The organism is Pedobacter sp. JY14-1 (genome assembly GCF_029269825.1).
GTDB lineage: Bacteria > Bacteroidota > Bacteroidia > Sphingobacteriales > Sphingobacteriaceae > Pedobacter.
Genome location: NZ_JARJHU010000001.1, coordinates 173,015 through 288,357 on the forward strand (window position 1 = coordinate 173,015; position 115,343 = coordinate 288,357).

The window sequence follows — 115,343 nt, forward strand, 5'->3', positions numbered from 1 at the left end:
CCTGCTGCTGACCATCGCACTGAAAGTAGCCATGTCGCCGCTGACCTATAAATCTTATTTGTCCATGGCCAAAATGCGTATACTGAAACCTGAAATGGATGCCATCAAAGCTAAGATCGGGGAAGACAACCCTACCCTTTTACAGCAGGAATACCTGAAACTGTACCGCCAGGTAGGTGTTAACCCGCTGGGTGGCTGTCTGCCTATGCTGCTGCAGCTGCCTTTTGTAATGGCTTTCTTCTTCTTCTTCCCCAACCTTTTCGAGTTGCGCGGAGAAAGCTTCCTCTGGATGAAGGACCTGTCTACCTATGACGATTTCATCCGCTTCGGCTTCACCATTCCGGTACTGGGCGACCACCTGAGCTTAATGTGTATCCTGATGACCGTATCTACCCTCATCTATACGTATTTCAACAATCAGATATCGGGTGCGACCGGCCAGATGAAATACATCGGCTACATCATGCCGATCGTATTCCTGGGTGTGCTGAACAGCTACCCTTCCGGCCTGAACTATTATTACTTCCTGGCCAACATGCTGACCTTTGCGCAGCAGTTCATCATCAAATCTATGGTAGATGACGAAAAGATCCACCGTACCCTGCAGGAAAACAAAACCAAGCCGCAGGAGCAAAAGAAAAAATCCAAGTTCCAGGCGAGGCTCGATGATTATATGCGTCAGCAGCAGCAGGTACAAAACCAGCAAAAGAAAGATAAATAAATCATAAAAAAGGGCGTCCATCCGGGCGCCCTTTTTTTATTCCCTGCGCTTCTCCACCCGCATTTTTAAACTTTTTTCCTTAGTGCTTCCCCGGATGCTGAACGGATATTGGACTGGTATTGGTCTGGTATTGGACTGGTATCGGACTGGTCACCATCTGGTCAAACCAGTAAAAACACAGTTTAAAGCCTGTTTTGCAGCAATGGATGCCCAGTCTTAATCTGCGCTTTACCTCGAGGTATCCGTTCATAACTATTTTGTAAAAAAAATATGAGGTCGGGGCCAGAGTTTAATTTTTTTTGCAATTTTCAGGGACTCATTCCGAGCGGGAAAAACACACAAATAAACTATGTTCAAGTATCTAAGCCTGACACTCCTATTGTTTGCGAGCGTATGCTCGGCCCAGAAGAAACCACTGGACCATTCGGTTTACGATTCCTGGGAATCGGTATCCGCTAAGAAACTTTCTGCCAACGGCAACTGGGCGGCCTATGTCATCAGTCCGCAACAGGGCGATGGCCATCTCTACCTGGCCAGCCTGGCAGGCAGCACCCGGCTGAAAATACCCAGGGCAGAAGGTCTGGAATTCAGTGCCGATGGAAAATATGCGGCATTCTTTATCAAGCCATTGTATGCCCAGATACGCGAAGCGAAGATCAAAAAGAAAAAGCCGGATGAGATGCCGAAGGATACCCTGGGTATCGTTGACCTGACCAGCATGGCCGTGACGAAGGTGCCAAGGGTAAGGTCTTTCCGCCTGCCTGAAAAAGACCTGGCGCTGCTGGCCTATCAGCTGGAGAAGCCGTTGGAAAAACCTCAGGACAAAGCTGCCGACACCTTGAAAAAAACAGGTACGGACAATAAAAAGGAAGATAGCAATATCGGGACTGAACTGATATTCAGGAATCTGGCGACAAATGCAGAACGAAGCTTCAAATATGCCGGTGAATACCGGTTCAGCAAGAACGGAAAGCAGCTGGCATTTGCGGTTACGGGTTCTAAAAGGGAACCGGAAGTAAAGCCGGGCGTATTCCTGCTGAATACACAGAAGGGAACCATTAAGACGCTGGTCGGCAAGAAGGGCAATTACAAAAACCTCATGTTTGATGAAGACAGTGAATCGCTGGTATTTCTGGGAGAACAAAGCCCGGAGAAACAAGAGGTCAAGGACTACATGATTTACTTCAACTCACCGTCGCTGGACACCGCACAGGTGCTGGTAGACCGGGAAATTACCGGGATGCCTGAAGACTGGTCGGTAAGCGGGGACGGCAGGCTGGTCTTTAACAAGGAAGGGACCCGGTTGTTCTTCGGTATCGCTCCGGTGAGAAAGCCCAAGGATACGACACTAGTAGAGTTCGAGCACGCGAAACTGGACATCTGGGGGTATAAGGATGACTACCTCCAGCCGATGCAGCTGAAAAACTCTGAACAGGAGCTGAAAAGGAATTATCTGACCGCCATCGATATCTACAGCAGTGACGTGAAGATCGTACCGCTGACCGATGCGAAACTGCCTGACGCGGCGCTCATGGATGAAGGGAACTCGCCCTACGTAATGGCCTGGACAGATTTCGGAAACCGTGTGCAGTCGCAATGGAGCGGCAGCAGCATCAGGGATTATTATTTAGTCGATGTAAAAACAGGTGTACGGAAAAAAATCATTTCCGGACTGCCCGGCACGGCATCAGCTTCCCCTTCAGGCAAATATGTTTTGTATTTTGACAAGCGCAGCTCAGGCTGGTTTACCTATGCCGTAGCAACCGAAAAAGTAACGCAGATCAGCACAGGGATCCCCACCAAAGTGGCAGATGAACTGAATGATGTGCCCGAAGAACCAGGTGCCTACGGCATTGCAGGCTGGACAGAAGATGACCGTTCCGTGCTGGTTTATGACCGCTATGACATCTGGGATTGCTCCCCGGACGGAAAGGAGGCGCCCAGGAATGTGACCAATGGTTTCGGGCTGCAGAATAAGATCACCTTCAGGTATCAGAACCTGGATACGGAACAGCGTTTCCTGGAACGGAAGCAGACGGTGGTACTGGATGCATTTAACAACCTGACCAAGGAAAACGGCTTTTACCTTGCCAACATCGGAGGTGGCAGGAACCCTGAACTGCTGACGATGGAAAAGGCCGGTTTTTCGCCACTTGTAAAGGCTAAACATGCAGACCGCTACCTGTTTGACAAGGGCAGCTATGTCAATTCGCCCGATGTATATGCATCACAAGACCTGAAGACGGCGCAGAAATTAAGCAGCACCAATCCGCAGCAGCAGAATTACAACTGGGGCACCGCGGAGCTGGTGAAGTGGACGACACCAAAAGGCCATGCTTCAGAAGGCATTTTATACAAGCCGGAAAACTTCGATGCCGCAAAAAAGTATCCCATGATCGTCTATTTTTATGAGAAGCTTTCAGACGGGCTCTATAACTATATCCCTCCTGCCCCTACGCCGTCCAGGCTGAATATTTCCTACTTTGTGAGCAATGGCTACCTGGTCTTTACACCGGATATCAGTTATGAGAAGGGTTACCCCGGCCGCTCTGCCGAAGAGTACATCAACTCGGGGGTAGATGCACTGGTGAAGAATTCCTGGGTAGACAGTACCAGGATCGGGCTGCAGGGCCAGAGCTGGGGTGGTTACCAGGTGGCTTACCTCATCACCCGTACGGGCCGGTATGCAGCGGCATGGGCCGGGGCGCCGGTTGCCAATATGACTTCGGCTTACGGAGGTATGCGCTGGGAAAGCGGGATGAACCGTCAGTTTCAGTATGAGAAGACACAGAGCCGCATCGGGGCTACACTCTGGGAAAAGCCGGAACTCTATATCGAAAATTCGCCATTGTTTGGCCTGCCTAAGGTAACTACCCCGCTTGCGATCATGGCAAATGATGCCGATGGTGCCGTGCCCTGGTACCAGGGGATCGAATTGTTTACGGGACTGAGGCGCCTTGGAAAACCGGTATGGCTGCTGAACTATAATAACGAGGCGCATAACTTGGTCCAGCGGCAGAACCGGAAGGATATCCAGATCAGGGAGCAGCAGTTCTTTGACCATTACCTGAAAGGTGCAAAGGCACCGGTATGGATGGCAGGCGGTATTCCGGCTACGGAAAAGGGCCGCAACTGGGGCTTTGACCTGACGGATGAAAAGCCATGATATTTTGCTACCTTAAGGGCGTAAAAAACTAAACGGTATTCATGGCATTGAGCAGGATCTGGTCGGCCTTTATCATTGTGGCCATTGTGGTGGCCGGTATAAAGTGCTTTTTCTTTGGCCAAAGCGACATTTTCAACTGGATGGTGATCGGAAAGGCCGATGATGCGGCCAATCCGCTGAAGCTGGACGGTGTCATCGAGACTTGCTGGACGGCGGTGAACATCTGCCTGAAGCTGATCGGCATTATGGCGCTGTTCATGGGTTTTATGAGCATCGCCGAGCGTGCCGGTGGTATACGCCTGCTGTCGAGGATCATTGGCCCCTTTTTCGCCAGGCTGTTTCCCGGAGTACCGGCGGGACACCCGGCTACCGGCCATATGGTCATGAATTTCTCGGCAAACCTGCTGGGGCTCGACAATGCGGCCACGCCTTTTGGCCTCAAGGCAATGGAGAGCCTGCAGGAACTGAACCCTGACAAGGAACGTGCCTCCAATGCGCAGATCATGTTCCTGTGCCTGCATGCCTCGGGCCTGTGCCTTATCCCGGTAAGCGTCATCGCCATCAGGGCCTCCCTGAACTCGGCCAACCCTACAGATATTTTTATTCCCTGCATGATCGCCACTTTCGCTGCGACGATGGCGGCGATGCTGATCGTATCCTTTAAACAGCGGATCAACCTTCTTCAACGAGCCATCCTTGCCTGGGTGCTGGGCCTTTCGGCGGTGATTGCCGGTCTGGTCTGGTACCTGGTACGGCTGAGCACGGCAGAGCTGCAGTCTTTTTCGGGTATACTGAGCAACGGCTTACTGCTGCTGATCTTTTTGCTGATCGTCAGCGGTGCGCTGTATAAGAAGATCAATGTGTTCGATGCCTTTATCGAGGGGGCGAAAGGCGGCTTTGAAACGGCCATCCGCATTATCCCCTATCTGGTGGGAATGCTGATCGCGATCAGCCTGCTGAGGACGAGTGGTACCTTCGACCTGATCATTAATGCCCTGAAAAGTATTTGTACCGCTATAGGTGCAGATTCCAGGTTTATTGACGGTATCCCTACTGCACTGATCAGGCCGCTGAGCGGCGGCGGTGCCAGGGGTATGATGGTCGATACGATCACGACCCACGGTGCCGATTCCTTTGCGGGAAGGCTGGCCAGTATTTTACAGGGTTCTTCGGATACTACCTTTTACGTGATCGCCGTGTATTTCGGCGCGGTAAATGTGAAGGATACGCGGTACGCGATCGGTGCGATGCTGCTGGCAGACCTAGTAGGTGTATGCACAGCTATCGGGTTGTGTTACCTGTTTTTTGGCTGATTTCCCAAAGGGGCAGCTAAATCAGGCAGCCAGCTGGGCCTTCACGACATTGACCAGGTTATTGATATCAAAAGGTTTGGCGATAAAAGCCTGGGGCGCATTGGGCAGCTTCAGGGTATGTTGCAGGTCATGGCTTGCAGAGATCATAATCACTGGGATGCCGCTGTACCTTTCGTCCATCTTTATCCTTCCGCAGATTTCCCTGCCATCAAGGCCACCCAGCATGACGTCAAGCAGGACCAGGTCCGGCCTGAAGTCACCGAGCGTCTCAAAAACTTTGGCTCCGTCGGTTAAAGTAGCTACTTCAAACCCCTCTTCTTCCAGTACCATCCCGATGATTTCCACGATAGCGCGGTCATCATCAATAGCTAAAATTTTCATAATCATTAATTGTTATCTGATTAACAGCTATTTACATGCCATATTTTTCAGGAAGCCTGCTTCCGGTGTCAAAAAAAATAAACAGATGACAATCTGCTGCATGATTTATACTAAATAATTTAGCATATTTGATATATGCTTTATGCAGTTGTAGATATTGAAACTACCGGCGGATACGCATCCGGGAACGGCATTACAGAGATTGCCGTACTGGTGCATGACGGAATCTCTATCCTGGAACGCTACGAAACGCTGCTCAACCCGGGCCAGGAAATACCTGTCTACATACAGGCGCTGACGGGTATCACGGATGAAATGGTAGCAGATGCGCCCAGATTTGAGGATGTGGCCGGCAGATTATATGAATTGCTGCAGGACAAGGTATTTGTAGCCCACAATGTGAATTTTGACTACTCTTTTGTAAGGCACCAGCTTGGAAGCTGTGGTTATGAACTGCAAAGCAAAAAATTATGTACCGTGCGTATGAGCCGGAAGCTGCTGCCGGGGCATGCGTCCTACAGTCTGGGAAAATTATGCAATACGCTGGGCATCAGTATCAGCAACCGTCACCGCGCCGGAGGGGACGCAGAAGCTACCGCCGTTTTGCTGGCCATGCTCGTAGCAGCCGATACTGAGGGGCTGATCGGGAAGATCCTGGGGCGGGGCGCGAAGGAACAAAACCTTCCCCCCAACCTTCCACGCACGGAAGTAGACAAACTGCCGCTCTGCCCGGGAGTCTACTATTTTAAGGACAGTAAGGGCAAGGTCATTTATGTCGGCAAGGCCAAAAGCCTCCGGAAGCGGGTATCTTCACATTTCACCGGCAATAACACCGGACGGCAGCGGCAGAACTTCCTGAAGGACATCTATAGCATAGACTTCGAGGTATGCGCGACGGAACTGATGGCCTTCATCCTGGAGGCCGCGGAGATTAAGCGGCTATGGCCGGATAACAACCGGGCCATGAAACGATTTGAACACAAATATGGCCTGTATGTATTTGAGGACCAGAAAGGTTATCTTCGGCTGGGGATCGACAAATATAAGCGCTTTGTGCCCGCCTTGTACAGCTTCAATACATTGCTGGACGGGCATAATCTGCTGAGAATGCTGGCCAGCGCGCACGTGCTCTGCGAGAAGCTGTGCAGCATACAGCGGGGCCGCCTTGCCTGCACGGCCCATGCTGAGGGAGGCTGTGCGGGAGCCTGCATCGGTAAGGAATCTGCAGCCGCCTATAATGTACGTGTAAAATATGCCATGGCAGACCTGAAAGCCATGCTGCCTTCATTCGCCCTGATCGACGAAGGAAGACACGGGGAAGAACGCAGTTGCCTGCTGGTTGAAGAAGGCAGGTTTTACGGAATGGGTTATATTGCAGGCAGCGTTTCTGCGCCTGAACCGGGCATGCCTGCGGCTGATCTGCCGGGAACCGCCGAGGCGCTGAAACCTTTGCTGAAGCCCCTACCCTCCAATGACTACATCGTGAACCTCGTACTTTCGCATGCGGAGCGGTTTCCGCACAAAAAGCTATTGCTCTGATGAAATTGACCCACACACCCGGAAATCGGTGATCACACCGTAAATTTGTAAATGAAATGGCGAATCGCGACATTGGACAAATGACTACACTCCATATAAAAAACATGGTCTGCAACCGCTGTATCCTGGTGGTGCAGAACGAACTGGAGAAACTTGGCCTCCAGGTAGAAAGTGTGAAGCTTGGAGAAGCCACGGTAGCAGATACACTTTCTTCCGAAAAGAGTGCGCAGCTGGAAGAGATCCTGGTGTCCCTGGGTTTTCAGGTCATTGATGACAAGAAGGGACGGATCATAGCAGAAATTAAGCGCATCATCATCGAACTGGTCCACTACCGGGACGAAGGGCAAAAGAACAATCTTTCTGATGTACTGAGCAGGGAGCTGCACCATGATTACAATTACCTTTCCAACTTGTTTTCCGAAGTAGAGGGTACAACGATCGAAAAGTACCTGATCGCCCAGAAGGTCGAACGTGTCAAGGAGCTTTTGGTGTATGATGAACTTTCACTGAGCGAAATCGCCTTTAAACTCAACTACTCAAGTGTGGCCTATCTCAGTAACCAGTTTAAAAAAGTGACGGGCCTGACACCCAGTCAGTTTAAAAAAATCGGGGAAGAAAAGCGGACCCCGCTTGACCAGGTGTAAGGTCCTCCGGAGTCTGCAGGCCAGCCAGGCGAATGCGCTACAGCAAGATCAGCTCAATGACCGGAACGCTGTAAGGAGGTTTGGATCTGGGTAGTGTGAGTACCAGGCTGTTGCCATCTCCCTTGTTCTTTTGTATGATGAGCTCAGAATTATCATTTAAGAACTGCGCGTACTTTACTTTGTCCTTTAACCCCGGCAAGCTGATTTCGCCCGGTTTGTAGTCAAACAAATGCACGTACAGGCGTTTCGTCTTTGGGTTATAGGTATAGCGGACATCATCGCCGGCCTTAATCTCAGCCGGAGCGTAAGTGCAGCCATAGATCGACTTCTCGTTGGCATGCATCCAGTAGGCAAGACTGTCAAGGGCACGGTTCGCACGAAAATCAAACTCACCCCTGGCCGTAGGCCCGACATTTAGAATCAGGTTACCACCGTTAGCTACTGAAGTGATCAGCAGATCAAGGACCTGTTTAGGTGTCTTCCAGGTATTCTCGTCACGGTGATAGCCCCAGGAACCGGAAAAAGTCTGACAAGTCTCCCAGGTCTTTCCCCTGTATTTTACCAGTTCAGTAGCCTTTACCTGCTCGGGGGTTTCAAAATCCTCTGCGCCCGGAGTGTCGCCAAGGTCCAGGCGGTTATCGACGATGATGCCTGGCTGAAGTTTCCTGATCAGCCTGAGCAGTTCAAGGGCTCCCCAGTCCTCCTTACCTTTTCCATGTCCGTTTTTATTCGGATAAGAAAAATCCAGCCAGAGTATATCGATCTTCCCATATTTGGTCAGCAGCTCTGTGATTTGATTTCGTATGTACTGGCGGTATTTTGCCATATCGCGGCCCTTGTTGAGCGCCGCATATTCAGCTTCTGTAATCCCGTTGTGGGCCAGCGGGTGAAGTTCATCCACCGTAAAATCCGGATGGTGCCAGTCTATCAGTGAGTAATAGAACCCTACTTTCATACCCTGCGCGCGGAAAGCGTCGACATATTCCTTTACCAGATCCCGCCGGGCAGGCGTATTTGTCGACTTATAGTCTGTGTACTTGCTGTCGAACAGGCAAAATCCTTCGTGATGCTTGGTGGTAAGCACGGCATACCTCATCCCTGCTGTCTTTGCCTTTAATGCCCAGGCTTTGGGGTTATACTGATCCGGGTCAAAAAGGCTGAAATAGGGCTGATATTGTTCGTTAGTCATCAATTCATAGCGTTTTACCCATTCATGTCTTGCCGGCAGCGAATAAAGTCCCCAGTGTATAAACATGCCAAAACGGTCGTGATTCCACCAGGACATCCGCTGCTCCTTTTGGGCAGCTGTTTCAGCCGGCAGTGGTTTTTGAGAATAGGTATCTGCAGCCAGAAGTGCCGTGATGACCAGACAAAGAAATGTGCTTTTAAAAGTTAACTTACAGGTGCTCATTTGGTTAGTGGTCAATGGTGTTCAGGGAAACTCAGTTTCAATCATTGCCAGATGTAAGATAGCCGAGATTATCCGTGATGTCTTAAGCGTATTTACCTAATTGTTAAGCTTTTTTATCCAATTTAGGATTCAGTGGAGGCAACGTCGTTTTCATGGTGCATTGCCTGCTAAGCGCGCTGAGGTCATGAAAAATGATGAAAAATTTGCGCTTGTTACACTGTTTTTATATCTTTGGCGCTCCCAAACGGATGCCTCGGTAGCTCAGTTGGATAGAGCAACGGTTTTCTAAACCGTGGGTCAGGGGTTCGAATCCCTTCCGGGGTACTTAAATTGACATATCCTGTTTGATATGCGCCTAATGATAAAAAGCCCGCTAATAAAGCGGGCTTTTTTTTTTAACCAGTCTGTTATGCAGCCCCTATCCGGCTGACGGTTTGCTAGTAATTCAGACTCAAGCCAACACCAAAACCCATATCACTGTCGTAATGCGTACGGATGCCGATGTTCCGGGTCAGGATATACCGCAGGTCAGCCATATATTCCATATCTGTGTTGACCATAAATCCCGCTCTTAACCGTTTTGAAACGGGAATATCTTCCCGCATCAGCGAAAGCCTTGTTATACCGTCATGATAAACCTCTGCCTGGAAATTAACCAGCATGGGCAGCGTGTACATCACCCCGAGGCTCAGGGCACGGCGGGTGTCCTTTTTGTTGACCTGGCCGAACAGGTTCTTCTCGTGTTCGTCCATACCCATTTTTCGGTACCTGTAATCAAAGCCGATAAATGGCATCAGCCATTGCATTTTACCAATGTAACGGCCCAGGTGCGTTTCGGTTTCAAAGCCGTGCATATTGCTGTAACCCAAACGCCATTCGGTGCCCAGGCTCCAGCGTGCCTTCATCAGCATCGCTTCCCCGTCATTGCCATTGCTGGCAAAGTCGTTTTGCGCCGACAGGTGGACCATGTCACTTTCCTGCTGCAACTTTTTATAGGCTTTCGCCTTATCGGGCAGTTCCGGGTTATCATAGTCGCCAACCGCCATGACCCGGTTCATACCCGACATCATGTGGTAAAGGATGTGGCAGTGAAAGAACCAGTCACCTTCTTCATTGGCCAGAAACTCAATGGTGTCGGTTTCCATCGGCATGATGTCTATGATGTTTTTCAGCGGGGAATTATCGCCATGCTGGTTCAGCAGCCTGAAATCAAAGCCATGCAGGTGCATCGGGTGGCGCATCATCGAATTGTTGTGCAGGGTGATCCGCAGAACCTCGCCTTTTTTAACCGGGATCTTATCACTTTCCGACAGGATACGGTTATCCATGCTCCATACATAACGGTTCATACTGCCTGTTAGGGTAAACTTCAACTCTTTAACCGGGGCCTGCTTAGGGAGCGATGTTTTATACGGAGATTTCAGCATGGAATAGTTCAGCGTGACCAGGTCAGGGCCGGTGATCTCCGGATACATGACCACGTTCATGTCCATCTGGTTCAGGCTCATCTCCATACCCATATCATCCAGGTCGCCGTTCATCTTCATCATGCCGTTCATCATCTTCATGCCCTCGAAATACTTCAGGCGAGGCATGGGTCCAACAGGCTGCCGCACTCCGTTGCCGATGAAATAACTGGCAGACTGGGTGCGGTCTTCGGTGGTGGCCATCAATTCAAACGCCTTTTTATCTTCGGGAATGGTAACCACAACATCGTAAGTTTCCGATACGGCGATGATCAGCCGGTCTACTTCTACAGGTTCTACGTCGTTACCATCACTGGCTACCACTACCATTTTGCCGCCGCCATAGCGCAGCCAGAAGTAAGACGAGGCGCCGCCGTTAGCGATCCGCAGGCGTACTTTATCACCTGCCTTCAGCGGCGTTCCGTCTACGGTCTTCAACTCAGCCAGGTTTTGTCCGTTGAGCAGGATCTTATCGTAATACACATCACTTACGTCCATAGCCAGCATACGTTTCCATTCATTGGTGATCTTGGTCTTGAAGTGACCGCTACGCACCGCCTCTGCATAACTCTGGGTTGCACCTTTACGAATGGCAAACCAGTCGCTGGCATTGTGCAGCATCCGGTTTACATTATCAGGGTTCAGGTCTGTCCATTCACTGATCATCAGGGGAACGGTGGGAAGGTCATCAATGCCACTGCGAAAGGTTTTATCGTCTGACCGCTTGTGCATGATGAAATTGCCGTACATGCCGATCTGTTCCTGAAGGCCGGAATGAGAGTGGTACCAGTGTGTGCCGTGCTGAATGATCGGAAAACGGTAGGTGTAAGTCGTGCCGGGCCCGATGGGTTTCTGGGTGAGAAAAGGCACTCCATCCTCTTTATTCGGCAGAAACACCCCATGCCAGTGCAGAGAGGTACTTTCCTTCAGCAGGTTATGCACCACGATTTCAGCAGTATCGCCTTCATTGAACTCCAGTGTAGGCATAGGTATTTGTCCGTTCACAGCTATGGCCCGTTTTATCTTTTTACCATAGCTGACCAGCGTATCTTTCACATACAGGTCGTAGTGGATGGTTTTCGCCGGCCGTACCGGCCTTATGACTTTTGTCCTTGCCGGTGACATGCTTACGACAGGTTCCTGCTGCTGCTTATTGCTGCCTGCCTGGAGATGATGGGTATGCTCCTGTGCCTGGCTGAACAAACCGCCAGCTATCAGCAACAATATGATGCTCAATCTCCTCATCTGTCCTTCTTTTTTTAGTTCCTCTATTTAGCCTACCTGGTTTCAGCCACCTTGCCGCAGGTCAGCATCGAAGCACCGTAATACGGGTTTTTGATGTCCTTTTCCTTGCTGAGCCAATAAGCCTTTTTCATCGGACAATATTGGTAATACACATTTCCTTCTACCTTGTCATCCGCCTTTACCACTTTCCACAGCGCAACAGAAAGCTCATTAAAACCTGCCCTCTGCTTGTCAATGTTACCGGCTTTTGCCAGTGTGCCAGTTGCTTTCACCAAGGCGTCTTTTCCCCCGAAATCTCCCGCAACGCTCAAACCCTGCTGAAGGGCAGCAATGGCCTGGGAGGCAGCTTTGCCGTCCGATGCCACCAGGGCATTTTTAACGGCCAGGTATTGGTCAAGCAGTTTTGTCGTGTTTTGGGCAAAGGCTGAATAATTTACCAGCACTACTGCCAACAGAAAAAATAACTTTTTCATCTTTTTATTTTTTTAGGTGTGTAATGGTTCAATCCTGAACCCTGTTTTTTTAATGGTCGCTATAATCTGATCCTCACCTGCTGCATCCGTGCTTACAGTAAGTATCTTGTCTTTATTTGCGGTATCTACATTCCAGTTCCCCTTGCCGGCTACCTGGTCCAGATGGGGCGTAACAGTAGCGACACATCCGCCGCAGTTGATATTGGTCTTGAATTGAAAGCTTTTATTTTCCATTGTTTAATTGTTTTATGATACAAATTTCCAAAATAACAGGCCTGGCGGGGTTACACAATTTTGAGTATGATTTGTAACTTTTACTGCTAGCCCTTCCCTGTTCAACATTTCATTTCTTCCACTTTAACCTGAGGCTGTTGCTCACCACGCTGACACTGCTCAGGGCCATAGCGGCTCCGGCAATCATCGGGTTCAGCAGGAATCCGTTGACCGGATAAAGAACGCCCGCAGCAATGGGGATACCGATCAGGTTATAGATAAATGCCCAGAACAGGTTTTGTCTGATGGTGGCTACGGTATGCCTGGACAGCCTGATGGCCTGGGAGATCCTGGTCAGATCAGAAGAAATAATGGTCATTTTGGCCACGTCCATTGCAATATCGCTCCCCTTGCCCATCGCTATGCTGACATCTGCCGTAGCCAGAGCCGTACTGTCATTGATACCGTCGCCCACCATAGCTACGGTCTTTCCTTCTTTTTGCAATTGTTTAATGAAGTCAGCCTTCTGCTGTGGCAATACCTCGGCCCGGTAATGTTTCAACCCGGCTTGTCCGGCGATGGCTTTTGCTGTAGCAGGGTTATCGCCGGTAAGCATGTACAGCTCAATACCCAGCTCCTGCAGCTCAGCAATTGCCCGGACTGAGCTTTCCTTAATCTGGTCGGAAATGGCCAGCACAGCCAGCGCCTTACTGCTGTCGGCAAACCAGATCACGGTCTGCGATTGACCAGCCCACTCAATGGCCTGCACCTGCAGGTCAGCGGCAATAGTTATCCCGTTTTCTTTCAGCAATGCTTCATTGCCGGTAAAATAGTTTTCTCCTTCGGCGAAAGCCTTCACCCCCTTACCCGTTACGCTTTCAAAACCCGAGATAGCAGCCGGGCTAAGCTGGTTCAGGTAGCCCGCAACCGCTTCAGCAAGCGGATGCTCCGACTGCTTTTCCATAGCCAGCAATATCGCTGCACTATCCGGATTCCCGTACAGCCATTTAATGCCGGTAACCTGGGGCCGGCCTTCAGTAATGGTACCTGTTTTATCCAGTACCATCGCATCTACTTGCTTAGCCAGTTCCAGGCTTTCTGCGTCCTTGATCAATATTCCGTTTTCCGCGCCTCTACCAACGCCCACCATAATTGCGGTCGGGGTAGCCAGCCCCAATGCGCACGGGCAGGCGATCACCAGTACCGTCACCGCGGCAAGCAGTCCGTGAACCAGGCCGTTTTCGCCGCCTAAAACCACCCATAAAGCAAAGCTCAGCAGCGCAATACCGATCACTACCGGAACAAAGATCCCGGCGATCTTATCCACCAGTTTTTGAACCGGTGCTTTACTGCCCTGGGCATCCTGAACCATTTTAATGATATGCGCGAGCATGGTATCCTTACCCACCTTAACCGCAGTAAAATGGAAACTGCCCTTTTGATTGATGGTACCCGCAAATACCTTTTCATCCTTTGATTTCAGCACCGGTACGGGCTCACCACTCAGCATACTCTCGTCCACGTAGGATTCCCCTGCCGAAACAATTCCGTCCACGGCGATCCGCTCACCCGGTCTTACCAAGATCCTGGACCCGGCCTGCACGTCTTCAATGGCTACCTGCTGCTCGCTGCCATCGTCCTTAACCAGTGTTACGGTTTTAGGCTGCAGCCCCATCAGCTTTTTTATGGCAGTGGAAGTATTGCCTTTGGCTTTTTCTTCCAGCAATTTGCCCAGCAGTATGAAAGCGATCACTACGGCAGCGGCTTCGAAATAAACGTGCGCATGCAGTCCCCTTTTATGCCAGAATTCAGGAAATAACATATTGAACAAGCTGAACAGGTAGGCAATACCTGTACTCAGGGCCACCAGGGTATCCATATTGGCCGAGCGGTGCCTGGCCTGTTTCCAGGCATTGACAAAGAAATCCTTCCCCAGCCAGCCGACAACCGGGGTAGATAACAGCCACATCAGCTCGTTGGCATAAGCCATATCCATAAAAAACATCCCGATAACGACCAGCGGTGCCGAAAGCAATACCGCCAGCAGTGTTTTTCTTTTCAGCTTATGGTATTTTTCCTGGTGAATACTTTCCAGGGTCTCCTGCTGGGCGGAGTCTTCCTGGATCAACAGGTCGTAACCTACCGACTGAACTGCTTGCTGCAGCACTTGTGGATTGGTCTCACCGGGCAGGTATTCTACCGTCAGGCTGCCCGTTGCAAAGTTTACTGATGCACTGACCACACCCTGGGCATGCTTAACAATGCTTTCTGCACTTGAAGCACACGAGGCACAACTCATGTGCAGGACCGGGAAGGTCTTTTTGACGGTGGCAACCCCATATCTCTCCTGTACATTGTCCTTTACCATAATATTCAACTTTCTTCAGCAAAATTGGTGATTAGCGGGCAGCCGGCACTTACAGAATTTTGGATTTTGTTTGTAAGATTTACAGCTTGTCCGGGAACCGGAAGCAACGGCGGGAAATTTTCTGTGTCTCCTGGATAGAAATGTCTAAATAAATTTATGATGAGAAGAAAACTACCGCAGCTATTGCTTGTGCTATTATTAATCGTTGGCCCATATTCAGTCTTTGCACACTACAGCGGGATCAGAAAAAAATTCAAAGCATGTAAAATTGAACTGAACGGAGTAAACTTCACTGTTGATCCGAGAATTGAATTGTTTCATACCATAGAAGTGATCAGTGGCATCCCGCTGGTTAATTTTATCGGATTGGATTACAAAGAAAAAATACAGGCGAATTTTGCTCCCTTTAAGGATCATCCGCTATTTGCCTTTTTAAAACAAAACCCTGTTTACGGCAAATTGTTCAAAACAATAGATGCCCCTATATGGTTCCTGATTCACCTGGATAATGATCTTGAATGGCGCAAAGACGTTCCCTACAGTGAGAAAGAAAATCCAAAGCTGGATTCCCTGAGGCTGATGATGAAAGATTTCGCTGCAAAGTCCGGGTATGCCGGGTTCTTCAACCGAAATTTGGATCTGTACAAAATCTCTTTGGAAAGTCTAACTTACAACCTGCCTGATTTCGATGAAAAAAACCGTCTTCTGGATTATTGCGGGGTTAAAGACAAAAGCGCAGTTCAGTTTAACGTGATCGTAAATTTCCTGGGATGGGGAAATTTCGGACCAAGGATATTCAAAGGTAATCAGGCGGAGCTGTATGCAATAATTGCTCCCGAAAAAATGGCCATACGCGTACCTACATTTGACGTAGCGGCACTCTATCGGCTGATATGGCATGAATTTGCCCATTCCTTTGCCAACCCTGCCATTGAAAGGGCAAATGCCCGTTTTGAAGAATTAAATTATTTATGGCCTCCCGTAAAAGAATCGATGAAAGCCCAGGCTTACAGTTCATGGGAATCCGTAGTGAAAGAACACCTGACAGAGGCCATAGCCTGCAGGATGGCGGCAAAAAAGTTTGGAGAAGACGCTGCCGATCTCAATTTTGTCAGATTGCAGAAAGCTAAGGATTGGATTTACCTGAATCCCCTGATCAAAGCGCTCAAATATTATGAATCTAACCGGAATACCTACCCCGATCTGGATAGTTTTATTCCGAAAATATTTGAATGCCTCAAAGCGGTTAAACAGCATGATATTGATTTGTGGTTAGCGGAAAAAGAACCACTAAAGAAACCAGACCTCAGCTCAATTCCTGAAATAGGCGCCATATACAGCAGGAAGCATATTCTTTTCATACTTCCGACCGGTGAAAAAGACAAGGATGCCGACCTGAAGCTGAAAGATTTTATTTCAAAATTTAAAAATCAGGTTTCTGCACTAAAGGATGCAAAAACGGTAGATGACACCACCGCATTAAAAATGGACCTGTCTCCCTACAATCTGTCAGTTTGGGGCACTCCATCCGGCAACCGGTTTTTAAAAGAACATCTGGCTGAATTGCCTGTCGGTATATATGACGACAAAATCATTGGTGAAAATGTATACAATGGTACTGGTTATGGAATGCTGATCGGCTGGGTCAATCCTGTTAATCCTGAAAATGTGATGGCCGTTTATACTGCACAAAATCCAGCAAACCTGGTAGACTTTAACAGGATCATGAACGGCAGTGGCAATTACCATATCTTCAGGAATTTTGTCACCATTAAATACGGGGATTTTAAAAGACAGGCTTCGGTCTGGTTAGCAAAATAGTGGCTGATGAAAAAAGATAGTTCTATGTTAAAACTCTGCTCTGCATTATTGCTGATAATTTCATTCTGTCAGGCTGAATGCGCTGCCCAAGTCAAAATAGCCGTTAGTCTTGATTCGGGATTATTTGGTCCTTATAAGGGACGATTGCGTGTTTATACCTTAAGCGACACCACTAAGGAGTTTACCCCGGAAGTTATGGAAAAGGAACCCGCCTACGCGGTCAACGTCCATAACTGGTCGGCCAGAGAACGCCGGGTCGTCGACAACTCCTCCACCCCCTACCTCATCCCATTGGATTCGTTAAGACCGGGTTATTATCGTCTTGTTGCTGTGCTGGATACCAATACGCGCCGTCGCGGCAATTCTGCACCTGGCAACCTGTATTCAAGTAAGGAAGCCATACTTTATATTGATGCTAATGGCAGGGGTACAGGAAACCTGGTATTGAACAGAACTTTCAGGGAACGTGAATTCAGACCCACCCGTTTCGTGCGGGAGATCAGGCTGCATTCCGATCTGTTAAGCCGCTTCCACCATGACTCAATATTTGTACAGGCGGCGTTGATCTTACCTGATTCATTTTATGAAAAACCCGATAGAATCTATCCTGTCGTCTTTATCATTCCTGGCTGGGGCGGAACGCATCATCACGGGGCAATCCCAGGAAATCAGCGAACATACGGAGTTGGAACCGGTAAGGAGAAAATTTATGTCTATCTGAATGCCGAATCACAAACGCCCTGGGGCCTGCATGCCTTTGTGGATTCAAGAGTCAATGGACCCTGGGGGAAAGCGCTGGTTAAAGAAATGCTACCCTATTTGCGCCGGACTTATCGTGTATCCCCAAACCCAGGGCACGCTTTCCTTACCGGCCAGAGTTCTGGCGGTTACGGAGTAGTCTGGCTTGCCATGAATTACCCGGAACATTTCGGAGGCGCCTGGGCAACGTCGCCGGATCCACTTGATTTCAGTTCGTTTACGGGAGTAAATTTGTATCAGGACACGAACTACTACATGAATAAGGACGGCTCTGAAAGGGGAATTTATAAAACAGCGAATGGGTATAAAAGTACCATGCGCAAATCCTACAGGTGGGAAAATTTTGAAGGGGACGGAGGTCAGCAGCAATCCTTTGAAGCAGAATTTGGTTTACCTGACAAAGATGGCCGGCCCGTTCCTATATTCGATATGACAAGTGGCCGGATTAACCGGCGTGTAGTGCAAAGCTGGCGAATGTACGATCTTGCACTCCGGCTTGAAAAAATGGGGAAAGCAATTGACAAACTTCCACAGGGAGGAATTACAATTTACGCCGGAAGTGAGGACAATTTCCGGTTAAACGAATCTGCTGAATCGTTTGGCCGGAAAGCAAGCGCCGTAAATGCAAGAATTAAGGTTAAGATCATACCCGGGGCAGATCACTTCAAAGTCCGCAGTGAAGCGCTGACGCAAGAAATACAGCAACAAATAGATGACCTGAGTGGAAATATTTCAGACTAAATATTAAGACGGCATGCGAACTCAATCTGAATGACTAATTTAATGGTCTAAACAGGACCATTTATGGCTTATAATATACCTGACCATCTGAAAGGCCTCAATGATGGCGCAGTCGCCGCCTCCAGGAAAAAGTATGGCTACAACCGGATGGACAAAATCCATAAAAGCACCGGACTGGAGTTGCTGATCGGCATACTGAAAGAGCCTATGCTGATACTGCTCTTTGCCATTTCGGTGATTTATCTCATCGTCGGCGACTATGGCGAAGCCTCGTTTATGTTTCTGGCGATCGTTGCTGTTTCTGCGATTTCGTTATATCAGGACACCCGCAGCAAAAAAGCGCTGGAGGCACTGGAAAAACTGAATGAACCTTTAAGCATAGTCATACGCAATGCACGGGTGGTCCAAATCCCGACCCATGAAATTGTTGTAGGCGATCTCTGCATTACTGAAGAGGGAAAAATGATCAATGCAGATGGCCGGATCGTGCACAGTAACGATTTTTCCGTTAATGAGGCCTCTCTGACTGGTGAAAGTTTGTCGGTATTCAAAAACAGTGACAGTGAAGACAATGCGGTCTATAGCGGAACTTTATCCGTATCGGGTTTAGCCGTTTTTGAAGTGGAGAAAATCGGGAAAGAAACCCGTCTGGGTAAAATCGGCATTTCGATTTCGGGCATAAAAGAAGAAGCGTCACCTTTGCAGCTTCAAATCAGAAGGTTTGTAAAAACGATGGCCATTGTGGGCATCGCCATCTTCGGGCTGGTCTGTGCAGTAAAATACTACCATACCGGCAATCTCCTTGACAGTCTGCTCAATGGCCTCACCCTGGCCATGTCTGTGTTACCCGAGGAAATCCCGGTGGCTTTCACCACTTTCATGGCATTGGGTGCCTGGAAGCTGATGCGTGAGGGCATTATTGTCAAGCGGAGCAGCATTGTGGAGACTTTGGGCAGCACAACCGTGATCTGCACCGATAAAACCGGAACCATTACCGAAAATACGATGCAGCTGAAACTTCTTTACGACTACGGTTCGAATCAGCTTTTTGAAGAAAAAGATTTCGGTGACCCTGCACTTTCCACACTGATCGACTATGCCATGTGGAGCAGTGAGCCCGTGCCTTTTGATCCGATGGAAAAGACCTTGCACAAGGTATACGAACAAACTCAGGCAGAAGACCACCGTAAAGCATTTGGGATGATACATGAATATCCGCTGGATGGTAAGCCGCCTATGATGACACATGTTTTTGAAAATGACGGAAAGCAACGGATCATTGCCGCAAAGGGAGCCCCGGAAGCCATGCTCAGCGTTTCCACCCTTTCGGAGGACGAAAAAAACAGCGTACGGAAGATTATCGAAACTTTGGGGCAACAGGGATTCCGGATCCTGGGCGTGGGCAGATCGAATTTTGAAGGCAACCACTTTCCTGTAAAGCAACAGGACCTCAGGTTTGATTTTCTAGGTCTGACCGTATTCTACGACCCGCCGAAAAAAGGAATACAGGAAGTATTCCGGCATATTTACGATGCCGGTATCCAGGTAAAAGTGATTACCGGGGACAATACCGATACGACCAGAAGCATTGCCGCTCAGGCAGGGATCTCAGATACGGGCAGGACCGTCGAGGGCAAAGAGATCATGGCATATTCTGAAGAGGAGCTTCTGCAGGTAACTGAAGATAAAGTATTGTTTACCAGAATGTTTCCGGAGGCCAAACTGGCTGTAGTGAATGCTTTGAAAAAGAAAGGGGAAGTGGTGGCCATGCTGGGTGACGGCGTTAATGATGGTCCGGCCTTAAAAGCTGCACATATCGGTGTGGCCATGGGCAACAAAGGGACAGAAATAGCCAAAGCAGCAGCAGCTCTGGTGATTACCAATGACGATCTCGACAAGCTGATCACCGGTATCGCATCAGGCAGAAGAATTTATGCCAATATCAAAAAAGCCGTTCAGTATATCATCTCCATTCATATACCCATTATCCTTACCGTTTCCCTGCCACTGTTTTTGGGTTGGGTGTTTCCTCAGATATTTACACCGGTACACGTGATCTTTTTAGAGCTGGTGATGGGGCCCACCTGTTCCATTGTCTATGAAAACGAGCCCATGGAGCGGAATACCATGTCCCGGCCGCCCCGAAAGATGACCGACACCTTCCTGAACTGGAAAGAGCTGGCCATCAGTATCATTCAGGGAGTGGCCATCACTGCAGGTGTATTATTCATTTATCAGTATACTGTGCAGGCCGGCGGCAGCGAAGAAAAAACAAGGGCAATGGTTTTTACGACCCTCATTTTTGCCAATATTTTGCTGAGCCTGGCCAATCGTTCCTTCTATTACAGCCTGTTTGAAAGCTTCAGCAACAAAAACAGGTTATTTGCAGTGGTCAGCAGCTTAACCCTCATCCTGCTTTTTGCCATATTGTATGTTGAACCTCTGGCTGATTTCTTCCGTTTAACTGGGTTGGAGGTAAAAGAGACAGGTACGGCGTTTGGTGTCGCATCTGCATCGGTATTATGGTTTGAAGTGTATAAAGGGATAAAAAGGATCAGTATCCGTCAATAATTTACAAATCGAGGTTTCTGAAACAATTTCCGTGCGGTAACAGTTAGTCAGAGGTACAAAGGGCAAATGCAAAACAAGGCTTATGAACAAGACTATCGTTATCACAGGGGCATCAAGCGGTGTAGGTAAGGCAATAGCACTCGCTTTCGCAACGAGGAAATACACATTGGTGCTGGCATCGCGGAGCATGAACGAACTGGAGCTGGTCGCCGGAGAATGCCGTGAGCTGGGCTCAAGGGTAAGCTGCCTGGAAACTGATGTTACAGAGCCATCTGACATGATCAACCTGGCGGCACATGCTGACGGGTTCGGAACCGGCATAGATGTCTGGGTAAACAATGCCGGGGTACTTGCTGCCGGTAAATTTGACGATACACCCATGGAAGTGCATGACCAGGTAATCAGAACCAACCTGATGGGTTATATCCACGGTGCCCATGCAGTGCTGCCTTATTTTAAAAAGCAGGGTTTTGGCACCATTATCAACAATATTTCCATAGGCGGTTTTCTTCCGGTAGCCTTCGGTGTTGGTTATTCGGCCAGCAAGTTTGGGCTGCGGGGATTCTCAGAGGCCTTAAAAGCCGAGCTGAGTAATCACAGCGACATTCATGTATGCGACGTCTTTCCGGCTTTCCTGGATACCCCTGGCATACAGCATGCGGCCAATTATACAGGCAGGCAGATCAGGCCCGCACCCCCGGTATATGATCCGCAAAGGGTTGCAGCAGCTGTCGTCGAACTCAGCGACCATCCGAGATCGGAAACGATGGTGGGCAGCATTTCTGTATTGCTGCGGCTGTCACATGCCCTGTTCCCTAACCTTACCAGGAGCATCTCCGGGATGGTGATCAGAAAATACCTGAAAAAGGCAGAGCCGATCACCAAAACCGATGGGAACTTGTTCAACCCCGTTCCTTTCGGAAATGCGGTGCATGGCGGCTGGGGATTACCGGGCAAACCCAAGGCCCATCGCAAATATCTCGCGGGTGGTCTGCTGGCCCTGGCAGCAGGCGTAGTGATCCTGCTGAAAAAATAATTTAAGACAACTGGGCCCGCGTGAGCTCACGGATGCCGTCAGGCCCTGCAATAATGGCGAGGCTGGCCAGATTGTAAAATAAGGAATGCTCTACAATGCCAGGTATCATTTTGATCTTGATGTTGAGTGCAGCCAGGTCGCCAGGTTCATCGAGAAAAATATCTGCAAGGTAATTGCCATTATCAGAAATGAGCGCACCATCTTTCTGATTACTCATGCGCTGTACCAGCTTCGCAGCGGGCAGTTCCGATGCGATCTTGGTGACGACTGAGCTGAGGGCCTGCGGCAGTATCTCGATAACCAGGGGGTAACGGCTGGTATCCAGTCTTTCCGCATATTTTCCTTCATCTCCGATCAGGATAAAGTCGGATGCGGCACTTGCGAGTATCTTTTCCGTAGTATGTATACCGCCGCCGCTTTTCAGGGCATTCAAACTGTTATCAAACTGGTCACAGCCATCGAAATAAATATCGATACTGCTGGTATTACCCGCAGTCTGTACACGCTGACCTTTATGGAGCAAATATACATTGGTCTTAAAGGACGAAGATACAAAGGTCACATTTCCCGATAGCCTTTGCTCCTGGCTTACGAGATCGACCAGATGAGCGACGGTACTCCCTGCCCCAAGACCAATGATCTGGCCTGGAGATATCCGTTTTACTGCGGCTTTTGCCGCTTCAAGTTTAAGATCTGCCATGCCGCAATTTAGGGATTTTTCTGTATCCCCTGTCCATTGTCCTGCCTGCCACCGCCGGTAACCCCGGAAAATACGGCCCTCCGCAAAACGCCGTCGTCAGTATCGCTACCGTATTCCCAGTACATCGCGCCAAGCATCCCTCTCTTGAGCAGATAGTCGCATTTAATGGCAATGGATTCCGGAGTTTCATACGTGCATACAAATTCTGCCTGGTCATTTTCCAGATAGGGAACCTTGGCTTGTTCATCCCATCGGGCAGTATAGCCGGTGAGGGCAACGATATCCCGGTAATCGATGAAACCCGCAATCCCGTTTCTGCCGTGGCCATAGAACGGGATACCCAGCACCAGTTTTTCGAGCGGCACCCCTGCACGGACATGTGCGGTGACCCCTTCGTCTACACTGATCCAGGAGGTATATTTGGAACGGTAAAGTCCGGCGTGATGATAAGAAGGATTGCCCATATCGTAAGTCATGATATTCACAAAATCAATAACCGGCACTATGGCTTTAAAATCTATATACTTACCATCGGCCACGGAAGCCAGTGTCAGTAGTTTCCGTTTTCCCAAAGCCTTTCTGAGCTCCTGCATCAGGAGTGTATAATGCTGTGTATCGTCCGGAGAGGCGGAAATCTTCGCCGCATTACTGGTCGGATATTCCCAGTCGATATCAATACCGTCAAGCTCAAATTCCTTTACTACCCGGTTGCAGTCTTCAGCAAACTGCTTCCTGCTGTTTTCCGCTGCACTCATCTCGCTGAAACGGCCACTGCCCCAGCCGCCTATGGAAAGCATTACCTTGAGTTTGGGATAACGCTTCTTCAGGGCTGTTATCCCCCTCAGCCGGTCCTCATTATCAATACGTACACCATTAAAGGTATTGTTCACATGACCGAAAGCATAGTTAATGTGCGTAACCACCGCCGGATCGGGCATGACTTTTGTCCAGGAGGTCACATAGGCAACGATCACCTTATGGCCGGGCTTCGGCGGCTTTCCCGCCGGATAGGCAGAAGAGACGAATGTTCCCGCGGCAAGCAGCAGGAACAACATCCTGAATACCTTACACATGCTCCATACCATACTGTTTCAGCACATCTGCGGGCACACCCTCCCACCGGTTGGGCTGGTTGCCCATATAGCCGATGTCTTTGATCCCGATTTCGCTGGTATAAAAGCCCGAAGCAGTGAGGTTGCGCATGAGGCTGAAAAACGAAACGCCCGGCTCCATTCCGGGCTTTACCTTACCGGGATAGGCAATGTCTTCGACCATTTCGATCCGCTGCTTTTCATCGGCATCCCGGAAAGTCTTGCCAAACTGGTTCAGGCACTGCACATCCAGCCATTTAAGCCCACCCCTGACAGGCACCTGGTGCCCGGGCATGTCCTTTACAATAAATTCAATGAAATCAGGCACTTTGGCATCCGTTGCACTGCCGGATTTTTCATCCCTTGGAATGATGATATCGGCCAGTACGCCAATGGTTGCCAGTTCATGTTCACTGAAGAATTTATACGAATTTAACCGCTTATCGCGCTCACTTTCAAAGGGCTGTCGTCCGGGAGGCGTTTCCTCTCCGGTTGCGGCTTTTTCTGTCTTTTTCTCTTCACCTGGTTTACAGGCCTCCAGCAACACGCCGGTACTGACCGCAGTCAGGCCGAGCGCTTTTAATGATTCACGTCTGTTCATGTCTTAGCTTAGGTTCAGTTGTTTCTTTTGCTGCAATATGTATTCGGCCGTGCGCATAGACAGGGCCAGTATGGTCCAGGTAGCGTTCTTGTCTCCCTGCTGAACAAAAGGAGCCGCGTCCACTACGAACAGGTTTTTGCAATCATGCGCCTGGCACCAGCGGTTTACGGCAGACTTCTTCGGATCATCGCCCATCCTTACCGTACCTACTTCATGGATGATCTTGCCCGGTGCCTCAAGCCCGTAATTGGTGTCAGGACCGGGGATACCCGAAGTGATCACGGCACCCATGGCATGCATGATCTCCTGGAAGGTTTCCCGCATATGTTTGGCCTGCTTAATTTCCTCAGGCGCCCATTTGTAATGGAAACGGAGTACCGGGATACCAAACTTATCGACCACATTGGGGTCGATCTCGCAATAATTGCTTTCACGGGCAATGGCTGTACCCCGGCCGGCCATTCCTACACCGGTACCATAGAATTTCCGGTAATCCTTTTTCAGTGAGGCACCATAACCTCCTGTTCCGTTCATGGTCTCGATACCCCAGCCAAATCCATAACCTGGCATGCTCAGGCCGCCACCATACTCAATGTGGTAACCGCGGGGGAAATCCAGCTTTTTATTGTCAAGCCACCAGGGCGAATAAATGTGCACACTGCCGACACCATCCTCATTATAACGCTTCCGGTCGACCAGTTGCGGCAGGTAGCCGCCCATGCTGGCACCCGTCGAATCGTGCAGGTATTTACCGACTACGCCGCTGTTATTCGCCAGGCCGTTAGGATGTGCCATCGATTTGGAATTGAGCAGAAGACGGGCCGTTTCACAAGCACTGGCACCCAGGATAACGAGCTTGCCCCGCACCTGGTGTTCCTGCAAGTCACGGGTATCCACATAGGAAAGACCGGTAGCCTTCCCGGATTTGTCGGTCAGCACCTCCCTCACCATGGCATTGGTGATTACTTTCAGGTTACCTGTCTTTACAGCCGGAATGACCAGACACGAAGACGCAGAAAAATCGCCGTATACTTTACACGACCTGCCACACTGCCCGCAATAAAAACACGGGGCACGGTCATTATTCCCCTTGAGTTCCTCAGTAAGTACCGAACCCCGGCCGGGAATCACCTTCACCCCTACCTTAGTAGCGGCTTTTTTAATGAACAGCTCGTTAAGCCTGGGCTTCGGGGGTGTCATGAAAATCCCATCGGGCTCACTTTCGATACCTTCTACCGTACCATAGATACCGATCATCCGGTCTACCTTATCATAAAAGGGTTTCAGCTCGTGGTAAGTGATCGGCCAGTCGTCGGTCAGGCCGTCCTTGCACTTGAAATCGTCCGGGCCCATCCGGAGAGATATACGTCCCCAATGGTTGGTCTTGCCACCCAGCATCCGGGAACGGAACCAGGAAAACTGCGAATTGTCTTTCTGTGTATAAGGCTCTCCGTCGAGTTCCCAACCACCATATGCAGCATCGAAGTCGCCAAAATGCCTGGTGGTCCCGGCACCTCTCCGGGGCGATTCCCATGGCCATTTTAACTGTTGTGAATCCGTACGGGGATCAAAATAGGCCCCTGCTTCCAGCATCAGTACCTTTAAACCGGCATTGGCCAGAACATAACCGGCCATACCGCCGCCCGCACCGGAGCCTACGATAACTGCATCATACTCCGTGGCAGGTTCTTTAATTTCAAACGCGCTCATTAATATTTGGTTATTAGGTCCAAAGAGCCCATTTGAAAGACCTCTGCGTTCAAATGGGCTCAACTGAAAGTAATATACAAATTTAATCAGCGCATACCTGCTCTGTCGTCTAATCTTTACAATTTGACAAACTCAACGCGTCTGTTGGATGCTTTGCCGGCGGGAGTCTTATTGTCCGCAACAGGTTTGGTCATGCCCAGCCCGTCAGTCTCCAGACGTGCAGCGTCAATACCAAAGTTAACAGCGATGAAATTCTTTACCGATTCGGCACGCTTCTTTGACAAGCTAAGATTGGATGCCGCGTTTCCGTCTGCATCGGTATGACCAATCACCTTAACCTTAATGTCCTGGTTTTCCTTCATGACATCGCCGATTTCCTTCAATACAGGATAAGACTGAGGTTTGATCTGGTCTGAGTTTACATCGAACAGGATACCGGAAGTAACGAACCTTCCTTCAGTGACCAGTTTGGAACGCGTATCCGGCTTTCCGGCCGCTACCTTGATATTGCTCACCAGGTAGCTGAAATCATCATCTGTGTAGCCACCCGTCAGGTCTGTGCCAAAGAACAGCTGGTTAATTGGCGCGGAGGTGTTCACGGCACGGGGAATATCTGCGATTTTCTCTTCGTTGATCCATAAGCGCAGCCTGGTGCCCTGTACGGAAAGTGCATAATGCGCAACCTTCCTCAGGGTTTTGTGAAAGGAAGCGATGACCTTTCTGTCATTGGTAAAGGTTTCCTTGTGCTTATCAAAACTCCGCAGGGTAAACGCGGTATTCTCACGCGCGCTGGGATCAATATGGAACTCGAAGGAATTGTAGATCCGGCGATCCTGCAAAAACTTGTTGTCAGCATTGTCGTCGGCACCGCTGCTGAAAGCCCCGAAGAACAGCGGCGGAATATAGTAGCCGGTTTTCGGGGTAACATTCAGGATCATATCCCATTCTATGGTATAATCGTTTCCAAAGCTTTTCAGCTTACTGCCGGACAGATAAACGCCCTTGTTCAGTTCGATCCATTTTGACTTATCCGCTTCAACAGCGACTACTACCCCGCTGGAATTTGAATTCCAGTTCACCGGCAGTTCCCCGATATTATCCTGAACAAAGTCCTCAGCGTACAATACCTGCTCGCCCGGAACAAAGTCAAATTTAGAATAGGTTTTAATGTCGGAAACCACTCCTTCTGTTCCGGCTGGCTGTTGAGGGTCTTCCTTCTTCGCAGCCCCTGTCTGTACCTCTTTTTTATCGCCTTCATTAAATATCTTCTCGACTCCCTTATCTACAGCCTTGTCCGCTACTTTATTGGCACCTTTTTCTGCAGCGCGTTCGGCGACCGATTTGCCAAGTTTCTTTAAGAACTGGGCCTTTGCCGCCGGGGGTGCCAATAAAATGGCGGATAAGGCGGTAAAAAGCAGCATTCTGCCTGCTTTTTCTTGCTTTGTTGTTTTCATATGGTTGTTTCTCTATTTTGCTACATATAATTCCTTGTTCTTCAGCTCGCTGAGCATGTCAGCAACGAGTCCGATCAGGCGGAAATGTTCGTCATAATGCCCATCCTGCACCTCTATATTGACATAAGGTATCCCATTGCGCTGTGCGTATACAGATAAGGACCCGTCTGTTGCCGCAGGGCTCTGCAGGACCACATTTACCGCACTGCGCTTCAGGTAGCTGAAGAAACCGGGTTCGGTCACCAGCACAAAGTCATCGGCATCCATCGCAGAATTGATAAACACGCTGTCTGCAACGCCGTCAAACTTCGGGTCCCGGAGATAAGAAAGGATATTGAACCTTCCCTCGCTGTTGTTGTGCAGCGTTACGAAATAGCCCAGGGAATCGGCCTGGTAATTTTCCAGTACCGCCAGCGCGAGCCCCCGAACCTGCTTTATGGCTTCCGGACGGGGCAGCTGGTGGCTGTACTTCTTCAAAGTCTTTTGCACCCCGGCATTGTTGAATATCTGGTTAGGATCAAAAGCAAACTTTATCCTGCCGTTTCCAAAAGAGATGTTGCGTTCGCTGCCATACTGCAACTCTACGATGGCACCTCCGTTTTTGCTGCAAAAGTCATGGGCAGCTTCAAGCCCGGTATTCTCGTCGTCATGCAAGACCAAAAAACTTAAATTTGGCTTTTCATAGGAAGATTTAACGATACTGATGCATTTTCCGGGAAGACACCAGAATCTTGAAGCTGCCGAATACGCTGACAGCGTATCCTGCCGGGCGGTTACGGCGAGCGGGAAAAATCCCGCCGCCATAAACATGATCATCACTAACCGGCTCACGACTTTTGGGCAAAATAGAGGCGTTTGTATTTCAGTGGCGTGACATTAAATACACTCTTGAAGAGGCGGATAAAAGAACTGATAGAATCAAATCCCACCAGAAAGGAAATCTGCGCAACCAGGTAGTCACTTTTCTCCAGGAAGAACTTTGCCTTGCTGAGTTTTACCCTGGCCAGGAACTGGTATGGAGACATACCAAAAACTGCCTTAAAACTTCTGAGCAGATGATTGACCGACAGACAGGAACGCTGGGCAACCTCTTTGAGGCTGAACTTCCTGTTGTAGTTTTCCGTGATAAAGTCCCTGGCCAGGCAAACCCTTCTGTAAAGTTCCTTCCGGGTACTTTCTTTCTGGACATTGAGACATTCGATACCGTAATTTTTTTCCATAGCTGTAAATGATTATGGAATCAAAATTAGGCAGGTAAAAAACCGCAATCATCCGCAGCAACCCCGATTTTGGAAACTACGTAAAACTACTTAGGACCCTCAGATAAGCCCCCTTTTGTAAGCTTCCTTGACCAGGCTCACCAGGTTTTTTGCATTCAGTTTATGGCTGATGTTCAGCCGGTGTGTCTCCACAGTCCTGAGGCTGATGAACAACTGCTCCGCAATTTCATTGTTGGAATATTCCGCTGCGATAAGTGCCAGTATCTCTGTCTCCCTTTTTGTCAGCATTACCTGCTGGACAGATCTCCTTTTACCAAGCAATACCTCATCCATCAGACTCTGCTGTACCTGTCTGTCAAGGTACTGATTTCCCATCATCACTTCTTCTATCGCTTCGATCATGGTGGTCTGATCTGTGTTCTTCAGCAGGTAGCCGTGAGCGCCGTTCCTGATCATCTGCTTGACATAATGGGACTCGTCCATATTGGTCAGCGCGATGATCTTCACATCCGGATAATTACGCGAGATCTCCCGGCACAGGTCGATGCCGTTCATATCCGGCATCTGGATATCGAGCAGCAACACGTCGGGCTGTATCTCATACAGGTTTTCCAGGAGGCCCTTGCCATTGTTGGTGGAAAAAACGATCTCAAAATTGCTTTTACTGAGCATTGCCCTGATCCCCTGTATCACGAGCAAATGGTCATCAGCTATGCCGATAGTAATGGGTATCATATGTTCTGATGATGTATGGTGTGATGTCAAATTCTGTAAATACCGTAGTCCCCCCCGTTCCTGAAGATTCAATTTCCATGTAACCGTTTACCGCCGCTATCCTGGCCCTCAGGCTGCTTAGCCCATGTCCTTCCTGTGCGCCGCGGAATCCCGGCCCGTTATCTTCCACGGTAATGGAGAGTACGTCTTCATGGAAACTCAGCTGTACGAGCGCCTCTTCACACCGGGCATGTTTGATCACATTGTGAATAAGTTCCTGCACGGTTCTGTAAAGCAGCAGTTCAAAGTTAGCCTCCATCCTGGGAACAGTACCGATCTTCAGGTAGTTTATCCGGAAGCCGGGGTTCTGTAATTTAGAAAAATAAGCCGATAATGCCTTGGCCAGGCCGAGTTTGACCAGAAGGTCGGGTGCCAGGTTGTGCGCGATCATCCGGATCTCGTTCGAGGCGCTGTCGAGCATGGCTACGGTATGGCTCAGATGCTGCTGTACAGAAGTTGGGCCGGTATCGTTACCCAGTACACTCAGGTGCATCTTGGTGGCCGACAACAGCCCCCCTACTCCGTCGTGAAGGTCTTTGGCGAGCCGGGAACGCTCGGTTTCCTCTCCGCTGATCATCGCCTTTAATATCTGTACCTCTTTTTCCTTCTCCAGCAGAAAGAGGTTTTTTTCCGTAATTTTCTGCTTGTTCCGGTACCAAAGGTAAACCAGCAGCGTCGAAACACCCAGCGTACAGGCCAGCAATACCGCAAGCACAATATAGTTGTTCTGCCTGTTGATCTTCAGCTGGTTGTTTGCGATCAGCAGTTTCTGATCTGCGATTTCCCGTTCCTTTACCGAATTCTGAAAGACAGCTTCCAGACGATGAATGTTCTGCTGGAGGTCCAGGTTAAGTAATTTTGAATTCAGTGCCTCATATTCCTTCCGGAACGCAAGCGCCTCAACCAGTTTATGCTGCTGTTCACGGACCTGGGCACCCAGCAGGAGCAATTCCCTGAGCATGTTCTCCGATCCGGCCCTGCGCGCATGATCGATACCCTGCTGCAGGTAATCTGAAGCTTTGTCCAGGTCCCTCAGCCCAAACCAGACATGGGCAAGGCCGCCATTGGCATAAATGAGAAAATCAGGATACCCCGTCCGTACCGCCTCCTGGTGCGCCATTGTGTACAGCTCGAGCGCACGCCGGTACTTTTTCTGCCCTATGGCCAGCTCGGCCCAATAGATATAAGTATAGGTCGTGTTTAAGGTATCCTTCAGCTGTTTTGCCTTCACCAGCAGTTTTTCAAAAAGCCTGTCGGCCAGCGCTGCCTGGCCGTTCAGGGCCCTGCCCCTTGCAAGCTGCATCAGGGTCATCAGATCTGTTCCCGGGTGGCGGTTAGTTAACCCGAGTTTTTCAGCCTTAAGTGCATAGCCCAGCGATTTATGCTTGTCTTTCAGTTCGGTAAAAATAATGGAAAGCAAATTCAGTGATTGCTGCACCTGCAAAGGTGTCCCTTTCCTGTCAATGATCGCCGCAGCATCCAGCAGGTTGTTCGCCGCCATCTGAAAATGCCCGAGCATAATGCCGGTTGCCCCTCTCGCGGTATAGGCGCGCGCCAGATAACGTTCATTTCCAAGTTTCCGGCTCAGTTCGACGGTGGCAGAGGCGACCTTGTAAGCTTCACGATACCTGCCTTGTGAGATCAGGACATCGGTGTATACAATATCGCTGGAAATGATGCCTTTGGTAAAACCACAATGCCGGGCAACCTGCATGGCCTTTCTCACATATCCTGCTGCCATATCATTATCCCGGTTCAGCATCCGGTATGCCGAATCCAGAAGGGCAACTACCCGGGTGGAATCCTGACGGACGTTCCGGTCGGGAAGCGTATGGGCATCTGCCCTGCCGCACCATAAAGCGCAGCACGATAACAACAAGGCCCGGTGTCGGAAAAAGGAGGCAAATGACATGCTAAGCAATTTGTAAATGAGCAATTTAGATTACCGGCACAAATATATTCCAAACCGGGAAAAAGAAATTACCGCAGAACACCAATTGTCAGGACGCCATTTTATCCCCTGAGGTTACAGCAGGAAGGCACGTATCCGCATGCCTTCCTTAGCTGGTCTGCTGGCTCAGGCCTTGGTTGCAGTCAGGGTCGTACCGGTTACCGCAGTGCTGTAGACTTTCAGCGCACGGGTGGTACCTGATGTGCCTTGTGGTCCCTGCAGCACTGATCCCGTGGTAGAATATTCCGACTGGTGGAGCTGACATTGCACCCTGCTGATGTTCTGCTTCCAGACCAGGCTTCCACCCTGGTGTGGGCATATCGCCTCAGTGGCCACAAAGGATGCCGCAGTATCTCCGGCTGCAATCCGGAAAAAAAGTACCCCGCTGCTGACCACCTGGTCGCCAATGGCCTTCAGTTGCGTAGAAAGATCTACAGAAACTGTATTATTGTTCCCTCCGTTATTGCCACCACCTGAAGGCGGCGGATTGTTGGCCGGTTTTTCAGGTCCATCACTGCCTTTTCCGCAGCCTGAAAAGCATGAGCCGGTGCATACCATGGCCAGCCCAAATCCCAATGATCTGAGAAATTCATCACGTTCCATAATTTTTGAATTTAGTTTAGTATATTTTTGATTGTTTTCCGGGGTCTTTGGATTTGAACAAACTGAAGTTCCTAGAAATGGTAAAACCAAAACGCACGCCTCCCTTACCCCACGATTTTTTGGTATTTGGAATGAAGTTGTTTTCCAGGATGTATTCGGAGTTCATGAAATTAAGTGAAAAAATATGTCCCCCGGTCTCTATTTCCAAGCCGACGCCCAAAGGATCATAATAGGCATTGGCCAGGTTATCCGGCTGTCTGCTAAGACCGTTTACCAGGGTGTAATCCGCAACAAACGAAAGTCTTTTAGTCAGCTTCATCCGCCCGGCAAAACCGAGCACGAACAGATTGCGGGGATCACCGGGTTCCATACTTACCTGCCGGATCAGGTAGCCGGGCATTACCTGAAGAGAAAGCCGGGACGTCAGTTTCCTGGAAATGAGCCCCTGGAAAAACCAGGAGAAGCGGTCCGCATAACTGGTAAACTCATTTTCATTAAAAGGTTCGCGGGCCACCCAACCCATTTGCGCCAGCAGGGTAAGATTTACAGGCATACCCGTATCCTGCTGTTTCAGCAATTTATACTTTCCTGAAAAATTAAAGGTTTCGTCCTGCTTGCTCCTGCCCACGGCAACGGTGAAGTCATCTGTAACACCATAGTCCAGCCCGATAAACAGATCAGAGGCTACATCCAGGCCGTAAAGCGTATGCGCGCTGCCAAACCGGCCACCGATATCGCCGAAGTGGTGCCTGATGCGGAGATCAAGGTCGTGCTTTTTCTGCGTCTCGGTAGAATGCGACAGGACGATCCTGGTGGCCTTGAAAACAGCCTGCACTGGTTCGGACTTGCTTAAAGTATCCATAGACCGGAGCAGGGAATCTGCATCCTGTGCCTTCACCGCAGGTACGGCCAGCCAGCTCAAAGCGATCAGGGAACCCAGTACATTGAAAAATAATCCAGATTTATTCATAGTCAGTTTTGTTTTAGTGCATGGAATTGTCCGCTGATCCTGACGCTGATGGATTCGGCGATCTTTGCAAATACCAGGCGCGGTATGGTAATATTATGGTCGGCACAGGCAACCTTAAATTGTGCTTCCACGTTGACAACACCATTCTTTACCAGCAGCTTACAGGGAATTGTGCGCTGCTTGTCTACTCCGTGTACAGAAAGTACACCACCTACGTTTACCGAATAAGTTCCGTCCTTACTGAGGTCTGCCCCCGGATCGAGCGTACCCTTAAACCTCGCATAAGGGTACCTGTCGCTTTCCATATAGTTCTCGTTAAAATGTTCCTGCATCAGCTTGCGCTCAAACTCCAGTGTCTTAACCGGTATCTGTACCACAACGGCCCGTGTGGCAGCAACAATGACACCGGAGCCTTTTGCGCTCTCTGCACGGATGTCTTCCAGCGGAGTAGAGGAGAAAATCCAGGTACTGATGCTATTGCAGGAATAATTCTGGGCCCTCACATTGGATTGTGCGGCCATTACCAGAGCCATCGCAAGGCCCCATTCAATTGTTTTTCTTACCCAGGTCATAACGCAGTTTTAATGATATTCCACTCGATTTGAGGTTAACATCCCCTTCTCCGATGCCACCCAGGGGCAGCTTCACAAAAGGCTCTATACCCAGTTTCAGCGGGCTGTCCTTCACCTGCATGAAATAGGTTGCAGAAAGGTCGGCCACACTCAGGAAATGCTGGTTGGCATTGGTTTTCTCCAGGGTTCTTGAAGCCGGACCAGCCGCATAATTGTACCGGAACACATAATCCTCCTTCAGCATCAGGTAACTGGATATACCCGCATTGAACCTGATGCTCCGTCCCCCGCTGCTCATGATCCTGTAGGAAGCCTGCAACGGGATTTCCAGTACGCCGCATGTCGCGTCTATCCCTGCCAGCGTGCTCCGGACCAGGGCATTTTGCAGCTTATAATCGAAGCTCCCGGCGCTGTACGCCTTATGGCTGTATTTCAGGCCAGCCTGCAGGTCCAGCTTTTCAGAAATCCCGACACCGAGTGTAAGACCGGCAGAGAACCCGGCATTGCCTCCCAATACCCGGTTCACCGCATTGAATTCCGGACCGGCACTCAATGCGAGGTTAAGCGGCAAACGCTTTACTTTTCTGCCTGTATTTATGCCTTTTTGCACATCCTTTCGTCCTTCAGAAAGTGCCGGAACAGGAATTTCCCTGATCATCATCCCTTCAACCTTCAGGCTTTCCGGCACCAGTTCGGCTACCCGGTACCTTACCGGTATTTCCAGCCTGCGGTCGTCATCTGTTTCCGCCCTAAAACCTTCCTGCGGATTGCCGGCCATAGCCGCCGGGACCGGAACATCATTCTTCAACGCCCTCCTTACGGCTGCCCTTCGCTCCGCGGGCAGCGTAGTTATCCCCTGTGTTCCGGTCCCGGCACCTGGCCTGTTCTTCAAAGGTGTAGGGCCTTTTTTAACTGTAGTCTGCTTTAACTGCCGCCCGGTCGGTCCACCAGGCACATTCAGCGAATGATACGCCCATACGCCTGCAAGGAATGCCAGCAGGACCACTGCCGACTTCCTTAAAAACACGATTCTGTCCCTCCTTTTCAGCTTATGCGCCATCTTATCCCATGCCGCTTCCTCATACTGGAGCTCTGCATCGGAAATCCGCTTCCTGAAGGCGGCATCAAACTCGTTATCGTTCAGTTCCATGGGCCGTTTTATTGATCTGTTAATTCTCTCACGGAGAGCATTTTCTTCAATTGCTCCCTGGCCTTAAACAGGTTGGATTTCGATGTGCCTACAGAGATCGACAGCATCGCCGCGATTTCCTCATGTGAATAGCCGTCGATCGCGAAGAGGTTGAACACCGTCCGGTAAGCTACAGAGAGTTCCTGGACCAGCCTGATCAGGTCGTCATAGTGGATCCTGGAGAGAATATTTTCCCTGTCCTCAGTATCGTGTCTTGCATTGAGCTCTTCCATTTCCATCTTCCTTATTTGTTTCCTGTAATGGTCTATAGACGTATTGATCATGATCGTGCTCAGCCAGGGTTTGAACGGCTGTTGAGGATCGTACTTGTGAATGTTCACGAAAACCCGCATAAACCCGTCATTGACCAGTTCGAGTGCCTCTTCCTTATCCCTTGCATACCGGATGCACATCTTCATCGCGTAGCTGTAAAAAAGCTGGTAAAGCCCTTTCTGGCTTTTCCTGTCTTTTTTTCTGCAGCCGATGATCAGTTCCCGGATAAGTAGTTCGTCCACGTCGATAATTTATTTCATCTATATCTGTAGTTACGCAGGTTTACCGGACAAGGTTGCCTGCCCGCGGGGATTTTTTTTTAAAAAAGATAAGCAAGTTCCGGCTTATGCGGGCAGAATTATTAAAGCTGATCAGATCTCAAGCTCAAGGCCGTCGTGAAGGCGTTCAATCCTGATCTCGTCACCGCTTCCGATCATTTCATCGTCCATATGGGTCAGCACCATTCTTTTGCACCTGAAGCCTTCAAAGCGGGCCTCAATTTCCCGGTAACTTAAATGTGCCTTTGTTACCTTATCCAGGAAATTACATTCGCAGATGAAAAGGTCTGCATCCGCGCTCAGGGGACAGAGTTCTTCCGTCCAGGAAGTATCTCCTGAAAAAGCGACGGTTTTGCCGGCTATGCCAATCCTCAGACCGTGTGGCAGCGCCGGCGCGGAATGGACCATCGGAAAAGCAAGCAATTCAAGTGCCCCCGACTTCAACGGTATACCCGCAGTATATTCCATAAAATCTATATCCAGCTTTTCGATGACCGGTGTACCCGGATAAAGCAGTTCAAGTAAGGCCGCGATTTTTTCTCTTCCGCCTGCCGGAGTGATCACCGTTATTTTCCGCTGTCTTCCGCCGATAGCAGCATCCAGCAGCACAAAAGGTACACCACCATAATGATCTCCATGAAAATGACTGATCACAATTGTGTCGACATCATCCGTCAGTATCCCGTATCTTTTCAATCCGGGCAGGCTGCTTGCGCCGCAGTCCATTAACATTCCTGAATCAGGGGTTTTCAGAAAAAAACAGGTGTTCAGCCTGCCTCCGCTGCCAAAGGCGTCGCCGCAGCCAATCACTTTAAGGGTTACCGTGTCCATACTGTGCTATTGTTTTGCTATATTAACACAGATTAACGTAAATACCATGCCTGAAAACAATTTTCCCGGTGTTCTTTTTTTCATCATCCTGTTTTATTCCTGCAATGCAGGCGAAGCAACCTTCCATGTCCGTGCTGAAAACTTCGGGCCAAATGCCATGCTCAGTATACAGGATGCTACCGGCAAGGCCCTTCTGCAGGAAAACCTGCTCGACCGCGGGCAATCCTTTCGTATAAAGCCAGGCACTGCAGGCTACGGAAAGATCACTGTGCACAAAAAAAACGGAGACAATACTTTCTGGACATATATAGAAGAAGGTACGTATGAGCTTCTGTTTAACGGTAAGGAACCCTCAGTCTATCCGGTTAAAGCTGCCGGATCCCCTGCGGCAAAGGAGATCATGCGCTTCTATCAGTTACAGGACAGTTTGTCCCACAGCATTCATGACAGTCTTCAGCAGGCTACAATGCAATTTGAATCGGCAGACCGGGCCGCGCTTCCCCTGGCCATTGCTGCACTGGAGAAATGGCGGACAAAAAATAAGGAGATCGTAGCGACGGCCATTGAAGCATTTGCGACAGCATATCCTGCTTCAGGCTTTGTGCCGGTGCTCCTTGAGGACTATGCTTCCGATGTAGATCCTCCCCGGCTCCGCAAGATCATCGGAAAGCTAAGTCCCGCACTAAGGAAAAGTCCCGAAATCGCCGGAGTCAGCACAGAACTGAACAGGCTGGAACATCTCAGGCGCGGCTCTAAAATGGCGGGCATAGCAGGCCATGATCTTAATGGTAAGCCCTTTGATCCGGGAATACTTAAAGAGATCAATCTGTTCATCTGCTGGATGTCTTACGATAACCCTTCCCGGAAAAACAATCCTGAACTCGCGGACCTCTATGCGAGCTACAAATCCAGGAATGTCGAATTCATTGGTATCTCTTATGACCGCTATGAAAAGTGGTGGCGTGCCGTCGTTAAAGACGACCGACTGATCTGGCCACAGTATGCCGACCTTAAAGGTTCGAAATCGCCGAATCCGGGCAATCTAAGTAACTACCGTGCGCCTTATTTGTTCATTACCGACCGTAACGGCGTTATTCTCAGCGATGACGTACCGATGGGCAATTTAAAACCGGAACTGGACGAATGGCTTGAAAAAGCCTCAGCTAAACGGACATCACCCTAGAACTGGTGAAAGGCATCCGAAACAAACTCCAGCACTTTAGGCAACGAAGCCCGCCAGTAGGTCCAGGTATGGCCACCGTCCCGTACCCGGAATTCATGAGGGATTTCCTTCTTGCGCATGGCAATATGGAGCAACGCGTTCCCTTCATACAGAAAATCATCATCGCCGCAGTCAATATACCAGCGAACCGCTTTCTTTTGCTCTTCCGGCATGTTATTGACCAATGCAATAGCGCTGTGCCGGTTAAAGTAGCCGGTCGTTGTTGAATCTGCGAGACCGGGATTGCTTTTCAGATAGGCCTTTTTCGCATCATCCTGCGATAAAGGGCCCACAGAAGCACTCAGCGGACAGGCCGAAGAGAACAATTCGGGGTGGTGCATGGCGTACATGAGGGTACCACCGCCGCCCATCGACAAACCCGCAATGGCGCGCGAGCGCTTGTCTGTTTTTACACGGTACTTCTTTTCTATGAAAGGCATGAGCTCCTTAAAGAAGAAGTCCTCATAGTTCCAGTCGCCTTTAATGTCATTAAAATACCCCCTGCGGCCGGTATTTGCATCGGGCATGACAATCACCATAGGTGTGGCCGTGCCCGCCGCTATCGCCTTATCGGTAATGTTCAGTACCTCACCAAACTGCACCCAGCCTGTCTGGTCATCTCCTGCACCGTGCAACAGATATAGAACCGGGTAACTCCTCCCGGAAGATTCATAATCGGGTGGCAGGTAAACTGCATACTTACGTTCAGATTTCAGTACCTTACTGGGTAAGGTAAGTGCATCGAAAACTTTACCTGATTGTGCAAAGCACAGAACAGGAGCCATAAAAGCTGCCAGCAACAGGCCAAAAGATGTTCTTCTCATCGACGGGTTTATTTTGGTTTTTCAGAAAGTTATCTAAAATTTTCAATTGACTGCAATTCCAACAGGAAATTTACTACCGGCTATCTTAAAACAAAAGCGGGGATACCTGGTGGCATCCCCGCTTTTCTATATAATTCCGGGAAAAATTACTTCGCGTTTTTCTTCTCTGTAATCTCGGTACGGATTTCCTGAGCAAGACCTTTCAGATCCTGCATCGCCTTACGTACCCTGGTACCGGCAGCACCATTTCCTGAATTATAAAATTTCTCTGCATCAGTTTCAATAGCAGCAACCAGCTCCTTTAATTTTGAAAATTTTTCCATGTTTTTCTTCGTTTAAGATTTTTAATTTTTTAGATATAACGTGCTAAAGTTAATAATTATTGGACTCGCTCCAAGTGAACATGCAACAAATGCCAGAAAAAAAAACGAACTTGTTTAGCCATTCAGGCGCACTATATCCCCCGTCTTAACCGAATCATCACAGGCAAATGCAATCCTCAAACTGTTTACCGCATCCGACGTCGGGTCTGTTAAATCAATATCTTCCCTGATCGCTTTCAGGAAGTAACGCTGTTCCCGGTTACAAAGTTCCTGATGATCAGGTTCGTCAGTCAGGTCGATCCATTCATCCGGTCTCGCAAACTCACCAGCGGCATCCAGGCCTGCATAATGCACTTTGATCGATTCGGTCTTGATATGGTCGTCTACGTTCGCCGAATTGCCTGCAGCGCCGGCTTTCTTCGCTACAATGGAAACAGCACCCCGCGGGCCGAATACATCTTTGATAAAAAACGCATTGTCGCTTACCATCGGTCCCCATCCGGCCTCATACCAGCCTACTGAACCATCTTCAAAGCGGATCTGCAATTGCCCGTAATTATAATTCCATTCCGGTACCTCATCTGTAAGGCGCGCGCCTATTGCGCTTACCTGCATAGGTTTCGACCGGGTCATCTGGCACATGATATCGATATAATGCACCGCACAGTCCACGATCGGGCTCAGGCTCTTCATCAGGTTCTTATGTACGGTCCATTTAGGCCCCTGGCTTTGCTGGTTAAGGTTCATCCGCATCACCAGCGGCTTGCCTACTTCACGCGCCAGCTCGGTAAACTTTTCCCAGGAAGGGTGATACCTGAGGATATATCCGACCAGCAGCTTCTTACCGGCCTTTTCCGCTGCTTCTGCTACACGCAGCGCACCTTCCACACTATCTGCAAGAGGCTTTTCAATGAAGACATGACAACCGTTTTCCAGGGCTTTGACCGCATAGGCTTCGTGGGTATCCGGATACGTAGAGATACAGACCGCATCCGGCCGGGTAGCCTCCAGTGCCTCATAATAATCGCTGTACAGCGGATAGCCCCCGCCCAGCTGCGCATTGAGTTTCACCTTACTTTCACCGGTGGAAACCAGGCCGCAGATCTCAAAACCATCCAGGTTGTGGTAGGCCGCAGCATGGGATGCCCCCATATTGCCGCAACCTACCACGAGTACTTTTAAATTCTGTTCCAAAATTCCCTCCTTAGGCACCAAGGCTCCAGCCCTGGCGGTATTCACGTTTCACATATTGGTTTACTTCATCAAAATTGGTCACCTTCATCGCCACCTTGTCCCACAGCATTTTCATGTCCCTGCCCGGATAACTTACATCTCCATTGGCGTTACGGCGCTGTACGTCCACACCCCGGATCGCCAGGTTGGCGATCAGTAAGGTTTCGGTAAGCGGACCGGCGATCTCAAAAGGAGAGCTCAGTTCCATCTTTCCATAACCGAGTATAGAAGCTTCTGCAAACTGTGCGTAGTGGCCGTCTTCCTGTCCGGGAACACGTGCAATCGTCACCTTGGTTTTGTCCTCCGCATTGCGCGACAACGGCAACAGTCTTGGGTTCATACCATAAGTCTCACAAAGCATTTTGCCCTTTGTGCCAATGAACAACACGCCGTTATCTCCGAATGACTCATTTGGTCCCAGCTCCTCCGGACGTTCAGGCTTGATACCGCCATCCATCCAGTGCAGCTCCACATCTCCCTTTGTTTTATTCGTCTTCTTAAACCTCATGGTCACATGGCTCGAAGGCGGACAGCTCTCAGGGAAATATCCCCTGCGGAACTCATCCACATAAACGCTGCCCACACTGCACTCCACCTCGTAGGGCGTATCCAGGTTCAATACCCGGAATGGCGGCTCTACCAGGTGACAACCCATATCTCCCAGCGCCCCGGTACCATAGTCCCACCAGCCACGCCAGTTGAACGGCACCAGTTTATCTACATAATCCTTGTAAGGGGCACTGCCCAGCCATAAGTCCCAGTCCAGTTCCTTAGGCACTTGTGCCTTTCCGGAAGGCCAGGCAATTCCCTGCGGCCATACAGGGCGGTCCGTCCAGCAATATACGGTATGGACCTTGCCGATCTTTCCGGCATCGTACCATTCCCTCAGCCTGCGAACCCCATCTCCTGAGGCACCCTGGTTGCCCATCTGGGTAACCACCTTATAACGCTGCGCCGCTTCAGTCAGTTTACGCGCCTCATAAATGTCGTGGGTCAGCGGCTTCTGCACATAAACGTGCTTGCCCAGCTGCATTGCGGCCATGGCAATCTGTGCATGGGTATGGTCCGGTGTGGAGACCGATACGGCGTCTATGTTCTTATGCTCCTTATCCAGCATTTCGCGATAATCCTTGTAATATTTTGCCCTGGGGAAATTTTTACGGGAAGTTGCTGCTCTGCGGTCGTCCACATCACACAGGAAGGCCACATCAGTTTTTCCGCCCTTATAGATCAGGGCAATATCGCTCTCGCCTTTGCCCCCGGCACCCACACCCGCCAGTTGCAGACGGTCACTCGGTGCCAGGAAACCTTTTCCGCCCAGTACGTGTCTGGGCACGATCATAAACCCAGCCGCAGCCAGCGCCGAGGTCTTTATAAAACTCCTTCTTGAACTACCCTGCTGAGATTTCGATTGATCTTCTGTCATCATGTCTTCTGTAATAGGTTTATCTGAATGTTATTTTTTCTTAGAGACAGCCTTAGCTGCAGCTTCTGTCTTGTCCTTAGCCAGGTCTTTAATCCGGATGTTCCTGAACTCTACCGGAGAACCATGGCCCAGGAAGCCGATGTGGCCCGAATCCCTTAACAGGCCCGGATGCTCCTGGTGGTCAGGTGTCCCGCTTTTCTTAAACGGTGTAATGTCCCCGTCGAGGATCGTCGTACCGTTCAGGATCACCTTGATCTTCGGTCCCTTAACAATGACTTCCTCATAGTTCCATTCGCCTACAGGCTTCAGAAACCCGCGTTTTGCCGGGATCGTACCGTATACCGAACCATGGTACTGGTAAACTTTAAGGTCCTTGTAGATAGGTGCCTCATTGTCCAGTATCTGCAGTTCCATACCCACATAGGCTGCGTCACCTTCAAGCGGCGCCCGGATGCCCAGACCATTATTTGCTCCCGGCGTCAGTTTAAACTCGAAACGGAAGATAAAGTCGCTGAACTCTTCTTTGGTATACAGGTTACCACCCGATCCTTTACCTGGCTTAGGCTCAATCGAGATGTTTCCGTCCCTGATCACATAGTCCGTGGTGTTACCGGTCCAGCTGTGCATGTTGGTACCGTCAAACAAAACTTTGAAGCCATCTTTCTTTTCCTGAGCGCTCAGCTCGAAAGGCTTTGGACGCGGCAGTTCCTTGATATAAATGTCACGGTAAGCTACCGGAGAACCATGTGCCTGCAACTCGATCTGCTCCTCGGCAAAGATCGGCAGGTTCCTGTCCCAGTAATTTTCCAGGACCACGTTATCAGTCACCAGCTGGCCGTTCAGATAAACCGTTACCCGGTCACCTCTCATAATGATGCGGAAAGTATTCCATTCGTCCAGCTTGTTATCCGCTACCTTCAGTGGTTTGCTTTCATTTACCTGGTTATTGTACAAACCTCCCGAACCTACCTGCGCACCCACATTGGTACGGGCGTTATCCCAGATCTGTACCTGGGGCGTACCCCTCAGGTAGATACCGGCATCACCCTCACCTTTTTTATCGTCAATGATCTTCCAGTCTACCAGCATTTCAAAATCGCCATATTTCTTTACGGTAGCCAGGTTGTCGCCATGGCTCTGGAACACCAGTTCTCCGTTGATCACCTTCCAGCTGTCCCTGGCCTGCGCATCAGCTTTGGCCTGTGCTGCTGCCAGCGTATTTGCATCCATCTTGGAGCGTTTGATCGGATCGGCCACAAGACCCTTCCAGCCTGTCAGGTCCCTGCCGTTAAACACCTGTACAAAGCCCGCTCCGGGTTTCATGGAACTGATGTATTTACGCATGCCTTCTTTCTGATAGCCCGCATCGCCACCGGTGATCACCTGTATGGTTTTCTCCAGTAAACCCTTAACGATATCGCCATTATATTCACCTGCAAGCGCCACATTCATTACGGTATTGGCGGCTGCCTGCTGAACAGCGGGATCATCCAGGTATCTGCCTGCAAATACAATGGAATTAAAGCATTTTGCCTGTTCCATATCCTTCAGTATCTGCTGTTTCTGCTGGCTTGTCTTTGCCACATCCATGGCATTGCGCAACAAGAGTAAGCGCTGTTCAGCCGGGTAGTCCGTAGCACGTACCAGGCGTAGGTAACCGCTCAGTGCCTGTTCAACATGCTGCGCATCCTGCGTATTCCGGGCGATCCCGATCAGCGACTCCAGCGAAGAGGCATCGTTCCATGATGTCAGCGCATCCAGTGCAGCTTTCTTTGTTGCCGCATCACCTGAAGCGTAAGCCTGGTTCACGGCATCCAGCGCTTTCTTGCCGCCGATACTGCCCAGCACCTTATAATACAGCAGCTTTTTATCTGCAGCCGTCTTATCCATCTGTTGAAGAATAACTTCAGTTTCGGCATCGGGCTTCTCAGCATCTCTTACCGCCGATATGATTCCATCCTGAACCGCAGTCAGTTCCGAGGGATCAGTTGTGCGGTTGAGCAAGTCAAACAACAACTGCTTGTGTCCCGCAACAGATATATCTCTGAGCGCGGTAAATGCAGCCTTCCTGACCGCAGGGTTTTTGTCTGTAAGGTAAGCATGCACCACTCCTACCTGCCCGCTTGATGCCCTTGCAGCCATCACATCGATCAATGCAGCCCTGACTTCGGGCTTCGCCTTAGGCAAATACGGCGCAATCCGGGCGCCAATCTCGTTTCCTTTCATGGTCAGCAGCACCTGAGATACGGCACGTACATCCGAGGTATCTCCCTTGCCCATTGCGGTGACCAGCGCATCCAGCGCCTGTTCTTCGCCAACGCTGGCAGCAGCCGCGTAAGCAGCCGCACGTACAGCGGCGTCTTTGTCCTTAAATTGTTTGATAATGGAAGGCAACGCAGACTGAGACCCGCTGCCAGCGAGGAGGCCAAGGATCAGGACTTTGGTCTGTCCGTCAGCCTTACCCAATTGATTTGCCCATCCCGCGCTGTTGTTATTATTCAATGCCTGCTGCGCATAACGAATGGCTGCCGCACGGTATTCAAACTGCGGATCGCTTATGGCATCCAGTAAAACTTTCTGATCACCTGAAGCCACGATCTCCAGCGCTCCCGAACGCACATTTACCAGATCTTCTGCTTTGGTCTTTTCCATGATCGTCCGGGCGATCTTAAGGGCAAGTTCCTTTTGCGGAACAGATGCGCTGATATTCACGCTGCCTTTAGCTGAGGTATAACCAGATAATGCCCGAGCATATAAAAGTAAAGAGCCCACGGCGTTTGTCTTATCATATTTGTATCCTGCCTTCTCAGCCGCAGCCATCAAGACATCGGCAGAAGAAGGGTCAGCAATATTTGCCAGCGCATATAAACTTACTTTAGCCAGTTCAGGGTCACTGCCCGAAGCCAGCGGAGCCAGCGCCGCGGCAGCCTGTGCAGAACGGGTATGTCCCAGTGCTTCCGCAACAGAAAGTTTTGCCTTACCGCTGGCTTTGCCCAAGCCTTCCAGCAGTGCTGCAACCGAAGCAGGAGTATTTATTTTTACCAGGGCTCTCGAGGCCTCGTCCGCCAGCTGCGTATCGGTCAGATAACCACGCAGGCAATCTACTGAAGCGTCATTGCCCAGTACCTCAAACTGGCTGATGATAAAAACCTTATTCTGCGGGTCGACTGCCTTGCCCAGCGCTTTGCAATAGGCACGCAAAGCCATGTCACGCCAGGCCTGGCGCCCGGGAGCCGAGGCCGCCCCGGTAAATCCGCTCACTGCATATTCGATCTTTGAGTTGTCACCTTTACCCGGTGCCACAAGGCCACCGATCAGTGTTACGTAGCCTTCCTCTCCAAGATCAGCTACCTCACCCATATTGCGGTCCAGCTGGGCCGCATCTTTTGCCGGCAGTTGTGCCAGCAAGTCTGCAATTTTAGTGGTTATCGTCCGTTCGTCCTTGTGGTCCTGGGCAAAGGCATTGAACGAAAATAAAGCTCCCGCAACCAGTGCAAGCGCTATTTTTTTTATAGTTATCATTTAAATGATGTTTAGGATTGTCTCTAAATTGATTTGAATTTCAGTCCTTTCAAATACTGCTTATATGGTATAAGGTGCACGCATTACCGGGTTGATCAGTCTGTTCGCTGCTTCATCATTGACAAACTCCTGCTTTACAGGATCAAATTTCAATGATCTGCCCAGTCTTAATGCAACCAGTCCCATATTTACAATCGTACAGGAACGGTGTCCGTTCTCTTCATTCAGCGCAAACTTCTTCCGTGTCCTTACCGACTCCGAAAACTCCGTGATCTGGGGTTCCGGGTCCGGGAATGCCGCCAGTTTACGCTCCAGGTCGGGAATGTCCGATTTGAAACCGGGGTACAGCTTACCCTTAGGCCCTTCGATGTAAGGGACATTTTCATCCCTGCCCTCGCCGTCCAGGACGATCTGGCAACCATCCTCATAAGTATAGGTGATCCTGCGCCATGTACCTACCGCATCACTGTGCTGCTGGGGCGCATCGATTTCCACAGAAACAGGACTGGTATCGTCCTTGCCGAGAAAGTACTGAATCGGATCAATATAATGCTGACCCATATCGGCAAGCCCGCCGCCATCATAATCCCAGTAGCCCCTGAACGTCTGGTGTACCCTGTGCGCGTTATATGGTTTATAAGGCGCCGGTCCAAGCCAGGAATCATAATCCAGTTCAGGTGGCACCGGCTGAGGGTCCAGGTGTTCCTTTCCTACCCAGTAGAACTTCCAGTCATAACCGGTATGTTTGCTTACGGTAACCTTCAGCGGCCATCCGAGCAAACCGCTCTGCACCAGTTTCCTGATCGGCTTCACCGTAGTGCCCATTCCATAGAAAGTATCCTTAAACCTGAACCAGGTATTCAGCCTGAACATCCTTCCGTGCTGCTTCATGGCTTCTACTACGCGCTTACCCTCACCAATAGTATGCGTCATGGGCTTTTCACACCAGACATCCTTACCCGCACGGGCCGCATCTACAGACATGATCCCGTGCCAGTGCGGAGGGGTTGCAATGTGTACGATATCCACTTCAGGCAGCTGGATCAGCTCCCTGTAATCTGAAAAGGTCTTCACCCCTTTGTCCAGCATCGCCGCAGCCTGCTGTAAATGGTTCCGGTCTACATCACAGATCGCCACTACCTGGGTGCCCTCGTAGCCGAAATGCCCCCTGCCCATTCCGCCTACGCCGATTACGGCCTTGGTCAATTTGTCACTGGGTGCAATAAAGCCCTGTCCGCCCAGCACATAACGGGGAACAATGGAAAAAGCGGCAACTCCCACCGCAGTCTTTTTAATAAAATCCCTTCTGGAGTTTGGTTGTTGTGGTTCTTTAGGTTTCATAATATGGTCGTGTTTGATCCGGGCATAGACACCAAGGTGAGCCGTCTGAACGGATACTTTCATTGATAATATTAGCGAGAAATTGTTAAAAACACAAAACATTGTCTAATTATTTATGTAATAAAAATACTTCTTTAAAAATTTAATATAAGTTGCCTATATTTAGCAAAATACCATATTTATTATCATGGACCTTTTTCAATTAAATCACAGAACAAATCCGAAGCCCGACAAGCAATTGCTGCACAGGTATGAGTTGGTACGGCATCTTTTCAATGCGGGTCCCAGTTCTGTTTCGGCATTATGCCATACCATGGATATGAGCACACCAAGTGTCCTGAAACTCATCAGCAGTTTAACTGAAGAGGGCTGGATTGAAAAGAAAGGTTACGGAATGTCAATGGGCGGCAGAAAACCCGATCTGTATGGCTTAAGAGATAGGAAGATCCTGATCGTTTGTATAGACATTGAACTGTTCCACACTAAAATAGCGGTGATGGACAACAACTATAATTATGTAGTAGCTCCTGAGGTCATTACCCTTCCCATCTCCAAAAGCAGCAGGTCCGATTTCTTTAGTGTCCTGGCTATCCATGTACAGGATATCCTGAAGAGACAAAACATCAGCAGCGACCAGCTGATTGGCTGCAGTGTCGGTATGCCCGGGCTGGTAGATCCCGAAAAAGGCAAAAGCTACAGTTATTTTCTCAGCGATACGGAAAACACTTCGCTGACGGCAACATTTGAAAAAATGCTGAGCTTACCTGTAGTGATACAGAACGATGTAAACGGATCGTCCATGGCAGAGTTTACGCATGGCATGGCCAAAGGCAAACAGAATGTATTGATTCTGCTCATGGACTGGGGTGTCGGGCTGGGCATTATTATGGACGGCAAATTGAGAAAAGGAGCCTGCGGATTTTCAGGCGAACTGGGCCATATCCCATTTGTGGAAAACGGAGCACTATGCTATTGCGGCAAACATGGCTGCCTGGAAACAATAGCATCCGGCAACGCACTGTCTGAAATGGCAAAGGAAGGTATTTTATCCGGTAAGAATTCGATGCTGAACAAACTCAGCAACGAAGAACTGCAGCGGATCGAACCCGCCGTGATCATCGAAGCGGCCAACAAAGGGGATCAGTATGCCATCCAGTTGCTGTCCAATATCGGCACTTATATGGGAAAGGGGATCGCCATGCTGATCCAGCTGTTCAACCCCGAGCTGATCATCTTAAGCGGCAAGATCGCCGAGGCCAAACAATACATTACACTTCCCATGCAGCAGGCCATCAACACTTATTGCATGACCCAGATCCGGGAACGGACAGCCATCGTTTCATCCGAACTTGGCGAAAATTCCAGGCTCCTGGGCTACGCGACAACGGGAATAGACCACTTCCTGGGGCGCTGCATCCAAAAGGCCGGAAAGTCTAGGTAAATTTTGTCATCCTTTTTCTATTCTCGTACGTTATCGTTATTATTATAGTCTAAAACGAACAAATGGCATTTATAGATTACTACAAAATATTGGGCCTGGACAAGAAGGCCAGCCCGGAAGAAATCAAAAAGGCCTACCGGAAACTGGCAAGAAAGTATCATCCCGACCTCAATCCCGACGATAAGGAAGCCAACCAGATGTTCCAGCAGATCAATGAGGCCAATGAGGTGCTTACCGATCCGGAAAAAAGAAAGAAATACGATGAATACGGCGAAAACTGGAAACACGCCGAACAGTTCGAACAGGCCAAGCGCCAGCAGGGACAGCAATATTCCGGCGGCGGCAACGCTTATGGAGGGTTTAATTCCGGCGATTTTGAAGGCTTCTCCGGTGGCAGTTACAGCGGCGGAGATTTCTCCGACTTCTTTGAACAGATGTTCGGGGGTGCAGCCGGTGCCGCCAACCGGGCGGGCGGCAGATCACAACGCCAGTACAAAGGTCAGGATTACCAGGCTGAACTGAAGCTCTCCCTTCGCGATGCCTATACCACCCACAAACAAACCCTTACGGTCAACGGAAAACAGATCCGCATCACCATTCCCGCAGGCATTGCCGACGGACAGGTGATCCGGCTCAGCGGACAAGGTGCCCCCGGTGCCAACGGCGGACCAAACGGTGACCTGTACATTACCTTTACGATCAGTGAAGACCCAGGCTTCAAACGCCTGGGCGATGACCTGTACACCAGCCACACGCTGGATCTTTACACGGCTGTACTGGGTGGCGAGACTACCGTCACCACCTTCGATGGCAAGGTTAAGCTGAAAATTGCGCCCGGTACCCAAAACGGCACCAGGGTGCGGCTGAAAGGCAAAGGTTTTCCGGTTTATAAGAAAGAAGGTGAGCATGGAAGCCTTTATGTGACCTACTCCGTTCAGATACCCGAAACACTCAGCGACAGGCAGAGAGAACTGTTTGAGGAACTCAGAAAATTAAGCTAACGTTATGAAAGTAGAAGTCATCAGCATCACAGAATATTGCAGCAGTTGCAACATTGACCCCGAATTCATCCGCTCCCTGGATGATTCAGGCATCATCACGCTTACCGGTGAGCACATCCATCCCGATCAGTTTACTGAACTTGAGCGTTACATCCACCTGCATTACGACCTGCACATCAATATCGAAGGCATCGATGCCATCAGACACCTGTTGGGCAAGGTTGACCGGATGCAACAGGAAATACACGAATTAAAGACGCGGCTTCGGCTTCATCAGTAGCCATTATTTTGCGGGCATGCCCGGCAGCGGCAAGCCCGAAGCCTTCAGGTTTTCCAGCAGTTTTTCCTGAAACACCAGTTTGGCATCCAGAAATCCGTGCGCCTGCAGCCAGACATTGATCAAGACCTTATAGCCGCTTTCCTCCAGCACGGAGATCCCGATCCTCGATTCCGGAGTCTTCAAGATAGACCTCGACTCCGCGATGGTTTCCTCAACCACCTTTTTCAATTGCTGCAGATCAATACCATAGCTAAACTTGATCTCGATATCCAGCCTGCGGCTACCAATTGCACTAAAATTAATGATCACTTCGTTAGACAATTTACTGTTCGGCACGATCACCTTCCGGTTGTCAAAAGTGGTTACAATCGTGAAAAAGAGCTGAATGGAACTTACTGTTCCCTCCTGCCCCTGAGCCACAATATTATCGCCCACCTTAAAGGGCTTCAGCAATAAGATCAGCACACCGCTTGCGAAATTCTGCATGGTACCGGAAAGTGCCAGGCCCGCCGCCACACCCACCGCACCGATCAGGGCTGCGAAGATCGTCAGTTGTATCCCCATAATCTGCATGATCAGGAAGACCAGCAAAATGCGCAATACCACGACGGTCACACTCAGAAAGAATGGCTTCAGTGAGTTATTTACGTTTTTGCTCTGCATCCGCCTGTCTATCCAGCGTTTCAGCACATTGATCAGCCACATGCCCACAAAAAAGACGACAATACCCAGTAAGACAGAAGGGCCCTTTGCAATAATCCAGTCGTAAGCCTTGTCCGTAAAGTCTTCGACTTTTTGATTTACTTTTTTTTCCTGCATATCGGCTATTGAACAAACATCATTTTAGAAAGTTTGCAAACAAAGCCTTTACACTCGGGGTTTTAGAGACATACATCACCTAAACTAATGATTATGAAATCCAGAGACACAAATGCCCTCGTAGCCATTGCCGCCCTTGCAGGAGCAGCAGTCGGTGCGTTAGCCGCCATTTTGCTGGCACCAAAAAGCGGAAGAGAGATCCGCTCACAGCTTAGCTACAAACGGATATTCGGAAATCAGACCGAAGACGAACTGTATACGGACAGGCCGGTAGAGGAACTCTGGGAGCGCACCCGTGACCATGCGGAAAAACTACAGGGGCCTTCAGGGAAACGGAAAGATCCCTCGCGTATCAGCGTACCTTCAGCCGGCACCACCGCCTGGAGAGACCAGGAAAACGCCCCCACCCCGCCCTGGAAAGAAGATAACCATACAGAAGGAAAGTTCTGAGCAACACCAAAAAAAAGAGGAAGCATGTGATGTGCTTCCTCTTTTTTTTAAGAAAATTAAGAGGTCTGAGGCCTCAGCAGCTATTTAGCGCTGAATTTATAAACAGACGAAGTTTTATAAGTTTGTCCCGGGCTCAGTACAGTTGAAGGGAAAGCAGGCTGATTCGGAGAATCCGGAAAATGCTGTGTCTCCAGAGCCAGGGCCGTCCTGAAATCATCCTTAGCCCCACCTTTGAAAGTGTTCTTGCCCTGCATAAAGTTGCCTGAATAGAACTGCAGGCCAGGCTCCTGGGTATAGATGTCCATTACAATACCCGATTTGTCGCCCCATACGGTAGCCGCATGGTTTAAACTACCTACTTTAGTTCCGTTCAGCACAAAGTTGTGGTCATAACCCTTTCCTGCTTTCAGCTGCGCATTGTCTGCTTCGATACGTTTGCCAATGGTTTCAGGCTGGGTAAAATCAAACGGAGTACCTTTCACGGCCTCGTTCTTGCCCAGAGGGATCAGCGTGGTATCTACAGGGGTATACTGGTCTGCAAAGATCTGAAGCTTATGGTCCAGTATGGTACCGCTGCCTTCGCCGTTCAGGTTGAAAAAGGCGTGGTTCGTCAGATTGCAGAGTGTCTTTTTATCGGTAGTCGCCTCATAATCCATCTTCAGTTCGTTGTCGTCAGTCAGACTATAGGTTACCTTTACATTCAGGTTGCCGGGATATCCCTCTTCCCCGTCTTTGGAAAGATAAGTCAGCACCAGGGTCTGGGCATCAGGCTGCGCCGCATCCCACACCACATACTGAAAACCCTTCTTTCCACCATGTAAAGTATTCTGTCCGTTGTTGAGTGCCAGTGTATATTCCTTGCCGTCCAGTTTAAACTTACCTTTGGCGATCCGGTTACCGTAGCGGCCGATGGTCGCTCCGAAATAAGGCTCCGTAGACTTTTCAAAGCCTTCCACGCTATCAAAACCGACCACAACATCTACCAGCTTACCGGCACTGTCAGGAACCAGCAGGCTCACCAGACGGCCACCATAATTGGTGAAATAAGCCTGCATGTTGTTTTTGTTCTTCAATACATAAAGATTGGTCTTCTTGCCATCAATTTCCTTCTGGAACTTGGTACTGTCCAGCGAAATGGCAGCCGAAGCCGTGTCAGTAACCGTAGCGGTATCCTTTTTTTCAGGTTGATTACAAGCCGCAACTGCCAGCACCAGCGCAGCAGCAAAAAAAGATTTTAACGTTTGTTTCATCGATTAATATTTGATTAGGATTATTTAACATAAACTCTAATGCCAAATTAAGACATTATTTCAATTCGGCACTACTTCCTTTCAACATTTCATCGAACCGATTACACGCGTCCCATCAGCGGATCGGTAAAACTACCGCTCACACCTTCCACATGCCCCGCATAGTGCCTCATGAAAACCGGATTTCCCGCCATACTCACCTGCAGGTCATACCAGTGGTGGGACTTGCCCAGATCAAAGGCGACCTTTATTTCCTGCTGTCCCTGCTTCAGCGTAATTTTTCTGTTGTGCAGCCCATATCCGGCATCCTTCACGTTAAACACCAGCGCCCCGCCCGGAACCAGCCGCTTGATGTGCAAGGTCACATTACCTGTTGGTTTGCCGTTCAGGCCCTGCGCATACAATAGTGCCATACTGATCTCCGGATCCTGTGCATTGCCCTTAAACGCCCTGAAATATCCGTTCACGCTATATACAGTGAGGTCGTAAGTATCCCCAGGAAATCCGTTCAGCGGCCATTGATGGCGGAGCGTATCCCCGGCAGCAGCGGTAAAGGCAAGGTATTTACCCATCCCGTACACATTGAAACCGACCCCGCTTGAGTCGTTGCCGAAAAAGGTAGTGCCAGACTTAAAAGCCAGTTCAAAGCTGCTCCGGTTTCCCGAAAGCGTACCTTCGGTATAGATCTCATAAGGGATCACATTGGAGGGCTTTATACCGGGCTCCTGTCCTGGCAGCAGCGGGCTCGAAGCAGGATCTTTGATCACTTCCTGTATATCCTGGTCAGTCAGCGACCGGAACCCATCCGGCAGCTTTGCAAACTTGGCTTTATGGATGCTTTCCAGGAAAGGTATCCGCTCCACCGGAGCCGGAGTAGTGATCTGCTCGCCCTGATACGGCCTGAAGACCGAGGTCAGGTCACCGCACAGGCTCCTCCGCCACGAACTGATGTTATCTTCGGTGATCTTTTTACCGGTCTTATGGCTCAGGAACTTCTCCAGGAACCGGATCGAAGAAGTGTGGTCAAACACCTGCGAGTTGACATACCCGCCCCGGCTCCAGGGCGAGACCACCACCATCGGCACCCGGAAACCAAGACCAATGGTGCTGGGCCTTTCACTATGCGCCTTACCCGCAAACTCGGGGTCTATATCCAGCGATGCAGACACCCTACCTGTTGAAGGGTCGCTGGGGTCGGGGGCTGAAAACGGCGGAATGTGGTCAAAATAGCCGTCATTTTCATCATAGGTCAGGATAAAGATCGTCTTCTTCCATACCTCCGGGTTCTTCGTCAGGATATCGATCGCTTCCGAAAGGTACCAGGCCCCGTACCATGGCGCTCCCGGATGGTCGGAAAAATTACACGGCGCCACGAGCCAGGAAACTGTCGGCAGCCTGCCACTGTCCACATCTGCCCTGAACTGGTGCAATACATCACCCTTTGGTATCTGCACGGTACGCTGCGTCCCGTTATCGTCATAAGTTACCGTTTCCAGTGCGTGGTAGTCCGGATCATTGCGGTTCGTTACAAAGGCACGTCTGTGCAGGTCCTGTTCCTGCTCGCTTAAGGCTTCCAGCGGGTTCTTTTCCAGGAATTCAATATCTGCAATTACCTTCGCCAGCCGCTCCTTCAGTTTAGCATCTGTCTTTCCCGCCAGTTCCTGCTCCATTTTGGTCCGCATCTTTTTCAGATAGATCAGGTGCTCCGGATGCCGCCGCACATGGTATTGCTTAAAGAACTCCATATCGTTGTCGGTGAAATTGGCCAGCCAGTCCTCTGCATCACCCTCCAGATCCACCCCCACACTCAGTTCATTCTGATAGATCTTCCAGTCCACGCCGTTGGCCGAAAGCCGCTCCGGGAAAGTGCTCCACGATAAACGTTCCGGACCGTCAATGTCACCGTTAGACAAATGCGGCTTCGATTGCGCATTCTGCTCCTCCCGGATCTTTCCGGTCCAGAAAAAGCAACGATTGGTGCTCGTGCCCGTCAGTGACGAACAGAAATTATGGTCGCAGACGGTAAATGCGTCTGCCAGCGCATAATAAAACGGAATATCCTCCCGGTTGTAATAGCCCATCGTCAGCGGCATATCCGCATATTCCTTATTGCCAGAGCGCTTCGCATCCAGCCAGCCATTATTCCTGCCATCGTTACGGGCAGCTACCTGGTTTTCCCAGGAATGGGGCAGCGCGCTCATCCAGGTTGCCTTGGTGTCCTTAATGTTCAGCCGGAAAGGCGCATAAGTATGGCCCTTTTTATTGCGCTGTAACCATACCGGATAACCATCAGGCAACCGGATCGCCCTGGGGTCATTGAACCCGCGCACACCCTTTAAAGTCCCGAAAGCATGGTCAAAGGACCGGTTCTCCTGCATCAGCAGTACAATGTGCTCTGCATCCATAAAGGTACTGCCGGGCGCCGGATCTATTGCCAGGGCCCGTTGCACGGCAGGGGGCAAAACACCGGCCATACCCAGGGCACCCGTCAGCAATGATGCCTTTTTTATAAAGTCTCTCCTGTTTTCCATGTCGATTTTGCGTAAATCAGTGGTGTGGTCTGTTTAATTTCCCAAAGCTAAAAATATAGGTTAAAGTCACAATACAGATAAGGTTAGCGCTATATTAAGATTTATACCGGCAGGTCCGGAATCTTTAAAGAAAAATATTCCCTGCAGTTTTTTAGCAGTTTTATTCTATAGCTTTAGGGAATCATTAATATTTTCATTACTAACTCATCATCTCTCATTGTATGCCAAAATATTATTTTGATAGGCTGGATTATCTGAACACGCTCATCAGAAAGCGATCTACAGGCTCTCCCGAACAGCTTGCCAAAAAACTTCAGGTAAGCGAACGTACCATTTTTCAATATGTAGATATATTGAGGTCACTGGGTGCCGAGATCAAGTATTCGCGGGTCAAACAATCTTACTACTACGCCCGCGACGGCACATTTGATTTCCAGTTTAAAAGATACGAGCACACCTGATCAGATCACGCTCCCGTAAAACCAAGTATCAACCTATCCCTGTTGTAATGAATAAATCAATTGACACTGCCTTACCCGGCGGGCTCACCCTTCCTTTTTTTAAAACAATCGTCCAAAATGATCAGCCCATCCGGATTATTTCTTTAATCGTACTCTGCCTGACCGTTTACTTTCCCGTTTTCTTCCACAATTTCCAGCTTAACTGGGACGACCAGTGGGTGGCGATCAATGCTTATACCGAAGCAGGTCTGACGGTAAAGAACCTGTGGGCAATATTGACCGAATTCTACAACGGTCAGTATGCACCGGTAAACCAATTGTCCTATACGGTTCTTTTTCAATTATTTGGCTACAACCCTTTCTGGTTTCACACCGTTGGCATATTGCTCCATATCGGCAATGTCCTGCTGGTTTATTTCCTTTTAAAGGCCCTGCTTGCCGCATCCGGCAGCTTCAGGCAAAGCGCAGCAGAAAGAATATCCTTCCTATCGGCTGCGATCATGTCGGTACATCCGTTCCTGGTAGAATCCGTAGCCTGGGTATCTGCCTCAAAGATCCTCCTGTACAGCTTCTTTTACCTGCTCGCTTCCTGCTACTATGTTAAATTTATCCGGAATGGCCGTCCCAGTTCCTATCTAATGGCTATGCTCCTGTTTATTTTATCGTTCGGGGCCAAGGAACAGGCTGTTACCTTTCCGGTATTCATGCTGCTGATCGACTATGCAACAGGAAGAAACCTCAGGAACAAGGCGCTCTGGCTGCAGAAGGTTCCGTTTTTCCTGCTGGCGATATTTTTTGGCTATGTCACCCTGCTTTCCCAGAAGTCTACCGGCGCCGGGCTTTTGTCAGATTCGGTCCAGTATCCTTTATATCAGAACCTGGTTTTTGCTTGTTATTCGATTACCGAATACCTGGTCAAATGCCTTATACCCGTCAAACTCAGCTATATCTATACCTTCCCAAATGCGATCGGGCAGCCTCTTCCGCTGAAATTCTGGACCTATCCGGTGCTCATCGCGATCATGACAATCGCATTCGCCGATTTCTGGAAGAAGAAATGGGTCCTGTTCGGCATGCTGTTTTTCCTGCTGCACCTGGGCCTGGTACTTCATATTATCCCTATTTCAAGATCAGCCATCGTCGCAGACCGGTATGCCTATATCGCATCTGTCGGCATATTCTTTCTGATCGCCTACCTCCTGGAAGTTCATGTCCTGGAAAAACAGAAATTAAAAAAAATAGCCCTGCCACTGATCGCCACTTATATCCTTGCGCTTGGCCTCTATGCGCACAACTACAGCAAAGTCTGGAGAAACAGTAAGCTGCTCAAATCAGATGTAGAAAAAATTATCCGTCAGGGTAAATAAACCAATCCTTTATGAGACCATTTAAGCGCCAGAAGTGGCGACCCCTTCCGGGGTCTGTTCACACTTTGCACCATTCAAATTCATCAATCATTCACTTAAACAAAAAACAATGAAAAAAGCACTAAAAATAACCGGTATAGCCGCGGTAGTACTCACCCTGGTCTTCAACCTGCAATATGCATTCCTTGGCTACGATATCAAAAACAGCCCCGATAAGGCTATGGCCGCATGGACCTCCAATGGTACCGTGTTCTGCTTCAGCTCTCCAAGTACCACCTACAGGGCAGGTACCTGGCAATGGGTATCTGACGACTTCTACTGGGATGCCTATGGTTACTATGGCTATGAATATGGTTTCTGGTGGTTCTTACCGCACAACTCCGGCACAGAGTGTGGCCTTACCGAGGTATTCGACCATCAACCGACAAATCCGGCATCTCAGGGCTACAATATACCAGACTACTATTATCACCTGGACCCTACCCGAGATATTACCAATATCAAGCCGCCGTATACACCTTAATACTTCAGAAACCAGCCTGCTCCTCCGTTTGGGGCAGGCTATTTAACCATCCGGATATATGAAACCGATCATTTACCTCATCGCCATTTCCATCTTTGCCAGTTGCACCCAGGTGGACAAGCAACAAAAGGCCAGCCTGCCCATTGCCAGATCTATAAAGATACAACCCGCAGACTCGCAGCAGGTCTATATAGAAGACATTGCCGACAGCATCAGGTATATCACGCTCCAGACCAATAAGGATTTCTCCTTCCGGTTCATCACCAACTTTATCATTACCGGTAAAAACATCCTCGTGTGCGACCGCACCCAGAACAAAATATTCATATTCAGTAAAGAAGGCGTTCCCGAGCGCATGATCGTGCATTCGCCGATTACCGATATGCTCTATGATGAAGATTCCGGAGAAATACAGATCCTCGACATCAGTATGAACAGGATCTTCAGGTTCGATACCAATGGCCAGTTTAAAGGCGACCTGGCTGTTGCAGGTATAAGCTATCTGGGCCTCTCCCTGGCCAAAAACAAAAATATGTATGTGTGCGAAATGATCAGCAATAAGAACAATACCTCAATGGCCCGCCTCAGTACCTTCAACAAGGAAGAAGAAAGCATCAACTACGTCAACCAGCAGCTTAATTACCCGCCCATTATCCAGGACCTGAACATTCTGTACCCCCACAAATTTGACAATTATAAAGACTCCCTCTTTTACTTTCCCCTTCTGGACAACAAGATCTATCATGTAGCCGCAACCCATTCTTCACCGGTATACGAGCTGGAGCTTCCAAAGGAAAACAGCATCGGTGATCAGCTTAAAGCAGAACATCCTGCCAAAGACAACTTTGAATACTGGCGGAAGATGAAAGAATACAACACCATTTTTGAAAACAACTCGCTCTTCATTAACGACAGCTGGGTATTCTTCCGCTATTGTTTCCAGACCATACAGCAAACCCGGAATGTATTCTTCTCAAAGAAAACCGGGAAAGTAATCCAGTTTACGGGTTATGCCAGCAGGATCAATAAGAACTTCCACATTAAAAGTCCCGTCATCGGAAAAACAGGGAATTTCTTTGTTGTGGCCATACCTCCCGAAAAATCAAGAATCAAACCTGCCAGCAAACAAGGGCCTGCCAGCGAGCCTCGCCCTATAAAGCTCATGTTGTTTACATTAAAGAACAGCTGAATGACTGACCGGAAAATAAATAAAGCGCCGGGAATATTCCCGGCGCTTACAATGATGCCAGCCCCTGCCGAAGTCAATTCAGCAGCCAGTACCGGTTAATTTGTTGCTGTAAAATTACCGTCAGCCATCACTTCCTGTCCACCAGTCACCACACTCAGTTTCATGGCACCGGGATTAAGGTTGGAGGGTACCGCAACGGTAATCGTATTTTCCGTTGTTTTGATCGCCTGTACCGATATGGTCCCGAATTTAACGGTGGTAGACCAGTCGCCGGGGAAAAAACCAGAACCCTTTATCGTAATGATTGTTCCGGCAACACCCGAGGTCGGGGAAAACGAAGTAATGTCCGGCCCAACCATTTCAAATTCACCAGGCGCCGAAATCCGTCCACCGGGTAAGTCTACGGAAAGCTTAACCTTACCCGCATTCACCCCACCCGGAACGGTCACACGCAGGTTTGTAGCCGAGGTAGCCTGTGCCCAGGCGCTGGTCGTTCCAAAATAAACCGTATAGCCGTTATCTTTAATGAAGGCACCCTTGATGTCCACCTGTGCGCCGGGCGCAGCACTCTTCGGCGCAAACCCGGTTACCTCATATCCCTTCACCGTCACCTTGGCAGGTGCGACGATCTCCGTGTTGCCCAGCTTTAATGTCAGGGTATAGGAGCCTTCGGCCGTATTTTCAGGGACGATGAAACTATATGTTGACTGATAGTCATAGCTTACAGAGGTGTAAGGCGCATCACCAAGCCTGGCCATTGGGTTATTTTCGTATGGGTTCTGCTGGTTGGGCAGGTTTGCCCCGGTTATGCGCAGTTGCATTAAAGGCATCACCGGCTCAGGTGTAACTGCCGTAATCGAAGCAGCCAGTATCTCAAACTCTCCCGGAAGATTAATCTTCTGCCCGTTATAAGCGATCGATACCGGCACCTTGCCACTCTGTCCTGAAGGCACCTGGGCCTGCATGAGGTAAGAATAAATGATCGGCGCCGGCTTATCACCAAAATAAACGGTGAAAGCACTGCCATTGCTGAATTCCGGAAGCAGGTTATCACCGGAAAAGGTAATTACCGTGCCGATAGTTCCGGACTTCGGCGAAAAATCCTTTACATTGGCCAGAATGGTGAAATAATTTGTAGCTACTACCGGTATATTTCCGATAGATACCGTCACCGCTATCTGCCCGCCGTGGCGCGCATTGATTCCGGCAGGGACCTCAACCTTGATTTCCGTATCGTTTACCGAAACCACCTTGGCCATCGTATTCTGGAAAGCCACCTTCACCTCATCCAGCTCCGGGCTGTAAAATTTCCCGCTGATCTTTACCAGATCGCCAGACTTGCCCATCGCAGGAACGATGTCGCCGGCAGCCGGGCTGGGTAAAGCTGCACTGATCAATGCACCGAAAGCCGTTCCCCTTTCATCCCGTACATAAGCACGCGCATAGACCATATTCGGATAACCGACATTGAACCTGATGTTGGTTACCGTTTTGGCAAAGTTCCCCTCGCGAATATCGGTGCCCAGAGAAACCTTGGTACCGTTATTTTCATCGGCCACGCCGTTGCCGGAATAGACAAACCCGTAATCAAGCACCTTATGTCTGCCCTTGCTCACTACATTGCCCTTAAATTCCATCACATTCGGCGAAAGTGCAGTTACGCTCAGGGTCTGCACTTCCGGAGCAGTCAGGTCATCGGCCTTTTTGCAGCCGGTTGCTGCCAGCAACAAAACGGCAATACCTAATAAAAATCTGTTCATGACCATCCGCTTAAAATGCATAACCAACCCTGATACCATTCGTCAGCGAAGTACCGAAACCAGAACTCTGGCGCGTTCCTTCCATTACCGGTTGGGCCGGCTGATTATTTCCGGTCACCTTCACTTCCGGAAATTTGTAATCCGTTTTCATGTATCCGAGGTTGAATTCATAACCCAGAAAGAAATTCCTGGCAAGATAAAAATCGAAGCCTGCCACAGCCGTAATCCCATATCTGGAATACGCTTCTTCAGTTATTTGCTGGATAGCATAGTATGGGGGCTGATTGATATAAATTTCCTGTGTCCAGGCGTTTGTAATTTCAGTGGTTACCTGGTTATTGACCAGTTTCTGGCTGGATGACCTTTTACTGAAGACTACATCTGCACCCAGGTAAGGCGAAAGCCTGGAGGTACCCTTAAAGTGTTTTTCAAAACCGAGGTTAAGGGCAAAAGTAGTACTCTTGCGCTCCGATTTGCTGAAAGTGCTCTGCGTGCCATAAGGAGTACCCGAATTCAGTACCGAATCACGGGAACTGATGTGAAAGCCAAACCTGATGGCGAGGTCATTATCTGCGAAATACCTTACCTTGATCTGGTTCAGCGAATTGTTCAGGCTCAGGTTACCCTTAAAAGGGTTAAAATTGAGTTCCGTAACAAACGATCCTTTTACCGGCTTAAAGGTCTTCAGAGAATCTGTGTCCTGAGCGTGGACAGAGAGCGCAGCGATTGCCAAAGCAATGCTGAAAAGCGTTTTTTTCATGATGTTTTAAATAATTTGCGGCAAAAGTATGCAAAAACCAACATTTCACCCATGACGTTTCTAATATTTTATCCGTTTAAATTTCCAAGATAAATACTGTCAGAAATCCCCGATCTGTCGGCAGCTACAAAAGTCAGGTAAACCTCCATGCGAAGCGTTCTATACGCGGGGCCCAGTTTCAGCAGCCCCTTTTCATCGCTCCGTTCAGGCCCATCCAAATCAAACACTGCCGCAGCTCTTTCAGGAAAATAAGCCACCATTACTGCGCGGTCACCTTCGTAATTCCAGCTGCCGCCCCCTTCCATTTGCCAGGAAAACAAAAGCCCGTCTTCCTGCAAGACAGCGGCAGCCCTATATGGCCCCGCCACCTCACCTGCAGCCAGGCTCAGCCTTACCTTTTCATAGTTAACGGCAAACTCCGGGTAAGCACCTGCAACGCCATTGCGCAGGTTATATCCCAGGGCCAGATTATAGGAAGTCCTCCCCGTACCAGCCGCCTTTAAGGCAAAGCCCAGGTTTACCACACTCAGCAGCGGCCTCAGAAAATCAACCATCAGCGCCATCTTCATCCTCGAAGCCAGCTGCGCCCCGGAAGGATGCTTGCTTACCTTCCAGCCACACCTGCGCGCCACCTGCCGGCCATTCCTTACATAATACGACAGGTTACCGATCCGCCCCCGGTAAAAACCCATGAAACCATTGTCTCCAATCATCGCACTACCCGTTAATCAAACCCAAATAAGTACCATTGCTGGCATACCTGCCCCCGGCAGCTACCGTAAAGCAATAGGCGTGCAGCCGGTCATCCGCATAATCAGCCGGAACCGCCATCAGATAGCCCAGGTCCGCACGCAGCGCCCCAAACTTCACCAGTACCGGCTCAGCCCGCGTTTCGTTATACACCAGGAAACATACCTTGTCATTGTCCCGGTTATAAAATTCTTCCCTGTCTGCCACCCAAGTAAACAAAACCTCGCCCGCCGTAAATTCCGCCCTGGCGGAATTCAGCGGTGCCTGCCTGCCCCTGCTGATCAGCAGTTCAGGGTATGCAACAACAAGCCCCGTTTCCGTATTCCTTACCAGTACCGGCAAGTTATATTTCAACGCCAGTGCCATAGGCAACTGCGCCTGATTATAGGCAAAACCCAGATCAATGAATACTTTAATTTTAGCCAGGCAATGCATAGTCAGTCTGAACCTTTGCCGGCTGCACTGCAGCCCGGCACTATGTCGCCTTGCCCCGGCATGTGGCAATGCCGAGACCAGGTATTTTCCCCTTAGCTTTCTGCCCACAAGGCCACCGGTCTTTCCGCTGAAACCACCAAACAGGCCATCATATAAAATTCCCATATCTGTTATTTTTATGAATTGAACATTAAAACCGGGAAGGGATCCGGCAGATACCTCCCCGGCTCCACCATTACTGGATTTCCAGCGGACCGAACACCTCGCTGCTGCTGTTCATCTTCCCTTTCTCAGACACGAAAAACAACCAGGTATACACCTGGTCACCAGACCAGTTTACGGGTACCGGCATGTCATACCCCAATGCCGATCTTTGCGCCGCAGCCACCATAGAACAAAACTCATCCTTTGCCGTATTGTACACCACTATAGTAACCTTGTCGCTAGTGGCCAATCTGCTCCAGCACCAGCCGCACATCCAGCCCATAAAAATCACTGAACTGCACCACCGTTACCGGTTTATATTTCGGAATACCATAGCGGGCACGCACCGCCGACAAACGCAGCTTAGCAGGAGTAACAGTTAGTCCGGTAAGGACCATCACATCTTTCGTGTTGAGGAATAATCTAGCCATAAGAGCACAATAAATCAGATTATCTTCAATATACAACCTGAAGTTGCAGCTTGAAATTGATAAATCTCATTAAAACAACCTGCTTAGATGCTAAAGGCATCTTTTTCCATATTGTACTTCTCAAAAAAATGCAATACAATATCCATATGACAGTTACAATTGCATTAAACGAACCACAAGCCGGCTACCTGCACGAACCACAAAACGACGTTACAGATCCAGGAGGCAACATCCGAAGAAACGATCTGCTGTATAAAGGCATACTCGAAGATCTGTTTGATGACTTTCTGCGTTTCATGATTCCAAATGCAGATGAACGAATTGATATGCAGCGCGGATTTGAATTTCTTAACAAGGAGCTCGAACAGCTCTTCCCTCCCGAGGAAAATATCTACCAACCAAGAATCATCGATCAACTTGTAAAGATTTATACCCGGGATGGCAAAGAAGAATGGATATTACTTCATCTGGAAATTCAGGACAGATATTCATCTGATTTTAGCGAACGCATGTTCCGGTATTTCATCCGCATTTATGATAAATACCAGAGGCCCATTTCTGCATACGCGATCCTAACCGAAGCAAGCAGTATTGTCCGGAGCAATATTTTCTCCCTCTCCTGCTTGGGTACCAAAGTCGATTACACCTTCAACATGTTCAAAATGGCCACTCAGGACGAAGCCCAACTTGAAAACAGTGAAAATCCCTTCGCAAAAGTAGTTCTCATCGCAAAAGCGGCCCTTCAGGGTAAGGCATTGCAAGAACATGCAAGAGACACCTTCCTGCTCGAAGTAAAAACCAAGCTCGCCAGGCACCTGCTTTCCCAAAGCATGCACAAAAACAAAATCAGGATACTTATTAACTTCTTAAAATACCATATCCGCTTTACCGACAATCGAAATAACACTATCTTTGAGCAAAGACTCGACGAAATCACAGAAAGGAGCACTACCATGGGAATCGAAGAACAAATAATAGATCTGGCAACAAAGGAAGGCGTAAAGCAGGGAAAACTGCAGACTGCACGCGAAATGAAAGCAGACGGGCAATCTGATGAACTGATAGCCAAATACACCAAACTCAGCATTGAAGAAATCAAAAACCTCAAATAGCAAAGGAGGCCCTTACGGACCTCCTTTGCTATTTGATCATCTCAGATTCAAACCAGATCCGGGAAAGATCAGACACCTCTTCGCTAAAACAACCTGCTTAAATGTTCCGGCGTCATTCCCAGATAACTTGCGATATGCTTCTGAGCAAAAGCATGCCAGATCTGTATGCCAAACAACTCTTTAAATCGTGCTACGCGTTGTTCGCAGGGGAGCCTCAGCATCATCATCTTTTCCCGGTAACGACTGCTTTGCTTCGCCAGGATCCGTTTTGCCAGACCCACAGCCTCAGGTGCAGATAGCTTCAGTTCGGAGAAATTTCCCTTGCTGAACGGCACCATTACACCGCCGGGCGCTATCTCTATACAGCAATCACTTACTGCCCCGTTGAAAAAACCATTCGCATCTACCATGATCTCCATTGGCCGGTAAAACTCCCCCGTTTGCTGCACCTCCAGTCCATCCGCGGTAACCTGATCGAAATATGCCCTTGCGTAAGTGCCCTCCAGCCAGTAAGCAACCTCCGGAACCTGCCCCCTTTGCAGCACCTGTTGCAGTTTCTTTACCTCAACAGGTTGCAGCATTGGCGTTATCGCCGGATTGAACAGGTCCGAAAGTTCCATTTCGGCATTCAGGTGCGTGAGCAGATTTGTTACGACAGCGTTGGGATCTATGGGATGTTCTATCATATTTCAGGTTATTTTTTCTTGAATATTGTCTATTCCTGTTTCAGTAAGAGAGGGCGAGTCGGTACTCCCTTGGTCCCACCCCCTCCCTCCGTTTAAAACTCCTGGTAAAGTGCCCATGGTCACAACAGCCAATGGTATACGCAATCTCGCTCACTTTCAGGGATGAATGTATAAGGAGATGAAGCGCTTCCAGATGTAGTCGTTCCTGGATTAGCTCATATACTGTTTTTCCGAAACGGCGCCTGGTGAAGCCGTTCAGCACGTACAGCGTAGTATTCAACCGGGCTGCATAGAACTCCGGATGATGCTGTTCCCGGAAATGCTGTTCAAGAAGAATTTCAAAATCGCTGATATATTCCATACAGATTTCAGTTTTATGAAATCCAAAGCTTTTTATTCTACTAAAGCGAACTGGCCTGCGGTAGGTGAGTGTTTTGCATCAGTTCTTTACTAATTGAATTATTTCGAACCTGAAACAAGCCAGGTTGGCACACCAGTTTTCATTTTTGAAAGCGTCTCTACCAGCGCTTCATCGCTACCCGAAACTGTTATTGCCTTTTCTTCCCAAAAAATTGCACCCTTCAGATCACCCGTTTTGTATAACAAATTTGCATACGTATCTATACTATGATAATCGCCAGGACGTTGACTGATCTCTTCCTTCATCACATTGGTCGCTAACTTCAAGACTTGATCATCATTACTTTTAAGAAAAGCCCACCAACATAAAGCATTTGCGTTAAGATATCTCACACCACTTGTCAGCGCACGTCGATAATATTTCAGAAAACTAGCTTCGAAACCAGGAATATTTTCACTAGAGGCATAAAAAGCAGTTTCGCATGCCCAAACCAACTCCTCACCAATATCTCCATACTTGCTTGCGAGCTTCCTTTCCATTGTGCTCCAGTCTGGGTGGTCAACTTTATCAAACGGTTCAATTTCTTCACGATAAATTACAGACATCACTTTTTTCTCGGCGCTACCGCGTCCCAATACACCGTTGATCCTCGCTTTATTGCGCCAATAAAACATAAATCCGCTATCCAGACTAGACTTCGTCGTCTTACCAATAATCAATAGATTATCATTTGTGAAGCGATTATTTAGAGAAAGGTAATACCTGTCCCCTGCTTTCGATATCATATCATTGTCTTGCTTTTTAATTGCTGATAGGGTCAGCTTTCTTAAAAAAGCCGAGTCCGCTCGTCCCGAATTATATTCAAGAACCCATTCATTATATCTGTCCACAGTATCTGGCGAACTGAATCCCAGTAAGTTTGCCAATGTATCTACTGCAATAGCTGACCACAATTTTTTATTGCTGGCACGAATAGACTCCAGTTTAACTTTTGCAACTTCTCTGTCGTAAGTGATCAAACCATTCTGTTCGGATTCAACGTCAAAGGGCTGCGTATATATCGAACCGCTCAAACCCAAACGCTCGAATTTCACAAGCGTATCAATCATTTTGCTGTATTGGTTTAACATAGTCCCTGGGGTTACCAAACCGTCATATCCCCAACCAGAATTAATGTCGTCCCACAGATGACCTTGAACTGGTACGCCTATGCCACCGAATTCACCGCATACCCAAGCCTTACCTGCTTGCTTTATGGGCATCATTGGATTCGGATAACTATGGACATCTGTCATGTCTGCATCCACATATGGGTCCTCACTTGGACTTCTAAGCTGACCATTGACATACAGAAATTCACCGCTATGTCCATTAACAAGCCTAGAGGGATCTTTTGCTTTAAGCCAATTAGTTAGACGCTTCTGTTCGTACTGGCCCCATTTCTCGTTAAATAGTACCCAGGTTGTAATACTTGGATAATTACGTAACTGGTCGACGATCTCTTCACTTTCCTTTTCAAACTGCTTTTTTGAACCTTCAGGCAACTGTTGGTTTGGGTTCACTAAATCTTGCCAGACCAATATTCCCAGTCGGTCAGTATAATAATACCACCTTGCAGGCTCTACTTTAATGTGCTTTCGTATCGTATTAAACCCCATAGACTTAATGGCTTCAATATCAAACTTTAGCGCCTCATCAGTCGGAGCGGTGTATAAGCCATCGGGCCAAAATCCCTGGTCAAGTGTACCGAGATTATATACGTATTTATTATTGAGCATAATTCGATCATAGCCGTCCTTATCCTTGCCAACGCTAACTTTGCGCATACCGAAATAGCTTTTAACTCGGTCCATGCCCAAGCCTACCTCTAGATCATATAAAAATGGGTCATCTGGTGTCCACATACGGGGTGCCGGAATTTTGATTTTCAAGTCAATTTGATCTTTGCTGCTTGACTTTTCGATGATTCTGCAGGTCTTGCAGCCCGGGATTTTGATGGACAACTTCCGGTTTGCTGCGTTTGCAGAAGACAGCCTGACAGTTAGATTTAAAACTTCATTATCGATATCCGGCGAAATACTAAGATTTTTGATATAGTCAAGCGGCACAGTCTCCATCCAAACTGTTTGCCAGATTCCTGAACTTGCAGTATAGTATATATTGGCAGGATCAAGAACCTGCTTGCCATGTGGCCCAATTCCTTTGTCTGTCGGATCATAAACCCTTACGATGACTTCATTTTCGCCGTTTTTAAGCGCGTCAGTTACATCATAAGAGAAAGACGTGTATCCCCCGGTGTGCGTACCTACATTCTTTTTATTTACATATACTGTTGCTTCCCAATCCACAGCACCGAAGTGTAAAATAGTCCTGCTGCTCTTCTTTTTTTCAAATGAAAAGACCTTCCTGTACCAAAGTATCTCGTCCGGTTTTAAGGCTTTTTTTACGCCAGAAAGTGCTGATTCGATAGGGAAAGGCACTAAAATCTGATCATCAAATTTGGTCGGCTGCGTTGATTTTCCAACTATCGAATAGCTCCACAAGCCATTAAGGTTTGTCCAGTTGCCACGCTGCAAGATTGGCCGCGGGTATTCTTTATGTACATTTGTTTCACTCACTTGCCCTGTCCATCTGGTATCCAGTTGAACCTTCTGTCTTTTCCATTGCGCGTGGCAGATGGTTGCTATCCCTAACAAAAACAATAGCACTTGGACAGTCTTATTCATTTTTCGCATAATTTGGATTTTAAATTTCAATTTTATTGTTCTGTAGTTAGGCGCCAAGTGGGGAGCTTTCTTTTTACAGGCCAAACGGCATCAAGCGTATCACCTAGATAAAGTACACCTGACTTCATTACATATTTAATCGCTAAGCTGTTATGAATGTCCACTAATGGATCCTTGTCCAAAATGATTAGATCGGCTATTTTTCCGGACTCAATGGACCCTAGGTCATCTTGGATACCCAACGCTTCCGCCCCCACTATAGTCGCCGCTTTGAGTACTTCCAGATTACTCATTCCACCCATTTTCAATGCCCATAACTCAAAGTGTGCACCAATGCCCTGATCCTCTCCATGGCTGCCCATGCCAATTTTTCCACCTGCATCCTGGATCGACTTTATAACTGCAGATTCCTTTACGAACCTGGGTACGACCAGAGAGTCGAAACCTGAGGCAAGAAGCGGGATATCGGCTTTGTTGTATCCAACGTATCTGTCGTCCGGTAAAAGTTGTTCCCGCCAGCCTAAAGGTGTAAACCGTTCATATTTTTCGTTTTTTGTCCGAAGGTATCTATTGCGGAAATAATATTTTGGCATGTCCTCAAAGTCCGCACTATAGCTCACTTGTAGTGTTGGTGTCAAAATGGTTCCGGACTTAGCAAAGAATGTCCTAACATCCCGGTAAAGATCTCCCCAAATTGGATCATGTTCAATTCCTGAACTACCATCTTTAACCATGGCGATGTTGTCCAAGACGGACCTGCTGCCTTCGTTTGTTAGATTTAATCCTGCCTGCCGCGCTGCGAGTGAAAGCCACTGTCTTTCCATCCTGGTATTCAAAGAATACTGCTTAACCGTAGTTGTCCCCATTAAAGCGCGGTTCTCAACGATAGCTCTTGCCTCCTCCGGTGTATTTATAGAAGAGTTACTGGGCTTCACAGCAAATCCAACGTGGAAGGACCTCGGACCTATCATCTTTCCACAAGCCACCAGCTCACTAAAGGCATATTTTTCATAATAACCCGCTGGATCACGAACAGTAGTTACCCCATAGGCCATCATTGCGAGATATTTCCAGAACTGTTCGGGGATGACCCCTGAATTGCCCCCCATATGATGGTGCAGATCAATCATTCCGGGCATGATTGTTTTGCCAGTCAGATCATACACCGTCGCTTCTCTGGGGACGTGGACGGCTTTTGTATTTCCAACCGAAATGATACGACCGTTTTTTACGATGATAGTACCTTGAGAAATGACATCATCCCCGTTCATTGTAATAATCTTTACATTTTTCAACGCAATTGTACCATGCCCATATAGTTGAGGGCTTTTTAGATTGATAGTAATCATGCGCTCAGGAACCAGGTCGACATCGATAACACCCATTTGATTTGATGTACAGTTTGATGTGCTTTCAGCTTGTAACATAGCCGCTTCAATAATCCTCTCAGGACTGATCGAATAGTAACTGTTTGCGAACGACCAGTTTAGAAAACGTCCATCGTTTGTCCAACTGGGATCAATTCCTGATTTTGCAAACCTTATTATCGGTAATTTATTGGTCACATCTGGAAAGGTGAGGATACCATCTATACCAAACAGCGGTATCAGGTAAGCGCACTGATCGTTCGTAAATACTATATATTTGCCGTCAGGGGACCGCAATAAGTTTTGCCCGGTTAAAAATCCTTCATCCCTAGGACCATTTACAAGAATTTTAACCTCATCATTAGTGAGGTTTTTTGAAACAAGTTTTGTCCATTTCCCCTCGCTTGACTCAGAATTAATCCTATATAATATGTGCTTGCCATCCGACGTATATTTCGGCTGATTAGATAAAGATACACTATCAGACAAAACGCGTACGTGACAGGTACTAACTGTAACTATATCAATTGTACCCCTGTTATAATTGTTTTGTTTAACAGGACCTTTCATCACGACAATCTCTTTATCATCTGGTGACCAGCTGGGGTGCTGATATTCACCTGCTATTTTGCTGAGTTTTATTGGGTGGCCTCCTTGTGTAGAAATCTTCCAAAGATGACCCCCAACCTTATCGCTCCAAGTCACATAGGTGATCCACTTTCCATCATTTGAATAAGACGGGTGAAATTGGGCCATACCTTGGTTGAATAGTACTTTTGGCGACCCTTCTTGTAAATTCAATACATATATTTGATTGAGCGCAGAAAACACCAACTGCTCGCCTCTAGGACTTTTCTGTATATCCCGAATATATCTAACCTGGAATGAATCCAGTCCGACCTTATTTTTGTTGTAGTTAAGTCGGGCCAAATCCGCCTTTACCTCCGCAGTAAAATGTACAGTTTCATTGTGCCCATTTTCAATTTCTATTTTATGTATTTGGCCACTATATCCAAAAAATATAAATCTTGAGTCTTTTGAAAAAGCATAATGCTGTCGTTCAAGGTTATAGCTTGGGTATTTTATATTCAAGTGAGCCAGCAGCTTGCTTTTATTCAATTTTAGATCATACACCATTAAGCTATCCATTGATTCCTTCCAATAGCCTGTAATATAACTTAGCCATCTTCCGTCAGGAGAAATCCTGATGTTGTTCATTTTCGCTTTCTCGGTATCTGTTGAAAAAACAGAATCAGTACGGCCGGTGTACTTATCATATTGCATTACTTCCGCTGCGTCCCAGTAATAGTATTTTTCATTTGTAGCAATTGCGAATACCGTTGATATCCGTTCTGGATTCTTCACCTTGCCGCCTGCAAGATGATAAACGTAATCGGCAATGATGATCGATTCGCTGTCAGGTTGCCAAAGTGGCTCCCTCATATTTAGATTCTCATCCTCGTTTCGGAAGATCCGAACTACTTTCCCTGACGTATCGATAACGTGTAGTTTTTTTGAACCCTGCGCATCGCTAACATAAGCAATAAACTTCCCATTTGGGGACCAAATGGGTTTGTCGTTGATGGCAAGTCCTCGGGTTATCTGCTTTGCGGAGCCTCCTGACGAAGACAGTGTATAAATATCTCCAAGGAGTGTAAAAGCTATAGTTTTGCCATCTGGAGAAACGTCCACATCCATATTACTTCCTTCACTGGTGTTAAAGGAAATAGTTCTTGCTGATTTCAGGGGAAGTGATGAATCACTGACATTATTGAGGATATGAACCTCCTGCGAAGTGCAAATAAGCGGTACAACCACTAGGCAAAGCAGCGTCGTTACGAACCTAATCATATGAAAAATTCTTAAAGTATTGCTGTCCGCGTTAACGGACAGCGTTGGATAGTGATTAACTAGTATCCTTGATTCTGGCTAATATTTCTGTTCTTCAGTGACTCCCCACTTGGGATAGGATAAAGCCGCCAGTTTGAGCTCCAGGTACCACCTTTCAATGGCGTCATGTTCTTCATGACAGCATCGACCTCGTTTGTCCTTTTAAGATCAAACCATCGGTGTGCACCCTCAATGAACAGTTCATGCCGGCGTTCTCGAAGGATCAAATTTAATAACTGCTGAGGGTCATTAGAAGTTATATCACCAAGACCCGCCCGTCGACGTAGTATGTTTACATCATCTTTCGCTTCCTGCAACTGACCCAATTTCAGGGACGCTTCTGCCCTAACTAGATACATTTCCGCTAGCCTAAGCATCATCGTGTATTCTGTCACGGGGGCTAAAGGTGAATTTTCTTTATATTTGTGCGCAAAATAATAGGTCTTTAAGATCTCTGGACTCGTCGGCGTGGCGTCAGAAATCTTAACAATTACGCTATCCACCCAAGCCTTACGTCTCAAATCCGAACCTTCAAAGCTGAGTGTTAAACTATCACTTAAAAATACTGGGTTTTCATCATTAGGCCCTGTTGCCGGAATAATAAACAACCTGCCATCGTTTGTATTTGTTATTACATCGTTGACCGGCTGAAGTTGCCATATCGCTTCGCGGCTATTTGCGAGAAAGACTTCATTCAATGGAACATGCTGAACATCATATAAATCGGTCCGGCCAATAACAGCTGAGGCCTTGGCTTTGGCTTGTTCCCAATCCTGAGTATAGAGATATACACGAGCCAACAGCGCAGCAGCGGCTGAGCGATTTGGCCGGACACGTTCCTGACTGACGCCCCTCAGAGAGCCATCGCGATAGTCGTTTTGCAACAAGCTCTCCGACTCTACCAGGTCACTGACTATCTGACTGTATACTTCGTTTATCGGAGACCGACGAAGCAGGGAATTGATCTTAAAATCAGTGGTCAGTGCCAGCGGGCTATCTCCGTAAATATTTACCAAATAAAAGTATAGGTATGCCCTCATGAATTTAGCTTCACCGAGCAACTGATTTTTGACCTCAGGACTTAACTTATCAGAATCTGTAGCACCTTCTATCACCGAATTGCATATATAAATTTGGTTGTAGGTTCTTGTCCAGAACTCCGGTGACCGGAATTTTAAATTATTTTGATAAGTCGCGACAATAGTGGCGTCTGAAGCCCCATCCCATACAGCGAGTTCGTCGCCGGAAAGAGCAGTCCAAACATTAGCAGTGACTGCGGTAGCCTCGGGAAAACCAAAGGCGCTCATATCTGAATACAATTTATTCATCACCGCTATAGCTGTAGCATCGCTGTTAAAAACAACCTCGCTGGTTATGTTGGTTACAGGAGCCTCTACGTCTACAAGCTTTCTACACCCCGAGTACATCAGCAAGCAGCAGGTACTTAACAAAATTACAGCGAGCCGATTCAACCATTGTAGCTCCTTATTTTTTGCTTTCTTATTAAAGAAATATGTCTTAAGAATTTTCATAGTATTATCAATTTTTTCTATAGCCCTATTTGAATACCCGCCGTCACAGTCCTTAATGGTGGAAGACCCAAAGTCTCAGGATCCAGCCCGTCATAAGTTGTAATCGTAAATAAATTCTGCACTTGTGTGTACAAGGTGCACGTTTTCAGATGCAATGCATTGGTCCACCTCTCTGGAACTCTATACGAAAACGAGATGGATTTAAGCCTCAAATAGGAAGCGTCTACATAGTTGGCATCACTATTCAGAGCATATTGATACTGGTTATACAGACTTGTATTCGCGCTGAATTTTTGAATATTCGTGACATTCCCTTCTTCACGCCAGCGACCCAGCAAACTTTTGGGAACATTTAAGGCTCTGCGTCCTGGTTGAAAAAAACCAATACCAAAATTCGTTCCTTTGATATTATATCGGGAGAATTGAAGCATGAAGTCGAGCCTAAACCCTTTGTATTCAAAGGAATTTTCCAGGCCACCATAGAAGCGCTGCCCCGTATTGATAATCACATTTCTATCTTCTTCGGTCGGTTCGTTGGTAAGGTTCCCTGATTTATTTTTGAACTGATAGGATCCTGTAAGCGGGTCAACACCGGCAAAAGCATAGGCCTTAAGGGTATTTAAGGACTTACCCACAATGAAACTTCCTGCATACGGGGTGTTTTCCAGATCGGGAAAAGCGACTAATTTATTTGAAGGCAAAGTGATGTTAAAATTAGTCTTCCAATTAAATGCTTTTGATTTAATATTTTGTGTGTTCATAGAAATCTCCCAGCCAGTATTTTCTACAGTTGCAGGAAAATTAGACTGAATATCATTGAAACCTGTCGTTAAAGGCAAAGAGTACGAGAGTAGTTGATTAGAGGATCTGTTCCGGACGTAATTAACACTAGTCAGTACCTTGTCTTCTAATAACCCTAAATCCAATCCGAATTGTAACTTTCGGGTCTCTTCCCATTGCAGGTAGGGGTTTGTTAAACGATAACTGTAAAGACTATTTCCTCCTTGATACGCAACCGGATAAAACTGTGAGCGATAAAGATCTAAAAATTGGTAGTCGGGAATTTGATCGTTACCAGAAGTACCATAGCTGGCGCGTAGTTTTCCAAAGCTGATAAATCCTAAACTTTTATCAAAAATGTCCTCTTCACTGAAAACCCAGGCTCCCCCGATTGCCGCAAAATTATGAAACTGATTTTTACTACCGAAGCGGCTGCTTCCATCTCGTCTGACGGTAAAATTAACAATGTATTTGTTCTGCCAATTGTAATTAGCTCTACCGAACAGCGCGTAATATTTATATTGCGATTTCTCTGTGGAATTTACCTCAATTTCCTTCGCGGAGAGGATATCGGGTATTAGCGCATCATTTGCAAAAATTCTCGCGGTAAGGTTTTCTCCATCGTTTGTTCGCTGTTGCACTGTGGAACCTAGTAATATATCCATCTTACCATTGGATATATTTTTTGTATAGCGAAGTTGAGGTTCAATAATCCAGGAGGTAATCGAACTAGAGGAAAAAATGCCGGCATTTACGGCAAAAGGCAAACTTTGCGGCGTGCTGTTCGATAACGGAACTGGTGTAAATTCCTTAGTATTCAATGTATTATAACCAAGATTTGCCCCCAGTTCTAGCCCGGAGAAAATTCTATAATCCAAATTCAAGCTTCCAATAAGATTGTTTGTTTTATTTTGATAAGGAGCTTTAATATTGACGGCAGGATTTGACCATGTGGACGAACCAGCTGCATTAGGCTGCCAGTTCAAACTGCCATCAGCATTGTATAATGCCGGAGCGTTTGGTGCAAACTGAAGTGCTTGTACTGCAAGATCTGTTCCAGGTAACTTAGCGACGCCGCTGAGATAGTTTGCCGAAAATTGCATTTTGAACTTTCTGTCCAATGATGTATTGGTAATATTGAAATGGAGGCTACCTTTGCTGTCTGAAAAGTCTCCTGGAAATACAGTTGTTTCTCTATGGTAGTTCCCTCCTAATGTGTATTGTGTTGCGATTGACCCCCCGGAAATATTTCCATTAATGTTTGTATAGTCTGCTGTCTCACCCATCAGCGTTCTCTGCCAATCTGTATATCTCGTTGTATCCCAAACTCCATTGATATCGTAGTCACTTGGTGATGGTGCTGCAACTTTATCATTTTTTAATGCTTCCCGCCTCATAGATAGATATTGTTGGGTATTCAGCATTTTCACTTTATTTGCGACTACAGCAGTGCCACGCTGGACGTTAACATTGAATTTAGTCGATTCCGGAATACCTTTCTTAGTCGTAATGAGAATAACACCATTCGCTCCACGTGAACCATATATTGCAGTTGCATCGGCGTCTTTCAATACATCCACACTTTCGATATCAAGTGGGTTAATATAATTTAACGGATTCCCTGATCCACTTCCGATCGGTCCACCCGAGCTACCTATGGTGGCACCACTTGTCGTTTTAAGCATTTGGGCCGTATATGGAACTCCATCTATTACATACAGAGGATCATTACCATTAGTTAAACTATTCATTCCTTGAACCCGTACCGTGACTCCTGACCCAGGAACTCCGCTACTTTGTACTATCTGAAGCCCCGGTATTCTCCCAGCCAGTGCCAATAGTGGGTTTGCTACCGGTTGCTTGGCTATGTCCTCACCTTTTACCGTACCAATGTTACTCGTGCTAATTCTCCTCGAAGTCACCCCGTACGCCTGTATCTGTACCTCGTCCAGCTTACTTGCACTTTGCTGCAAAACCACATTCATAAACTCCTTATTTACAGCAACTTCTTTAGTGATATATCCGAGATAATTCACCACCAATACCGCACCCTCATCCACATTCTTCAGGTAAAAATTTCCTCCGGCATCGGTAGATGTAGAGCCCTTACCATTTTTCATGCTTACCGTAGCACCCGGCAACCCATTCCCCAGCGAATCCACCACTTTCCCTCGTACATCGATCGCCTGAAATCGGGCAATGATGTTCTCCAAAAAAGACGGTTTCTCTTTCTTGCTAAGGACAATGTTGTTCTTCACAATTTTGTAGGTCAATGGCAGTCGCTGTGTCAATTGGTCCATTACTTCTTCCACAGATGCGCCGTTCACACGGATACTGGCCTTCTGGTTCTCCAGGGCCTTTGCATCATAAAAAAAGACGTAACCGCTTTGTTGCTTTATCGCTTGTAAAAGTTTTTCAATAGGCGCATTGGTTTCATTCAGGGTGATCTTCTGTCCAAATCCCTTTGCACTAACTTGTGCCAGGGCTATCATTAATATGAAAGTGGTTAGCTTCATTATTAATATCAATTGTTTCGGCGGTCGCAAATGGCACGCGCCAAGGTTTAATGCAATTAAATTCATTACCTTTGGTTTGGTTGAGTTGATAAAAAAGTTGTCTCTGCAATTGTTTTTGGTTGGCTCAATCATCTGCCGGACAGTGCTTAGACCCACTTTCCGGTTTTTTATTGGCCACCTTCATTCTTAGTCTTCCGTTCGCTTTAGTCTTTTCATTTTTTTTTCATTTGGTTTGTGGATATGGTTTGTTCAAGAATGATTCATTATTTGTTCACGATAATCTGTTTGCCGGCTATCCTGAAACTTACCTTCGTAAACTTCAGCAGTTCCAGCGCCTCCGAGGCATTCAGGTTCCGGTAGATCTCACCGGTAAACTGCCTGTCGGGTATACCGTCCGGGTATACAATATCGACATCGTACCACCTGCCCAGTTGCCGCAGCACCTCTTCCAGGCTGGTTTTGTTGAAAGTAAATTTCCCGTTCTTCCATCCGATCGCTTCGTTGACGTCCACCTTCTTCACGCTTATATTACCATTATAGAACGCAGACTGCTGGTTTGGAGTAAGGACGACGCTTTTCCCGGTTTTCCCCGTCATCTCGAGCGCAGCGAGAGATCCCTTGTCCTTGCCACTCAGGAGGTTCCTCCTATCGTCGGAATGACGTGCCTGGGTGATGGAGTATACCGCTGCACTACCCTCTACCAGCGTGGTCCTCACACTTAACTCATCGGCATAGGCATTAATGTTAAACTCGGTTCCAATGTCTTCTACCATTTGCTCTCTGCCCGATCCCGTCCTGCTCACTACCCTGAATGGTTGTTTAGCATTATGCTTCACTACAAAATAGGCCTCACCCTGCATCAATATTCTGCGCTCCTTTCCAGAAAACTGAGCTGGAAACTCCAATTTTGAGTCTGCGTTCAGCCATACCTTCGTTCCATCCGGCAAAGTAAAGGAGTAGGTTTGGCCTTTGGCTGTGGTCGCAGTAAGCATCATCATTACGTTGGTGTGCTCTTTCCCGTCATTGCGAGGTTGCGCAGCTTCCGAAGCAATCTCATAAGGGGATTGCCGCGCCGCTTCGCCGGCTCGCAATGACGACCCGTCGTCATACTTCAACTCCTTGCCTACAACCACGCCCTTCTTCGAACTATCCAACTGGATCACCTGCCCATTGGCCAGCGTAATCGTCGCACCATACTTGCCCGGCGCTAAGTCATTAGCAGTGTTCAAGAGATTCCTCGTATCCTCGGAATGACGGGAAGAATCGAATCTGGAATTAAAAAACCACACCCCAAAAACAATGGTAGCCACCGCAGCAGCCACCGCTCCCGCGTTGCGCCACAACTTAAGTTTACGCGGCTTCGATTTACGCGGTTTCGTTAGCTCACCCATCTCTGTAGTTTCCAAGCTGGCTGTTTCCTCATCCGGTACACCTATGTCAAGTCCCAGCCTGGCAGCTATACTGTCTCTGGCGCGGAGCAGATCTACCTCAGAAAGCTCGCCGGAAAGATTGTGTCCAGAAAGCGCATCAGAAAAGTCCTTTTCACGAAGCGCCGCCGCATCCAATTGCCAGTACCAGCTTTCCAACTGCGCATTCTCTGCAGCGCTGGTCTTGCCCTCGCGATATCGGTTCAGTAAGTCTTTAAACGCTTTCGCTTCCATATTTCCCCGGCTTTCTTCTGCCTTCTGATATGTAAGACGTTTCAGAAATATAAAGTGGGGATATAAAAATGAAAAAAAGTTTAACGCCCTGTATACCCACTCACTGACGCAAGTTAGTGAACAACATTACAGAATTTTGGACAAAAGTTAATTATATTGAAATATATAAATACCCAAACAAAAATATTATTTTATTAATTAATAATTCGACACTATATTTGCGGATAATTTATTTAGATGTTAGCCGAATCCTCCTTTGCAGAGACCTCCCTTAACTACTTAATCCCACGTCGCCGGGACGATGAATTGTTGAAAGGTATACTTGAAGATGTCTTCGACGATTTTCTCCGGTTCTTTTTTCCTAATGCAGACGAACTTTTCCACCTTGACAGGAAATTCGTATTCCTTGACAAGGAATTCAACAGGTTGTTCCCACCGGAGCAAGGTACTGCAGGGGTGCGATTCGTAGATAAACTTGTCAGGGTCCAACTGAAGAAAGGTGGATCCAGGTTTGTTCTAATCCACGTAGAAATACAAGGTTCTAAAGGCAATGAAGACCTGACGGCCCGTATGTTCCGTTATTTTTATCGGGCTAAGGACAAGCACAACGTTTCCATAAGCGCCTTTGCACTGCTTATTGACGACGATAAAAACTATCATCCGCAAGTTTATACCGAAGAATATCTGGGGACCAGGCTCAGTTATGAGTTTAACACGTACAAACTCCTGAACCAGGATGAAGAACAATTGCGCACCAACCCGAATCCCTTTGCAGTTGTCGCTCTGGTAGTACTCATGGCCCTGAAAAACAAAAACATTGGCGATGAGGAGTTAAAGCAGATTAAACTAGATTTAACCAGGGAATTGATTAAAAGAAAGGTCGGTAAATCCAAACACATAAAGATCATGGATTTCCTGACTTATTATGTAAATTTTAGAAACAAGGAAATGATGATTAAATTTGAACAGGAGGCCGAAAAATTAACCGGAAGAACAGAACCCATGGGCGTCAGAGAAATACTACTGGATAGGGCTAAAAGAGAAGGCCGGGAAGAAGAACGTCTGCAGATGGCCAGAGATTTAAAAACGAATGGAGTCGACCTGGACATCATATCAAAAGTTACCGGGATTTCCATAGAAGAAATACACCAGCTTACTGCATCAGATAAGCCAGGATCAACGCCATTCCGATCTTAGGCTTCAGCGTGCGTATTGCCTTCTTCATCTGGTCCTTAACCGTATGTTCGGATAGGCCCAGGCGCTCGGCGATTTCTTTATTGGACAGGTTTTCCAGCCTGCGCAGGTTAAAAACTTCACGCATCTTTGGCGGCAGTGCTGCAATCTCTGCCTCGATGATGGCCGCAAACTGCCTTTCGCGGACCAGCGCATCCGTTTCTACATAAGTTTCCTCTGCAAAACGGGTATAGGCAGTCGCATAAGCGTCTACATGTGTTTTGTGCCGCAAAAGGTCAAATACCGCATTGCGCGCAGTCGTATACAAATAAGCAGTCAGGTTCAGCATCTGTACATCAATTTCCCCGTGCTTACTCCATAGCCTAGCAAAAATTTCCTGCACGATATCTTCCGCTTCTTCTGCATTGCGCAGCTTATTGTAAGTGTGCTTGTAGAGCAGCGGGCTGTAGCGGTTAAAAATCTCGGTAAAGGCCAGCCTGTCCCCTGCTTGCAGCAAAGCGGTAAGTTCAAGTTCGGAATATGCGCTATAAACCCTCATTTTAGCTCATGTCACCTAAAGTTACGGAAAAAATACCATCGTTTCATGGGATTACACCAGCATTGATTTTTCAAATATGCTTAAACTAAATGTAAACCCAAAGAATATGGTATAAGCGCTTATTGCAACCGCATCATGAACGGCTTTTCTACGGCTTTTCTACGGTTCCTCTACGGCTATTTAAGGCTCCGGGCCGAGAATAAACCGTAGAAGAACCGTTAATGGAACGTTATTGTACCGGGACCAAAACGGCTACATTGCCTTTTCAGTCTGGCCAGGGTTAGCCGGCGGCTGGTAGTTGATCATCCAGTTGATGCCATACTTGTCCGTAAAACTGCCGAAATATGCACCCCAGAACATGTCCTGCAAAGGCATGGAGACTTTTCCACCTGCAGAAAGTGAATTAAAGATCCGGTCGGCTTCTTCACGCGAGGCCGGCTCCAGGTTGATGTGCATGTTGTTTCCCGGTGTGACGGTGAAGCCCATTTCCTTAGGAGCATCGGTAGCCATCAGCACATGCCCGCCAAGTAAGGGCAGTTCCACGTGCAGCACCATGTTTTTCAGCGCATCACCAATGGGTGGCTGACCAGGCTCTGCAGGAATCTCGCCAAAACGCTGGATGCCGTTCACATATTCCGTTTGAAAAACAGATTTATAAAATTCCATTGCTTCTTCGGTATTACCGGCGAAATTAACATAGCTGGATACCCTTGGCTGGCCATTTGGCTTTTTCTGCCTGCGAAGGTAAAACTGGGCACTGATGTATTCGTCGAGATTGCCCAGCCCCATGGTAAAGCCTTCCCTGAAGCCCATCTCGATGATCTTCTCCAGGTCTTCCAGCTTTTCAAAGCTGATCTCTACATTGACCACGGCGCTGTCGGCGTCCTGTGCGCTGAATTTATTGTTCCAGCGCATGCGGGGCATTTCGCTGTTCATGACCTGGTTTTCGTCGCAGAAGGAATCCATACCCGAGTAACGCTTTTCCGGTTCTATCTGCTCATAATCGAACAAACACCAGTGACGCTCACCTTCCGGCCCCACCATGGAATAGTGCCAGCGGCCACCTTCCCGGAAATCCATAGATTTGGTTTCAGTTTTCCAGGGTTTGGGCGCCCACCACAGGTCCAGTATGCTGGCATCGGTCCATGCGGCCCACACCAGTTCCAGCGGGGCATTGAAAGAGCGGTCTACGTTGATTTTCCTGTTGGCCTTGTCTACAGTAAAATCGAAAAGAATTGCTTTGTTCATCGTATTAGTGTTTTGGGGTTTATATTAACGGTTAATTGGTTTTGTCGTGATGCGCTTCCGGCAGGTTGATTTTCCGGCCATATCGGGTTATCGCTTTTTCTTCAGTTGCTCAAGTACCTCGTCCAACTGACTGAACCTGGTTTGCCAGATCTGCCTGAACTTCTCCAGCCATGCTTCTATTTCTTTCATTTTTTCTGCCTCCAGATGGTAATAAATTTCCCTGCCCTGCTGCTGCTGTTTCACCAGTTCGCACTCGCTGAGGATGCGCAGGTGTTTGGATACAGCCTGTCGGGTAGTGTCAAAATGTTCTGCGATGCTGTTTGGTGTCATCGCCTGTACGGCAAGCAGCAGCACAATGGCTCTCCGGGTAGGATCTGCAACAGCCTGAAATATATCTCTTCTCATTGGACCTGAATTATTGATAACGGACCTGAATCAATTAATGAAACCGATGAGTTGCAAATATATAAGCAACCATTTGGTTTCGCAAATATTTTTAATAAAAATTACTCATCAACTGATCAGGAAATATTTAACTTTCCCTCAGATATCCCGAAATGCAAATTAAAAGCGCTCTCCTGCTCATGATCCTTTGCCTGGCGGCCATGGGCACGCTGGCCCAGGTAAGCCGTAAGGTATCGGGCACGGTTACTGATTCGGCAAAGACAACATTACCGGGGGCCGGAGTCATGCTGATTTCAGAAAAGGACACCCTGAGAACAGTAACGGACAAAGAAGGCTTTTTTAGTTTTTCTGACCTGAAAGGTGACAGCTTTGCACTCCGGGTCGCGATGGTGGGCTATCATGAGCGCAGCGCAGCCATTGTTTTTGCAGAAAAGGAACAACACCGGAAACTGGGCGATTTCGAATTGAAAGCCTCCAACATGATGCTGAAGGAAGTGGTCATCAAAGGCAAGCCCAATCCGGTGCGGGTCATGCAGGATACGATCGAGTTCAACGCAGATGCTTTCCGGGTGATCGAGGGTGACAACATGGCCGACCTGATTAAACAGATGCCGGGAATGGTGGTGGATAAAGACTACAATGTAACCCTGATGGGTAAGCAGATGACGAAGATCAGGGTAAACGGCAAGGATTTCTTCACCAGCGATGTTAAGGAATTTGTAAAGCAGCTGCCTGCCGGGATCGCATCAAAGATACAGGTGATCGACGACTTTGGAGATGAGGCCAACTTTACGGGAATAAAGATCGGGGAACCCAGGAAGATCCTGAATATTGTGACAAAAGACGGAATCAACAATGGTTCCTTCGGGAATGCAAATGCCAATACGGGTACGAATGACCAGGCGGGGCTGGGTGGCAATGTAAACCTCTGGAAAGGTATTCACCAGACCTCTGCCCATTTACAGGGCAACACGGCCAACAACGGAGCGGGTACGAGCAATAACCTCAACGTGCAGCTTAACCATAATGATAAAATCGGCAAGAACGGGCGCGGTGGTATCAATTACCGGTTTAACCGCAATGCCAATGCCTATTCCAATGACCAGGCGGCCGAGTCGGCGTATCCGGAAGGTAAGCTGACCAGCAATTCGCACAGTGAGGGCGACGGCAGCAATTCCGGTCATAACCTGAACGGCAATTATACTTTCAACAACAAAAAAATATTCCTGAACGCGGGTTTCAACAGTTCGTATAACCAAAACGGCAATATAAGCACAAACCAGAGCAACCAGTATGGCCTATTGCGGCAGGATCTGGATAACGGAAACCGGTCAGCGCATACGACGCCCAGCCTGAACGGTAGCTTTTCGGTTTCGAAAAAGCTGAAAAACAGCCTGGATGCTTTTTCATTACTGGGCAATGCTACCTATAACAGCAATGAGGGCACACAGAACATCCGCACCAATACCCGTTACTACAATAAAGAAACCGGGGCCCTGGAGAAAGACTCTCTGCTCAACCGCGACCTGATCAGCAACTCCAGGAACCAGAACTACAATTTCGGCGTCAACTATACCCTGGGTTTCAAGTCTAAAAAGGATACATTAACGACCTACAACCTGAATTTCAGTTATAACGCCGGGATTGGTCAGTCGCTGAGCAACATCACCACGATCGTCTTTGACAATCTGGACCAGAGGCCTTCGGTAGTGGACTCCCTGACTACTGCTTTCAGGTCTTCGTCGCTGAATCAGCATCTGGGTTTAAATTACAACCATAACTCGAAGAAGCTGCGCTATAACCTGGGTTTTTATGCCAGTCCTAACCGCCTGGAAAACAACGATCTGAAGCTTTCAAAAAAAACGGTGCTGAATACGATAAACTATGCGCCCTCGATAAACGTCAACAAGACTTTCCGTGGCGGTAAGACACTGTCTGTCTTCTACAATGGTTCCAGCAATAACCCTACCCTGCAACAATTGCAGCCTGTACGCAATGCACAGAACCTGCAGAATATTGTAGTGGGCAATCCGGAACTGAAGCCGGCTTTCAACCATAACCTGAGCACGGGCTTCAATTATGTGCATCAGAAATCAGGTTTATCAGTACAGTCTTCGCTGAACGTCTCGGCTACGGAAAGGCAGATCGTTGAAGGGGTGACTTTGCTGCCGGATACGCTGGGCAGCCTGAAACAGATCACCCGTTATGAGAATGTGAACGGGAATTACCAGGTGAACGGGCATTATAATCTGCATTTCCCCTTATTGAAGAACAAACTGTCGGCCGGCTACGGGGGTTCACTTGGCTTTTCGAATCAGGCGGTTATTTTTAACGGAAAGAAAGCTTTTGGCAAAGGGATCAATTACGGACAAAGCCTGAGTGCCTATGCCAACCTCAATAAGGCATCGGCGAATTTGAATGCCGGATATTCTGTAACCAGCAACAATGAGGGCGGTTCGAGGTATCGTTATATGGGCCTTCAGAATATCGGGCTCGGACAGATCGCGGCACCCGCCTTTTTCAGGACCAGTACCTTTAATATTGACCTGAACGGCGACCTGCGGTTGAAGAACCTGTCGGTATGGGCGAATTCAAGCTTTCGCAGGAGCAGCACCCGGCGTTCGCAGCAGGATGCCGGACAGCAAGATTCCACACTGCAGGATCTTCCGGCCAGCAGTGAATTATCAGCGAATATAACGGGCCGCCTTACGATCAGGAAGTCCTATTTCGTTACCTTAAATATATCCAAACGGGTAAACTATGGCTATGCGCTGGCTGGGCGTAATCCGCTGCTCATCAACCTCGCGATGGAGAAAGCATTTCTAAAGGAAAAATCACTGAGCCTGAGCCTGAATGTGAATGATCTGCTGGGTCAGGGAAATAATGTTTCCCGTATGGTTTCCGGCAACACCATCATCGACAGCCGTTCTGCACAGCAAAAAAGGGTATTTCAGCTAAACCTGGGCTACAAGCTGTCGCGTTTCGGTGGTAAGCATTACCGCGTTGATGAGGATTACTAAAGGCCTTTGATCCAGCGGATGCAGTCATCGATCCATTGCACTTTTGCCTGGCGGTTATGGGTGCCATAACCGTGCTGGCCATGCGCGTAAAGCATCAGCTCTGCGGGCACCGCATGGTCTTTTAAGGCAGCATAGAACAACAGGCTGTTGGCTACCGGCACCAGTCCGTCGTCCATTCCATGGGTAATATAGGCTGGCGGGGTTTGCTGGTTAACCTGCATTTCATTGGAAAATGAGGCGACAGTAAGGCTGTCCGGATTTTTGCCAAGCAGATTTTCCCTGGAGCCCTGATGCGTAAGGCCGTCTTTCATGCTGATAACGGGATAGGCGAGCACAATGAAGTCGGGGCGCAGGCTGGTATTTTTTGGATTGGAAAGCGCGGTCTTTGTGAAGTGGGTTCCTGTGGTAGCGGCAAGGTGCCCGCCTGCGGAAAAGCCCATGATCCCGATTTTCTTTGGGTTAACCCCAAGTTGGGCGGCATTTTCTCTGATGTACTGGATGGCGCGCTGCGCGTCTGTTAAGGGTACGAGTTCCTTGTGGTCCATAAACTCGTCCTTTGGCAGGCGGTAATCCAGCAGAAAAGCGGTAATACCCGCTTCGTTTAGTTTTTTACAGGGTTCGACTCCTTCATAGCTGTCCATCCTTGCACCGTAACCGCCGCCCGCGCAAACGATCACTGCTGCGCCTTTGGAAAGATCTTTAGCGGGTTTATATACCCTGAGCCGCGGCACTTCACCGCCTTGCTTTGCAAACGGGACTTTTCCTTCCGGATATAGGGGAACTGCTTTCTGGGCATGTGCCGTCTGGACAGTATACAGAATCAGGCTTACTACAATAGCCAGGGCCGTTTTTAGTTTCATCATTACAGGATCTATATGGTTACCTGCAATTATACGACTTTTATTTTCCTGACTCCAATTGCAGGCGCTGGTAGCTGCTGAAATGATGGTTTGCTCGAAAATACACCGGCAAAGGCGCTGAGGTCGAAGACGATCATGATCCAGGCAAAGAGCTGAAGCCCCATGACTGCGCCTATAAAGCAATGCATGAGCAGCACGCTGATGAGCATTAACCGGTTAAGCTGCGCATAACGGATAAAGATAAACAGGGGAAACAGGCATTCGACAAACAAAGTGCCCCAGGTAAAAGCCGCGGTGACACCGGACAGGCTCATCAGATCTTTGAAAAATGGGGTTAAGGGGGTATAAAACTGGGGCTGGTTCAAAGCGCTCCATACGGCGGTGCCGCTCGTCCATTCCGCGCCGTTTTTAGAAATGCCGGCTACGAAGTAGACAATACAAAGATGGACCTGCAATACCAGCAGGTATAACCTGAGTTCGCGTGGATCGATGGGCCCGGTGCTTCCGGTTAGCTCCGTGCCGCTCCTTTTATGGCGCTCCAGCAGGGCATCGGCAGCATAGACTTTACCGACCGGGAATACCAGTGTATAAAAAAGCAGGGAAAACAGAAAACCGTCGAAGCCGAAGGCCAGCAGGTTGTATCCGTTGAAAATAAGCATATGAATGAACAGGCAGATGAAGGCGCTGAACCTGGAACGGTAACCGATGAGCAGCATAAAGCCTGCACAGGCGAACACGATATAGAGGCCACGCAGGAACAGGTGTTCATTGCTGATGTGCAGTGTCTCTACAAGCCAGGGAAGGCTGAGGGAAAACCTGATCTGCATGGGCCGGGACAAAACGTTCTGGATAATGCCATGCTGGCTGAACAGCATATCGAGGTCTGCAAATTCGACTGCTACTTTGCAGAGAATGGTGATGGCTACGCCAATGCGCAGAATGGCAAGCTGAAAGCCGGGCTGGAGTTTAATTGTTTTCATAATCTGTTTTCATGATTTTAAATGCTGTAAACTGGTACAGCCTCAATTGGTATAGGTGCCGTTATAGATTTCGCGGAACCTTGCCTTTGGCTTATTTTTCCGGTATTCGCTGATGCCCGGGCTCTGGTACTCGCCTACAGAAATATGAGTAACCCCAGCATCCGGATACTTGGCGAAAACATAGGCGGCGACGGTACGCGCCATGAGCTCGTAGGCCTTCTGGTTCCTGAAGGTCTGGATCACGGAGCCGAAACGGTTATCGAGCATATCTGTACCGGCGCCGAGGGCATCTTGCCGGAGCGTCTTGTCTGAATGGAGTGTATATGCCTTAACAACGGTCTGATTACCCACATTGGGAGAGAAAAAACTGTAACCGAAGCCCCCGCCGGTCCATGCCGCATAAGGCAGAATGATGTTGTCCAGGAACTTGCTTTTGTATTCAAAGAGGTTGGACCCGAGAAATACAATAAGCAAATGAAAAGAAAACAAGAGTTTGAGGAGTTTGAGTTTCATGGTTTCAGGGATAAAATGAATAAGAGGCTGCCGGTGTGCCGGGCACAGGTTGCTGTCTCCTGCCCACTAACAGCCTCGGTCATTAACAAGGTAGATACAGGGCCTAATTCAGTACACGGAAGCTATGGTTGACCTGTACCGTTTTCAGCGACTGTTTGGTCAGATTGGTATTCAGCTGAGAGATCACCGCATCCTGAATATCCTTGCCTTTGGTAATGTTCTTGACCAGGATGATGATGTCGCTCGCTGCAACCGATCCGCCCCTGCCAATGGTGCTGCCGCCTATTTTAGTCATGCTTCCCAGAGGTGCTGTACCATATACTTTGTTGCTTACACGGCCGTTTTTTCCTTTGGTACTTACGGTAAGACGGTAAGTGGAGGGGTCCTCGTTTTTCAGGGTGGCGAGGATCTTGTCTACTTCAGCCTGGGAACTGGTGCTAACGATCAGTCCTTTTGAAGTTTCCTGTGCTTTTGAAGTCTGTGCCGAAAAAACAGCCATTAAAGCTACACATGCGGGGATTACTAACTTTTTCATGTTTTTGATGTTTAAAGGTTTTTAATTGTTTTAATTTTTAAATGTTAATGTTTCTGTAATAATTTTTGATCTTAGAGATCAGTCTAGACTCATTACATTAGTCGCAGCCGATGGCAACGAGGGAAACAAAAAATTTGATTTTTTTTTATCTTCCGGATGAAGGAGAAAACAACAGCGGTTATTTTGCTTTCCGGAGCAGGGAAAACCCTGCAGCGACGGCCACGGTAGCCACAAACAATATAACGATGAAAACAACCACCTCAAGGCCAGATACCTTTGAAGCCTTGATTAACGGCGAGCTGTCGCCGATAAGAATTGCCGTAGCCCAGTAGCTGGGCAAGGCGTATGCGCCCGAGGGGTCATCCATCAGTTGCAGTCTTGCTTTATAAAGTGCCTCATCTTTCGGAAGCCCCTCCCGAAGGTTGCGGTAAAAGGATTCGGTAAGGCGGTAAGTAGCCTGGTCGCTAGCCTGCCAGAGGTTGGTCACGACTGACGTGGCCCCACCGTTCATACACCCGCGGGCCAGGCTGAAAATTCCTTCACCTCTGGCGTTGCGCCCGACACCGGTATTGCAGGCCGAAAGCACGACCAGTTGCAGTGCGGAGAGGTCTTGCTTTTCCAGTTCAGCCAGGTAGATTGCGGTATCTGCCAGGTAAATCCGCGGTTGCTTTTGATATTCGTCGGCATCGGCATGGGCATAAATCTGCAGGAGACCGGCGCCGGGAATTGCCGCCAGGAAGTTGTTCCGGGTGGCGGATTTTCCGGTAAGCAGCAGTGGTGATGCTGAACGCGCCGCTATCCGTCGCAGAGACAAGTCCGATCCTTTCAGCGAGGGCAGCGGCAAATGGTCTGTTGATCCCTTGTCTGGCCGCTGATCATTTACGGGCGCTATGCCAAGGAATTTATCTTCGGGGGAACGGGTTTTACCCCGTGCCTTCATGAGTATCCTTACTGCTGGTATGTAACTGAAAATGTACTTTTTCGCCAGGAAGCTATCATGTACTTTTTTATTGCTGAGCAGCGCCTCAAAGGGAAACAGGACTTCATCGGCAGAAATAATTACCCTGCCGGGCGCTAGTTTCAGAGGTTGAAAAAGTCTTTGGTAGAGTGCGGTGGCTATGCGGGCATATTTCGGGTATTGCTGGTTCAGCAATGAAGCGTCTGAAACCAGGCGCATCAGCTGACGGGTATCCTTTGCCAGGCCGGGATAGCTGATCCGGACCAGTTCCTGACCTTTGCCGGTAAGTACAAGGGCAAAGATGGCAGACTGACCGTTGAAATATTCAACAAGGCTTTGCCGGTCCCTTCCCAGTTGTGATTTGAGTTTTTTTAAGGGGTATACGCTGCGATCGTACTTTTGCTGATAATACGTGGGATATCGTTTTTCCAGCCCGGAAATAAACTGTTCCCAGGTTTGCTGGGCTTTCAGCCAGCTGGTTTTCCTGGCAGCGTATTCACGGGCACCGAGCGTTCCCGACTGCAGCTGACTGCTGAGCGCGGCGGCCCTTACCCGAAGTGCCTTTTCCTGCTGCTGGTCTGCCGGGCTGAGGCCGCTTGTGGCACTGCGGCTGCTCAATTGATCGTTCAGCAGCGCGGCACGGCTCTTTTCAAAGAAATAATAAGCCTTGGCGCCGTCTTTCAGTTCAAAGCAGGTTTCAAGGCTTTTTTCATAGACCTCTTTTGTCTTTTGCCGCCAGATGAGTTTGGATTGCTGCCCCTGCTGCTTCCAGCGCATGATGTCTATGGCCTGATCGGCCAATTCATATACGGTAAGGGCCTGATGCAGGTAACTGACCTGATGACGCTGTCGGTAAAGCTGCAGCAGTGCATTGGCTTTATTGGCAATGATGGTAGTGGCGAAGTAATCGTTGGCGGCGAGCTTGAGCATTTCCGGGCTGGGATTTGCGTGCAAACTGGTATTGCTGAAGCCAATGGGCAGGGCGTTAAGGGCTTTCTGGTAATAACAGAGTGCCAGGGCATAATTGTTTTGCCGTCCGTAAACAACGCCCATATTGGAATAAAGTCCGGCCTGCTGGTAACGGTCACCGGTCTGCTGGGCGAGTTTGAGGCCTTCCCGGTAGCAACTGAGGGCGCTCTGGTGCTGACCGAGTTCATCGGTATAAACGCTGCCCATATCCAGCAGGTCACGGGAACATTGTTCGGCATTTTCGTGAGCTTGATTTAAGGTAAACGCCTTTTTGTAATAGACAAGTGCTTCTTCGGGCTGCTTCTTTTTTACCTGGAGTTCGGCATTTACGGAATAGCAGGTTGCCAGGTGCAGGGGGTCGTCCCCAGCCTTTTCCAGCAGGGCTATGGCTTGCCTGATATGGGTTTCGGCAGCCAGGTATTGCTGAAGTTCGGCCGACGACTGCGCATATTGGGCCAGCAGGCCGGGAATGGCTTTGGTGTTTCCGGTTTCCCTGGCAAAACGCAATCCCTCTGCGGCTACTTCCGTACTTTGCTGATAATCTCCTGTCTGGTACAGCGCATAGGCCTTCTGTTCGAACGCCATAAAGACGATGAAGTGCTTATCCGGATAAGCGCTTCCCGCGGCGATGCAGCGGTCAAAAAAGAATTGTGATTCCCGCGCCAGATGGAGTCGTTTGCAGAAAATAGCCAGGTTGAAATAGCTGTTGGTCAGAAAAGCAGGATCTGTATCCTGCTGACCGGAAGCATTAATCAGTGCAGCCTGCCGGGTATAGCGCATCGCGTTTTCCAGGTCTTCGTTTTTGCCATACATGTCTCCGATCCGGTGCAGCAACAAGGCATAAAGACGGTTTTTTAGTCTCCCGCATTTCAGGATTTCCTGCTGCAGCTTCTTCAGTGCCGCAATTTTCTGTCCATTGGGCGCTGTACCGCCATGAATGGCTGCGATTTGGACTTCCCGTATGCTGTCGGTCGGACACTGCGCAACAACCGTGGCCGGGAAAAGCAGCAGGCAAAGCAACAGGGATACCAGTCCGGCTTTTATCTTCATCTACTTTATGCAGGAACCATTCTTAATGTATTTTCCGGCAAGTGCAGGATGTTGCTGAAGGATAGTGCCCCCAGAACCATCCGCCGAAGGCAGGGTCTGAAGCAGGCTGAGGAAGTCCTTTTTGCGTAAGGCGGGCACATAAAGGCTTTTGGGACACCATGCACCAATGACGCCACTGGCAATTGCAGTAGCGAAGGAAGAACCGGTAATGATGCTACCGGAGTTGCCGAAAGGCACCTTAAAGCCCATGCCGGAGGCCCTGCTGAACTGGTCGGCGATGACGCCGAGGTCTGCAAACTTACTGGAATGGTTTTGTGAAGGGCTTACACTGCGTCCGTCGGTAGTGGTAACCGTAATGACATTATTGGTCGTGGTGCTGAGATCGGCCGGGTAAAAGTGATGGATGGCCAGGTCGCGCAGTTGCTCGTCGGTCAGGATGACGCCATATTGAAGCTCGTAAATCTTTCTGGCGATCTGGTCGTTGGCTTCGACGCGGTTGCCGGCGGCCGTAACAAAAAGGATGCCTTTTTTGCGCAGGATACCGGTGATGAGTTCTTTGATGTATGGGATGGGGGTTACATAATAATAATAAAATCCCCAGCTGGCGTTGATGATGTGGGCACCTTTGGCAATAGCGAAGTTAATGGCGCAGATGGTGCTGTAGAGGTCGCCCCGGCCATCCTTATCATGGGTCTTCAGGGGCATGATCTTCACACGGTTGGGGCATTTCTCTGTAAACTGATTGACAATGTACTGGCTCACCAGACTGCCGTGCCTTGCCGGGTTGTCATCATGAAAACCGGGTTGATCGGATACGAAGTTCCAGCCTTCCTTTACGTCCTGGTAGCATTTACCCGGAGTGTTGCTTCCCTCCTGCTGCCAGAGATACGCCGTAGACACCAGGCTGGTGTCTACGCCTGTATCCAGCACGGCAATGATGATCTCCTGCTGCTTGTCTCCCCGGGGGCGCTGCGCTACCTGCTTCCCGTCAAGCCGTAAAGGGCCGGGCGCCGGGATGTCATTGAGAAAGTTCAGCGCGTAATGTTCGCCTACGGTGGTAGAAGCTGGTCCTGAGCCTGCCTTCAAAGAATCCTTACTGATCCAGGTGTGAATCCCTTTTGCCGACCAGAGCTGCACGGGAATTTCGCAGTTGCCACAGGTCCTGATCCGGACGCCGGAGGTGTCATAGCCCTGGCGTTCGAAGTTTTTCCGGATGACAAGAATGTCGTCTGCCGTGGGCTTCCTGCGAAAGAAAACAAGGATCTGGTCTTTGCGGTAGGTGCCACTGAGCAGCCTTTCCGTCTTTTTGCTTCGTTCACTGATGAGTGCGGGACCGTAGCGGCGCAGATCGTTGACTGCTTTTCCTGAGGGTCTGATTGGTTTTTTCATGACAGTCTGCTTTTATCTATTGATTCAAAGTTCCTTTAGCCAGGCTTCGGCCTGTTTTTTTCCGAAAAGGTCTTGCTGTACCACTTCGCGCAGGTATTTAACGGCCTGTTCCTGGTCGCCTTGCGCGCCGCGCTTCAGATGGGCCAGTGCTTTGTAGAACAACCCGGGATTGCTGAAGAGTTTCATACGGGAAAGTGTATCAAAGGCGGCGATGGCCTGCGGATATTCTGATTTGGCAAGATAGGACAGCCCGAGGTTTCGGAGCGCTTCCGGACGCAGCAGGCTATCTTTTTCCAGGGTGCGGAACTGGACAATGGCCTCGTCGTAACGGCCTTCGTTATAAGCAGAGATACCTTGTTGTAAGTTTGGAGTATCCGCATCCCCACCCATGCTGAGGCTCAGTGTTTTCAGATTACCGGCAATATATTCACGGGCCAGGTCCTCAGGACCTGGCTGCCGGAAAAACACCAGCCAGCCTGCAATCAGCGCGATACATGCCGCAGCGGCATACAACGAAATTGTTTTGAACGGAAGTTTTCTGACTGGCTTTGATGCAGACAGCTCCTGGTACATTTTATCAAATTCTCTTTTCTTCTGTTCCTTTACTTCCTGTTTCAGCGCCGAACGCGCCATCAGGTATGCGGCCACATCTTCAGCCAGTCCGGCATCGGCTACACACCTTTCCTCAAATGCGGTCTTTTCCCCTGCAGAAAGGTTTCCTTCAAAATAGGCAGCTATAAGTTCTGTATCGTTCATTTTACCATTTGCTGAGATTCATCATTTTCCGCAGTTTATCGAGGCAGCGCAACCTGCTGGTTTTTACCACTTCGGCTGAGTGGTAACCGGTCATTTCCGCAATTTCCCGGTCGCTGTAGCCGTCTTCAAAATAAAGCAGTACTTCCCTGCATTTAGCACCGAGTTCCTGTATGCAGCGCATCACCTGCTGCCACTGGTCTCTGGCGATGAGTTGCTGTACGGCATTCTTTGCTTTATCGGGTAGCTGCAGGATCATTTCGTCTATGGCCAAACCATGGTTGACCTGTTGCTTATTGGTCGTATCTTTCCGCAAAAGGTCAACACATTTATTGGAAAAAATCTGGTATACATAAGATTTGAGTGCCGAACGGCCTTCGAAACGGTTTTGTAAGATATGGTCGATGACCACAATGACCGTATCGGAATAAGTGCTTGCCGCATCTTCTTCTGTAATGCCATATTTACGGCTGCCATGGACGATCAGGTAAAAAAATGACCTGTAAAGTTCCCGCTCAAAAAAACGTCTTTGTCTCCCTCCTGCCTTTAGTCCTTCGATTAATTCAGCCTCAGAATGTAAACTCATGGTATACCTGTAATTGCATCACTTATGTTACAATATAAACATTATATACATAATACTAAGCTACGGGTAATTTTTTTAACAGCCGGTTGCGGTCACCTTTTTTACAACTTCCTCCGCACTGAGCAGCGCGGCTTCCACGGTTCCCGAAAATTCGCCTTCGTACAGGGCTTCACCTGCAAAAAAGAGGGTTCCTGCTACCGGCTTGTTCATCTGGCTGCGTGCAGCACTGGTCTCTGGTGTCGGGTAGCTGTATGCACCCGCGAAACAAGGCTGCTGCTGCCAGTTGGTGATATGGATGGCCTTTATATTGAGCCTGAGCTTATTGAGCGGCTGACCGAACAGTGCTGCAATGGACAACATGGCCATGTCCCGGAGTACGGTCTCGGGATGGGCAGAGAGTGCGCTGGCCCGGGTTCCTCCTGCCCAGCCTGTAAGCACATTACTGCTGAAGGGATGTTGTGTCCACCAGGTAGGAAATGGCTGATCGCCCAGGAAGAATGCATCGTCCGGTTTCCAGACAGGTTCCCTGAAGGCCACTGCGGCCTTAATGACTGCACCAAACCCGATATTCCGGGCCGCCTCTGTATATTCATTGATGGAGGGTGAAAAGAGGATGCTGTTGGGATTATTTGGCTGCAATGCACTGACCGGCACGGTAATGACCGCTCTTTGCGCCCGATATGAACGCCCGTCAAGGGTAAAGGCAGTAACCGATCCGGGACTCCAGGTCAGTTGTTTGACAATGGCATCGGTGATGATCCTTATTCCTTTTTGCTGACACGCCGACTCCAGGTAGGCGACAAGTTTTCCGTATCCGGGTTCGATCTGAAAGGTCTGTTCCCCTGCGGACCATTCCCTGTAAAGGGCTTTGATACTGACCCGTTCCGGATCGGCAACGTCAAACCCTTCCGCATAGCGCCGGGCCTCGGTATTCAGCTCCTCATGGGCAGGATCACCAAAGTGTTCATTGAGGAAGGCCCCCAGCGGCTGGTCCTGTGGAACCGAACCCATCTTTTCCAGCAGCTCATCCCAGCCGGTCACCATTTCTTCAGCGGGAATCAACGACTGGTCGCGGAACCGGTACATCTTACCTTCCACTTCCCTGAAGCGCGCACCTGCTTTTCTGAGCAGGGAAAAACTCATGGTGGCATTGCCATGCACAAATTCAGCTCCTTCCTTGACCACTTCGTCGAAGCCGGGGCGATGGGTATCCAGGATACGGCCTCCGAGACGGTTGCTGCCCTCAAGCAGGGTCACTTCGCAACCGGCAGAGAGTTGCAGGGCCGTGTAAAGGCCGGATATACCGCCACCGATAATGAGTACGTGCTGCTTTTCCATGATCGCCAAAATTAACATTTAAGGCTTCGGTCTTGTTTTTAAACCGTTATTTTTACGGGATGATACATGAAAACCTGCTCCTTATCCTGGCTTTGTTCTTTGCCATGGCGATGCTTTACCTGCTGAGCCAGCGCTGGAAGATCTCTTTTCCGATCTTCCTGGTGATCGGCGGACTGGCCATCAGCCTGATTCCGGGAATGCCGGTGATCAGTATAGACCCGGATCTGGTTTTCCTCATCTTTCTGCCGCCGTTGCTTTTCGAAGCCGCCTGGTATACTTCCTGGAACGATTTCTGGAAGTGGAAGCGTTCCATTGGTTTACTTGGCTTCGGACTGGTACTGATCACTTCGCTGGCCATCGCTTATTTTTCGGTAAGCATCGTACCCGGCTTTACACTGGCCCTGGGCTTCCTGCTGGGCGGGGTGATCTCGCCCCCCGATGCAGTGGCTGCTACTTCGGTATTGAAGGGCGTGAACATGCCGAAGCGCGGACTGACCATACTGGAGGGCGAAAGCCTGGTGAACGATGCCGCATCGCTGACGGTGTTCCGTTTTGCGCTTGCGGCCATATTGACGGGGCAGTTCGTACTGCAGAAGGCCGTTACAAATTTCTTTATACTTTCGGCAATGGGCATCATGGTTGGCCTGGTGATTGCACACGTGCTTTATTTTATCCTGAGGTATTGGGCAAAATCGTCGAACATTACGACACCGATCACCCTGATTGCCCCTTACCTGATGTATATCGTGGCGGAACAGTTCCATTGGTCGGGTGTACTTGCCGTAGTGAGCGGCGGGTTGTTCCTTTCCTTCCGCTCCCACGACTTTATGAATTACCATACGCGGTTGCAGGCCAAGGAGGTCTGGGCTACACTGGGCTTTTTGCTGAACGGCTTTGTCTTTATCCTGATCGGCCTGGAGCTGCCGGTGATCGTAGCCGGACTGGAAGATTATTCCATGGAGGAAGCGATCAGGTATGCGCTGATCATCAGTGCCATCGTCATTATCGTGCGGATCGTGATGGTCTATGTGGCGGCTTTTCTGCCAAGAATGCTTTCTGCAGGTGTACGCAGAAGAGAAACCAGCCCGGGCCTGAAGCTGCCCTTCATTATCGGCTGGGCGGGCATGCGCGGGGTGGTATCGCTCGCTTCTGCGCTGGCCATTCCGCTGACGCTTAATAACGGAGCGCCTTTCCCCCACCGCAACCTGATCCTGTTCATTACGTTTATTGTCATTTTAATTACCCTTGTTTTTCAGGGGCTTACCCTTCCGCTTTTCCTGAAATGGCTGAAGGTGGAGGAAATGGACGACCACATACCGGAAGACGAGCAGATCGATGCGATCCGTTTGCAGCTGGCCAGGGAATGCGTGCAGTACCTGGATGATAAATACACGGAGGAAATGCGTCAGTTTGAGACCATTGCCCGCATCAAGGAGCAACTGGAACGGAGCATCAGGGCTTCGGAACGGATGACCATTGAGCAGTCACAGCGCGAGGAAGTGGGCTCGGTAAGGAAACTGTACAGGGAGATCATGCTGGAGCTGATCTCCCTGCGCAGGGCGGGACTGGGCCGCATCCGGGCAGCAAAGACTTACGACCACGAGGTCTTGCGGGATATGGAGGAAAACCTCGACCTGGAAGAAGCCCGGCTAAACAAACACTAATTCTTCACCCGGTCCTTCTCACTTTCCGCACCGTTGGCCTCGTGTTTCCTGAGGCCGGTTATGGCCTTACCGAAACGATAACTCAGGGAAATCACTGCTGTACGTGTATCGCTGAGGTTGCGGTAGCTGGCCCTGGTACCCGCCAGGTTGTTGATGTCTCCGCCCCCGGCAAACGTATAGAAAATGTCGTTGACGACCAGGCTGGCGGAAGTGCTGGCAGAAAACTTCCTGGAAACGGATGCGGTGACTTTGCCCCTGCGTGTTGAGACGAACTGGGCACTGGTGACCCGGCTCTGGTAGCCGCCCTCGGCCTGAAGCGTCCAGTCTTTGGGAAGCCTGAACTGGAATACTGGCCTTACAAAGAAATAGGTTCCTTTATTGTCCAGCCTGCCGTTGTAAAAATCGCTGATGGTATGGATCTGCACCGCGTTGGCGTAAAACTGGAAATTGAGCCATTTGGCCAGGTCAACGTTGGTGTTGGTAAAAATGCCTTTGGAGACCTGCTTGTCCAGGTTGCCCGGACGGCTGTAGTAAATACCGTCCCGGATCTCAATGGTTTCCCGGATGCCGGCGGTTTGATAGCTGTAGTTGAGTGAAGCATTGAAGTGCTTCCAGCGGTAGGCCAGTTCCAGGTTGTGATTGTAGGATGCCTTCAGGAAGGGATTTCCGGTATAGAACGTAAACTTATCGAGCGGAGCAACGAAGGGGTTCAGGTCCTGGTAGTATGGCCGGTCTACGCGCTTGCTGTACCCGAAGTTCAGGCTGCTGCCGCCGGCACTGTCCAGTTTGTATTGCAGGAAGAAGGTGGGAAACAGGCTGGCATAACTGCGGTTGAACGAGGAATCGCTTCGGAGCGCATTGCCGAGCTGGTGGCCCCTGGAACTGGTATGCTCAAAACGCAGCCCTGCCTGTATGGAAATACGCCCAAAATCCTTATCGGCATTGAGGTAGCCGGCACTGATCTGCTCCCGGTAAAGAAAGTGGTTGGTTTTATCGTAGTCTGGCCGGGTAATGCCGGAGACGGTAATATCATAATCGGCAGCATTGTCGGTCTTAGTGATACTGGTCTTCAATCCTGCCGAATATTTGAGCGTCTTGGAAAGTACTTTGCTGAAATCTGTTTTCAGGGAATAGATGTCAATACCTGAAAAGAGCGCGCCGCGCAGCAGGTCCCTGGAAGATATGGAGCCATCGGGCAGGTAACCGGTGTTGTCGAAGCGCTGGTGGTTACGGTCCTCGTAGCGTACATAATCGGCATCGGCGGTCAGTTCGGTACCTTCCTTGTCGAAACGGTGCCGGTAGTTGAGGTTGGCGCTGCCATTGCGGAAGCGTAGCTTTTCATTGTTCCAGGCCACAATGCTCGAATCCAGCGCACCCTGAGGCGCAAATACATTACTGACATTGTGTACGTTTTCACTGCCGGGATTCAGCAGTCCGTTAAAGCCAATGCCCAGGGTGCTTTTTTCGGACAAATAATAATCTGCACCCAGCCTGCCGTTATAATTGGAATTGCGCCGCCGGATAAAGGAGTTTTGCAGGAAATCGCCTGTGGGCTGCCCTTCCTGGCCAAAAAAATGACGTTCAAGATCAAGGTCGTTGAAGCCATTGGCGGTATTGTAACTGAAATTGCCGAAGACGTTGAGTTTGTTTTGCCGGAAGTCGAAATTGAGCCCGTTATTGGTCTTGCCGTAAATGCCTTGTGAATAGCCAAGGCTCAGGCTGCCGTTGAAACCGGGTGTCTTGTTTCGCTTGAGCCGGATGTTGATGATACCGCCCCCACCCGCGGCATCATACCGGGCAGGCGGATTGCTCATCAGCTCTACCACGTCGATGGATGAGGCGGTGATGGAACGCAGGTAGCTTTCCAGGGCCGTTCCGGACAGATAGGTTGGCTTGTCGTTGATGTAGATGGTCACCCCGGCCTTTCCCTGCAGGCTGATGTTTGCGTCCTGTTCGACAATGACGCCGGGCGATTGCCCCAGCACATCGAGTGCGGTGCCACCGGCGGCGCTCATCAGTGCATCGGCATTGACAATGGTGCGGTCGACCTTGTGGACCAGGACGGGCTTGCGCGTGCTGATCTTTACTTCTTTCAGCAATTTGGTTGTGTCGGATTTTGCGGTATCCGGTTTACCGGGCAGGCTCTGTGCCTGCGCAAAAGTAAGGGCAATAGTTGTCCAGGCCGCTAAAAAAGCGGCAATTTTAAGCGTCATAAGGTTATGGGTTTAAGGTTTTACTTCCGTTTCGGTATCGTAATTATAGTACAGCGTCCAGCTGTTGCTGCCCACCTGGGGAACGTGCCGCGCTTTGTACCTGGAGAATATTTCCGGACTCTGGCGCTGTCCGTTAATGATCATTTCTTTTTCATTGAGCTTGAAGGAAACATTTTGGTCATCCGGACTGACCAGCCCTTCATCGATCAGTTGCTTCAGTACCTTTTCGCCAATGGTTGGGGTTTTGGGCTGATAATCGTTGTCGCCCGCCTTGTAGGCAATGGGTGTTAGGGGCGTTTGGGGCTTAAGGGGCTCTTCAGCCACAGGCTGCACGCTGCCCTGGCGGACCGATAGGGCAGCGACAGGTTGCAGTTTGGACTGGCGGGCAGAAATCGGGCTCAGCGGGTGAATAGCAACAGTATCCTTATCTGCTTCTGAAGTAATCTTCGGTGCATTCTTTTCCGGCACTTCTCCAGGGGTTTCCGTTTTAGAATGGCTCACCGTTGTACTGCGGACGGTGATGGTTCTTTTGGCAGACGGCGCCGCTTGCTGAAGCGCGGATACCGCAGCGGGTGCTGCAGGCTTCCCGACGGGCCGCTTCCAGGAAAAGGAAACGGTGAGCAATACAGTGGACAGTACCATGATCAGCAGCACCAGCCGGTCACGTACGTTCAGGTTGGCCTGATCTCCTGATACGATGCGTTTCACCCGGTGGAGCAAGCCATACTTCCGGCTGCCCATTCCGGCAAAGGCCATGGCATAAGGCAGGCCTGCGCCTGTTTGTTCTTCACAGAATACCAGCGCTTCAATGTAAGCGGCCTTGCTGCCCGAATGGGCCACGGCCAGGTCGTCGCAACAGTTTTCACGCTCGGCGCGCACCATCCCCGAGATCCACAGCACGGCGGGATTGAAAAAGAAGATGATTTCCAGCAGGCTCTGCATGAGGTTAACCAGGTAATCCCGCCTGAGGATATGTGCCAGCTCGTGCAGGAGAATAGCCTCGATGCCCTGCGGGGGCAAGGCTGTAAGCATGCCTGCGGGCAGCAATACCAGGGGCTTTAAATGGCCGATGACCATGGGCACTTTCGCAAGGCCCGATTCGGCCAGCCTGACAGTCGCTGTCAGCCCCAGCCGGACAGCGAGCCCGTCAAGACGCCCCTGCCAGTCGGCACCGGGATAGGCGATCTTCCTGGTCCTGAGCCCGTGCAGGTGGTAAAGACCTGCGGTAAGCTGCAGCATTCGGAGGAGAACGATGAGCAGCCAGCCGGTAACGATGAATTCTGCATGGGCGTTTAGGTAGTCAAGCAGGCGGAACAAGCCGGTATCTGCATTCAACTTCCCTGCATAGGCAAAGTCAGTTATCCCTGCATTTGCGCTACCCGAAACGATCGCATGCTGGCCGGCGGCCGGCTGACCAATGGTGCTGCCTGTACGGTGCTTTTCCAGGCTGATCAGAAAGGTGGCCGCGGCAGACACCGCGAACAGCAACAGCGAAGCGACCAGCAAACGGTAGCGCAGGGCAGCGCCTGAACGTCTGGTGGTCAGCGTAATGACCACACCTGCTGCTGCAAGTAGGGCGCCCTGCCAGAAGGAATGCAGGATCATATCGTATAGGGCCTTGAGTTCCATATCGGGATTCGGTTAGGTGATGAAGTGTTTATCCAAGCTTTTTTAAGATTTCCCTGATCTCATCGAGTTCCTGGGCTGAGGTTTTTCGGTTGCCCAGCAGCTGCATGACGAGCTTGCTGGCGGAGCCTTTATAGAGCGTATCGACAAAGCGGTCCAGTAACTGTGATTTGGTCTGCTGTTCCTCTTCGGCTACGGAGTAGATATGCTTCATCTGGCTTTCGTCCCTGAGCAGGATGCCCTTCTCTGCCATGATCTGCATGAGCTTGAGCGTAGTGGTATAGTTTACGTCCTTCTGTTTGAGCAGTTCGTCGTTGACCTGGCGTACCGTAGACGGACCGGTTTCCCACAATACCTGCAGAATTTCCAGCTCCGATTTGGTCGGTTCTAAAGACCTCTCCTTGGTTTCATTCTTTTTCATGAAACTAAGGTAGGAAACTTTTCGTACGAAACAAGGAATATGTTTATTTTTTTTCGGCGGTGGCGGTGGCACGCTTGTGAAGGGTACCTGCTTACGCAGCATTTTGCCCGCATAGCCTGATAAATAAAGGTAATAGTCTGAGGGAATGTCGTCCTCGAAGGTGACGAAAGTGCTGGCCCCGACCGGCGGGTTTTTGGAGATCTTGAAAATAGCCGTGCCTTCGTCGATCTCGTCAAACATGGCGACATAAAGCATTCCGGCCTGGTTGCGGACCGCGCTGCTGATCTGCTTCCAGAAGAACCGTCCCCTATCTCGCGGGATCTGGTTGGATGGGGCGCGTGGATTCATGTTGTGCCAGCTGAATCCCGGAAAGACTACTCCTACATAGTCCAGCCCATTGGTTTTGCACCAGGCGATGTCGTCCTTCTGGACCGCAGCATACCGCTCATAGGTTTTGTCGTCGCTGTAACGTCCTATGGTCCAGGGATGGACGATATCTGCGCGCTTGATGACCTCGTGCAGGTAGGGGTCTTTCTGGGTGTCGTTCCCGAATTCGCGCCAGTAGGTCGGTACGCCCAGCATCACCGAACACCCGCCGTAGACCGGATCATTCTTGAGGAAATCGATCATCTTCGCCACATCTTTCAGGGTGTATTTGCGGTTGTCATTGAAACCAACGCCCCAAAGTACGACCAGCGGCTTACCATTATGGTACAGGTAGCTTTGCCGGTCGCCCCGTGCGGTTACCTTCATGCTGTCGACCAGGTTCTTCCAGTCGTTAATGAGCACCGGTACGTCTACGCTGTCCCGGCAGCCGGACAAATCGTACATGACCGAAATGGCCCGGCCGCATTCTTCTGCATATTTCAGGGCATTGCCAAGTACGGTATTGAAGTGATGACGGCCTGACCTGCCCCTGATCTCGGCGACGAAACGCTGCATAAAGACGCCATCTATGCCGTATTCCTTCATCCAGCGGAAGTGGGTCTGTATGGTCGAGGCGTCGTGTGCGCTCGTGAGATACGCGGGGCTGCCATCGGCATGTTTGAATGCAGTTGCGTATACTTTGGGTTGTTCGCTTACATCGGGCCAGAGGTCTACATTGGTGCTTCCGGGCTCGAACTTGCCGCGGGACTGGTAATGGTACCATCCCCTGCCCGCTCCATCGTCCGGTGTATTGTGCCAGCCCTGGTAGCCCGCCATCAGCAGGCCTTTATAACTGGTGAACCGCGAGGTCTTGCTGTGTTTGCGCTGCGCGGCCAGCTCTTGGGTGCAGCAAAAGAATATCAAAAGACCGCACAATAAATAACGTTGGTTCAGGAGGTTCATTGGTGTCGTTTTGGATCAAAGAAACAGCGGACCGCTTAAAATTTGATTAATAAATCACTAATTACCGGAAGATATCGGGATATTTCCGGATAAAGTAGACTGGTGTACAGCTCCAGGCATGACAATAACTATTCACGGGGAAGAAATTGTAAGGTGACAGCTTGTCGTTATCGGGATCATAAGCCTCCCAGAAAGTATCTGCTCCCTTATTGACCATTCCGCCCCAGTAATTTTCGACCAAGGCCCTCGCTTCCTGATGGAGCCCGGACTGTATGAGGGCTGCTACGTAATAATGGGTAAGGTAAGGGGTACCGGGCTTTACGGCATTTTTCGAGGTGGCGAGTGCCTTCATCGCTTTTTGCGCCTGAGCTTTGGAGGCCACCCCGCTTAAAACCATCCAGGATTGAGAGGCATAAGAGACCTGCCTGGACTGGCCGCTTAGGAAAAGACCGGATTTAGCGTCGTATAGTGAGGTCCGGGCCGCAGCAGTCATCTTGCTGATGAGCGGCGGCAAGGTGGCTACTTCCTGTTCCTTGCCAAGTTTCCGGGCAAGTTCAATTGTTTCCTTCATGGTATAAATCATGATGCCCTGCAATGAGGCCTGCTTGTCCAGGCCGTCGCGCCAGTCTACAAATAGCCACCAGCCTTCCTTTTGGGCGGATTCCGGCTGGAACAGCCCTTTGCTGTCCAGATGGCGGGCGATGTTGTCCATCTGCCGCCTGGCTACCGGCCAGAGATCGAGCGCGGTTTCGCGGTCTGAAGTAGCCATCAGATATTCTTTGAGTGCTACATTGTACAGCAGGGCATATTCGAAGAGAAAGGACTGCCCTTCCTGCGCATGCAGTTGCGGGGTTTCAAAAGTACTTGCATAGAGGAAACCATCCTGCTGTGCCAGGGCTGCGAGTATATAGAGGCAGCGTTTGGTGAGCTGGTGATTTTTAAAGGAATAAGTATTGGCCAGTGATTCCAGGTAAAGATCGCCGATCCACAGGCGCCTGTCACGCTTGGGCCCGTCTTCATACACGGTTTGCATGCACTCTTTGAGTGTAGCAAGGCCTGTTGCGTCGATTTTAGAGATGAGCGCTGAAGTGCCTGGCTGGAGTGGTTCGGGCTGTGTGGACACGGAACTTACTGCCTTAAACTTCATGTCGCTGATGACAAAATCAAAGCCTCCTGAACTGCCCAGTAAATCTATTTTCAGGTATCTGAAGGCAACACGGCGCGGCAAGGTGAAAGTAGCGGGCAGTTCGGTAATGGTGACGGTCTCGTCCTGCAGCCAGGCGCGGCTGAGCCCTCCGGGATAGGGATCGAATGGGGTGGCCAGCTCTGCCGGTACTTCTCCAAAGGTAAGCTTGAAGCGCAATGGTGCGTCTGAAAAGTTCCGGATGGATTTGATGGTAAAAGTAAAATAACCGGTGAGGTGCTCGCCAAAGTCGACCACGGTGCCGGACTGCTGCTTGAAGGAGCGGGAATATAGGCTTTCCATATCCCCTGCGGGCACAGTTTTCCAGCCCTGGAAGGCGCTGGGATCGGCTTCGAGCTTCACCAGCCTGACCGGCCGCTTCTCTGTTTCGATGAGGGCTGGTTTACTGGCCTCTGCTTTATCTAACCAGGCGCGGCGCTGTTCCGCCGTATAATGATCCTGGGCCTTCGACATTGCCGGCAGTAATATTGCTGCCCATATTATGGAAAGCACACTAGGCTTAATTTTCTTTAACATCTTCTGATCTTATTTATTTCCAGCTTTACTTCCTGGGATCTATGATCTGGGGCAGCCAGGTGATGAAATAACCCTTTTTAGCACCGTTTCCTGCTGAAGCGTAATCGCAGAAGTCTGTGGTGACGGCCTGGGCAGCGGCCTCGGTATAGGACTCTGGTACAAAGCGGTACCTGAATTGCAGCCAGCCGTCTTTTTCCTGGTGCGGTACAGGTTCCAGCTCTACGTACCCTGATGGGTTACTGATGTCTACGACAGACCCCATGCCGACACCGGGCAGTGATTCGTCGCGGGCAAGCAGGACGGGTCCGCGCATCAGGGCGGCATGCTGGCGGCTGTCATCGGCATAAACGACACGGCCCCGCATATCGAGGCTGAGCTGCACGGAATCCCCGCTCTTCCAGTTGCGCCTCAGTGCAAAATACTGTCCGGGTGTGGTCACTTTTGTCGTATCGCCGTTGACGATGATGCTGGTTTTTGCGCTCCATGAAGGGATGCGGAAATCAATACTGAAGGTTTCTTCTTTTTGTAGTTTAAGACCAAAACGGATAGTACCTTCTTCCGGATAGCTCGTTTGCTGGGTCAGCAATGCCGGACGCCCCCAGGGCAGCGCGATCTGGTATTCGCCGGGTACATAGTAATTTACGGCGATACCGTCTGGAGAGGCCATTACTACATGCTCGGGCAGGTTAAACAAGCCCCTCGGGCCGCTGGCGACACAGCAATTGATGTTCATACCACACTGACCGCTACCGGGTAAACGATAACCGGTCAAGGGGGTGTATTTGGCCCATTCGGCACCGTCCGGGCTCATGGAGCCCAGCAGCGCATTGTAATAGCTTTGTTCTACGGCATCGGCATATTTAGCTTCACCGGTGAGCCTCAGCAGTTGCTGGCTCAGCTTGATCCAGGTCACGGTAACGCAGGTTTCCTGGTAATGATGTACCGGATGTGCCTGTTTCGCACGACCGCCGAACCACATTTCGGTGGAGGCACCCGAGCCTGCCACGTTGATCTCGGTATCATAGATATTCTTCCAAGTTTGCTCAACGGCTTCTTTATAGGCGGGCTTGCCGGTAAGCCGGTAGAGTTCGAGCAAACCTTCATAGCAGGACATCATTTCATAAGCCTTCTGCCCTTGTTCGTAAGAATACCAGTTCTGGGGTTTAGGAAAACGTTTGGCCACATCGGTACGTGCCATGCTGATCAGCTTAGGCCCCTGCGGGGTTTCCCACTGGGCAACGATCTGTTCTGCAAATTCAAGGTATTTTTTGCTTTTTGTCGCCTTGTAGAGCTGGCAGACTGGCTCCAATATAGACGAAGTGGCCATTCCCCGGTAATTGCCCTTGGTGACGATGATGCCGTCTGCCGCTTTGAGCTCTTCCATCAGGTGGTCTGCCACTCCCCTTGCGGCTTTAAGGCTTTTCTGATCTGCAGTAAGGTTATAATAGTCCAGCAGGCCAAGCAGGCAGTATTTGCGGCCCCAGATGTCCCATTGCTGTAACCTTGCCTCTGGCTTGTAATTGCCGATATAACCGTCGTCGCTTTGGGTAGCGATCAGCTTGCTTACTGCTGAATCGAGCTTGGTTCTGAGCGCAGATGTGGGCTGATACTTATAGGCCAGCACGGCTGATGTGAACCACTTGCCCCAGAATTCGCTTTGCCATTGGCTGGTTTCATTTCTATCCTTAAAGGGCGCGATCAGGGCATCGATATCCTGTGCCAGGACCCGGTTCTGATAGGCGTTCTGTAAACGCGTGCCGATCTGGCCTTTGATGCTTTCGCGTTCTGCTGCCTTAAATTTGTCCTGTGCTTTCGAATAGGGAGATACGAAGAGGAAAAGGCCACAGGCCATTCCCTTGAGCAGGAATTTGTACATAGTTTCAGTTGTGTGTTTACTTGGTGTGGTTAAATTTACCAAAAAAACGGAAAGACACCAACCTGCACTGTGATGGTCATAAAAAAAGCGCCGCATTGCTGCGACGCTCTCAAACTAAACTAACGGAACAAACTTTATCTTGCTTGCTTTTTCAGCAGGCCGATTTCCTTTTTCAGCATTTCGATCTCCGACTGCTGCTCCTTAATGGCGGCAACCAGTACCGGGATCAGGTCTTTGTTATCGACTTCCTTATAAGTGACGACCTTGTTGCTGTTCTTTCCTGATGGATATTGCCTGGCGGTCTCATGCACGAGCTCTGGGAATGATGACTGTACGTTGCTGGCCAGGAAACCGTATTGATTGCCCGAGGGCAGGTTGAGGCCTTTGTATTTCTTGACATCATACTGGAATTTAACTGGCTCCAGGTTGATGAGCTGCCGGGCAGAGCCGGAAACCTTTTCTACGTTGACTTTGAGTTCGCTCTCTTCGATGTTCTGAGCGTTCACTGTAAATACACAGGCACTAAGGAAAAGTCCGAGTACGGCACTTTTACCCAAAATTGGATACTTCATATTGCTGTTTAAATTAAATGGTTTAAAACTTAATTGCTGCTTACAGAAATCAGCGCCCGGGCGGGCACTTAAACGGCAGGATTCGGCGGGGGTCCCCAGACTGCAATGTGCACTGCAGGTACATAAGGTAAGCCGATATGGTTAAGTTTTTGGGTCAATTCAACAGGGGCAGGAACCGGAACCTGATGCGGTATGAGCTCATCGCCAATTTCAAAGCTCTTGGTCTCCTTCTCATTTTCAGCAGACTTTTCGGCACCCTGATCATCCTGGTGTTGCTCCACGGCGTATTGCTTTTCCAGGACGGTAAACAGCGCATCGGCCTTTACCAGCATAAAGGAGATCAAAATAAGAAGACCTGCTATTTTCCTGAACATGGAGTTGCTGTTTAATTTATCAATTGCTCTTGCTACAAATATATTATTTACGTTAATAAGGACAAACTTTGCCCCGAGAAAGTTTGCCGCGAGGTGCGGTTTTTAGCAGTCTCATGACGATTGATTTTTTTCAAAAAAAATTGGGCTGGAAAACATATTATTCTATCTTTGCAGCCTCTTCGCAGGAAGAGAAATCTGCGATAGCAGAATGATTCCGTAGCTCAGCTGGTAGAGCATTACACTTTTAATGTAGTGGTCCTGGGTTCGAATCCCAGCGGGATCACAGAAGGGACAAGTCAAATGATTTGTCCCTTTTTTTTGGACCTAAATCGGTAAAATTACCAGGCGTGGAAATGGCTTTACGAACCGGAACTTCCTTCTCAGGTCAAATCTATTTATTGGAATGAAAAGGAGAAAAAGGTCGTAGTTTTTGTGCTACAACAGATTTAGTCCGCCTGGCGTTTTTTGCTCATAAGTTCATAAGACTCCCGAATGTAAACGAATAAGCCTGGTACGACATCATTAGCCGAATGGATGCGTATGTGGTTCCCGTATTTTTTACCCACTTTAATGCTTTTGATCACCGGCTTTTCCGGATGCGCCGCTGACGAATAAAATTTAATATCCAGCCACTTTTTCATTGGACGTATGATGAGAAAACCCACCCTTCGGGTAAACACGATGCAGTTCGGTGTTACGCCCACCAGCACATTCTCCCAATCTGCTACTTCAGCTAATATCTTATCAAACGCTAAAACCAATTCCGGTGAACGCCCCTCAAACAAACTGTCCAGGCTGACTCGCTGGCAATAATGCCGGTAATCTTTCCAGGGCAGTTCCCGATCACATTTTGGGCAGGTCCAACTCATTGATTCACTTTTAGCTTTTACAACAGCAAAAAGGCTGTACCTGTTTCAAGGGCTCAAAACCTTTTGGAAAAGACCTTGTTAATTCTCATGAAATCAAATACCTATGAGCACAAGAGGAAATAAAAGTTGAACGGAATTCAACGTATTGCCATTGAAAAAAGATCAAATAATTTTATAAGTTGAACAAGCACTAATCCTGGGTAAACTGGGTTTGGTGTCTAAAATAAGTCATCATGAGCAGCGCCTTTATCAGAGAAAGTGAAAATGAACAGCTAAAAGACATCACTCCCAATATGGCCTCCCTGCTGATCTTCCTCAAAAGGGAATACGGCGGGCCAGTGCGTGAACTGCATACCCGGTTCAGTGAGAAACATCAGAAAGATGTGCATGAAATGAGCGACGGCCTCGGCTATATGCTCAACGACCAGAATCACTGGCAGGTCGTCTTGGATTAAACGATGAGAATAAGGCATCGTTTGAGATCCAGCTTTCTTCAAGGTAGCAGGGCATCTTTTTTCGATTTCAATGCGACATATCCACTTGAACTCTGCGCCGATCTTTCGTACCTAGATATTACGCAGTCTTCGCTGAGCAGGATAAGAAAAAACATTTGCCGAAAAGTGTTCAAACAAAAACCTCAACCAGCTAAAGAAGTGAAATGTCCGGCATCCAGCTTACAGGTCCAAATTTTTCCAAGTTTTGCTTTGAGATTTCAGCAAAATATAATTGGCTGTTTTATATTCATTGCTGTCGATTATTGTTAATTTGTTTTGAGATATCCAATTAACTGTGTAATATTATATTAACTCTTAAGTCATGCTCTTAACTCAATTAAAATTAACAATTCTGAAGTTAACTTGCTTTAAACAGGCATATTATCAGATGCATTAAACGGTAAATGTTAGAGGTCATACGTGACCGAAGCAATTCACTCATCAACATAAAGATGAATAGACTTATCCATATCTTTGTATTTTTTATAGCGTTTGCTGTACTGATTTCCAGTTGCCGGCAGAATCCTGTGAAAGGGAAACCGGGAACTGTATCTGACATATCCGCTTTACCTGACGACACGGTTACGATCAGAATTGACGGGACGCCAGGAAAGGAAAGAAGTTCTTCTGTGTTTTTCTACTACCACGATTCACTGTCTCAAACTCATGGAATAACACTTAAAACTGAGACCACTAAATTTAAAATATCTGGTCCTGTTCTTTTTCTGGAATCCACAGAGAAGCAGACACCGTTCTTGATTTATCCGGGCGAGACAGTTAATATAAAAAACTTAGGAACTGATTCCTTACGTTTCTATGCCAAGGGAAATCCGGAGCGCACAAATGAACTTGATTTTTTCAGACAAGTTGTGCAGAAGACGGGAAACATGTGGTACTTCTATCCATCGATGTATTATCAGCGACGAGTTAAGGATGTGGCTCAGCTCAAAATAGTCGAAACAACAATCGACAGTCTAAAAAATGTTCGTTTAAACTACCTGAAAACGTACACACTAAACTATCCGGTCAGTAATGCCTTCGCTGATTTCGCGAAACACTGTATAGCAACCACAGCTTTGAGGGATTCTTTGCTTTTGTATCATAATAACCGGGCAATGATCTCGGAAAAGACCTCTTACAGTAATCTTGCAAAGTCTAAAATCCGTAACCTTAGCAGCCTTGGATTTAAGGATTACGCCATTTTCCATCGTGCTTGTATTGATCTGGTTTCTATTGCGGTAGGAACTACTAAGTTTGACATCGACGGAATCGGCAAAAACGATCAGGACTTTATTCGGTGTTTCGACTTTATAGAAAAAAATTTTGACGGCCAGATACGTGATTTTTTACTGGCACACCTGCTATATAGCGGAAAAAAGAATCGCCTTACCATACCTAAATATCACCTTGACCAATTTGATTCCTTATTGGTAAATCGATGGTATTTTAATAAAGTACATACCATTTTACAGGAAAATCATATAGCGGAAAGTTTCAAAAAGGGAAGTAATAAATTGTTGTCACTAAATGGGAAACGCGTACAGGATTTGAAAGACGTGTTTTCAAAACATAGAGGTAAACTTATGATATTGGACTTTTGGGCAAGTTGGTGTAGCCCTTGCCGAATGGAAATGCCCTATATCGCTAAATTAAAAGAGCATTATCAGGGTAAAAACGTGGTTTTCATCAGCATATCGACAGACAGCGAAGTTGGAGGATGGAAAAAAGCCGCAAAAGAAGAAGGTTTAAATGGAGAAGAGAATTATCTGTTACTGAATGCGGATGATGCTTCTTTCGTTAAAAAATACAACATCAGTAGTATTCCGCGGTACATACTTATCGGAAAATCAGGAGAAGTATTGGTTGACAATACGCCACGACCAAGTGAACAGGGGTTAATGGATTTAATCGACAAACATTTGTAATATCAAATTATGGCTGTCCGCATAAAAGATGTCACCGCCCAGCACCACATTATCTTTCACGATATAGGTTTCGATGTATCTTTTGTTTTTTTCAATATTTGACGTCATCGATGGCAGTTCTCCACTAGGAAATACATAGAAAAATATTTTTATCGCTCCATTCCCGAGAGTATCATACTGAAGCTTCTTTTCTTGTGCAAACGATATCTGAGTACTCGTCCACAAAACCCAAATTAAGATCAAAGTGCTCGTTTTGATATGGTTCTTGCATTTCTTCATATGTTATAGAAACACATTGTATCGCGGAACAACCATAAGGGTCGAGAAATTTTGCCAAAGCTTTATCTTTAACCCCCATGAACCATCCGTTACGTGAGCATATAGAAAAGGTAATACCACTCCGCGATGAGGAGTTCAAATTGATACTGGGACATTTTTCCACCAAAAAGTTCAAAAAGCACCAATTCCTGATCCAGGAAGGTGAGCCTGCAAAGTACAACTTTTTTGTCCTGTCCGGATTGTTGAAACTGGTTTTCACAGAGTCGTCCGGAAAGCAGCACATTGTCGCCTTTGCGATGGAAGACTGGTGGGAAAGTGATTTCTTCGCCTGGTATACCGGGGCACCAGCTACCATGTCCTTGGAATGCCTGGAGGATACCGAGGTTTTGTGCATTACCCTGGATGATTATCATGCGCTATGCAATAGCCTGCAGAAAATAGAACGTTTCTTTCTTGAAAAGTCCATCTTCGGGTTTGTCAGCGCACAGCGGCGAATCCTGGCCATGCTGACTTCCAGCGCACAGGAGCGGTATGAGCGCCTGCTCAAGCAATATCCCTCCCTGGTCCAACGTGTGCCTAAAACACAGTTGGCGGCATTTCTTGGCGTCTCCCGGGAGACGCTGAGCAGGTTTTCCGGCTGATGTGACCTGCATCACAAAATAATCGTGCGGTAGCTCACCGTTGTATTTTGCGCTTACTGCCCACTTTTGTCCTACTAAAAAGACAATTATGGAAAAAAGAGAAATCAATCCCTGGACCTGGCAGGATGGCCGCAACTACGTGCAGGCTGTTGAAGTGAAACACGCAGAAAGCACCCTTTACTGTGCCGGGCAGGCTGCCGTCCATGCAGATGGAACTTCCAGCGATGCGGACATGGGTACACAGTTGAACATAGCGATCCAAAATCTGGAGACGGTGATCAGCGAATCCGGATATGAATTGAAAAACATCGTGCGGTTGAACGTCTATACCACTTCCAATGAAGAATTTTTGCCCCATTTTGGAACGCTGCAAGAATGGATTGCGAAAAATGGCATCCGGCAGGCCACAACCCTGTTCCAGGTGACGCAACTGTTTGAGACATTAAAAGTCGAGCTGGAAGCAACGGCGGTAAAATGATCAGATAAAGTCCTTTCCGGAGTTTGGCTATGCTATGCCCCGATTTGACTATGCCGAGAAGTTCATTCCTGATGACCTTTGACTATATCAAAAATCAAAAAAATGAAACAGTCACAAACACCCATCATCAGTTTTAGTCCGGTAGTATTGCCAGTTGCCGGCCGTCACGTAGACCTCGAAATAAAAGTTTCTGCTCCCGCGACCGGAAACAACTTGCCGGTTATTCTTCTTTCACATGGTCATGGCCCGTCTAATTTTCTCTCTTCGTACAAAGGATATGGCCCTATGGCAGATTATTTTTCCGCAGAAGGATTTGTAGTCATTCAACCTACGCATCAAAATTCCAAAGCACTCGCGCTTTCCCCGTCCCTTCCCGAAGCACCATTGTTCTGGAGCTCACGGCCAGCCGACATGACATTTATCCTTGACCATCTGGACGAAATTGTCGACACAGTACCAGGGTTAACCGGAAGAGTCGACAAAACAAACGTTGCTGTAGTAGGCCATTCTATGGGCGGGCAGACCGTCTCTATGCTGGCTGGCATGGAGGTAACTGACCCGGTAACAGGTAAAATAGTGAACGCAGCAGAACCAAGATTAAAAGCCAGGGTGATCATGGGCGCACCCGGTGGACCCGAAGGATTCACCGGAGCTGCCAGACAGCACTACCCTGTATTAGCGGCCGGAGATTTCAGTACGATGACGCTGCCGGCACTCATTGTGAATGGCGACAAGGACGTAAACCTGATGTTCTCTGATGTTGACAACTGGCGTGCCGATGCCTATTATCAAAGTCCCGGTCCTAAGGACCTGCTGACCGTGTTTGGCGCCGAACACATCTTTGGTGGCATATCTGGATATGATGCCCGCGAAACAAGTGATGAAAATCCGGAGCGTGTCGCCTTTGTATGCGAAACCATTCTTGCGTATATTCGGAGTAACTTCGATCCGAACGATCAGAGCTGGGAACAAGCAAAGAAAAGCCTTAATGGCGTAGAAGGTGCGTTAGGCAGTATTGAAAGCAAATCATAAACAGACACTATGAAGGATGAAATGTCTAACCACAGATTTAATTCCTTATCAAGGTTGCATAAGGCGCTGGACATGCCAGCACCTATGCACCCGTTGGTAACTTTAATAAATAATGCTGACGGAACCATTCCGCTCGAAAAACTGCCCAATCCCCATATCTTAAGCTTTTATAAGATCTCTTATAAGGCGAACTTCCAGGGAAAGTTCAGATATGGACAGCATTATTATGATTTCGACGAAGGAGGAATGTTTTTTGTCTCGCCGAATCAGATCACGGGAAGCCACGAGCCACTAAGTGATCAATCTGGCTATACCTTACTTTTCCACCCGGATTTCTTGCTGGGTTATGAACTCGCTAAGAAAATTAAAACGTACGGCTTCTTTTCCTATTCCATTAATGAGGCATTGCACCTGTCTGAGAGGGAAAAAAACACAATTATTACGGTTTTCGAGAGTATCGAAGAAGAACTGGAAGGCAGAATCGATAATTTCAGTCAGGACGTTGTGATTTCCCAGATTGAGTTGCTGCTCAATTATGCCAACCGGTTCTACAGCCGGCAATTCATTACCCGAAAGGCCGTAACCAGTGATTTGCTTCAAAAAGTAGAAGACACTTTACGCGTATATTTCCAGTCACCACACAAACAAACCCACGGGCTTCCCACTGTCCAATACCTTGCGGCGCAACTAAATGTCAGCGCCAGTTATTTAAGTGATATGCTACGATCGCTTACCGGGCAAAACGCACAACAGCACATACATAACCACCTGATCGAAAAAGCGAAAGAACAGTTATCTACAACACAGGCCTCGATAAGCGAGATCGCCTACGAACTAGGATTTGAACATCCGCCCTCGTTTAGTAAATTATTTAAGCTAAAGACCAATTTGTCGCCTTTGGATTTCAGACGATCTTTTAATTAGCGCGTATTCGGGCATTACGCCAAATTCTAAATTACTCGGCCAAATTCTAACTGCAAGCTACCAGAACTTGAATAAAGAATAGCTGTATGGTACGGGCCCACCCTGTTCTTGGAAGCAGGCGGTGCACCTTCGCTATGCCAGGTATTCAGACGAATGTGGTGAGATTTCTTTGCAGTTGAAACAGAATGAGTTTTGTATAAACTTACTTATATTTATACTTACCAGGTATCGCTTTTATGAACCACATTCTCAGTCCACCCGATAAGACGAGCAACTATCAGGCTTACATGGTCTTCATGCTGACGATCATCTGGACAGCGGTTACTGGCCTGGTTGTAATATTCGGCTTGTTCTATTTTCCGGAACTGAAGACACGTTGGGCAATACTCTTCACTATCGCTTTATTGATTGCGGTAATCAACCTGAGCCTGAATCATCATGGCTATGCCCGCAAAGCGAGTTGGTCCCTGGCCATCATGCTATGGCTGTACATCACCATTCCGTGCTATTCTGCTGGCGGAATATTTGCTCCTGGAATACTGTCACAAATGGCTGTGATCCTTACAGCCGGATTCCTGCTTGGCCGAAAGGGGGGCTTGGCGGCTGGCCTGCTGACCATCGCTGCTGATCTCGTATTGGCTTTGCTGGAGGTAAATGGAAAGTTACCCGCCCCCACGGTGGTTCACGATCCGATTAGCAGATGGATCAGTGCAATGATTCCAATTGTGACAATACTGGTAATGCAGTATTACGCGATCAACCATTTACGTAGCAGCCTCAGGTCTATGCAACGGGAGATCCTTAGACGCAGGACGGCTGAAGCTCAGAACAAAGAGACCTTAAATGAGCTTGTCGAGCGGGAAAAGGAACTGGAAGACTATAAATATGCTTTGGACATTTCCTCGATTGTGGCAATTTCAAGTGTCGAAGGCGCCTTTCTCTATGTAAACGACAACTTTTGCAAAATCAGTAAATACACTACTGAGGAACTTATTGGTAAAAGTCACGACATCCTTTTTTCCGGCCATCATCCCCCAGAATATTTCGATGAGTTGGGTTTCGCCTTGATGCAAGGTAAGCCCTACAGGGGAGAATTCTGTAACAAGGCAAAGGATGGCTCCCTTTATTGGGTGGACTCGACAATCGTACCTTTTCTTAATGACGAAGGCAAGGTTTACCAATATATCTCGATCAATAGTGACATTACCCAGAAAAAAGAAGCGGTGCAGCAGCTGCTGGTAAACAAAGAGAGGTATAAATCCATCATTGAAGTTTCCAATACCGGCGCATGGGAATATGACCTGGAGACGAAGAAGGTGTGGTACAGTTCAAAATATTTCGCCATGCTGGGCATTGACAGGCCAGACGGAATTTGGGCGGATACCGTTGGTATGTCCTGGACAGACTTGCTCCATCCGGATGACCGCGACAATGCGGTACGGGTTTTTGATGAATTTCTGGAAGCCAATTCTACAGACTTGTACGAGAATATTTTCCGTATGCGTCATCAATCCGGTGATTGGGTATGGATCTGGTCACGTGCCAGAAGGCTTCGGGACCAAAACGGCAACCTGACGACCATTAGCTTGGGTACACATACGGATATTTCAGCCCGGATAAACGCAGAACAGAAGACCAGGGAAAGCGAACAGCTGATCAGAAAGATTACAAGCCAGGTGCCTGGCAATACGTATATGTTTGAAATTGAAGAATCCGGTAAGCTGAACTTCCTTTTTGTGAACCGTGGCACTGAAGACTATAATTTTACCACTGACTTAGACGATCTCTCACGCAATCCTGATCGGGTACTTGAAGTCTGGCACGAAGATGACCGGTCGCTTTTCAGGGAAAACATGAAGAAGGCTTACCAAACGGAAACTCCGATCAGTTTTCAATACCGGATTATAGTAAACGGCGTGATCAGATGGAGATGGCTTCAGGCAGTTCCTGAAAAAGGTGAAGATGGAAAAGTCGTTTGGTATGGTGCCACCCGTGACGTTACCGCCCTTGTAGATTATATCGCATCCGCAGAACAGATCTTATACGATATTTCCCATGTCCTGCGCCGGCCAATTTGCTCTATGCTGGGCATTACGACGTTGATCAGCGAAGGCGGATTAACTCCGGAGGAAGCGCTTGAACTGGCTCAGCAAATGCACCCTGTGGCCAGGGAACTGGACAAGTTTATGACTGAATTAAATCAGGTTTATGAGCAAAAGCGACATATCACCGCACTCAATATAAACTTTTCCGCGCTGGTTGATAAACGCAATTCCTTATTCAAGGCAAATGACTAGGTGCATCTTAGAAGAATTACCATAGACAACCCGTTATCTGGCATTTATGGAAACGTACCCGCAATTGGTCAATCGCATCTCACTCTCCTACCTTGCATCTTATCTCGGTATTACACAATCGTCCCTCAGCCGGATAAGAAAAACATTCGCAGCGATCTTGTTTTATTTCGAAATTACCCCCACCTATGCTAAAATAGGTTCGCACATGATTTATTATACTTGTTTTTATACTCCAGTGGCGACAGGCCCGTAATTTTACGGAACACTTCCCGGAATGCCTTTACGTCTGAATAACCAACTTCATACATCACTTCATTGATAGTTTTGCGTGAAGTCTCCAATTCCTTTTTGGCGGACTCGATCTTTACCCTTTGTAAATAATCGGCAGGGGTGTTACCGGTAGCCTTTATAAATCTGCGATCGAAATTCCGCCTGCCGACAGTCAGCTTGCCGGCAAGTTCTGTAATGGATATCCGCGTGGAGAAATTTTTTTCAATATACTCCTGGGCCTTGATGACCACATCATCCCCGTGCGACTTCTGCCCGTTAAAAATCACGAAATCCGATTGCAATTGCCGGTCAATATCGATCTGGAAGACTTTGGAGCAGTAAATTGCGGTCTGCCGGTCATAGTATTTTTCGACAAGGTAGATAAGCAGGTTTAAAAAGGAATAACCGCCACCATTGGTATAAATACCATATTCATCCGTAATGAGCTTTTCTGCCCTTAAGTTGACTTTAGGAAACAGGTTTCTGAAATTGTCTATGGCATTCCAATGGATGGAGCAGCTTCTTTTATCCAGCAACCCCGTTGAGGCCAGCAGATAAGCCCCGGTACACATGCTGGCTACCTCAGCTCCTTTTTTATACTGTTCCGATATCCAGTCTACCAGCATCACATTTCCACCTTCGGTTCCCTTAAAGGAACCGACAATTGCAGGGATAACGATGAGGTCCGTTCTCTGAACCATGCTGATCTCTATTTGTGGCAATACTTTTAATAAGCCATTAACAAAGCTGGATTGTGCCGATGCACCCACCAATTCTACTTCAAATACCGGTTCTTTATGATGTTTCTTATAATAGTTATTGGCTTCTGTAAAGACATGATAGGTACCCACGATACAGGATAAAGTATTGGGACCGGTTTGCGCGTCGGGGACTAATATCGTGAGATGCTTCATGTTATTACAAATCTAAAGATACAATTTGTCCAAATCAACCGCTGATAAAGTCTATTTTACACCCGTTCCGAGTGCGTGTGTATCTGTACCTTTAAATTGAAAAATAAAACATAACATGTCAGAACAAGCACAGCATCAAATCGATACCAAAAGCATTTGTCACAGATTACTGATCGAGGCTCCGGTTGAAACAGTTTACCACGCGATCACCACGCAGGAAGGATTGTCTGGCTGGTGGACTCCCGACACCACCGCGAAGCCTGAGACAGGAAGTGTGATGAGATTTGGCTTTGGCCCGGATTATTACAAGGAAATAGAAGTAACCGGATTAAAGCCATATAGCCTTGTTCAATGGCGTTGCATTAAAGCATTTGAAGACTGGATCGGAACCACGATGACATTTGAGCTGGAACCACACCAAAAGGGATGTGCTTTGCTCTTTCATCATGATGGCTGGGAGGCGTACACACCGGGATTTGCCTCATGCAGTTTTGACTGGGCACTTTTTTTCAGAAGCCTGAAGTTCCTTTGTGAAACCGGGAAAGGGTTCCCCTACCCCGATTTTAATAAATGATCAACGCCATCCCAAACCGGGTGCAACATGCTCCAGGATAGCAGACAGCATATGTACGTTGTAGTCTACCCCCAGGGTGTTGGGTATCGTCAAAAGGAGTGTATCTGCTTCCTGAATCGCTTCATCTGCCGCCAGTTCTTTTATGAGTTGGTCTGGTTCGGCGGCATAGCTTCTTCCGAAAATGGCGCGTTTGTCTGCCTCGATCATGCCGATCTTATCGGTCCGGCTGGACTCCTGTCCGAAGTAGTGACGGTCC

The 115,343-nt window shown here is 48.6% G+C and carries 96 protein-coding genes, 2 tRNA genes and 1 pseudogene (2 of these 99 running past the window's edge); 33 read left to right on the forward strand and 66 right to left on the reverse strand.

Translation table 11 applies throughout. The annotated features are described in order from the left end of the window. Nucleotides 1-721 carry the final stretch of a membrane protein insertase YidC gene (yidC, locus tag P2W84_RS00745; RefSeq protein WP_276088181.1) on the forward strand. Its footprint begins 1,076 nt before the window's first position, so only the last 721 of its 1,797 coding nucleotides appear in the window; the start codon falls outside the window, past its left edge; it ends in the stop codon at nucleotides 719-721. A 79-nt stretch (nucleotides 722-800) separates the two neighbouring features. Here yidC and P2W84_RS00750 read toward each other — a convergent pair whose 3' ends face one another. Further along, nucleotides 801-971 (reverse strand): hypothetical protein, encoded by a 171-nt coding sequence (locus tag P2W84_RS00750; protein ID WP_276088182.1) that lies wholly within the window; start codon nucleotides 969-971, stop codon nucleotides 801-803. A gap of 99 nt (nucleotides 972-1,070) precedes the next feature. Here P2W84_RS00750 and P2W84_RS00755 point away from each other — a divergent pair, with 99 nt between their 5' ends. Continuing rightward, the gene (locus P2W84_RS00755; protein WP_276088183.1) at nucleotides 1,071-3,887 is read left to right on the forward strand and encodes a prolyl oligopeptidase family serine peptidase; all 2,817 of its coding nucleotides are present in this window, start codon (nucleotides 1,071-1,073) and stop codon (nucleotides 3,885-3,887) included. Between the two features lie 41 nt (nucleotides 3,888-3,928). Beyond that, nucleotides 3,929-5,200, forward strand: a complete 1,272-nt coding sequence (locus P2W84_RS00760; protein WP_276088184.1) for a spore maturation protein — start codon at nucleotides 3,929-3,931, stop codon at nucleotides 5,198-5,200. A gap of 21 nt (nucleotides 5,201-5,221) precedes the next feature. Here P2W84_RS00760 and P2W84_RS00765 read toward each other — a convergent pair whose 3' ends face one another. Further along, the gene (locus tag P2W84_RS00765; RefSeq protein ID WP_276088185.1) at nucleotides 5,222-5,581 is read right to left on the reverse strand and encodes a response regulator; all 360 of its coding nucleotides are present in this window, start codon (nucleotides 5,579-5,581) and stop codon (nucleotides 5,222-5,224) included. A 135-nt stretch (nucleotides 5,582-5,716) separates the two neighbouring features. Between P2W84_RS00765 and P2W84_RS00770 the strand changes: the two genes are divergently transcribed. Together P2W84_RS00770 and P2W84_RS00775 are read left to right on the forward strand one after the other, a co-directional pair. Continuing rightward, nucleotides 5,717-7,120, forward strand: coding sequence for an exonuclease domain-containing protein (locus tag P2W84_RS00770; RefSeq protein ID WP_276088186.1), 1,404 nt, complete (start codon nucleotides 5,717-5,719; stop codon nucleotides 7,118-7,120). Nucleotides 7,121-7,200: 80 nt separating this feature from the next. Next, on the forward strand, nucleotides 7,201-7,764 hold the full coding sequence (locus P2W84_RS00775) for an AraC family transcriptional regulator (RefSeq protein ID WP_276089025.1): 564 nt from the start codon (nucleotides 7,201-7,203) through the stop codon (nucleotides 7,762-7,764). A gap of 37 nt (nucleotides 7,765-7,801) precedes the next feature. Here the strand turns inward: P2W84_RS00775 and P2W84_RS00780 are convergent, their stop codons facing one another. Beyond that, nucleotides 7,802-9,175 (reverse strand): alpha-L-fucosidase, encoded by a 1,374-nt coding sequence (locus P2W84_RS00780; protein WP_276088187.1) that lies wholly within the window; start codon nucleotides 9,173-9,175, stop codon nucleotides 7,802-7,804. 250 nt (nucleotides 9,176-9,425) lie between these two features. On the opposite strand from P2W84_RS00780, the gene P2W84_RS00785 reads away from it, so the two are divergent. Then, nucleotides 9,426-9,499: transfer RNA gene (locus tag P2W84_RS00785), tRNA-Arg, on the forward strand. 113 nt (nucleotides 9,500-9,612) lie between these two features. Here the strand turns inward: P2W84_RS00785 and P2W84_RS00790 are convergent. The 4 genes from P2W84_RS00790 to P2W84_RS00805 all read right to left on the reverse strand — a co-directional run bounded on the left by P2W84_RS00790 (nucleotide 9,613) and on the right by P2W84_RS00805 (nucleotide 14,940). After that, complete coding sequence (locus P2W84_RS00790) at nucleotides 9,613-11,886, reverse strand: multicopper oxidase domain-containing protein (RefSeq protein WP_276088188.1); 2,274 nt, start codon at nucleotides 11,884-11,886, stop codon at nucleotides 9,613-9,615. A 32-nt stretch (nucleotides 11,887-11,918) separates the two neighbouring features. Next, nucleotides 11,919-12,359 (reverse strand): DUF3347 domain-containing protein, encoded by a 441-nt coding sequence (locus P2W84_RS00795; RefSeq protein ID WP_276088189.1) that lies wholly within the window; start codon nucleotides 12,357-12,359, stop codon nucleotides 11,919-11,921. A gap of 12 nt (nucleotides 12,360-12,371) precedes the next feature. Then, nucleotides 12,372-12,593, reverse strand: coding sequence for a heavy-metal-associated domain-containing protein (locus P2W84_RS00800; protein ID WP_276088190.1), 222 nt, complete (start codon nucleotides 12,591-12,593; stop codon nucleotides 12,372-12,374). Nucleotides 12,594-12,702: 109 nt separating this feature from the next. Beyond that, the gene (locus tag P2W84_RS00805; protein WP_276088191.1) at nucleotides 12,703-14,940 is read right to left on the reverse strand and encodes a heavy metal translocating P-type ATPase; all 2,238 of its coding nucleotides are present in this window, start codon (nucleotides 14,938-14,940) and stop codon (nucleotides 12,703-12,705) included. A gap of 159 nt (nucleotides 14,941-15,099) precedes the next feature. On the opposite strand from P2W84_RS00805, the gene P2W84_RS00810 reads away from it, so the two are divergent. From P2W84_RS00810 to P2W84_RS00825, 4 genes are all read left to right on the forward strand, one after another. Further along, nucleotides 15,100-16,761: a DUF4932 domain-containing protein gene (locus P2W84_RS00810; RefSeq protein ID WP_276088192.1), complete on the forward strand. Its 1,662-nt coding sequence runs from the start codon at nucleotides 15,100-15,102 to the stop codon at nucleotides 16,759-16,761. Between the two features lie 195 nt (nucleotides 16,762-16,956). After that, nucleotides 16,957-18,261 (forward strand): alpha/beta hydrolase-fold protein, encoded by a 1,305-nt coding sequence (locus P2W84_RS00815; RefSeq protein WP_276088193.1) that lies wholly within the window; start codon nucleotides 16,957-16,959, stop codon nucleotides 18,259-18,261. Nucleotides 18,262-18,324: 63 nt separating this feature from the next. Beyond that, the gene (locus tag P2W84_RS00820; RefSeq protein WP_276088194.1) at nucleotides 18,325-20,832 is read left to right on the forward strand and encodes a cation-translocating P-type ATPase; all 2,508 of its coding nucleotides are present in this window, start codon (nucleotides 18,325-18,327) and stop codon (nucleotides 20,830-20,832) included. A gap of 82 nt (nucleotides 20,833-20,914) precedes the next feature. Continuing rightward, nucleotides 20,915-21,868, forward strand: a complete 954-nt coding sequence (locus P2W84_RS00825; RefSeq protein WP_276088195.1) for an SDR family oxidoreductase — start codon at nucleotides 20,915-20,917, stop codon at nucleotides 21,866-21,868. A gap of 1 nt (nucleotide 21,869) precedes the next feature. On the opposite strand, the gene rpiA is transcribed toward P2W84_RS00825, so the two are convergent. The 15 genes from rpiA to P2W84_RS00900 all read right to left on the reverse strand — a co-directional run bounded on the left by rpiA (nucleotide 21,870) and on the right by P2W84_RS00900 (nucleotide 36,085). Beyond that, nucleotides 21,870-22,568: a ribose 5-phosphate isomerase A gene (gene rpiA / locus P2W84_RS00830; protein WP_276088196.1), complete on the reverse strand. Its 699-nt coding sequence runs from the start codon at nucleotides 22,566-22,568 to the stop codon at nucleotides 21,870-21,872. 8 nt (nucleotides 22,569-22,576) lie between these two features. Beyond that, a complete protein-coding gene (locus P2W84_RS00835) occupies nucleotides 22,577-23,641 on the reverse strand; it encodes a glycoside hydrolase family 18 protein (RefSeq protein WP_276088197.1) in 1,065 nt (354 codons plus the stop codon). Further along, complete coding sequence (locus P2W84_RS00840) at nucleotides 23,634-24,260, reverse strand: gluconate 2-dehydrogenase subunit 3 family protein (RefSeq protein ID WP_276088198.1); 627 nt, start codon at nucleotides 24,258-24,260, stop codon at nucleotides 23,634-23,636. Before P2W84_RS00840 ends, P2W84_RS00835 begins: the two co-directional genes overlap by 8 nt. Nucleotides 24,261-24,263: 3 nt before the next feature. Next, complete coding sequence (locus P2W84_RS00845) at nucleotides 24,264-25,970, reverse strand: GMC family oxidoreductase (protein WP_276088199.1); 1,707 nt, start codon at nucleotides 25,968-25,970, stop codon at nucleotides 24,264-24,266. A 116-nt stretch (nucleotides 25,971-26,086) separates the two neighbouring features. Then, nucleotides 26,087-27,424, reverse strand: coding sequence for an OmpA family protein (locus tag P2W84_RS00850; RefSeq protein ID WP_276088200.1), 1,338 nt, complete (start codon nucleotides 27,422-27,424; stop codon nucleotides 26,087-26,089). A 12-nt stretch (nucleotides 27,425-27,436) separates the two neighbouring features. Then, entirely contained in the window at nucleotides 27,437-28,243 is an 807-nt protein-coding gene (locus P2W84_RS00855) for a hypothetical protein (protein WP_276088201.1), read from the reverse strand. A gap of 8 nt (nucleotides 28,244-28,251) precedes the next feature. Beyond that, nucleotides 28,252-28,644, reverse strand: a complete 393-nt coding sequence (locus tag P2W84_RS00860) for an AraC family transcriptional regulator (protein ID WP_276088202.1) — start codon at nucleotides 28,642-28,644, stop codon at nucleotides 28,252-28,254. A gap of 99 nt (nucleotides 28,645-28,743) precedes the next feature. Further along, entirely contained in the window at nucleotides 28,744-29,379 is a 636-nt protein-coding gene (locus P2W84_RS00865) for a response regulator transcription factor (protein ID WP_276088203.1), read from the reverse strand. Then, on the reverse strand, nucleotides 29,351-31,330 hold the full coding sequence (locus P2W84_RS00870; protein WP_276088204.1) for a histidine kinase: 1,980 nt from the start codon (nucleotides 31,328-31,330) through the stop codon (nucleotides 29,351-29,353). The genes P2W84_RS00865 and P2W84_RS00870 overlap by 29 nt, the downstream gene beginning before the upstream one ends. A 165-nt stretch (nucleotides 31,331-31,495) precedes the next feature. Then, nucleotides 31,496-31,972 carry a Rieske (2Fe-2S) protein gene (locus P2W84_RS00875; RefSeq protein WP_276088205.1) on the reverse strand — a complete coding sequence of 159 codons (477 nt, stop codon included), beginning with the start codon at nucleotides 31,970-31,972 and terminating at the stop codon, nucleotides 31,496-31,498. A 16-nt stretch (nucleotides 31,973-31,988) separates the two neighbouring features. After that, nucleotides 31,989-32,942, reverse strand: a complete 954-nt coding sequence (locus tag P2W84_RS00880; protein WP_276088206.1) for a DUF5777 family beta-barrel protein — start codon at nucleotides 32,940-32,942, stop codon at nucleotides 31,989-31,991. A 2-nt stretch (nucleotides 32,943-32,944) separates the two neighbouring features. After that, nucleotides 32,945-33,514 (reverse strand): YceI family protein, encoded by a 570-nt coding sequence (locus P2W84_RS00885; RefSeq protein ID WP_276088207.1) that lies wholly within the window; start codon nucleotides 33,512-33,514, stop codon nucleotides 32,945-32,947. Beyond that, nucleotides 33,489-34,664, reverse strand: a complete 1,176-nt coding sequence (locus P2W84_RS00890) for a hypothetical protein (RefSeq protein ID WP_276088208.1) — start codon at nucleotides 34,662-34,664, stop codon at nucleotides 33,489-33,491. The genes P2W84_RS00885 and P2W84_RS00890 overlap by 26 nt, the downstream gene beginning before the upstream one ends. A gap of 8 nt (nucleotides 34,665-34,672) precedes the next feature. Then, nucleotides 34,673-35,218: an RNA polymerase sigma factor gene (locus P2W84_RS00895; RefSeq protein ID WP_276088209.1), complete on the reverse strand. Its 546-nt coding sequence runs from the start codon at nucleotides 35,216-35,218 to the stop codon at nucleotides 34,673-34,675. Nucleotides 35,219-35,347: 129 nt separating this feature from the next. Continuing rightward, on the reverse strand, nucleotides 35,348-36,085 hold the full coding sequence (locus P2W84_RS00900; protein WP_276088210.1) for an MBL fold metallo-hydrolase: 738 nt from the start codon (nucleotides 36,083-36,085) through the stop codon (nucleotides 35,348-35,350). Nucleotides 36,086-36,131: 46 nt separating this feature from the next. Between P2W84_RS00900 and P2W84_RS00905 the strand changes: the two genes are divergently transcribed. Next, nucleotides 36,132-37,268 (forward strand): TlpA disulfide reductase family protein, encoded by a 1,137-nt coding sequence (locus P2W84_RS00905; RefSeq protein WP_276088211.1) that lies wholly within the window; start codon nucleotides 36,132-36,134, stop codon nucleotides 37,266-37,268. On the opposite strand, the gene P2W84_RS00910 is transcribed toward P2W84_RS00905, so the two are convergent. From P2W84_RS00910 to P2W84_RS00935, 6 genes are all read right to left on the reverse strand, one after another. Then, nucleotides 37,265-38,131 carry an alpha/beta hydrolase-fold protein gene (locus tag P2W84_RS00910; protein ID WP_276088212.1) on the reverse strand — a complete coding sequence of 289 codons (867 nt, stop codon included), beginning with the start codon at nucleotides 38,129-38,131 and terminating at the stop codon, nucleotides 37,265-37,267. The genes P2W84_RS00905 and P2W84_RS00910 overlap by 4 nt on opposite strands. Nucleotides 38,132-38,277: 146 nt before the next feature. After that, nucleotides 38,278-38,454 carry a histone H1 gene (locus P2W84_RS00915; protein ID WP_276088213.1) on the reverse strand — a complete coding sequence of 59 codons (177 nt, stop codon included), beginning with the start codon at nucleotides 38,452-38,454 and terminating at the stop codon, nucleotides 38,278-38,280. 114 nt (nucleotides 38,455-38,568) lie between these two features. Next, entirely contained in the window at nucleotides 38,569-39,693 is a 1,125-nt protein-coding gene (locus tag P2W84_RS00920) for a Gfo/Idh/MocA family oxidoreductase (protein ID WP_276088214.1), read from the reverse strand. Then, complete coding sequence (locus P2W84_RS00925; protein ID WP_276088215.1) at nucleotides 39,659-41,116, reverse strand: Gfo/Idh/MocA family oxidoreductase; 1,458 nt, start codon at nucleotides 41,114-41,116, stop codon at nucleotides 39,659-39,661. The genes P2W84_RS00920 and P2W84_RS00925 overlap by 35 nt, the downstream gene beginning before the upstream one ends. Nucleotides 41,117-41,143: 27 nt before the next feature. Further along, nucleotides 41,144-44,635 (reverse strand): DUF1080 domain-containing protein, encoded by a 3,492-nt coding sequence (locus P2W84_RS00930; protein WP_276088216.1) that lies wholly within the window; start codon nucleotides 44,633-44,635, stop codon nucleotides 41,144-41,146. A 60-nt stretch (nucleotides 44,636-44,695) separates the two neighbouring features. Then, nucleotides 44,696-46,039, reverse strand: coding sequence for a Gfo/Idh/MocA family oxidoreductase (locus tag P2W84_RS00935; RefSeq protein WP_276088217.1), 1,344 nt, complete (start codon nucleotides 46,037-46,039; stop codon nucleotides 44,696-44,698). 124 nt (nucleotides 46,040-46,163) lie between these two features. On the opposite strand from P2W84_RS00935, the gene P2W84_RS00940 reads away from it, so the two are divergent. From P2W84_RS00940 to P2W84_RS00950, 3 genes are all read left to right on the forward strand, one after another. Continuing rightward, nucleotides 46,164-47,417, forward strand: coding sequence for an ROK family protein (locus tag P2W84_RS00940; protein WP_276088218.1), 1,254 nt, complete (start codon nucleotides 46,164-46,166; stop codon nucleotides 47,415-47,417). Nucleotides 47,418-47,479: 62 nt separating this feature from the next. After that, the gene (locus P2W84_RS00945; protein WP_276088219.1) at nucleotides 47,480-48,418 is read left to right on the forward strand and encodes a J domain-containing protein; all 939 of its coding nucleotides are present in this window, start codon (nucleotides 47,480-47,482) and stop codon (nucleotides 48,416-48,418) included. 4 nt (nucleotides 48,419-48,422) lie between these two features. Further along, the gene (locus tag P2W84_RS00950) at nucleotides 48,423-48,698 is read left to right on the forward strand and encodes a chaperone modulator CbpM (protein ID WP_276088220.1); all 276 of its coding nucleotides are present in this window, start codon (nucleotides 48,423-48,425) and stop codon (nucleotides 48,696-48,698) included. Nucleotides 48,699-48,701: 3 nt separating this feature from the next. On the opposite strand, the gene P2W84_RS00955 is transcribed toward P2W84_RS00950, so the two are convergent. After that, nucleotides 48,702-49,517 carry a mechanosensitive ion channel family protein gene (locus P2W84_RS00955; RefSeq protein WP_276088221.1) on the reverse strand — a complete coding sequence of 272 codons (816 nt, stop codon included), beginning with the start codon at nucleotides 49,515-49,517 and terminating at the stop codon, nucleotides 48,702-48,704. Between the two features lie 93 nt (nucleotides 49,518-49,610). Between P2W84_RS00955 and P2W84_RS00960 the strand changes: the two genes are divergently transcribed. Next, nucleotides 49,611-49,967 carry a YtxH domain-containing protein gene (locus tag P2W84_RS00960; RefSeq protein WP_276088222.1) on the forward strand — a complete coding sequence of 119 codons (357 nt, stop codon included), beginning with the start codon at nucleotides 49,611-49,613 and terminating at the stop codon, nucleotides 49,965-49,967. A gap of 80 nt (nucleotides 49,968-50,047) precedes the next feature. On the opposite strand, the gene P2W84_RS00965 is transcribed toward P2W84_RS00960, so the two are convergent. Both P2W84_RS00965 and P2W84_RS00970 read right to left on the reverse strand, forming a co-directional pair. Continuing rightward, nucleotides 50,048-51,217: an aldose epimerase family protein gene (locus P2W84_RS00965; RefSeq protein ID WP_276088223.1), complete on the reverse strand. Its 1,170-nt coding sequence runs from the start codon at nucleotides 51,215-51,217 to the stop codon at nucleotides 50,048-50,050. A 101-nt stretch (nucleotides 51,218-51,318) separates the two neighbouring features. Next, on the reverse strand, nucleotides 51,319-53,748 hold the full coding sequence (locus tag P2W84_RS00970; RefSeq protein WP_276088224.1) for a phospholipase C, phosphocholine-specific: 2,430 nt from the start codon (nucleotides 53,746-53,748) through the stop codon (nucleotides 51,319-51,321). Nucleotides 53,749-53,969: 221 nt separating this feature from the next. Between P2W84_RS00970 and P2W84_RS00975 the strand changes: the two genes are divergently transcribed. The 4 genes from P2W84_RS00975 to P2W84_RS00990 all read left to right on the forward strand — a co-directional run bounded on the left by P2W84_RS00975 (nucleotide 53,970) and on the right by P2W84_RS00990 (nucleotide 57,288). Continuing rightward, complete coding sequence (locus P2W84_RS00975; protein WP_276088225.1) at nucleotides 53,970-54,209, forward strand: HTH domain-containing protein; 240 nt, start codon at nucleotides 53,970-53,972, stop codon at nucleotides 54,207-54,209. Nucleotides 54,210-54,256: 47 nt separating this feature from the next. Continuing rightward, nucleotides 54,257-55,576: a hypothetical protein gene (locus tag P2W84_RS00980; protein ID WP_276088226.1), complete on the forward strand. Its 1,320-nt coding sequence runs from the start codon at nucleotides 54,257-54,259 to the stop codon at nucleotides 55,574-55,576. Between the two features lie 109 nt (nucleotides 55,577-55,685). Continuing rightward, the gene (locus P2W84_RS00985; RefSeq protein ID WP_276088227.1) at nucleotides 55,686-56,099 is read left to right on the forward strand and encodes a hypothetical protein; all 414 of its coding nucleotides are present in this window, start codon (nucleotides 55,686-55,688) and stop codon (nucleotides 56,097-56,099) included. A 58-nt stretch (nucleotides 56,100-56,157) separates the two neighbouring features. Further along, the gene (locus tag P2W84_RS00990; protein ID WP_276088228.1) at nucleotides 56,158-57,288 is read left to right on the forward strand and encodes a 6-bladed beta-propeller; all 1,131 of its coding nucleotides are present in this window, start codon (nucleotides 56,158-56,160) and stop codon (nucleotides 57,286-57,288) included. 95 nt (nucleotides 57,289-57,383) lie between these two features. On the opposite strand, the gene P2W84_RS00995 is transcribed toward P2W84_RS00990, so the two are convergent. From P2W84_RS00995 to P2W84_RS01020, 6 genes are all read right to left on the reverse strand, one after another. Further along, nucleotides 57,384-59,048: an IPT/TIG domain-containing protein gene (locus P2W84_RS00995; protein ID WP_276088229.1), complete on the reverse strand. Its 1,665-nt coding sequence runs from the start codon at nucleotides 59,046-59,048 to the stop codon at nucleotides 57,384-57,386. A 10-nt stretch (nucleotides 59,049-59,058) separates the two neighbouring features. Continuing rightward, the gene (locus P2W84_RS01000; RefSeq protein WP_276088230.1) at nucleotides 59,059-59,808 is read right to left on the reverse strand and encodes a hypothetical protein; all 750 of its coding nucleotides are present in this window, start codon (nucleotides 59,806-59,808) and stop codon (nucleotides 59,059-59,061) included. 68 nt (nucleotides 59,809-59,876) lie between these two features. After that, on the reverse strand, nucleotides 59,877-60,521 hold the full coding sequence (locus P2W84_RS01005; RefSeq protein WP_276088231.1) for a DUF6266 family protein: 645 nt from the start codon (nucleotides 60,519-60,521) through the stop codon (nucleotides 59,877-59,879). A gap of 4 nt (nucleotides 60,522-60,525) precedes the next feature. Continuing rightward, nucleotides 60,526-61,158: a DUF6266 family protein gene (locus P2W84_RS01010; protein WP_276088232.1), complete on the reverse strand. Its 633-nt coding sequence runs from the start codon at nucleotides 61,156-61,158 to the stop codon at nucleotides 60,526-60,528. A 70-nt stretch (nucleotides 61,159-61,228) separates the two neighbouring features. Continuing rightward, on the reverse strand, nucleotides 61,229-61,480 hold the full coding sequence (locus tag P2W84_RS01015) for a DUF6266 family protein (RefSeq protein ID WP_276088233.1): 252 nt from the start codon (nucleotides 61,478-61,480) through the stop codon (nucleotides 61,229-61,231). Continuing rightward, on the reverse strand, nucleotides 61,437-61,628 hold the full coding sequence (locus P2W84_RS01020) for a hypothetical protein (RefSeq protein ID WP_276088234.1): 192 nt from the start codon (nucleotides 61,626-61,628) through the stop codon (nucleotides 61,437-61,439). The genes P2W84_RS01015 and P2W84_RS01020 overlap by 44 nt, the downstream gene beginning before the upstream one ends. A gap of 146 nt (nucleotides 61,629-61,774) precedes the next feature. On the opposite strand from P2W84_RS01020, the gene P2W84_RS01025 reads away from it, so the two are divergent. After that, nucleotides 61,775-62,740 carry a hypothetical protein gene (locus P2W84_RS01025; protein WP_276088235.1) on the forward strand — a complete coding sequence of 322 codons (966 nt, stop codon included), beginning with the start codon at nucleotides 61,775-61,777 and terminating at the stop codon, nucleotides 62,738-62,740. An 83-nt stretch (nucleotides 62,741-62,823) separates the two neighbouring features. Here P2W84_RS01025 and P2W84_RS01030 read toward each other — a convergent pair whose 3' ends face one another. The 7 genes from P2W84_RS01030 to P2W84_RS01060 form a co-directional block, all read right to left on the reverse strand. Continuing rightward, nucleotides 62,824-63,426 carry a hypothetical protein gene (locus P2W84_RS01030; RefSeq protein WP_276088236.1) on the reverse strand — a complete coding sequence of 201 codons (603 nt, stop codon included), beginning with the start codon at nucleotides 63,424-63,426 and terminating at the stop codon, nucleotides 62,824-62,826. A 40-nt stretch (nucleotides 63,427-63,466) separates the two neighbouring features. Further along, on the reverse strand, nucleotides 63,467-63,787 hold the full coding sequence (locus P2W84_RS01035) for an AraC family transcriptional regulator (protein ID WP_276088237.1): 321 nt from the start codon (nucleotides 63,785-63,787) through the stop codon (nucleotides 63,467-63,469). 98 nt (nucleotides 63,788-63,885) lie between these two features. Next, a complete protein-coding gene (locus P2W84_RS01040) occupies nucleotides 63,886-66,513 on the reverse strand; it encodes a sugar-binding domain-containing protein (RefSeq protein ID WP_276088238.1) in 2,628 nt (875 codons plus the stop codon). A 32-nt stretch (nucleotides 66,514-66,545) separates the two neighbouring features. Continuing rightward, nucleotides 66,546-69,731, reverse strand: coding sequence for an amidohydrolase family protein (locus P2W84_RS01045; RefSeq protein WP_276088239.1), 3,186 nt, complete (start codon nucleotides 69,729-69,731; stop codon nucleotides 66,546-66,548). Between the two features lie 59 nt (nucleotides 69,732-69,790). After that, nucleotides 69,791-71,302 carry a RagB/SusD family nutrient uptake outer membrane protein gene (locus tag P2W84_RS01050; protein ID WP_276088240.1) on the reverse strand — a complete coding sequence of 504 codons (1,512 nt, stop codon included), beginning with the start codon at nucleotides 71,300-71,302 and terminating at the stop codon, nucleotides 69,791-69,793. A gap of 17 nt (nucleotides 71,303-71,319) precedes the next feature. Next, nucleotides 71,320-74,664, reverse strand: coding sequence for a SusC/RagA family TonB-linked outer membrane protein (locus tag P2W84_RS01055; RefSeq protein ID WP_276088241.1), 3,345 nt, complete (start codon nucleotides 74,662-74,664; stop codon nucleotides 71,320-71,322). A gap of 197 nt (nucleotides 74,665-74,861) precedes the next feature. Continuing rightward, nucleotides 74,862-76,259: a FecR domain-containing protein gene (locus P2W84_RS01060; RefSeq protein ID WP_276088242.1), complete on the reverse strand. Its 1,398-nt coding sequence runs from the start codon at nucleotides 76,257-76,259 to the stop codon at nucleotides 74,862-74,864. Between the two features lie 237 nt (nucleotides 76,260-76,496). Between P2W84_RS01060 and P2W84_RS01065 the strand changes: the two genes are divergently transcribed. After that, nucleotides 76,497-77,456 (forward strand): hypothetical protein, encoded by a 960-nt coding sequence (locus tag P2W84_RS01065; protein WP_276088243.1) that lies wholly within the window; start codon nucleotides 76,497-76,499, stop codon nucleotides 77,454-77,456. Here the strand turns inward: P2W84_RS01065 and P2W84_RS01070 are convergent. From P2W84_RS01070 to P2W84_RS01080, 3 genes are all read right to left on the reverse strand, one after another. Beyond that, nucleotides 77,413-77,991, reverse strand: a complete 579-nt coding sequence (locus P2W84_RS01070) for an RNA polymerase sigma-70 factor (RefSeq protein WP_276088244.1) — start codon at nucleotides 77,989-77,991, stop codon at nucleotides 77,413-77,415. The genes P2W84_RS01065 and P2W84_RS01070 overlap by 44 nt on opposite strands. Nucleotides 77,992-78,243: 252 nt before the next feature. Further along, nucleotides 78,244-79,239, reverse strand: a complete 996-nt coding sequence (locus tag P2W84_RS01075) for an SRPBCC domain-containing protein (RefSeq protein ID WP_276088245.1) — start codon at nucleotides 79,237-79,239, stop codon at nucleotides 78,244-78,246. Between the two features lie 87 nt (nucleotides 79,240-79,326). Next, entirely contained in the window at nucleotides 79,327-79,644 is a 318-nt protein-coding gene (locus P2W84_RS01080; RefSeq protein WP_276088246.1) for a metalloregulator ArsR/SmtB family transcription factor, read from the reverse strand. 152 nt (nucleotides 79,645-79,796) lie between these two features. Here P2W84_RS01080 and P2W84_RS01085 point away from each other — a divergent pair, with 152 nt between their 5' ends. Next, nucleotides 79,797-82,664 carry an outer membrane beta-barrel protein gene (locus P2W84_RS01085; RefSeq protein WP_276088247.1) on the forward strand — a complete coding sequence of 956 codons (2,868 nt, stop codon included), beginning with the start codon at nucleotides 79,797-79,799 and terminating at the stop codon, nucleotides 82,662-82,664. Here P2W84_RS01085 and P2W84_RS01090 read toward each other — a convergent pair. The 9 genes from P2W84_RS01090 to P2W84_RS01130 all read right to left on the reverse strand — a co-directional run bounded on the left by P2W84_RS01090 (nucleotide 82,661) and on the right by P2W84_RS01130 (nucleotide 92,595). Continuing rightward, nucleotides 82,661-83,527: an alpha/beta hydrolase gene (locus P2W84_RS01090; protein ID WP_276088248.1), complete on the reverse strand. Its 867-nt coding sequence runs from the start codon at nucleotides 83,525-83,527 to the stop codon at nucleotides 82,661-82,663. The two genes, P2W84_RS01085 and P2W84_RS01090, sit on opposite strands and share 4 nt — an antisense overlap. 26 nt (nucleotides 83,528-83,553) lie before the next feature. Beyond that, nucleotides 83,554-84,504, reverse strand: a complete 951-nt coding sequence (locus tag P2W84_RS01095; protein WP_276088249.1) for an HTTM domain-containing protein — start codon at nucleotides 84,502-84,504, stop codon at nucleotides 83,554-83,556. Nucleotides 84,505-84,546: 42 nt separating this feature from the next. Then, nucleotides 84,547-85,017, reverse strand: coding sequence for a hypothetical protein (locus P2W84_RS01100; protein WP_276088250.1), 471 nt, complete (start codon nucleotides 85,015-85,017; stop codon nucleotides 84,547-84,549). A gap of 103 nt (nucleotides 85,018-85,120) precedes the next feature. Further along, a complete protein-coding gene (locus P2W84_RS01105; protein ID WP_276088251.1) occupies nucleotides 85,121-85,552 on the reverse strand; it encodes a hypothetical protein in 432 nt (143 codons plus the stop codon). Between the two features lie 178 nt (nucleotides 85,553-85,730). Continuing rightward, entirely contained in the window at nucleotides 85,731-88,529 is a 2,799-nt protein-coding gene (locus tag P2W84_RS01110; RefSeq protein ID WP_276088252.1) for a CHAT domain-containing tetratricopeptide repeat protein, read from the reverse strand. Further along, nucleotides 88,530-89,918 (reverse strand): S8 family serine peptidase, encoded by a 1,389-nt coding sequence (locus P2W84_RS01115; RefSeq protein ID WP_276088253.1) that lies wholly within the window; start codon nucleotides 89,916-89,918, stop codon nucleotides 88,530-88,532. A gap of 24 nt (nucleotides 89,919-89,942) precedes the next feature. Further along, nucleotides 89,943-90,674, reverse strand: a complete 732-nt coding sequence (locus P2W84_RS01120; RefSeq protein ID WP_276088254.1) for a tetratricopeptide repeat protein — start codon at nucleotides 90,672-90,674, stop codon at nucleotides 89,943-89,945. Between the two features lies 1 nt (nucleotide 90,675). Beyond that, complete coding sequence (locus P2W84_RS01125; RefSeq protein ID WP_276088255.1) at nucleotides 90,676-91,257, reverse strand: sigma-70 family RNA polymerase sigma factor; 582 nt, start codon at nucleotides 91,255-91,257, stop codon at nucleotides 90,676-90,678. 75 nt (nucleotides 91,258-91,332) lie between these two features. Further along, the gene (locus P2W84_RS01130) at nucleotides 91,333-92,595 is read right to left on the reverse strand and encodes an NAD(P)/FAD-dependent oxidoreductase (protein WP_276088256.1); all 1,263 of its coding nucleotides are present in this window, start codon (nucleotides 92,593-92,595) and stop codon (nucleotides 91,333-91,335) included. Nucleotides 92,596-92,654: 59 nt separating this feature from the next. Between P2W84_RS01130 and P2W84_RS01135 the strand changes: the two genes are divergently transcribed. Then, nucleotides 92,655-94,259: a Na+/H+ antiporter gene (locus P2W84_RS01135; RefSeq protein WP_276088257.1), complete on the forward strand. Its 1,605-nt coding sequence runs from the start codon at nucleotides 92,655-92,657 to the stop codon at nucleotides 94,257-94,259. Here P2W84_RS01135 and P2W84_RS01140 read toward each other — a convergent pair. The 7 genes from P2W84_RS01140 to P2W84_RS01170 form a co-directional block, all read right to left on the reverse strand. After that, a complete protein-coding gene (locus P2W84_RS01140; RefSeq protein WP_276088258.1) occupies nucleotides 94,256-96,472 on the reverse strand; it encodes an outer membrane beta-barrel family protein in 2,217 nt (738 codons plus the stop codon). The genes P2W84_RS01135 and P2W84_RS01140 overlap by 4 nt on opposite strands. Before the next feature lie 12 nt (nucleotides 96,473-96,484). Beyond that, a complete protein-coding gene (locus P2W84_RS01145; protein WP_276088259.1) occupies nucleotides 96,485-98,101 on the reverse strand; it encodes a M56 family metallopeptidase in 1,617 nt (538 codons plus the stop codon). Nucleotides 98,102-98,129: 28 nt separating this feature from the next. Continuing rightward, a complete protein-coding gene (locus P2W84_RS01150) occupies nucleotides 98,130-99,848 on the reverse strand; it encodes a BlaI/MecI/CopY family transcriptional regulator (protein ID WP_276088260.1) in 1,719 nt (572 codons plus the stop codon). A gap of 61 nt (nucleotides 99,849-99,909) precedes the next feature. Next, nucleotides 99,910-101,568, reverse strand: coding sequence for a glycoside hydrolase (locus tag P2W84_RS01155; RefSeq protein ID WP_276088261.1), 1,659 nt, complete (start codon nucleotides 101,566-101,568; stop codon nucleotides 99,910-99,912). A gap of 25 nt (nucleotides 101,569-101,593) precedes the next feature. Then, nucleotides 101,594-103,444, reverse strand: a complete 1,851-nt coding sequence (locus tag P2W84_RS01160) for a beta-L-arabinofuranosidase domain-containing protein (protein ID WP_276088262.1) — start codon at nucleotides 103,442-103,444, stop codon at nucleotides 101,594-101,596. Between the two features lie 134 nt (nucleotides 103,445-103,578). Beyond that, nucleotides 103,579-104,016, reverse strand: a complete 438-nt coding sequence (locus P2W84_RS01165; protein ID WP_276088263.1) for a tail fiber domain-containing protein — start codon at nucleotides 104,014-104,016, stop codon at nucleotides 103,579-103,581. Between the two features lie 68 nt (nucleotides 104,017-104,084). Then, entirely contained in the window at nucleotides 104,085-104,390 is a 306-nt protein-coding gene (locus P2W84_RS01170) for a hypothetical protein (RefSeq protein ID WP_276088264.1), read from the reverse strand. Nucleotides 104,391-104,600: 210 nt separating this feature from the next. Between P2W84_RS01170 and P2W84_RS01175 the strand changes: the two genes are divergently transcribed. Continuing rightward, nucleotides 104,601-104,673 (forward strand) — tRNA-Lys (locus P2W84_RS01175). Nucleotides 104,674-104,836: 163 nt separating this feature from the next. Here the strand turns inward: P2W84_RS01175 and P2W84_RS01180 are convergent. Further along, nucleotides 104,837-105,259, reverse strand: a complete 423-nt coding sequence (locus tag P2W84_RS01180; protein ID WP_276088265.1) for a DUF5655 domain-containing protein — start codon at nucleotides 105,257-105,259, stop codon at nucleotides 104,837-104,839. Nucleotides 105,260-105,492: 233 nt separating this feature from the next. Between P2W84_RS01180 and P2W84_RS01185 the strand changes: the two genes are divergently transcribed. The 8 genes and pseudogenes from P2W84_RS01185 to P2W84_RS01220 form a co-directional block, all read left to right on the forward strand. Next, nucleotides 105,493-105,714 (forward strand): hypothetical protein, encoded by a 222-nt coding sequence (locus tag P2W84_RS01185; protein ID WP_276088266.1) that lies wholly within the window; start codon nucleotides 105,493-105,495, stop codon nucleotides 105,712-105,714. A gap of 491 nt (nucleotides 105,715-106,205) precedes the next feature. Continuing rightward, nucleotides 106,206-107,678, forward strand: coding sequence for a TlpA disulfide reductase family protein (locus P2W84_RS01190; RefSeq protein ID WP_276088267.1), 1,473 nt, complete (start codon nucleotides 106,206-106,208; stop codon nucleotides 107,676-107,678). A 356-nt stretch (nucleotides 107,679-108,034) separates the two neighbouring features. Then, a complete protein-coding gene (locus P2W84_RS01195; RefSeq protein WP_276088268.1) occupies nucleotides 108,035-108,598 on the forward strand; it encodes a Crp/Fnr family transcriptional regulator in 564 nt (187 codons plus the stop codon). A gap of 88 nt (nucleotides 108,599-108,686) precedes the next feature. After that, the gene (locus P2W84_RS01200; RefSeq protein WP_276088269.1) at nucleotides 108,687-109,076 is read left to right on the forward strand and encodes a RidA family protein; all 390 of its coding nucleotides are present in this window, start codon (nucleotides 108,687-108,689) and stop codon (nucleotides 109,074-109,076) included. A gap of 102 nt (nucleotides 109,077-109,178) precedes the next feature. Then, the gene (locus tag P2W84_RS01205) at nucleotides 109,179-110,108 is read left to right on the forward strand and encodes an alpha/beta fold hydrolase (protein ID WP_276088270.1); all 930 of its coding nucleotides are present in this window, start codon (nucleotides 109,179-109,181) and stop codon (nucleotides 110,106-110,108) included. Between the two features lie 9 nt (nucleotides 110,109-110,117). Further along, nucleotides 110,118-111,032 (forward strand): helix-turn-helix transcriptional regulator, encoded by a 915-nt coding sequence (locus P2W84_RS01210; RefSeq protein ID WP_276088271.1) that lies wholly within the window; start codon nucleotides 110,118-110,120, stop codon nucleotides 111,030-111,032. Nucleotides 111,033-111,268: 236 nt separating this feature from the next. Beyond that, nucleotides 111,269-113,329, forward strand: a complete 2,061-nt coding sequence (locus P2W84_RS01215) for a PAS domain-containing protein (protein WP_276088272.1) — start codon at nucleotides 111,269-111,271, stop codon at nucleotides 113,327-113,329. Nucleotides 113,330-113,354: 25 nt separating this feature from the next. Then, nucleotides 113,355-113,471, forward strand: a pseudogene (locus P2W84_RS01220) (Crp/Fnr family transcriptional regulator); the annotation flags it as partial. A 46-nt stretch (nucleotides 113,472-113,517) separates the two neighbouring features. Here P2W84_RS01220 and P2W84_RS01225 read toward each other — a convergent pair. Continuing rightward, the gene (locus P2W84_RS01225) at nucleotides 113,518-114,513 is read right to left on the reverse strand and encodes a helix-turn-helix domain-containing protein (protein ID WP_276088273.1); all 996 of its coding nucleotides are present in this window, start codon (nucleotides 114,511-114,513) and stop codon (nucleotides 113,518-113,520) included. 115 nt (nucleotides 114,514-114,628) lie between these two features. Between P2W84_RS01225 and P2W84_RS01230 the strand changes: the two genes are divergently transcribed. Continuing rightward, the gene (locus P2W84_RS01230; RefSeq protein WP_276088274.1) at nucleotides 114,629-115,087 is read left to right on the forward strand and encodes an SRPBCC domain-containing protein; all 459 of its coding nucleotides are present in this window, start codon (nucleotides 114,629-114,631) and stop codon (nucleotides 115,085-115,087) included. Here P2W84_RS01230 and P2W84_RS01235 read toward each other — a convergent pair whose 3' ends face one another. After that, nucleotides 115,088-115,343: the end of an LLM class flavin-dependent oxidoreductase gene (locus tag P2W84_RS01235; protein WP_276088275.1), read on the reverse strand. Its footprint extends 767 nt past the window's final position; the window shows 256 of its 1,023 coding nt (coding positions 768-1,023); its start codon lies beyond the right edge, outside the window; it ends in the stop codon at nucleotides 115,088-115,090. It lies immediately after the preceding gene.

Coding starts and splice junctions, on each gene's coding strand:
- P2W84_RS01070 (WP_276088244.1), bottom strand. CDS start 77,991: ATGAGGGTTTATAGCGCATATTCCGAACTTGAACTTACCGCTTTGCTG.
- P2W84_RS01100 (WP_276088250.1), bottom strand. CDS start 85,017: ATGAAACTCAAACTCCTCAAACTCTTGTTTTCTTTTCATTTGCTTATT.
- P2W84_RS00840 (WP_276088198.1), bottom strand. CDS start 24,260: ATGAACAGACGTGAATCATTAAAAGCGCTCGGCCTGACTGCGGTCAGT.
- P2W84_RS01085 (WP_276088247.1), top strand. CDS start 79,797: ATGCAAATTAAAAGCGCTCTCCTGCTCATGATCCTTTGCCTGGCGGCC.
- P2W84_RS01060 (WP_276088242.1), bottom strand. CDS start 76,259: ATGGAAGCGAAAGCGTTTAAAGACTTACTGAACCGATATCGCGAGGGC.
- P2W84_RS00815 (WP_276088193.1), top strand. CDS start 16,957: ATGGAAAAGGAACCCGCCTACGCGGTCAACGTCCATAACTGGTCGGCC.
- P2W84_RS00845 (WP_276088199.1), bottom strand. CDS start 25,970: ATGAGCGCGTTTGAAATTAAAGAACCTGCCACGGAGTATGATGCAGTT.
- P2W84_RS00850 (WP_276088200.1), bottom strand. CDS start 27,424: ATGAAAACAACAAAGCAAGAAAAAGCAGGCAGAATGCTGCTTTTTACC.
- P2W84_RS00780 (WP_276088187.1), bottom strand. CDS start 9,175: ATGAGCACCTGTAAGTTAACTTTTAAAAGCACATTTCTTTGTCTGGTC.
- P2W84_RS00790 (WP_276088188.1), bottom strand. CDS start 11,886: ATGAGGAGATTGAGCATCATATTGTTGCTGATAGCTGGCGGTTTGTTC.
- P2W84_RS01030 (WP_276088236.1), bottom strand. CDS start 63,426: ATGATAGAACATCCCATAGATCCCAACGCTGTCGTAACAAATCTGCTC.
- P2W84_RS00765 (WP_276088185.1), bottom strand. CDS start 5,581: ATGAAAATTTTAGCTATTGATGATGACCGCGCTATCGTGGAAATCATC.
- P2W84_RS01185 (WP_276088266.1), top strand. CDS start 105,493: ATGAGCAGCGCCTTTATCAGAGAAAGTGAAAATGAACAGCTAAAAGAC.
- P2W84_RS01135 (WP_276088257.1), top strand. CDS start 92,655: ATGATACATGAAAACCTGCTCCTTATCCTGGCTTTGTTCTTTGCCATG.
- P2W84_RS01000 (WP_276088230.1), bottom strand. CDS start 59,808: ATGAAAAAAACGCTTTTCAGCATTGCTTTGGCAATCGCTGCGCTCTCT.
- P2W84_RS00800 (WP_276088190.1), bottom strand. CDS start 12,593: ATGGAAAATAAAAGCTTTCAATTCAAGACCAATATCAACTGCGGCGGA.
- P2W84_RS00755 (WP_276088183.1), top strand. CDS start 1,071: ATGTTCAAGTATCTAAGCCTGACACTCCTATTGTTTGCGAGCGTATGC.
- P2W84_RS01120 (WP_276088254.1), bottom strand. CDS start 90,674: ATGAACGATACAGAACTTATAGCTGCCTATTTTGAAGGAAACCTTTCT.
- P2W84_RS01215 (WP_276088272.1), top strand. CDS start 111,269: ATGAACCACATTCTCAGTCCACCCGATAAGACGAGCAACTATCAGGCT.
- P2W84_RS01145 (WP_276088259.1), bottom strand. CDS start 98,101: ATGGAACTCAAGGCCCTATACGATATGATCCTGCATTCCTTCTGGCAG.
- P2W84_RS00870 (WP_276088204.1), bottom strand. CDS start 31,330: ATGTCATTTGCCTCCTTTTTCCGACACCGGGCCTTGTTGTTATCGTGC.
- P2W84_RS00905 (WP_276088211.1), top strand. CDS start 36,132: ATGCCTGAAAACAATTTTCCCGGTGTTCTTTTTTTCATCATCCTGTTT.
- P2W84_RS00880 (WP_276088206.1), bottom strand. CDS start 32,942: ATGAATAAATCTGGATTATTTTTCAATGTACTGGGTTCCCTGATCGCT.
- P2W84_RS01150 (WP_276088260.1), bottom strand. CDS start 99,848: ATGAACCTCCTGAACCAACGTTATTTATTGTGCGGTCTTTTGATATTC.
- P2W84_RS01160 (WP_276088262.1), bottom strand. CDS start 103,444: ATGTACAAATTCCTGCTCAAGGGAATGGCCTGTGGCCTTTTCCTCTTC.
- P2W84_RS00750 (WP_276088182.1), bottom strand. CDS start 971: ATGAACGGATACCTCGAGGTAAAGCGCAGATTAAGACTGGGCATCCAT.
- P2W84_RS01065 (WP_276088243.1), top strand. CDS start 76,497: ATGTTAGCCGAATCCTCCTTTGCAGAGACCTCCCTTAACTACTTAATC.
- P2W84_RS00935 (WP_276088217.1), bottom strand. CDS start 46,039: ATGAAAGTATCCGTTCAGACGGCTCACCTTGGTGTCTATGCCCGGATC.
- P2W84_RS00985 (WP_276088227.1), top strand. CDS start 55,686: ATGAAAAAAGCACTAAAAATAACCGGTATAGCCGCGGTAGTACTCACC.
- P2W84_RS01155 (WP_276088261.1), bottom strand. CDS start 101,568: ATGTTAAAGAAAATTAAGCCTAGTGTGCTTTCCATAATATGGGCAGCA.
- P2W84_RS01125 (WP_276088255.1), bottom strand. CDS start 91,257: ATGAGTTTACATTCTGAGGCTGAATTAATCGAAGGACTAAAGGCAGGA.
- P2W84_RS00945 (WP_276088219.1), top strand. CDS start 47,480: ATGGCATTTATAGATTACTACAAAATATTGGGCCTGGACAAGAAGGCC.
- P2W84_RS01200 (WP_276088269.1), top strand. CDS start 108,687: ATGGAAAAAAGAGAAATCAATCCCTGGACCTGGCAGGATGGCCGCAAC.
- P2W84_RS01095 (WP_276088249.1), bottom strand. CDS start 84,504: ATGAAAACAATTAAACTCCAGCCCGGCTTTCAGCTTGCCATTCTGCGC.
- P2W84_RS00875 (WP_276088205.1), bottom strand. CDS start 31,972: ATGGAACGTGATGAATTTCTCAGATCATTGGGATTTGGGCTGGCCATG.
- P2W84_RS01105 (WP_276088251.1), bottom strand. CDS start 85,552: ATGAAAAAGTTAGTAATCCCCGCATGTGTAGCTTTAATGGCTGTTTTT.
- P2W84_RS00805 (WP_276088191.1), bottom strand. CDS start 14,940: ATGGTAAAGGACAATGTACAGGAGAGATATGGGGTTGCCACCGTCAAA.
- P2W84_RS00995 (WP_276088229.1), bottom strand. CDS start 59,048: ATGAACAGATTTTTATTAGGTATTGCCGTTTTGTTGCTGGCAGCAACC.
- P2W84_RS00795 (WP_276088189.1), bottom strand. CDS start 12,359: ATGAAAAAGTTATTTTTTCTGTTGGCAGTAGTGCTGGTAAATTATTCA.
- P2W84_RS00925 (WP_276088215.1), bottom strand. CDS start 41,116: ATGATGACAGAAGATCAATCGAAATCTCAGCAGGGTAGTTCAAGAAGG.
- P2W84_RS01190 (WP_276088267.1), top strand. CDS start 106,206: ATGAATAGACTTATCCATATCTTTGTATTTTTTATAGCGTTTGCTGTA.
- P2W84_RS00955 (WP_276088221.1), bottom strand. CDS start 49,517: ATGCAGGAAAAAAAAGTAAATCAAAAAGTCGAAGACTTTACGGACAAG.
- P2W84_RS01205 (WP_276088270.1), top strand. CDS start 109,179: ATGAAACAGTCACAAACACCCATCATCAGTTTTAGTCCGGTAGTATTG.
- P2W84_RS00990 (WP_276088228.1), top strand. CDS start 56,158: ATGAAACCGATCATTTACCTCATCGCCATTTCCATCTTTGCCAGTTGC.
- P2W84_RS01050 (WP_276088240.1), bottom strand. CDS start 71,302: ATGAAAATTCTTAAGACATATTTCTTTAATAAGAAAGCAAAAAATAAG.
- P2W84_RS01225 (WP_276088273.1), bottom strand. CDS start 114,513: ATGAAGCATCTCACGATATTAGTCCCCGACGCGCAAACCGGTCCCAAT.
- P2W84_RS00975 (WP_276088225.1), top strand. CDS start 53,970: ATGCCAAAATATTATTTTGATAGGCTGGATTATCTGAACACGCTCATC.
- P2W84_RS01090 (WP_276088248.1), bottom strand. CDS start 83,527: ATGATGAAACTAAAAACGGCCCTGGCTATTGTAGTAAGCCTGATTCTG.
- P2W84_RS01230 (WP_276088274.1), top strand. CDS start 114,629: ATGTCAGAACAAGCACAGCATCAAATCGATACCAAAAGCATTTGTCAC.
- P2W84_RS01210 (WP_276088271.1), top strand. CDS start 110,118: ATGAAGGATGAAATGTCTAACCACAGATTTAATTCCTTATCAAGGTTG.
- P2W84_RS00760 (WP_276088184.1), top strand. CDS start 3,929: ATGGCATTGAGCAGGATCTGGTCGGCCTTTATCATTGTGGCCATTGTG.
- P2W84_RS00980 (WP_276088226.1), top strand. CDS start 54,257: ATGAATAAATCAATTGACACTGCCTTACCCGGCGGGCTCACCCTTCCT.
- P2W84_RS00910 (WP_276088212.1), bottom strand. CDS start 38,131: ATGAGAAGAACATCTTTTGGCCTGTTGCTGGCAGCTTTTATGGCTCCT.
- P2W84_RS00775 (WP_276089025.1), top strand. CDS start 7,201: ATGACTACACTCCATATAAAAAACATGGTCTGCAACCGCTGTATCCTG.
- P2W84_RS01010 (WP_276088232.1), bottom strand. CDS start 61,158: ATGGGAATTTTATATGATGGCCTGTTTGGTGGTTTCAGCGGAAAGACC.
- P2W84_RS00900 (WP_276088210.1), bottom strand. CDS start 36,085: ATGGACACGGTAACCCTTAAAGTGATTGGCTGCGGCGACGCCTTTGGC.
- P2W84_RS01195 (WP_276088268.1), top strand. CDS start 108,035: ATGAACCATCCGTTACGTGAGCATATAGAAAAGGTAATACCACTCCGC.
- P2W84_RS00960 (WP_276088222.1), top strand. CDS start 49,611: ATGAAATCCAGAGACACAAATGCCCTCGTAGCCATTGCCGCCCTTGCA.
- P2W84_RS01040 (WP_276088238.1), bottom strand. CDS start 66,513: ATGAATAAGACTGTCCAAGTGCTATTGTTTTTGTTAGGGATAGCAACC.
- P2W84_RS00770 (WP_276088186.1), top strand. CDS start 5,717: ATGCTTTATGCAGTTGTAGATATTGAAACTACCGGCGGATACGCATCC.
- P2W84_RS01055 (WP_276088241.1), bottom strand. CDS start 74,664: ATGAATTTAATTGCATTAAACCTTGGCGCGTGCCATTTGCGACCGCCG.
- P2W84_RS00825 (WP_276088195.1), top strand. CDS start 20,915: ATGAACAAGACTATCGTTATCACAGGGGCATCAAGCGGTGTAGGTAAG.
- P2W84_RS01005 (WP_276088231.1), bottom strand. CDS start 60,521: ATGATTGGAGACAATGGTTTCATGGGTTTTTACCGGGGGCGGATCGGT.
- P2W84_RS00930 (WP_276088216.1), bottom strand. CDS start 44,635: ATGATAACTATAAAAAAAATAGCGCTTGCACTGGTTGCGGGAGCTTTA.
- P2W84_RS00890 (WP_276088208.1), bottom strand. CDS start 34,664: ATGGAACTGAACGATAACGAGTTTGATGCCGCCTTCAGGAAGCGGATT.
- P2W84_RS01020 (WP_276088234.1), bottom strand. CDS start 61,628: ATGGCTAGATTATTCCTCAACACGAAAGATGTGATGGTCCTTACCGGA.
- P2W84_RS01045 (WP_276088239.1), bottom strand. CDS start 69,731: ATGATTAGGTTCGTAACGACGCTGCTTTGCCTAGTGGTTGTACCGCTT.
- P2W84_RS00970 (WP_276088224.1), bottom strand. CDS start 53,748: ATGGAAAACAGGAGAGACTTTATAAAAAAGGCATCATTGCTGACGGGT.
- P2W84_RS00865 (WP_276088203.1), bottom strand. CDS start 29,379: ATGATACCCATTACTATCGGCATAGCTGATGACCATTTGCTCGTGATA.
- P2W84_RS01140 (WP_276088258.1), bottom strand. CDS start 96,472: ATGACGCTTAAAATTGCCGCTTTTTTAGCGGCCTGGACAACTATTGCC.
- P2W84_RS01035 (WP_276088237.1), bottom strand. CDS start 63,787: ATGGAATATATCAGCGATTTTGAAATTCTTCTTGAACAGCATTTCCGG.
- P2W84_RS00915 (WP_276088213.1), bottom strand. CDS start 38,454: ATGGAAAAATTTTCAAAATTAAAGGAGCTGGTTGCTGCTATTGAAACT.
- P2W84_RS00835 (WP_276088197.1), bottom strand. CDS start 23,641: ATGTGTAAGGTATTCAGGATGTTGTTCCTGCTGCTTGCCGCGGGAACA.
- P2W84_RS01025 (WP_276088235.1), top strand. CDS start 61,775: ATGACAGTTACAATTGCATTAAACGAACCACAAGCCGGCTACCTGCAC.
- P2W84_RS01075 (WP_276088245.1), bottom strand. CDS start 79,239: ATGAACAAAGCAATTCTTTTCGATTTTACTGTAGACAAGGCCAACAGG.
- P2W84_RS01015 (WP_276088233.1), bottom strand. CDS start 61,480: ATGGGCTGGATGTGCGGCTGGTGCTGGAGCAGATTGGCCACTAGCGAC.
- P2W84_RS00810 (WP_276088192.1), top strand. CDS start 15,100: ATGAGAAGAAAACTACCGCAGCTATTGCTTGTGCTATTATTAATCGTT.
- P2W84_RS00940 (WP_276088218.1), top strand. CDS start 46,164: ATGGACCTTTTTCAATTAAATCACAGAACAAATCCGAAGCCCGACAAG.
- P2W84_RS01110 (WP_276088252.1), bottom strand. CDS start 88,529: ATGAAGATAAAAGCCGGACTGGTATCCCTGTTGCTTTGCCTGCTGCTT.
- P2W84_RS01180 (WP_276088265.1), bottom strand. CDS start 105,259: ATGAGTTGGACCTGCCCAAAATGTGATCGGGAACTGCCCTGGAAAGAT.
- P2W84_RS00965 (WP_276088223.1), bottom strand. CDS start 51,217: ATGAAACAAACGTTAAAATCTTTTTTTGCTGCTGCGCTGGTGCTGGCA.
- P2W84_RS00860 (WP_276088202.1), bottom strand. CDS start 28,644: ATGGAAAAAAATTACGGTATCGAATGTCTCAATGTCCAGAAAGAAAGT.
- P2W84_RS00820 (WP_276088194.1), top strand. CDS start 18,325: ATGGCTTATAATATACCTGACCATCTGAAAGGCCTCAATGATGGCGCA.
- P2W84_RS01115 (WP_276088253.1), bottom strand. CDS start 89,918: ATGAAAAAACCAATCAGACCCTCAGGAAAAGCAGTCAACGATCTGCGC.
- P2W84_RS01170 (WP_276088264.1), bottom strand. CDS start 104,390: ATGTTCAGGAAAATAGCAGGTCTTCTTATTTTGATCTCCTTTATGCTG.
- P2W84_RS01130 (WP_276088256.1), bottom strand. CDS start 92,595: ATGGAAAAGCAGCACGTACTCATTATCGGTGGCGGTATATCCGGCCTT.
- P2W84_RS00885 (WP_276088207.1), bottom strand. CDS start 33,514: ATGACCTGGGTAAGAAAAACAATTGAATGGGGCCTTGCGATGGCTCTG.
- rpiA (WP_276088196.1), bottom strand. CDS start 22,568: ATGGCAGATCTTAAACTTGAAGCGGCAAAAGCCGCAGTAAAACGGATA.
- P2W84_RS01165 (WP_276088263.1), bottom strand. CDS start 104,016: ATGAAGTATCCAATTTTGGGTAAAAGTGCCGTACTCGGACTTTTCCTT.
- P2W84_RS00950 (WP_276088220.1), top strand. CDS start 48,423: ATGAAAGTAGAAGTCATCAGCATCACAGAATATTGCAGCAGTTGCAAC.
- P2W84_RS01080 (WP_276088246.1), bottom strand. CDS start 79,644: ATGAGAAGAGATATATTTCAGGCTGTTGCAGATCCTACCCGGAGAGCC.